92 protein-coding genes, 1 tRNA gene and 2 rRNA genes (2 of these 95 running past the window's edge) are annotated in these 115,343 nt (G+C 72.0%); 54 read left to right on the top strand and 41 right to left on the bottom strand.

Annotated elements, in window-relative coordinates:
* The 3 genes from OG534_RS09815 to OG534_RS09805 all read left to right on the top strand — a co-directional run.
* Positions 1 to 136: ribosomal RNA gene (locus OG534_RS09815) — 23S ribosomal RNA — on the top strand; it begins 2,988 nt to the left of the window's first position.
* Positions 137 to 212: 76 nt separating this feature from the next.
* Positions 213 to 329 (top strand): 5S ribosomal RNA (rrf, locus tag OG534_RS09810).
* A gap of 5 nt (positions 330 to 334) precedes the next feature.
* Positions 335 to 410, top strand: a tRNA-Thr gene (locus OG534_RS09805).
* Positions 411 to 483: 73 nt separating this feature from the next.
* Here OG534_RS09805 and OG534_RS09800 read toward each other — a convergent pair.
* Together OG534_RS09800 and OG534_RS09795 are read right to left on the bottom strand one after the other, a co-directional pair.
* Positions 484 to 996 carry a DinB family protein gene (locus tag OG534_RS09800; protein ID WP_326587707.1) on the bottom strand — a complete coding sequence of 171 codons (513 nt, stop codon included), beginning with the start codon at positions 994 to 996 and terminating at the stop codon, positions 484 to 486.
* Between the two features lie 42 nt (positions 997 to 1,038).
* Positions 1,039 to 3,624 carry a SpoIIE family protein phosphatase gene (locus OG534_RS09795; RefSeq protein ID WP_326587706.1) on the bottom strand — a complete coding sequence of 862 codons (2,586 nt, stop codon included), beginning with the start codon at positions 3,622 to 3,624 and terminating at the stop codon, positions 1,039 to 1,041.
* Positions 3,625 to 3,792: 168 nt separating this feature from the next.
* Between OG534_RS09795 and OG534_RS09790 the strand changes: the two genes are divergently transcribed.
* From OG534_RS09790 to OG534_RS09755, 8 genes are all read left to right on the top strand, one after another.
* Positions 3,793 to 9,315: a HAMP domain-containing protein gene (locus OG534_RS09790; RefSeq protein WP_326587705.1), complete on the top strand. Its 5,523-nt coding sequence runs from the start codon at positions 3,793 to 3,795 to the stop codon at positions 9,313 to 9,315.
* 274 nt (positions 9,316 to 9,589) lie between these two features.
* Positions 9,590 to 10,273 (top strand): response regulator, encoded by a 684-nt coding sequence (locus OG534_RS09785; protein WP_326587704.1) that lies wholly within the window; start codon positions 9,590 to 9,592, stop codon positions 10,271 to 10,273.
* A gap of 115 nt (positions 10,274 to 10,388) precedes the next feature.
* Entirely contained in the window at positions 10,389 to 13,196 is a 2,808-nt protein-coding gene (locus OG534_RS09780) for a DNA translocase FtsK (RefSeq protein ID WP_326587703.1), read from the top strand.
* Positions 13,197 to 13,415: 219 nt separating this feature from the next.
* On the top strand, positions 13,416 to 14,315 hold the full coding sequence (locus OG534_RS09775; RefSeq protein WP_326587702.1) for a helix-turn-helix domain-containing protein: 900 nt from the start codon (positions 13,416 to 13,418) through the stop codon (positions 14,313 to 14,315).
* A gap of 127 nt (positions 14,316 to 14,442) precedes the next feature.
* Positions 14,443 to 15,933, top strand: a complete 1,491-nt coding sequence (gene rimO / locus OG534_RS09770) for a 30S ribosomal protein S12 methylthiotransferase RimO (RefSeq protein WP_326587701.1) — start codon at positions 14,443 to 14,445, stop codon at positions 15,931 to 15,933.
* Positions 15,930 to 16,598 carry a CDP-diacylglycerol--glycerol-3-phosphate 3-phosphatidyltransferase gene (pgsA, locus tag OG534_RS09765; protein WP_326587700.1) on the top strand — a complete coding sequence of 223 codons (669 nt, stop codon included), beginning with the start codon at positions 15,930 to 15,932 and terminating at the stop codon, positions 16,596 to 16,598. Before rimO ends, pgsA begins: the two co-directional genes overlap by 4 nt.
* Before the next feature lie 53 nt (positions 16,599 to 16,651).
* Positions 16,652 to 17,161, top strand: coding sequence for a CinA family protein (locus tag OG534_RS09760; protein WP_326593539.1), 510 nt, complete (start codon positions 16,652 to 16,654; stop codon positions 17,159 to 17,161).
* A 109-nt stretch (positions 17,162 to 17,270) separates the two neighbouring features.
* On the top strand, positions 17,271 to 17,651 hold the full coding sequence (locus OG534_RS09755; protein WP_030012484.1) for a helix-turn-helix domain-containing protein: 381 nt from the start codon (positions 17,271 to 17,273) through the stop codon (positions 17,649 to 17,651).
* A 425-nt stretch (positions 17,652 to 18,076) separates the two neighbouring features.
* Here the strand turns inward: OG534_RS09755 and OG534_RS09745 are convergent, their stop codons facing one another.
* The 4 genes from OG534_RS09745 to OG534_RS09730 form a co-directional block, all read right to left on the bottom strand.
* Positions 18,077 to 18,847: an SDR family NAD(P)-dependent oxidoreductase gene (locus OG534_RS09745; RefSeq protein WP_326587698.1), complete on the bottom strand. Its 771-nt coding sequence runs from the start codon at positions 18,845 to 18,847 to the stop codon at positions 18,077 to 18,079.
* Between the two features lie 96 nt (positions 18,848 to 18,943).
* On the bottom strand, positions 18,944 to 19,738 hold the full coding sequence (locus tag OG534_RS09740) for an Fpg/Nei family DNA glycosylase (RefSeq protein ID WP_326587697.1): 795 nt from the start codon (positions 19,736 to 19,738) through the stop codon (positions 18,944 to 18,946).
* A 188-nt stretch (positions 19,739 to 19,926) separates the two neighbouring features.
* Complete coding sequence (locus OG534_RS09735) at positions 19,927 to 20,622, bottom strand: hypothetical protein (RefSeq protein WP_326587696.1); 696 nt, start codon at positions 20,620 to 20,622, stop codon at positions 19,927 to 19,929.
* A 167-nt stretch (positions 20,623 to 20,789) separates the two neighbouring features.
* Positions 20,790 to 25,379: an ATP-dependent helicase gene (locus OG534_RS09730; RefSeq protein ID WP_326587695.1), complete on the bottom strand. Its 4,590-nt coding sequence runs from the start codon at positions 25,377 to 25,379 to the stop codon at positions 20,790 to 20,792.
* A gap of 90 nt (positions 25,380 to 25,469) precedes the next feature.
* Here OG534_RS09730 and OG534_RS09725 point away from each other — a divergent pair, with 90 nt between their 5' ends.
* The gene (locus OG534_RS09725) at positions 25,470 to 26,303 is read left to right on the top strand and encodes an AraC family transcriptional regulator (RefSeq protein ID WP_326587694.1); all 834 of its coding nucleotides are present in this window, start codon (positions 25,470 to 25,472) and stop codon (positions 26,301 to 26,303) included.
* 19 nt (positions 26,304 to 26,322) lie between these two features.
* On the opposite strand, the gene OG534_RS09720 is transcribed toward OG534_RS09725, so the two are convergent.
* Both OG534_RS09720 and OG534_RS09715 read right to left on the bottom strand, forming a co-directional pair.
* Positions 26,323 to 26,748 (bottom strand): DUF4267 domain-containing protein, encoded by a 426-nt coding sequence (locus tag OG534_RS09720; protein ID WP_326587693.1) that lies wholly within the window; start codon positions 26,746 to 26,748, stop codon positions 26,323 to 26,325.
* 177 nt (positions 26,749 to 26,925) lie between these two features.
* A complete protein-coding gene (locus OG534_RS09715; protein WP_326587692.1) occupies positions 26,926 to 27,372 on the bottom strand; it encodes a DUF1772 domain-containing protein in 447 nt (148 codons plus the stop codon).
* A gap of 88 nt (positions 27,373 to 27,460) precedes the next feature.
* On the opposite strand from OG534_RS09715, the gene OG534_RS09710 reads away from it, so the two are divergent.
* The 3 genes from OG534_RS09710 (at position 27,461) to OG534_RS09700 (ending at position 29,209) form a co-directional block, all read left to right on the top strand.
* Entirely contained in the window at positions 27,461 to 28,039 is a 579-nt protein-coding gene (locus tag OG534_RS09710; protein ID WP_326587691.1) for a TetR/AcrR family transcriptional regulator, read from the top strand.
* Positions 28,040 to 28,196: 157 nt separating this feature from the next.
* Positions 28,197 to 28,904 carry an AzlC family ABC transporter permease gene (locus OG534_RS09705; RefSeq protein ID WP_326587690.1) on the top strand — a complete coding sequence of 236 codons (708 nt, stop codon included), beginning with the start codon at positions 28,197 to 28,199 and terminating at the stop codon, positions 28,902 to 28,904.
* Complete coding sequence (locus tag OG534_RS09700) at positions 28,901 to 29,209, top strand: AzlD domain-containing protein (protein ID WP_030664986.1); 309 nt, start codon at positions 28,901 to 28,903, stop codon at positions 29,207 to 29,209. Before OG534_RS09705 ends, OG534_RS09700 begins: the two co-directional genes overlap by 4 nt.
* Here the strand turns inward: OG534_RS09700 and OG534_RS09695 are convergent.
* On the bottom strand, positions 29,178 to 30,134 hold the full coding sequence (locus OG534_RS09695; protein ID WP_326587689.1) for a hypothetical protein: 957 nt from the start codon (positions 30,132 to 30,134) through the stop codon (positions 29,178 to 29,180). The two genes, OG534_RS09700 and OG534_RS09695, sit on opposite strands and share 32 nt — an antisense overlap.
* Before the next feature lie 81 nt (positions 30,135 to 30,215).
* On the opposite strand from OG534_RS09695, the gene OG534_RS09690 reads away from it, so the two are divergent.
* Together OG534_RS09690 and OG534_RS09685 are read left to right on the top strand one after the other, a co-directional pair.
* Entirely contained in the window at positions 30,216 to 30,410 is a 195-nt protein-coding gene (locus OG534_RS09690; protein WP_053682254.1) for a DUF3046 domain-containing protein, read from the top strand.
* Between the two features lie 339 nt (positions 30,411 to 30,749).
* Positions 30,750 to 31,838 (top strand): AI-2E family transporter, encoded by a 1,089-nt coding sequence (locus OG534_RS09685; RefSeq protein WP_442807223.1) that lies wholly within the window; start codon positions 30,750 to 30,752, stop codon positions 31,836 to 31,838.
* Here the strand turns inward: OG534_RS09685 and OG534_RS09680 are convergent.
* Together OG534_RS09680 and OG534_RS09675 are read right to left on the bottom strand one after the other, a co-directional pair.
* Complete coding sequence (locus tag OG534_RS09680) at positions 31,792 to 32,547, bottom strand: Clp protease N-terminal domain-containing protein (protein ID WP_326587687.1); 756 nt, start codon at positions 32,545 to 32,547, stop codon at positions 31,792 to 31,794. The genes OG534_RS09685 and OG534_RS09680 overlap by 47 nt on opposite strands.
* A gap of 63 nt (positions 32,548 to 32,610) precedes the next feature.
* Positions 32,611 to 33,654 (bottom strand): S66 family peptidase, encoded by a 1,044-nt coding sequence (locus OG534_RS09675; protein WP_326587686.1) that lies wholly within the window; start codon positions 33,652 to 33,654, stop codon positions 32,611 to 32,613.
* A 195-nt stretch (positions 33,655 to 33,849) separates the two neighbouring features.
* Here OG534_RS09675 and OG534_RS09670 point away from each other — a divergent pair, with 195 nt between their 5' ends.
* A complete protein-coding gene (locus OG534_RS09670) occupies positions 33,850 to 35,229 on the top strand; it encodes a pyridoxal phosphate-dependent decarboxylase family protein (protein ID WP_326587685.1) in 1,380 nt (459 codons plus the stop codon).
* A gap of 191 nt (positions 35,230 to 35,420) precedes the next feature.
* The gene (locus tag OG534_RS09665) at positions 35,421 to 36,797 is read left to right on the top strand and encodes a family 43 glycosylhydrolase (protein WP_326587684.1); all 1,377 of its coding nucleotides are present in this window, start codon (positions 35,421 to 35,423) and stop codon (positions 36,795 to 36,797) included.
* 16 nt (positions 36,798 to 36,813) lie between these two features.
* On the opposite strand, the gene OG534_RS09660 is transcribed toward OG534_RS09665, so the two are convergent.
* Positions 36,814 to 37,704 carry an RICIN domain-containing protein gene (locus OG534_RS09660; RefSeq protein ID WP_326587683.1) on the bottom strand — a complete coding sequence of 297 codons (891 nt, stop codon included), beginning with the start codon at positions 37,702 to 37,704 and terminating at the stop codon, positions 36,814 to 36,816.
* Between the two features lie 366 nt (positions 37,705 to 38,070).
* Between OG534_RS09660 and OG534_RS09655 the strand changes: the two genes are divergently transcribed.
* The 4 genes from OG534_RS09655 (at position 38,071) to recX (ending at position 41,309) form a co-directional block, all read left to right on the top strand.
* On the top strand, positions 38,071 to 38,667 hold the full coding sequence (locus OG534_RS09655) for a hypothetical protein (protein ID WP_326587682.1): 597 nt from the start codon (positions 38,071 to 38,073) through the stop codon (positions 38,665 to 38,667).
* Between the two features lie 132 nt (positions 38,668 to 38,799).
* Positions 38,800 to 39,312: an RICIN domain-containing protein gene (locus OG534_RS09650; protein ID WP_326587681.1), complete on the top strand. Its 513-nt coding sequence runs from the start codon at positions 38,800 to 38,802 to the stop codon at positions 39,310 to 39,312.
* 311 nt (positions 39,313 to 39,623) lie between these two features.
* A complete protein-coding gene (gene recA / locus OG534_RS09645) occupies positions 39,624 to 40,739 on the top strand; it encodes a recombinase RecA (RefSeq protein ID WP_326587680.1) in 1,116 nt (371 codons plus the stop codon).
* A 3-nt stretch (positions 40,740 to 40,742) separates the two neighbouring features.
* Positions 40,743 to 41,309, top strand: coding sequence for a recombination regulator RecX (gene recX, locus OG534_RS09640; RefSeq protein ID WP_326587679.1), 567 nt, complete (start codon positions 40,743 to 40,745; stop codon positions 41,307 to 41,309).
* Between the two features lie 146 nt (positions 41,310 to 41,455).
* Here the strand turns inward: recX and OG534_RS09635 are convergent, their stop codons facing one another.
* The 8 genes from OG534_RS09635 to OG534_RS09605 form a co-directional block, all read right to left on the bottom strand.
* Complete coding sequence (locus OG534_RS09635; protein WP_326587678.1) at positions 41,456 to 41,839, bottom strand: rhodanese-like domain-containing protein; 384 nt, start codon at positions 41,837 to 41,839, stop codon at positions 41,456 to 41,458.
* The gene (locus OG534_RS09630) at positions 41,836 to 42,396 is read right to left on the bottom strand and encodes a cysteine dioxygenase (RefSeq protein ID WP_326587677.1); all 561 of its coding nucleotides are present in this window, start codon (positions 42,394 to 42,396) and stop codon (positions 41,836 to 41,838) included. The genes OG534_RS09635 and OG534_RS09630 overlap by 4 nt, the downstream gene beginning before the upstream one ends.
* A 78-nt stretch (positions 42,397 to 42,474) precedes the next feature.
* Positions 42,475 to 42,561, bottom strand: coding sequence for a putative leader peptide (locus tag OG534_RS38675; RefSeq protein WP_311318651.1), 87 nt, complete (start codon positions 42,559 to 42,561; stop codon positions 42,475 to 42,477).
* 32 nt (positions 42,562 to 42,593) lie between these two features.
* Positions 42,594 to 44,198, bottom strand: a complete 1,605-nt coding sequence (locus OG534_RS09625) for an FAD-dependent monooxygenase (RefSeq protein WP_326587676.1) — start codon at positions 44,196 to 44,198, stop codon at positions 42,594 to 42,596.
* 185 nt (positions 44,199 to 44,383) lie between these two features.
* Positions 44,384 to 45,277 carry an amino acid ABC transporter permease gene (locus OG534_RS09620; RefSeq protein ID WP_326587675.1) on the bottom strand — a complete coding sequence of 298 codons (894 nt, stop codon included), beginning with the start codon at positions 45,275 to 45,277 and terminating at the stop codon, positions 44,384 to 44,386.
* A complete protein-coding gene (locus OG534_RS09615) occupies positions 45,274 to 45,948 on the bottom strand; it encodes an amino acid ABC transporter permease (RefSeq protein WP_326587674.1) in 675 nt (224 codons plus the stop codon). Before OG534_RS09615 ends, OG534_RS09620 begins: the two co-directional genes overlap by 4 nt.
* An 83-nt stretch (positions 45,949 to 46,031) precedes the next feature.
* A complete protein-coding gene (locus tag OG534_RS09610) occupies positions 46,032 to 46,880 on the bottom strand; it encodes a glutamate ABC transporter substrate-binding protein (protein ID WP_326587673.1) in 849 nt (282 codons plus the stop codon).
* 118 nt (positions 46,881 to 46,998) lie between these two features.
* Positions 46,999 to 47,784: an amino acid ABC transporter ATP-binding protein gene (locus tag OG534_RS09605; RefSeq protein ID WP_326587672.1), complete on the bottom strand. Its 786-nt coding sequence runs from the start codon at positions 47,782 to 47,784 to the stop codon at positions 46,999 to 47,001.
* A 312-nt stretch (positions 47,785 to 48,096) separates the two neighbouring features.
* Here OG534_RS09605 and OG534_RS09600 point away from each other — a divergent pair, with 312 nt between their 5' ends.
* Entirely contained in the window at positions 48,097 to 48,813 is a 717-nt protein-coding gene (locus OG534_RS09600) for a response regulator transcription factor (protein ID WP_326587671.1), read from the top strand.
* A gap of 12 nt (positions 48,814 to 48,825) precedes the next feature.
* Positions 48,826 to 50,235 (top strand): sensor histidine kinase, encoded by a 1,410-nt coding sequence (locus OG534_RS09595; RefSeq protein ID WP_326587670.1) that lies wholly within the window; start codon positions 48,826 to 48,828, stop codon positions 50,233 to 50,235.
* A 20-nt stretch (positions 50,236 to 50,255) separates the two neighbouring features.
* Here OG534_RS09595 and OG534_RS09590 read toward each other — a convergent pair whose 3' ends face one another.
* Together OG534_RS09590 and OG534_RS09585 are read right to left on the bottom strand one after the other, a co-directional pair.
* The gene (locus OG534_RS09590; RefSeq protein WP_326587669.1) at positions 50,256 to 52,424 is read right to left on the bottom strand and encodes an endo-beta-N-acetylglucosaminidase; all 2,169 of its coding nucleotides are present in this window, start codon (positions 52,422 to 52,424) and stop codon (positions 50,256 to 50,258) included.
* Positions 52,425 to 52,504: 80 nt separating this feature from the next.
* Positions 52,505 to 53,815 carry a glycoside hydrolase 5 family protein gene (locus OG534_RS09585; RefSeq protein ID WP_326587668.1) on the bottom strand — a complete coding sequence of 437 codons (1,311 nt, stop codon included), beginning with the start codon at positions 53,813 to 53,815 and terminating at the stop codon, positions 52,505 to 52,507.
* A 191-nt stretch (positions 53,816 to 54,006) separates the two neighbouring features.
* Between OG534_RS09585 and OG534_RS09580 the strand changes: the two genes are divergently transcribed.
* From OG534_RS09580 to OG534_RS09570, 3 genes are read left to right on the top strand one after another with little or no spacing between them, the layout of a single operon-like run.
* The gene (locus OG534_RS09580; protein WP_326587667.1) at positions 54,007 to 58,425 is read left to right on the top strand and encodes an NEW3 domain-containing protein; all 4,419 of its coding nucleotides are present in this window, start codon (positions 54,007 to 54,009) and stop codon (positions 58,423 to 58,425) included.
* 8 nt (positions 58,426 to 58,433) lie between these two features.
* Positions 58,434 to 59,657, top strand: coding sequence for a LacI family DNA-binding transcriptional regulator (locus OG534_RS09575; RefSeq protein ID WP_326587666.1), 1,224 nt, complete (start codon positions 58,434 to 58,436; stop codon positions 59,655 to 59,657).
* A gap of 21 nt (positions 59,658 to 59,678) precedes the next feature.
* The gene (locus OG534_RS09570) at positions 59,679 to 60,698 is read left to right on the top strand and encodes an ROK family protein (RefSeq protein WP_442807052.1); all 1,020 of its coding nucleotides are present in this window, start codon (positions 59,679 to 59,681) and stop codon (positions 60,696 to 60,698) included.
* 26 nt (positions 60,699 to 60,724) lie between these two features.
* Here OG534_RS09570 and OG534_RS09565 read toward each other — a convergent pair whose 3' ends face one another.
* Positions 60,725 to 61,720 (bottom strand): TAXI family TRAP transporter solute-binding subunit, encoded by a 996-nt coding sequence (locus OG534_RS09565; RefSeq protein WP_326587665.1) that lies wholly within the window; start codon positions 61,718 to 61,720, stop codon positions 60,725 to 60,727.
* A gap of 32 nt (positions 61,721 to 61,752) precedes the next feature.
* Positions 61,753 to 62,133, bottom strand: coding sequence for a LysR substrate-binding domain-containing protein (locus OG534_RS09560; RefSeq protein ID WP_326587664.1), 381 nt, complete (start codon positions 62,131 to 62,133; stop codon positions 61,753 to 61,755).
* 99 nt (positions 62,134 to 62,232) lie between these two features.
* On the opposite strand from OG534_RS09560, the gene miaB reads away from it, so the two are divergent.
* A complete protein-coding gene (gene miaB / locus OG534_RS09555) occupies positions 62,233 to 63,753 on the top strand; it encodes a tRNA (N6-isopentenyl adenosine(37)-C2)-methylthiotransferase MiaB (protein ID WP_326587663.1) in 1,521 nt (506 codons plus the stop codon).
* Between the two features lie 236 nt (positions 63,754 to 63,989).
* The gene (locus OG534_RS09550; protein WP_326587662.1) at positions 63,990 to 64,697 is read left to right on the top strand and encodes a hypothetical protein; all 708 of its coding nucleotides are present in this window, start codon (positions 63,990 to 63,992) and stop codon (positions 64,695 to 64,697) included.
* 78 nt (positions 64,698 to 64,775) lie between these two features.
* Here OG534_RS09550 and OG534_RS09545 read toward each other — a convergent pair whose 3' ends face one another.
* A complete protein-coding gene (locus tag OG534_RS09545; RefSeq protein WP_326587661.1) occupies positions 64,776 to 65,021 on the bottom strand; it encodes an antitoxin in 246 nt (81 codons plus the stop codon).
* Between the two features lie 23 nt (positions 65,022 to 65,044).
* A complete protein-coding gene (locus tag OG534_RS09540) occupies positions 65,045 to 65,266 on the bottom strand; it encodes a gliding motility protein (RefSeq protein WP_326587660.1) in 222 nt (73 codons plus the stop codon).
* 186 nt (positions 65,267 to 65,452) lie between these two features.
* Here OG534_RS09540 and miaA point away from each other — a divergent pair, with 186 nt between their 5' ends.
* From miaA to OG534_RS09500, 8 genes are all read left to right on the top strand, one after another.
* Positions 65,453 to 66,391, top strand: coding sequence for a tRNA (adenosine(37)-N6)-dimethylallyltransferase MiaA (gene miaA, locus OG534_RS09535; RefSeq protein ID WP_326587659.1), 939 nt, complete (start codon positions 65,453 to 65,455; stop codon positions 66,389 to 66,391).
* A gap of 132 nt (positions 66,392 to 66,523) precedes the next feature.
* The gene (locus OG534_RS09530) at positions 66,524 to 67,036 is read left to right on the top strand and encodes a hypothetical protein (protein ID WP_326593537.1); all 513 of its coding nucleotides are present in this window, start codon (positions 66,524 to 66,526) and stop codon (positions 67,034 to 67,036) included.
* 68 nt (positions 67,037 to 67,104) lie between these two features.
* A complete protein-coding gene (gene dapF, locus OG534_RS09525; protein ID WP_326587658.1) occupies positions 67,105 to 67,980 on the top strand; it encodes a diaminopimelate epimerase in 876 nt (291 codons plus the stop codon).
* Between the two features lie 140 nt (positions 67,981 to 68,120).
* Complete coding sequence (locus OG534_RS09520) at positions 68,121 to 70,211, top strand: RelA/SpoT family protein (protein ID WP_326587657.1); 2,091 nt, start codon at positions 68,121 to 68,123, stop codon at positions 70,209 to 70,211.
* Between the two features lie 430 nt (positions 70,212 to 70,641).
* Complete coding sequence (locus OG534_RS09515; protein ID WP_326587656.1) at positions 70,642 to 71,718, top strand: polysaccharide deacetylase family protein; 1,077 nt, start codon at positions 70,642 to 70,644, stop codon at positions 71,716 to 71,718.
* A gap of 5 nt (positions 71,719 to 71,723) precedes the next feature.
* Complete coding sequence (locus OG534_RS09510; protein ID WP_326587655.1) at positions 71,724 to 72,974, top strand: FAD-binding protein; 1,251 nt, start codon at positions 71,724 to 71,726, stop codon at positions 72,972 to 72,974.
* A 19-nt stretch (positions 72,975 to 72,993) separates the two neighbouring features.
* Positions 72,994 to 73,803 carry a phytanoyl-CoA dioxygenase family protein gene (locus OG534_RS09505; RefSeq protein ID WP_326587654.1) on the top strand — a complete coding sequence of 270 codons (810 nt, stop codon included), beginning with the start codon at positions 72,994 to 72,996 and terminating at the stop codon, positions 73,801 to 73,803.
* On the top strand, positions 73,800 to 74,597 hold the full coding sequence (locus OG534_RS09500) for an LLM class F420-dependent oxidoreductase (protein WP_326587653.1): 798 nt from the start codon (positions 73,800 to 73,802) through the stop codon (positions 74,595 to 74,597). Before OG534_RS09505 ends, OG534_RS09500 begins: the two co-directional genes overlap by 4 nt.
* Before the next feature lie 167 nt (positions 74,598 to 74,764).
* Here OG534_RS09500 and OG534_RS09495 read toward each other — a convergent pair whose 3' ends face one another.
* The 11 genes from OG534_RS09495 to OG534_RS09445 form a co-directional block, all read right to left on the bottom strand.
* On the bottom strand, positions 74,765 to 75,649 hold the full coding sequence (locus OG534_RS09495; protein WP_326593536.1) for an aminoglycoside phosphotransferase family protein: 885 nt from the start codon (positions 75,647 to 75,649) through the stop codon (positions 74,765 to 74,767).
* Between the two features lie 209 nt (positions 75,650 to 75,858).
* Positions 75,859 to 76,605: a helix-turn-helix domain-containing protein gene (locus OG534_RS09490; RefSeq protein WP_326587652.1), complete on the bottom strand. Its 747-nt coding sequence runs from the start codon at positions 76,603 to 76,605 to the stop codon at positions 75,859 to 75,861.
* 28 nt (positions 76,606 to 76,633) lie between these two features.
* Entirely contained in the window at positions 76,634 to 78,004 is a 1,371-nt protein-coding gene (locus OG534_RS09485; RefSeq protein WP_326587651.1) for a glutamine synthetase family protein, read from the bottom strand.
* A gap of 1 nt (position 78,005) precedes the next feature.
* A complete protein-coding gene (locus OG534_RS09480; RefSeq protein ID WP_326587650.1) occupies positions 78,006 to 78,722 on the bottom strand; it encodes a class II glutamine amidotransferase in 717 nt (238 codons plus the stop codon).
* Between the two features lie 24 nt (positions 78,723 to 78,746).
* The gene (locus tag OG534_RS09475) at positions 78,747 to 79,970 is read right to left on the bottom strand and encodes an MFS transporter (protein WP_326587649.1); all 1,224 of its coding nucleotides are present in this window, start codon (positions 79,968 to 79,970) and stop codon (positions 78,747 to 78,749) included.
* The gene (locus tag OG534_RS09470; protein ID WP_326587648.1) at positions 79,967 to 81,196 is read right to left on the bottom strand and encodes an ATP-grasp domain-containing protein; all 1,230 of its coding nucleotides are present in this window, start codon (positions 81,194 to 81,196) and stop codon (positions 79,967 to 79,969) included. The genes OG534_RS09475 and OG534_RS09470 overlap by 4 nt, the downstream gene beginning before the upstream one ends.
* A gap of 22 nt (positions 81,197 to 81,218) precedes the next feature.
* Positions 81,219 to 82,499, bottom strand: a complete 1,281-nt coding sequence (locus OG534_RS09465; RefSeq protein WP_326587647.1) for an ATP-grasp domain-containing protein — start codon at positions 82,497 to 82,499, stop codon at positions 81,219 to 81,221.
* 12 nt (positions 82,500 to 82,511) lie between these two features.
* Entirely contained in the window at positions 82,512 to 83,774 is a 1,263-nt protein-coding gene (locus tag OG534_RS09460) for a DegT/DnrJ/EryC1/StrS aminotransferase family protein (RefSeq protein WP_326587646.1), read from the bottom strand.
* 29 nt (positions 83,775 to 83,803) lie between these two features.
* Positions 83,804 to 84,607: an SDR family NAD(P)-dependent oxidoreductase gene (locus tag OG534_RS09455; protein ID WP_326587645.1), complete on the bottom strand. Its 804-nt coding sequence runs from the start codon at positions 84,605 to 84,607 to the stop codon at positions 83,804 to 83,806.
* Positions 84,607 to 85,329 (bottom strand): cupin domain-containing protein, encoded by a 723-nt coding sequence (locus tag OG534_RS09450; RefSeq protein WP_326587644.1) that lies wholly within the window; start codon positions 85,327 to 85,329, stop codon positions 84,607 to 84,609. The genes OG534_RS09455 and OG534_RS09450 overlap by 1 nt, the downstream gene beginning before the upstream one ends.
* Positions 85,329 to 86,453: a 2-deoxy-scyllo-inosose synthase gene (locus OG534_RS09445; protein ID WP_326587643.1), complete on the bottom strand. Its 1,125-nt coding sequence runs from the start codon at positions 86,451 to 86,453 to the stop codon at positions 85,329 to 85,331. Before OG534_RS09445 ends, OG534_RS09450 begins: the two co-directional genes overlap by 1 nt.
* A 386-nt stretch (positions 86,454 to 86,839) precedes the next feature.
* Here OG534_RS09445 and OG534_RS09440 point away from each other — a divergent pair, with 386 nt between their 5' ends.
* The 6 genes from OG534_RS09440 to mpaD all read left to right on the top strand — a co-directional run bounded on the left by OG534_RS09440 (position 86,840) and on the right by mpaD (position 93,945).
* A complete protein-coding gene (locus OG534_RS09440; protein WP_326587642.1) occupies positions 86,840 to 87,649 on the top strand; it encodes a 2OG-Fe(II)-dependent halogenase WelO5 family protein in 810 nt (269 codons plus the stop codon).
* Positions 87,650 to 87,665: 16 nt separating this feature from the next.
* A complete protein-coding gene (locus OG534_RS09435; RefSeq protein ID WP_326587641.1) occupies positions 87,666 to 88,901 on the top strand; it encodes an ATP-grasp domain-containing protein in 1,236 nt (411 codons plus the stop codon).
* A gap of 119 nt (positions 88,902 to 89,020) precedes the next feature.
* Positions 89,021 to 90,136, top strand: coding sequence for an ATP-grasp domain-containing protein (locus tag OG534_RS09430; RefSeq protein ID WP_326587640.1), 1,116 nt, complete (start codon positions 89,021 to 89,023; stop codon positions 90,134 to 90,136).
* Positions 90,133 to 91,320: an ATP-grasp domain-containing protein gene (locus OG534_RS09425; RefSeq protein ID WP_326587639.1), complete on the top strand. Its 1,188-nt coding sequence runs from the start codon at positions 90,133 to 90,135 to the stop codon at positions 91,318 to 91,320. Before OG534_RS09430 ends, OG534_RS09425 begins: the two co-directional genes overlap by 4 nt.
* Before the next feature lie 76 nt (positions 91,321 to 91,396).
* On the top strand, positions 91,397 to 92,677 hold the full coding sequence (locus OG534_RS09420; RefSeq protein WP_326593535.1) for an MFS transporter: 1,281 nt from the start codon (positions 91,397 to 91,399) through the stop codon (positions 92,675 to 92,677).
* Positions 92,678 to 92,721: 44 nt separating this feature from the next.
* Positions 92,722 to 93,945, top strand: coding sequence for a daptide-type RiPP biosynthesis aminotransferase (gene mpaD, locus OG534_RS09415; protein ID WP_326587638.1), 1,224 nt, complete (start codon positions 92,722 to 92,724; stop codon positions 93,943 to 93,945).
* Positions 93,946 to 94,074: 129 nt separating this feature from the next.
* On the opposite strand, the gene OG534_RS09410 is transcribed toward mpaD, so the two are convergent.
* Complete coding sequence (locus OG534_RS09410; protein ID WP_326587637.1) at positions 94,075 to 95,292, bottom strand: helix-turn-helix domain-containing protein; 1,218 nt, start codon at positions 95,290 to 95,292, stop codon at positions 94,075 to 94,077.
* Positions 95,293 to 95,604: 312 nt separating this feature from the next.
* Between OG534_RS09410 and OG534_RS09405 the strand changes: the two genes are divergently transcribed.
* The 3 genes from OG534_RS09405 (at position 95,605) to hflX (ending at position 99,241) form a co-directional block, all read left to right on the top strand.
* Complete coding sequence (locus tag OG534_RS09405) at positions 95,605 to 95,829, top strand: hypothetical protein (RefSeq protein ID WP_326587636.1); 225 nt, start codon at positions 95,605 to 95,607, stop codon at positions 95,827 to 95,829.
* Positions 95,830 to 96,072: 243 nt separating this feature from the next.
* A complete protein-coding gene (locus tag OG534_RS09400; protein ID WP_326587635.1) occupies positions 96,073 to 97,599 on the top strand; it encodes a M1 family metallopeptidase in 1,527 nt (508 codons plus the stop codon).
* Between the two features lie 127 nt (positions 97,600 to 97,726).
* Entirely contained in the window at positions 97,727 to 99,241 is a 1,515-nt protein-coding gene (hflX, locus tag OG534_RS09395) for a GTPase HflX (RefSeq protein ID WP_326587634.1), read from the top strand.
* Positions 99,242 to 99,412: 171 nt separating this feature from the next.
* Here the strand turns inward: hflX and OG534_RS09390 are convergent, their stop codons facing one another.
* Positions 99,413 to 100,582 carry a trypsin-like serine peptidase gene (locus OG534_RS09390; protein WP_326587633.1) on the bottom strand — a complete coding sequence of 390 codons (1,170 nt, stop codon included), beginning with the start codon at positions 100,580 to 100,582 and terminating at the stop codon, positions 99,413 to 99,415.
* 189 nt (positions 100,583 to 100,771) lie between these two features.
* Between OG534_RS09390 and OG534_RS09385 the strand changes: the two genes are divergently transcribed.
* The 5 genes from OG534_RS09385 to OG534_RS09365 all read left to right on the top strand — a co-directional run bounded on the left by OG534_RS09385 (position 100,772) and on the right by OG534_RS09365 (position 109,768).
* On the top strand, positions 100,772 to 102,250 hold the full coding sequence (locus OG534_RS09385) for a diaminobutyrate--2-oxoglutarate transaminase family protein (RefSeq protein WP_326587632.1): 1,479 nt from the start codon (positions 100,772 to 100,774) through the stop codon (positions 102,248 to 102,250).
* Positions 102,251 to 102,874: 624 nt separating this feature from the next.
* Positions 102,875 to 104,989, top strand: coding sequence for an IucA/IucC family protein (locus tag OG534_RS09380; protein ID WP_442807051.1), 2,115 nt, complete (start codon positions 102,875 to 102,877; stop codon positions 104,987 to 104,989).
* 32 nt (positions 104,990 to 105,021) lie between these two features.
* Positions 105,022 to 105,729, top strand: a complete 708-nt coding sequence (locus OG534_RS09375) for a GNAT family N-acetyltransferase (RefSeq protein WP_442807050.1) — start codon at positions 105,022 to 105,024, stop codon at positions 105,727 to 105,729.
* 99 nt (positions 105,730 to 105,828) lie between these two features.
* Positions 105,829 to 107,745, top strand: a complete 1,917-nt coding sequence (locus OG534_RS09370) for an IucA/IucC family protein (protein ID WP_326587630.1) — start codon at positions 105,829 to 105,831, stop codon at positions 107,743 to 107,745.
* A gap of 52 nt (positions 107,746 to 107,797) precedes the next feature.
* Positions 107,798 to 109,768: an ATP-dependent DNA helicase gene (locus OG534_RS09365; RefSeq protein WP_326587629.1), complete on the top strand. Its 1,971-nt coding sequence runs from the start codon at positions 107,798 to 107,800 to the stop codon at positions 109,766 to 109,768.
* Positions 109,769 to 109,851: 83 nt separating this feature from the next.
* Here OG534_RS09365 and lexA read toward each other — a convergent pair whose 3' ends face one another.
* Entirely contained in the window at positions 109,852 to 110,643 is a 792-nt protein-coding gene (gene lexA / locus OG534_RS09360; protein ID WP_326587628.1) for a transcriptional repressor LexA, read from the bottom strand.
* Positions 110,644 to 111,112: 469 nt separating this feature from the next.
* On the opposite strand from lexA, the gene nrdR reads away from it, so the two are divergent.
* Positions 111,113 to 111,625, top strand: coding sequence for a transcriptional regulator NrdR (gene nrdR, locus OG534_RS09355; RefSeq protein ID WP_326587627.1), 513 nt, complete (start codon positions 111,113 to 111,115; stop codon positions 111,623 to 111,625).
* A 143-nt stretch (positions 111,626 to 111,768) separates the two neighbouring features.
* Positions 111,769 to 114,663 carry a vitamin B12-dependent ribonucleotide reductase gene (locus tag OG534_RS09350; protein ID WP_326587626.1) on the top strand — a complete coding sequence of 965 codons (2,895 nt, stop codon included), beginning with the start codon at positions 111,769 to 111,771 and terminating at the stop codon, positions 114,661 to 114,663.
* A gap of 198 nt (positions 114,664 to 114,861) precedes the next feature.
* Here the strand turns inward: OG534_RS09350 and OG534_RS09345 are convergent, their stop codons facing one another.
* Positions 114,862 to 115,343, bottom strand: the 3' end of a protein-coding gene (locus OG534_RS09345) for a hypothetical protein (RefSeq protein ID WP_326587625.1). The gene runs 877 nt beyond the window's last position; 482 of the gene's 1,359 nt are visible here — the last part of the coding sequence; its start codon lies off the right edge, out of view; its stop codon occupies positions 114,862 to 114,864.

Raw genomic sequence — 115,343 nt, 5'->3', positions numbered from 1 at the left:
AGCCTGCTTCAAGATGAGTATTCCCACCTCCTTGAGAGGGTAAGGCTCCCAGTAGACGACTGGGTTGATAGGCCAGATGTGGAAGCCCGGTAACGGGTGAAGCTGACTGGTACTAATAGGCCGAGGGCTTGTCCTCAGTTGCTCGCGTCCACTGTGTTAGTTCTGAAATAACGAACAGCTGTGTTCATGCCAGCGTTCAAATTTCATAGTGTTTCGGTGGTCATAGCGTTAGGGAAACGCCCGGTTACATTCCGAACCCGGAAGCTAAGCCTTTCAGCGCCGATGGTACTGCAGGGGGGACCCTGTGGGAGAGTAGGACGCCGCCGAACAACCCGCCCTTTTAGCTCAGTCGGTAGAGCGTCTCCATGGTAAGGAGAAGGTCAACGGTTCGATTCCGTTAAAGGGCTCCAATAAAGAAGGCCCCCGCCATTTGGCGGGGGCCTTTTTGCGTTCCGGGTCGGTTTCAGGCGGGCTCGGCAGGGCTCAGTAGTAGCCCTTCTCGCCGTCCACGAGTTCGCGGACCGCGTCCAGGTGGCCGGCGTGGCGGGCCGTTTCCTCGATCATGTGGAGCAGGACCCAGCGTACGGAGGCGGCGCCGGCCTTGAACTCCTGGTTGAGGCCGGTGTCGTCCAGCGAGAGGGTCGCGAGTATCTCGTTCGACGTCGCGCACTGGCGGTCGTACTCGTCCAGGAGCCGGCGCAGGGGGATGCCCTCCACCTTCATGTCCGCGTCCTCCACGTCCCCGAACTGGGGGTTGGTGTCGGTCGGGCGGTTCAACAGAATCACGTCGAACCAGCAGTGCTCGACCCAGCGCATGTGGGAGACGAGTCCCGCGGCCGTCATCAGGGGCGAGGACGGCAGGACGGGGCGGTGGGCGTCCTCGTCGGAGAGGCCCTCGCACTTCCAATGGATGATCGAACGCTGCATGTCGAGCCAGCCCAGGAGCTGGGTGCGTTCGTCGGCGGTGTAATCGGGGCGGATCCGGGGGGTCGGCATGGGCGCCGAGGCTAGCGCAGGCGACGGCCGCCCGCACCGGGTTTATTCGCCGGGGCGCTGGTGCGGGACGCGGAACGCGAGGATCGCCATGTCGTCCGAGGCGGGTTCGGCCGCGAAGCGTTCCACCGCGCGCAGGACGCGGGAGGCGACCGCTCCGGCGGTGAGGCCCGTGCAGGTGGTGAGGACTTCGGTGAGGCCGTCGTCGCCGAGCATGCGGGTGCCCTCGCGGCGCTCCGTCACGCCGTCCGTGACGCAGAGCAGGACGTCGCCGGGGTCGAGGGTGAGGGTCTGTTCGTAGAGGTCCAGGTCCTCGATCACGCCCAGCAGGGGCTGCGGGTCGGCGGCCGCGTCGACCCGGCCGTTCGGGCGCAGGCGCAGCGGGAGCGGGTGGCCCGCGCAGACGACCTTCATCAGGGCGCCGCCGTCGGGCTGGGGGTGGAGCTCGCCGTAGAGGAGGGTGAGGAAGCGGCTGCGGGCGCCCTCGTCGAGGATGGCCGCGTTGAGGCGTTCGAGGACCGCCGGGCCGCCGAGGCCTTCGCGGGCAAGCAGGCGCAGTGCGTGCCGGGCGAGGCCGGTGACGGCGGCCGCCTCGGGGCCCGTACCGCAGACGTCGCCGATGGCGAAGCCGTACACGCCCTCGCGGATCGGGAAGACGTCGTAAAAGTCGCCGCCGACCTCGTTGCCTTCGCCGGCCGCGCGGTAGATGACCTCGACCTCCATGCCGGGGATGGCGGGGGAGCCGGGCGGCAGCAGGCTGCGCTGCAGGGAGCGGCTGATCGCGGTGCGCTCGGAGTAGAGGCGGGCGTTGTCGAGGGCGAGGGCGGCCCGGCGGGAGAGGTCCTCGGCGAGTTCGAGGATCTCCTGGCGGAAGTGCTCCTCCCGCGGCTTGCCGAGGGTGAGCAGGCCGATCACGCGGTTGCGGGCGAGGAGGGGGAGAACCACCGTCTCGCCGCCGACCGCAAGGGCCGTCTCGGGCCACGGGCGGGCGCCGGCCTCGCGGACCGGTTCGGGCGGACTGACCCGGGAGAGCAGGTCCTTGAGGCCGTCGATGCGCTCCTCGTCCTCGTGGAGGACGTAGGAGAGGTACGGGTCGGAGGTCTGGTCGGCGATGGTGTAGACGGCGCACCAGGTGGCCAGGGTCGGGACGGTCATCTGGGCCATGAGGGCCAGGGTCTGGTCCCGGTCGAGGGTGCCGGCCAGCAGGTCGGAGGCCTCGACGAGGAAGGACAGGGAACCGCGGCGCAGGCGTTCCAGTTCACCGAGGCGGGCGGACTCGACGGCGAGGGCGATGCGGTCGGCGGCGAACTGGAGGTGCAGGGCCTCTTCGTTGGAGTAGCGGCCGGGGGTCTCGGCGGCGACGCCCAGCGAGCCGGTGAGCCGGCCCTCCACCTTGAGGGGGACGGTGACCGCGGAGCGCATGCCGGTGGCCTCCAGGAGCGGGACGGCTCCGGGGACGGCGGTGAGGTCGTCGTGGACGGCGGGCATGCGGGCGGAGCCGTAGCGGTTGGTGCCGGCTTCGACGGGGACGCGGGCGAAGCGCTGGCGCGTGGAGGGCAGGCCGGTCGTGGCGCGGACCTCCAGTTCGGTCTCGTCGTCGGTGGCGAGCAGCAGGAAGGCGGCGTCGGCGTCGAGGAGGTCGCGGGCCCGTTCGACGGTGCGCTGGAGGAGGCCGTCGAGGTCGTCGGGGGCGGGGGAGCCGATGAAGACCTCGAAGGGGTCCGCGGGGCGCGGATCGGTGAAGTGGCCGCTGTCGGAGGCCGGCACCCGTACGGGGGTCTGGAGCAGGGCGCGCTCGTCGTCGTGGACGAGGAGGCAGACGATGGACGGTTCGCCGTGGGCGTCGCGGACCCGCAGGTGGGAGGCGTAGACGGGGATGACGCGGCCGTCGGAGCCGCGGACGCCGTAGCTGCCCTCCCAGCGGGACAGGCGCAGGGCCTCGGCGATGCCGGTGCCGGTGCCGGGGGTCTGCGGCCAGGCGGCGAGCTCGGCGAGCGGGCGGCCCACGACCTTCTCGGCGGCGTAGCCGAAGATGGCCTCGGCGTCCTCGTTCCAGGCGGAGACGGTGTCGGCCGAGTCGATCTGGAGGACGGCGACGCGGACCCGGCTGTCGGCGAGGGGGAGCAGCTGGTCGGGGACGACGGGGCCCGCCGAGCGGGTACCGACCGGCCGGTCTGGGAGGTCGAGGCGGAACCACACGTGCTTGTGCGTGGCCGTGTACTCGACGCCCCAGCGGGTGGCGAGGGCGGCGCAGAGCATCAGGCCGCGGCCGTTCTCGCGGTCGGGGTCGGCGTACGGACGGTCACCGGGGTGCTGGAGGGGGAGCTCGCGCTCCGGGTAGCGGTCGGCGACCTCGACCCGTACGCCGCCCGCGGAGCGCAGGCACAGGACCTCGGCCCGGGTTCCGGCGTGGACGACGGCATTGGTGACGAGCTCGCTGGTGAGTACCACCGCGTCGTCGACGATGTCCGCGAAGCCCCAGCCCTGCAGGGTGTCGCGGACGAACGTGCGAGCGGCGGCGACCGAACGCCCGAGGGGATCGAAACTGGCAGCCGCCCGTGCCGTGATCACGATTCTCCTTCGACGCGGTTGGACATCGGGTGCCAGGTTACTTACCTTCGCGGTCGGCATGGTGCCGTCGTCGGGGAATCCACCCGCAGGGTACGGCCGGTGTGCGATGGTGCCGAAGTGTTATGGCCGGGTTCGGCCAGGGTGAAACACTGGGCAGGCTTGCAGAGCCGGCTTGAGAAGAGTCAGGTGTCCGGTGGAACAGTGGTCGACCCTTTCGGGAGGGACACGGTGGAGTCTGGCGCAGCGGTGCGGCGTACGGGGACGCGGCCGAAGGGCGGTCGCGCCCGGCGCAGTGGCACGACGGAGGTCGACAGCGCCGCTCTGAACCGGCTGCTCACGGCCCTGGTGTCGATGCGGGACGGGAACTTCCGCAAGCGGCTGACGGTGTCCGGCGAGGGCGTGATGGCGGAGATCGCCGCCGTCTACAACGAGGTCGCCGACCGCAACCTCCACCTGACCGGGGAGCTGTCCCGGGTCCGGCGGATGGTGGGCCGCGAGGGCAAGCTGAGCGAACGGCTGGAAACAGGTGCTTGCGAGGGCTCCTGGGCGGCCGCGATCGATGCCTCGAACCAGCTGGTGGACGATCTGGCCCGGCCGGTGTCCGAGGTGGGCCGGGTGCTGTCGGCGGTGGCCGAGGGCGATCTGGACCAGCGGATGGACCTGCGGACGCAGGCCGCCGACGGGGTCGGGCATCCGCTGCGCGGGGAGTTCCTGAAGGTCGGGCGCACGGTCAACAACCTGGTCGACCAGCTGTCCGCGTTCACCGACGAGGTGACGCGCGTGGCGCTGGAGGTGGGCACCGAGGGCAAACTCGGCGGTCAGGCCCAGGTACGCGGAATGTCTGGTTCTTGGAAGGACCTGACCGACTCCGTCAATACGATGGCGTACCGGCTCACCGCTCAGGTGCGTGATATCGCTCTCGTCACGACGGCGGTCGCCAAGGGTGATCTGTCGCGCAAGGTCACGGTGCACGTGGCCGGCGAGATGCTGCAGTTGAAGAACACCGTGAACACGATGGTGGACCAGCTGTCCTCCTTCTCCTCCGAGGTGACCCGCGTCGCCCGCGAGGTGGGCACGGAGGGCGAGCTGGGCGGCCAGGCGAAGGTGCCCGGGGTCGCGGGCGTGTGGAAGGACCTGACCGACTCGGTCAACACCATGGCCGGCAACCTGACGGCCCAGGTGCGCGGGATCGCGCAGGTGACGACGGCGGTCGCGAACGGCGACCTGTCGCAGAAGGTGCGGGTCAGCGCACGCGGCGAGGTGGCGCAGCTGGCCGAAACGATCAATCAGATGACCGAGACCCTGCGGACCTTCGCGGACGAGGTCACGCGCGTGGCCAGCGAGGTCGGGGCCAAGGGGCTGCTCGGCGGCCAGGCGCAGGTGCCGGGGGCGGCCGGGACGTGGAAGGACCTCACCGACTCGGTGAACACGGTCTTCCGCAACCTCACGACCCAGGTGCGGGACATCGCGCAGGTGACGACGGCGGTGGCCAACGGCGACCTGTCGCAGAAGGTCACCGTGGACGTGGCCGGCGAGATGCTGGAGCTGAAGAACACCGTCAACACGATGGTGGACCAGCTCCAGTCCTTCGGTGCGGAAGTGACGCGGGTGGCCCGTGAGGTCGGCGTCGAGGGTGAGCTGGGCGGCCAGGCGCAGGTGCCGGGGGCGGCCGGGACGTGGAAGGACCTCACCGACTCGGTGAACACCGCCTTCCGCAACCTCACCGGGCAGGTCCGCAACATCGCGCAGGTGACGACGGCGGTGGCCAACGGCGACCTGTCGCAGAAGGTCACCGTGGACGTCTCCGGCGAGATGCTCCAGCTGAAGAACACCGTGAACACGATGGTGGACCAGCTGTCCTCCTTCGCCGACCAGGTCACGCGGATGGCGCGGGACGTGGGTACGGAGGGCCGGCTCGGCGGCCAGGCCCGTGTGGAGGGGGTGTCCGGCACCTGGAAGGAGCTCACCGACTCCGTCAACTTCATGGCCGGCAACCTGACCTCGCAGGTGCGCCAGATCGCGCAGGTGACGACGGCGGTGGCCCGGGGCGACCTGTCCCAGAAGATCGACGTGGACGCCCGGGGCGAGATCCTGGAGCTGAAGAACACCATCAACACGATGGTCGACCAGCTCTCGGCCTTCGCGGAGCAGGTCACGCGGGTGGCCCGGGACGTGGGTACGGAGGGCCGGCTCGGGGGCCAGGCGCAGGTGCCCGGGGTGGCCGGCGTATGGCGTGACCTGACGGACTCGGTGAACGGCATGGCCGGGAACCTGACCTCGCAGGTGCGCAACATCGCCCAGGTCGCCACCGCGGTGGCGCGCGGTGACCTCTCGCAGAAGATCGACGTGGACGCCCGGGGCGAGATCCTGGAGCTGAAGAACACCCTCAACACCATGGTCGACCAGCTCTCGAACTTCGCGGAGCAGGTGACGCGGGTGGCCCGGGAGGTGGGCACCGAGGGCATCCTCGGCGGCCAGGCGGAGGTGAAGGGCGTCTCCGGCACCTGGAAGGACCTCACCCAGTCCGTCAACTTCATGGCGAACAACCTGACGTCCCAGGTGCGCAACATCGCCGAGGTGACGACGGCGGTCGCCATGGGCGACCTCTCCAAGAAGATCACCGTCGACGCGAAGGGCGAGATCCTCGAACTCGTCACCACGGTCAACACGATGGTGGACCAGCTGTCCTCCTTCGCGGAGCAGGTGACGCGGGTGGCCCGCGAGGTGGGCTCCGAGGGCATCCTCGGCGGTCAGGCCCGGGTGCGCGGCGTGACGGGCATCTGGAAGGACCTGACCGACAACGTCAATCTGATGGCCAACAACCTGACCTCGCAGGTGCGCAACATCTCCCAGGTCTCGGCGGCGGTCGCCAACGGCGACCTGACGAAGAAGGTCACGGTCGAGGCGCGCGGCGAGGTCGCGCAGCTCGCCGACACCGTCAACACGATGGTGAAGACCCTCTCCTCCTTCGCCGACGAGGTGACGCGGGTGGCCCGCGAGGTGGGTACGGAGGGACGCCTGGGCGGCCAGGCGCACGTGCCGGGCGTCTCGGGGACGTGGAAGGACCTCACCGACTCGGTGAACTTCATGGCGTCCAACCTCACCGGTCAGGTGCGGCAGATCGCCATGGTCACGACCGCCATCGCCAAGGGCGACATGACCAAGAAGATCGACATCGACGCCCGGGGCGAGATCCTGGAGCTGAAGACCACCATCAACACGATGGTCGACCAGCTGTCGTCCTTCGCCGACCAGGTGACGCGGGTGGCCCGCGAGGTGGGCACCGAGGGCATCCTCGGCGGCCAGGCCCGGGTCCGGGACGTCGACGGCACCTGGCGGGACCTGACCGAGTCCGTGAACGAGATGGCCGGCAACCTCACCCGGCAGGTGCGCGCGATCGCGGCCGTGGCCACCGCGGTGACGCGCGGCGACCTGAGCCTGAAGGTCGACGTGGACGCGGCGGGCGAGATCCAGGTCCTCCAGGACAACATCAACACGATGATCGTGAACCTGCGCGACACCACCCTGGCCAACAAGGAGCAGGACTGGCTCAAGGGCAATCTCGCCCGGATCTCCGCCCTGATGCAGGGCCGCCGGGAGCTGGACGACGTGGCCTCGCTGATCATGAGCGAGCTGACCCCGGTGGTCTCGGCGCAGCACGGCGCCTTCTTCCTGGCGCTGCCGGCCGGCGGCACCACCGAGATCGGGACGGAGGGGGGCGCGGACGGCTCGTACGAGCTGCGGATGCGCGGGAGTTACGCGTACGCGGGCGGCCAGATGCCCATCTCCTTCCGGCCGGGTGAGGGGCTGATCGGGACCGTCGCGGAGGAGAAGCGGACGATCCTCGTCGAGAACACCCCGCCGGGCTACCTGAAGATCTCCTCGGGGCTCGGTGAGGCGCCGCCGGCGCACGTGATCGTGCTGCCGGTGCTCTTCGAGGGGAAGGTGCTCGGCGTCATCGAGCTGGCCTCCTTCACGCCCTTCACACAGATCCAGAAGGATTTCCTCAGCCAGATCGCCGAGATGATCGGTACGAGCGTCAACACCATCAGCGTCAACTCCAAGACGGAGATGCTGCTGAAGCAGTCGCAGGAGATGACCGAGCAGCTGCGGGAGCGTTCGGACGAGCTGGAGAACCGGCAGAAGGCCCTGCAGGCCGCCAACGCGGAGCTGGAGGAGAAGGCCGAGCTGCTGGCGCAGCAGAACCGGGACATCGAGGTGAAGAACACCGAGATCGAGGAGGCCCGGCAGGTCCTGGAGGAGCGTGCCGAGCAGCTCGCGGTCTCGATGCGCTACAAGTCGGAGTTCCTGGCGAACATGTCGCACGAGCTGCGGACCCCGCTCAACTCGCTGCTGATCCTGGCCAAGCTGCTCGCTGACAACGCGGACGAGAACCTGTCGGGCAAGCAGGTGGAGTTCGCCGAGACGATCCACGGCGCCGGTTCGGACCTGCTGCAGCTGATCAACGACATCCTCGACCTGTCGAAGGTCGAGGCGGGGAAGATGGACGTCTCGCCGACCCGGATCGCGCTGGTCCAGCTCGTGGACTACGTGGAGGCGACGTTCCGGCCGCTGACGGCGGAGAAGGGCCTGGACTTCTCGGTACGGGTCTCCCCGGAGTTGCCGGCCACCCTGCACACCGACGAGCAGCGGCTGCTCCAAGTACTGCGCAACCTGCTGTCGAACGCGGTGAAGTTCACCGACAGCGGGGCGGTGGAGCTGGTGATCCGGCCGGCCGGGGCCGATGTGCCGACGGCGATCCGCGAACAGCTGCTGGAGGCCGGTTCGCTGCGGGAGGCGGACGCGGACCTGATCGCCTTCTCGGTGACCGACACCGGGATCGGGATCGCGGCGAGCAAGATGCTGGTGATCTTCGAGGCGTTCAAGCAGGCGGACGGGACGACGAGCCGCAAGTACGGCGGCACTGGTCTGGGCCTGTCCATCAGCCGGGAGATCGCCCGGCTGCTCGGCGGGGAGATCCACGCGGCCAGTGAGCCCGGCCGCGGGTCCACCTTCACGCTGTACCTGCCGCTGCACCCGAGCGAGCTGCCTCCGCAGGGGTACGCGCCGCCGACGCCCGGCGGGGCCCGCGGCGAGCTGTACCGCCGGTCCCTCGACGGTGCGCGGCCCGCGCTGCCGGCGTCCCCGTCCGTACCGCCGGCGCACTCCCAGCCGGCGCGGCCCGCGCTGTCGACCGCCGAGCCGGCCGGGCCGGGGCAGGGCGGCGGGGCCGCGCTGTTCCGGCGGCGGCGCAAGCCGCTGAGCGACCTGGAGCCGCGTACGGCGGTGCCGGGGCAGCCGAACGCGGTGGGGGCCGAGGACGGCTGGGCCAACGCGGAGGAGGAACTTCCGGTGGTGCCCCGGACGTACGACTTCCACGGCGAGAAGGTGCTCATCGTGGACGACGACGTACGCAACGTCTTCGCGCTCACCAGCGTGCTGGAGCAGCACGGGCTGGCCGTGCTGTACGCGGAGAACGGGCGGGAGGGCATCGAAGTCCTGGAGCAGCACGACGATGTGACGGTCGTGCTGATGGACATCATGATGCCCGAGATGGACGGGTACGCGACGACCTCGGCGATCCGGCGGATGCCGCAGTTCGCGGGGCTGCCGATCATCGCGCTGACGGCGAAGGCGATGAAGGGGGACCGGGAGAAGGCGATCGACTCCGGTGCTTCCGACTACGTCACGAAGCCGGTCGACCCCGACTACCTGCTGTCGGTGATGGAGCAGTGGATGCGCGGCAAGTGATCACGGGGAGAGCGGAGGGAGCCCCTTTGCCGACCGGCTGTGGCCGGAGCGGTGTGGGAGCTCGGCAAACGGGGAACCTTCTGCTCTCCCACCACGTTTCTGCTTCGTGCACAGTGACATCTTGGTGACAGGGTGTGGCGATCTCGGGACTGGGGCTACGATGACCGGCACAAGGACGGACGGCGCAAGGATGCCGCCCTCTGGGGCGGGGCCCGGCGCACATGCCGGCGCCTGGAGCCGGGGAGGCCCCGTGCCGGGGCGAGGAGGACAGGGCATGGTGCAGAAGGCCAAGATCCTCCTGGTCGACGACCGGCCGGAGAATCTGCTGGCGCTGGAGGCCATCCTCTCCGCGCTCGATCAGACACTGGTCCGGGCGTCGTCGGGGGAGGAAGCGCTCAAGGCGCTGCTGACGGACGATTTCGCGGTCATCCTGCTGGATGTCCAGATGCCGGGCATGGACGGATTCGAGACGGCCGCGCACATCAAGCGGCGGGAACGGACCCGGGACATCCCGATCATCTTCCTCACCGCGATCAACCACGGTCCGCACCACACGTTCCGCGGCTACGCGGCCGGCGCGGTGGACTACATCTCCAAGCCCTTCGACCCGTGGGTGCTGCGGGCCAAGGTCTCGGTCTTCGTGGAGCTGTATACGAAGAACTGCCAACTGCGCGAGCAGGCGGCCCTGCTGCGGCTGCAGCTGGAGGGCGGCAGTTCGAACGGCGTGGACGCGAGCAAGGAGACGGCCGGGCTGCTGGCCGAGCTCTCCGCGCGGCTCGCGGCGGTGGAGGAGCAGGCGGAGGCGCTGACCAAGCAGCTCGGCGAGGACTCGGCCGATGCGGGCGTGGTGGCGACCGCCGCCCATCTGGAACGCAAACTCACCGGACTGCGGCGGGCGCTCGACGCGCTGGAGCCCGGGACGGCCGGAGGCGCTCCGGTCCTGCCCGCGCAGAACTGACCGAGCGTGCCGCAGTCCTGGCGGAGCGTCAAAGCGACGACGGGGCCGACGACACGAACGGGTGAAGGGGTGGGCACGCGTGTCCACCGGCGTGCGCACCGGTAACCTCGGGCCCATGGCCTCAAGTACGTCCGGCAAGGGTTCCCAGAGCACCGCGGGCACCGCGAAGGGCCGCACCGGCCGTACGACGGCGCCGGCGAAGAAGGCGGCCCCCGCACGCAAGCCTCCGGCGAAGAAGGCCGCGGCCGCCAAGCGCGCCCCGGCCAAGAAGGCCGCGGCCCAGCCCGCGCCGTCCCCGACGGGAGGCGTGGTGCGGCTGGTGCGCGCCGTGTGGCTGGGCTGCGCACACGCGGTCGGCGCCGTCTTCCGCGGGATCGGCCAGGGGGCCAAGAACCTCGACCCCGCCCACCGCAAGGACGGCCTGGCGCTGCTGCTGCTCGCCCTCGCGCTGATCGTCGCCGCCGGCACCTGGTCGAACCTGAACGGACCCGTCGGGGATCTGGTCACCATGCTGATCACCGGCGCCTTCGGACGACTGGATCTGCTCGTGCCGATCCTGCTCGGCGTCATGGCGGTACGTTTCATCCGCCATCCCGAGCAGCCCGATGCCAACGGCCGCATCGGCATCGGGCTCTCCGCCCTCGCCATCGGGGTCCTGGGCCTGGTCCACATCGCCTGCGGAGCGCCCGGCCGCGACGAGGGCACCACCGCGATGCAGAACGCGGGCGGGCTCATCGGCTGGGGCGCCTCCAAGCCGCTGATCTTCACCATGGGCGCGCCGCTGGCCGTGCCCATGCTGGTGCTGCTGACGATCTTCGGGCTGCTCGTGGTCACCGCGACCCCGGTCAACGCGATCCCGCAGCGGCTGCGCAGGCTCGGCATCCGGCTCGGGATCATCGCCCCGAACGAGTACGACGAGGGGTACGGGGAGGCCGAGGCTGGCCCGGTCGAGCGGCACGACCCCGAGCAGTGGCGGGCCCGTGGCCGGGCGGGCGCGTCCGCCGGCTCCGGCGACCCGGCGGACGCCGCGGAGGAGGAGGCGCTCGCCCGGCGGCGCAGGCCGCGCAGGGCCTCCGCCCGGCCGGCCGCGGACCGGGAGATGGACGCCGTGGACGTGGCCGCGGCGGCCGCCGCCGCGCTGGACGGGGTGGTCTACGGCGGCATGCCGCCCTCCCCGCTCGTCGCCGACCTCACGCAAGGGATCACCGTCGAGCGGGAGGGTGCGGAGGTCACCGCGCCGGTTCCGACCGCCCGCGGGGAGCGTCCCGTGCCGGCCGCCGCTCCCGCCACACCGGACGAACGGCCGCCGCACGCCACTCCCGACGAGCGGCCGCCGCACGCCACCACCGCCGCGGCCTCGGGGACGCTGTCGGTGCCCGACCTGACCAAGGCCCCGCCGGAGCCCCAGGCGCTGCCGCCGCGCGCCGAGCAGCTCCAGCTGCGCGGGGACATCACGTACGCACTGCCCTCGCTCGACCTGCTGGAGCGGGGCGGGCCGGGCAAGACCCGCAGCGCCGCCAACGACGCGGTGGTCGCCTCGCTGACGAACGTCTTCACGGAGTTCAAGGTCGACGCGACGGTCACCGGTTTCACCCGGGGGCCGACGGTGACGCGCTACGAGGTGACCCTCGGGGCGGCGGTGAAGGTGGAGCGGATCACGGCACTGGCGAAGAACATCGCCTACGCCGTCGCCTCGCCCGACGTCCGGATCATCAGCCCGATCCCGGGCAAGTCGGCCGTCGGCATCGAGATCCCGAACTCCGACCGCGAGATGGTCAACCTCGGCGACGTACTGCGCCTCGCGGACGCGGCCGAGGACGACCACCCCATGCTGGTCGCGCTCGGCAAGAACGTCGAGGGCGGCTACGAGATGGCCAACCTCGCCAAGATGCCGCACGTGCTGGTCGCCGGCGCCACCGGTTCCGGAAAGTCCTCCTGCATCAACTGCCTGATCACCTCCGTCATGGTCCGGGCCACCCCGGACGACGTGCGGATGGTGCTGGTGGACCCCAAGCGGGTCGAGCTGACCGCGTACGAGGGCATCCCGCACCTGATCACGCCGATCATTACCAACCCCAAGCGGGCCGCCGAGGCGCTCCAGTGGGTCGTGCGCGAGATGGACCTGCGCTACGACGACCTGGCCGCCTTCGGCTACCGGCACATCGACGACTTCAACAAGGCCATCCGGGACGGCAAGATCAAACTGCCGCCGGGCAGCGAGCGCGAGCTCAGCCCCTACCCGTACCTGCTGGTGATCGTCGACGAGCTGGCGGACCTGATGATGGTGGCCCCGCGCGACGTCGAGGACTCGATCGTCCGGATCACCCAGCTGGCCCGCGCGGCCGGCATCCACCTGGTGCTGGCGACCCAGCGGCCCTCGGTGGACGTGGTCACCGGCCTGATCAAGGCGAACGTGCCCTCGCGGCTCGCCTTCGCCACGTCCTCGCTCGCCGACAGCCGGGTCATCCTCGACCAGCCCGGAGCCGAGAAGCTGATCGGCAAGGGCGACGGGCTGTTCCTGCCGATGGGGGCGAACAAGCCGGTCCGCCTCCAGGGCGCCTTCGTCACCGAGGACGAGATCGCCGGGATCGTCCAGCACTGCAAGGACCAGATGGCGCCCGTCTTCCGGGACGACGTCACCGTCGGGCAGAAGCAGAAGAAGGAGATCGACGAGGACATCGGCGACGACCTGGACCTGCTGTGCCAGGCGGCGGAGCTGGTGGTCTCGACGCAGTTCGGCTCCACCTCGATGCTCCAGCGCAAGCTGCGGGTGGGTTTCGCGAAGGCCGGACGGCTCATGGACCTCATGGAATCGCGGGGCATCGTCGGTCCGAGCGAGGGTTCGAAGGCGCGCGACGTGCTGCTGAAGGCCGACGAGCTGGACGGAGTGCTGGCCGTCATCCGCGGCGAGGCCCATCCGTAATGAAACCGCGGGCAACCGTTTCCCTTGGACTCGCGTCAAGTTGAAGAGAGGTGGCGGCACCTCGCACGACTTCGCGTACGGCGTCGGGCCGCCGCACCGGCGGGACCTTCGTTCGCCATTCGGATGGCGTAGGAAGTGCACCCTCCGGTTGCTCCACCCTTTCGTCACCCCCCTAGACTGGACATCCAGCAGGTGGCTACACGCTCGAAAGGCGCCCTTGTGTCCATCGGCAACTCCAACTCCCCCGAAGAAGAGCGGCCTTCGACCGACGACCGGTCCGAGGACCGCATCGTCGAACGTCCCGTCGAAGAGCCTTCCATCGGGACGGCCCTCAAGAAGGCCCGGATCGCCGCCGGGCTCACCGTCGACGAGGTCAGTTCCACCACCCGCGTGCGCATCCCGATCGTGCACGCGATCGAAGAGGACGACTTCACGCGGTGCGGCGGCGACGTCTACGCCCGCGGTCACATCCGTACGCTCGCCCGCGCCGTCCACCTCGACCCGGCACCCCTGGTCGAGAGCTACGACGCGGCCCACGGCGGCCGGCCGGCACCCACCCCCGCCGCGCCGATGTTCGATGCCGAGCGCATCCGCCCCGAGCGGCAGCGGCCCAACTGGACCGCGGCCATGGTCGCCGCCATCGTCGCCGTGATCGGCTTCGTCGGCTTCACCGCCTTCAGCGGCGGCGACGACAAGGGCAAGCGTCCGGTGGCGGAAGGTTCCGCCTCCCCGAAGCCCGCACCCCACCAGACCGGCGGGAAGCCGGCCGCCCAGCCTCAGCCCCAGACCCCCCAGGCACCCAAGCCGGAGCCCTCGGACAGCGCCATCGCCGCCGCGCCCAAGGACCTCGTCACGGTCGTCCTGACGGCCGACACGGGCGAGAGCTGGATCTCCGCGAAGGACTCCACCGGCCGACTGCTCTTCGACGGCACCCTCGTGCAGGGTGAGTCCAAGACCTTCACGGACAAGGAGTCCGTCGACCTCGTGCTCGGCGACGCCGGGGTCGTGAAGCTCTTCGTGAACGGCAAGGAGATCAAGGACGACTTCCAGCCGGGTCAGGTGGAACGTCTCACATACACGAAGGAAGACCCTCTGCAGGATCAGCCCCAGGCGGGCTGACGAGGGAGCCGCCCCACGGCGGAACGCGTGAATCCGGGTCCCCGGGGTGCTGCACCGCACCCCGGGGATCTTGGTGTAGGGGGACTTGCGGCGGGGGCCGACTCCGGGACGAAGTAGTCTTGAGTCCATGCCCGAACGCCGTACCGTCGCCCTTGTCACTCTTGGCTGCGCCCGTAACGAGGTGGACTCGGAGGAGCTCGCAGGCCGCTTGGCGGCGGATGGCTGGGAGCTCGTCGAGGACGCCGCCGATGCGGACGTAGCCGTCGTCAACACCTGCGGCTTCGTCGAAGCCGCCAAAAAGGACTCCGTAGACGCCCTCCTGGAAGCCAACGATCTCAAGGATCACGGCAGGACCCAGGCCGTCGTCGCCGTCGGCTGCATGGCCGAGCGCTACGGCAAGGAGCTCGCCGAGGCGCTTCCCGAGGCCGACGGCGTGCTCGGCTTCGACGACTACGCCGACATCTCCGACCGCCTCCAGACCATCCTCAACGGCGGCATCCACGCCTCGCACACCCCGCGCGACCGGCGCAAGCTGCTGCCGATCAGCCCGTCGGCGCGCCAGGACGCGAAGGTGGCGCTCCCGGGCCACGCCCAGGAACCCGTCGCGGAGGCCCCCGCCGACCTGCCGGACGGCCTCGCACCCGCCTCCGGGCCGCGCGCCCCGCTGCGCCGCCGCCTGGACAAGAGCCCCGTCGCCTCGGTCAAGCTGGCCTCCGGCTGCGACCGGCGCTGCTCCTTCTGCGCCATCCCGTCCTTCCGCGGCTCCTTCGTCTCCCGCCGCCCCAGCGACGTGCTGGGCGAGACCCGCTGGCTCGCCGAGCAGGGCGTCAAGGAGATCATGCTGGTCTCCGAGAACAACACCTCGTACGGCAAGGATCTCGGCGACATCCGGCTGCTGGAGACCCTGCTGCCGGAGCTGGCCGAGGTGGACGGCATCGAGCGCGTCCGCGTCAGCTACCTGCAGCCCGCCGAGATGCGGCCCGGCCTGATCGACGTACTCACCTCGACCCCCAAGGTCGTGCCGTACTTCGACCTGTCCTTCCAGCACTCGGCCCCCGACGTGCTGCGCTCCATGCGCCGCTTCGGTGACACCGACCGGTTCCTGGAGCTGCTGGACAACATCCGCAGCAAGGCCCCGACGGCGGGCGTGCGGTCCAACTTCATCGTCGGCTTCCCCGGCGAGAAGGAGTCGGACTTCGCGGAGCTGGAGCGTTTCCTCACCCACGCGCGCCTGGACGCCATCGGCATCTTCGGCTACTCCGACGAGGACGGCACCGAGGCCGTCACCTACGACCACAAGCTGGACGAGGACACCATCGCCGAGCGGCTCGCGCACATGCAGCGGCTCGCCGAGGAGCTCACCTCGCAGCGCGCCGAGGAGCGGATCGGGGAGACCCTGGAAGTACTCGTCGAGACCGTGGAAGAGGTCGACGAGGACGGCGTGGGCGCCTACGGACGCGCCGAGCACCAGGCACCCGAGACCGACGGCCAGGTGGTCTTCACGGACAGCACGGGCCTGGTCCCGGGGCGTATCGTCACGGCAAAGGTGGTCGGCACCCTCGGTGTGGACCTGGTGGCCGAGCCCCTGGGCGCGGATCTTGAGGAGGCGGCCGGATGACCGGAGTCCCGGCATCTGCGGCGGGCGGGACCGGCCGCCGGCCCGTACCCGGCGCGAAGCTGGGGGCCGCGGCGGTCAATCAGGCCAGCCTGTGGAACATCGCCAACATCCTGACGATGATCCGGCTCGTGCTCGTGCCGGGCTTCGTCTTCCTGCTGCTCGCCGAGGGCGGCTACGACCCGGCCTGGCGGGCCTGGGCCTGGGCGGCGTTCGCCGTCGCCATGATCACGGACATCTTCGACGGGCACCTGGCCCGGACGTACAACCTGGTCACGGACTTCGGCAAGATCGCCGATCCCATCGCCGACAAGGCGATCATGGGGTCGGCGATGATCTGTCTCTCCTGGCTCGGTGACCTCCCCTGGTGGGTGACCGGGGTGATCCTCGGACGGGAGCTGGGGATCACGATGCTCCGCTTCTGGGTCATCCGATACGGAGTGATTCCGGCCAGCCGCGGCGGCAAGCTCAAGACCCTGGCCCAGGGCACGGCAGTGGGCATGTACGTGCTCGCGCTGACCGGGCCGCTGGCGACCATGCGCTTCTGGGTGATGGCGATCGCCGTCGTGCTGACCGTGGTCACCGGTTTGGACTACATCCGGCAGGCCGTCGTGCTGCGCCGCCAGGGTATCGCCGCGGAGCGAGCCGAGGAGCGGGCCGCGAGGTGACGCACGCGGCGGGGGATTCTCCGGCCTCGGAAACCGGTGCCGGAGAGGTCGGCGTGACGGATGTGGCTGCGGAGGCACTGCGGCTGCTCACGGAACGTGACCAAACCCTCGCTGTGGCGGAATCCCTGACCGGCGGAATGGTGGCCGCCGAGATCACGGCCGTGCCCGGCGCCTCCCAGTCCTTCCGCGGCTCGGTCACGGCGTACGCGACGGAGATCAAGCACCGGGTCCTGGGCGTGGACGCCGGACTGCTCCAGGCCGAAGGCGCGGTGAACGCGCAGGTCGCGGCGGAGATGGCGGCCGGTGTGCGGCGGGTGATGGGTGCTTCGTGGGGAATCGCGACCACCGGAGTGGCCGGTCCGCAGCCGCAGGACGGGCAGCCGGTGGGAACGGTTTTCATCGCGGTGGACGGTCCGGGGGGCAGGAAAACGGTCCGTCTGCGGTTGAACGGCTCCCGGGCGGAAATCCGTAGGGAGAGTGCACGGACAGTGCTCGAGCTTCTCTCAGACCAACTCCGTGAGAATGCGCGGGGGCAGGATACGGAACAGAACGGGGGGATTTGATGTTTGCAGCCCTGAGTGAACACGACATCGCTCCCCGCACGGCCGCGGCGCGAGGCGGTACGGTGGGGCGTGAAGGATGCGGCTACACGGTCAGAGGAGGGAGCCACCGATGATTCTGCTCCGTCGCCTGCTGGGTGACGTGCTGCGTCGGCAGCGCCAGCGCCAGGGCCGTACTCTGCGCGAAGTCTCCTCGTCGGCCCGAGTTTCGCTCGGCTATCTCTCCGAGGTGGAGCGGGGGCAGAAGGAGGCATCCTCCGAGCTGCTCTCCGCGATCTGCGACGCGTTGGACGTACGGATGTCCGAGCTGATGCGCGAAGTCAGCGATGAACTGTCGCTGGCCGAGCTGGCACAGTCGGCCGCGGCAAGCGAACCGGTGAGTGTGCCGGTCCGCCCGATGCTCAATTCGGTCTCCATGGCTTCGGTCACGGGTGGACCGGAGCGGGTGACCATCAAGGCGCCTGCGGAAGCGGTGAATGTCGTAGCCGCGTGAGCGAGCACGTGCGTGTTTGAGTGTGGCCGGAGCCCCGGTCGGTGTGGAAGCACCGGCCGGGGCTCCCGGCCGTTCTGGGTGCGGGCACGAGGGGGGTGCGGGAGGATGGGGCCGTCCGGGTCCCGGCCCCTGGGAGGTGGCCGTGCGGCGGTTGCTGCGCATACCTGTGGTGTCGGCGCTCGCCCTGGCGGTGGGGGCGCTGTGGTGGTGGGCCGTGCTGCGGCTGGTGCTGGTGCCCGCGGAGACCGGGGCCGTGGAGGGCGCGGTGGCGGTGGGCGGCTGGGGACTGGGGCTGCTGCCGGTGCACTGCGTGCCGGGGCCGGTACGGAGAGCGCGGCGGCCGGCTGCCGGGGCCGACAGGGCCGACAGGGCCGACAGGGCCGACAGGGTCGACAGGGCGGACCGGCTCGAGAGGGGCGACGGGGCTACCAGGGCATCGACACTCCACCATTCGGGCGAAGGATCTGGCCGGTCATGAAGGACGAGGCGTCCGAGGCCAGGTAGAGCACCGCCTGGGCGATGTCCTCGGGCTCGCCGACCCGGCGCAGCGGGGACATGCGGACCATGGCCGCCTCGGTCCGCTCCTGGACCTCGCGGCCGTGGCGGCCGGTCATCGGTGTACGGATCCAGCCCGGGGCGACGGCGTTGACGCGTATGCCGTGCGGGCCGGCCTCCGTGGCGAGGGTCTTGGTCAGCTGGACGACGGCCGCCTTGGCGGCGCTGTAGCAGAGCAGGCCGGGCTGGGCGGCGTCCACGGCGCCCGAGGCCATGGTGACGAGGGAACCGGGGCGACCCGCCGCGATCATGGACCGGGCGGCCTCCTGGCAGGTGTGCAGGACCCCCTTGAAATTGATGTCCAGGACCCGGTCGAGGTCCTCGTCCGTCGTCTCCAGGACGCTGCTGGTGTGCATGACCCCGGCGATGGCGGCGGCGATGTCGAGCGGGCGCGCCGCGGTGACGGCCGCCCGGAGCGCGGTCCGGTCGGTGACGTCGAGGGGGTGGACGGTGGCGGCGCCGCCGGCCTTGGCGACGAGGGCGGCCGTCTCGGCGAGGCCCTGTTCGTCGCGGTCCGCGCAGTGCACGTGCGCGCCCGCCTCGGCGAGGAGGGCGGCGGTGGCGCGGCCGATGCCGCTGGCGGCGCCGGTGACCAGGGCGGTGCGGCCGGTGAGGTCGTACGAGGCTGTGGGTGTGGGCATGCCGGGACCGTACGACTCGATCTGACGGACCGTCAACCAGTGCGTGCCGTCAACCAGGCGTGCCGTCGGCCAGCGCGTGCCGTCGCCCGTGCGGGACTACCGGGTCGGGCCGCTCTGGCACCGGGGGCACCAGTAGGTGGGGCGGTCGTCCTGGGGAGCCTGGCGGACGGGGGTGCCGCAGCGCAGGCAGGGGCGGTGGGCGCGGCCGTAGACGAACAGGTCGTGGCCGGGGTGGCGGCTGCCGGTGGTGTTGCGGGGGCCGGGCCGCTCGCCGGTGTTCGCGGCCAGCAGGCGGTGGGCGGCGGCGGCCAGGCGGGGGAGGGTCGCCTCGGGGAGTGCGCCGACCGGCGTCCAGGGGGTGACCCCGGCGAGGAAGCAGAGCTCGGCCTTGTAGATGTTGCCGATCCCGGCGAGGTTGCGCTGGTCGAGCAGGGCCTCGCCGAGCGGGCGCTCGGGGGCGGCGAGGAGGTTGGCGGCGGCGAGGGCGGGATCCCAGTCAGGGCCGAGAAGGTCGGGGCCGAGGTGGCCGACGGCCCGGTCCTCGTCGGCGGTGCGGATCAGTTCCAGCACGGGGAGGCGGTAGCCGACGGCCGTGTGGTCGGCCGTGCCGAGGACGGCACGGATCTCGTAGGCGGGTCCGCCGCGCCACTTCTCACCGGTGGAGAAGACGCGCCAGGCACCGTCCATGCGGAGATGGCTGTGCAGGGTGAGGCCGCCCTCCAGACGGGCGAGGAGGTGTTTGCCGCGGGGGGTGACGTCGAGGGTGACGCGGCCGGTGAGGTCGGCGGTGGCGAAGCGGGGGACGCGCAGGTCGCTGCGGGTGAGTTCGCGGCCTGCCAGGACGGCGTGGAGACGGGTCGCCACGCGCCGGATGCTGTCGCCTTCGGGCATGGGGCCATTGTCGCCCGCCGGGGGCTGCGGGGGTTCGGGTCCTGGGCGGTTCGGGGCCCGGCGGTCTGGCGGTCTGGCGGTCCGGGTGAACGGCGTGAGCCCCTGCGGCGGGGTGTGGCCGCAGGGGCTCTCTGGTCAGGAGGGGTGCGAGGGGTTCAAGGGGCCGGAGGGGCCGGAGGGGCCGCTCGTCACTTCCAGACGAGGCCCTTGTTCGGGTAGCTGTAGGGGTTGCCCCAGTACTCGGCCGCGGTGACCTTCGTCTGGGCCGACGGGGCGAGGGCCACCGCGCAGCTGGTCTGTGTCTGGCCGTTGGTGAAGCCCTTCGGCAGCGAATCGTTCGGGCACTTCTCGAACTTTCCTATGATCGACACGCGCTGGGCCTCGGTGCCGTCCCCGAGCAGGCCCTTGACCTGGGTCACGGACGAGTACGACAGGTCCGTGGTGCCGGTGTTCTTGACCGAGTAGCGGATGTAGTACGGGATCATCCCCTTCACCTTGTCGCCGAGCTTGAGCGTGTCCAGGTCGGCCGGGTTGCCCTGCTCGATCGCGGTGACCGTGAGGGCGATCTGGCCGCCCTTGTTGCTTCCGTAGCTGAACGGGATCTCCGCGGCCTCGCCGATCTTGAAGGTCTGGCCGGACTTCGCCGTACCGTTCGCCCCGGCGGGGGCCTCGCTGCCGCCGGTGGTGGGGCCGGTGGCGCTGGGGCTGCCCCCGTCGGACGGGGCTGTGGCCGAGGGGGACGGGGCGCCGGCCGACGGGGTCCCGCTCGGCTGCGCGGGGGGCAGTTCCTCGTTGCCGTTCTTGCAGCCCGTCAGGGCCAGGGTTCCGGCGACCGCCAGGCCGACCGCGCCGAGGGTGGTGCTCCGCATGCTGATGGTGCTCACTCTTCTACTCCCCCATGACTGTGAATCTGACTGTGCATCGCCAATGCAATGCCTGTGATCATCTTGATAAGGGATGAATAAGCGCCGGTGCCAGCTCAGGGGGTGCACGGAACGGTTCTGTGACATGTCCAGGACGTGTGCGGGACAGTCGAGACCATTTGCAGCCGTCAGGAACGCAAGCGCAAACCCCTCGGGGTGGCGTGGAATCCGGCCGCCTCCAGGGCCCGGCCCAGGGGGGAGGTCAGGGCCGCCGCGGCGTTGATCCGCTCCACCGTCAGGGACGGGAGCGTGCCCGCGCGGGAGGATGCCGCCAGCGCGGCCGTGGCGGCCGCGAGCCGCGGGTCCTCCGGCGCCGGCCAGGCCAGCAGGGTCTTGCCGCCGCGCTCCAGGTACAGGGTGAGCTCCCCGTCCACCAGGACCACCAGCGAGCCCGCCTTGCGGCCCGGCTTGTGGGTGGCCCCGGCCGGCGGCTCGGGCCAGGGCAGGGCCGCCCCGTACGCGTTCGCCGGGTCGGCGGCCGCCAGGACCACCGCCGCCAGCGGGGGCGGGGTGCGCTCGGCGGCCCGCAGCCGGTCCACCGCGCCGTCCATCGCGAACTGGGCCGCGCCCAGTCCCTCGACCACGTAGCCCCGGCGGGCCTGGCCGCTGTCCTCGAAGGCCGACAGGACGCGGTAGACCGCGCTGAAGCCGCCCTCCACCCCTTCCGCGGCGACCGCGCCGCGGGTCACCACGCCGTGCCGGTCCAGCAGGGTGCGGGCCAGGGCGTGGGCCCGGTGGGTCGGGTCGGGGGCCGCGGAGGGCAGGAGGGACCAGCGCCCGGAGACCGTGGGCGGACCCGTACGGGAGACGGTCGCGCTGAGCGTGCCGTACCGGCCGCGGGGGACGGTGCGCCGGGCCCGGTGGGCCGTGGAGCCCGCCGTGCGGCCCGAGCCCAGCAGGGAGCGCAGCGGGGCCAGGGTGTCGTTGGTGAGCCGGCCCGACCAGGCCAGGTCCCATACGGCCTCGGAGAGCGTCAGGTCGGACACCTCGGGGAACTCGGCGCGGATTGACTGCGAGATCTGCCGGAAGAACAGGCCGTACCCGCCCGCGAGGGATGCCAGGACCGCCTGGTGGAGCGGGCTCTGCTCCAGGGGATGCGGCGGGGGCAGGAGCAGCGGGGCCGCGTCCGCCAGGTAGAGGGAGACCCAGCCGTCCTTGCCCGGGAGGGCTCCGGCGCCCGCCCAGACCACCTCGCCCGCGGTGGTCAGTTCGTCCAGCAGGCCGGGGGAGTAGCCGCTGACCCGCGACGGGAGGATCAGGCGCTCCAGCGCCGAGGCCGGGATCGGGGCGCCCTGGAGCTGTTCGACCGCCCGGGCCAGGCCGTCGAGGCCGCGCAGGGCTCCGCCGAGGTGCTGCCACTGGGGGAGGAAGGTGGCCAGCGAGGTCGGCGGGACCGGTTCCAGCTCCTGGCGGAGCGCGGCCAGCGAGCGGCGGCGCAGCCGGCGCAGCACCGTCGCGTCGCACCATTCCTGGCCGATGCCCGCCGGGTGGAACTCGCCCTGGACCACCCGGCCGGCCGCGGCGAGCCGGTGCAGGGCGCCCTCCGTCACCGCCGGGCCCAGGCCGAAGCGGGTGGCGACGGCGGCCGTGGTGAACGGCCCGTGGGTGCGGGCGTAGCGGGCGAGCAGGTCCCCCAGCGGGTCCTTGACCGGCTCGGTGAACGCCTCCGGGACACCGACGGGCAGCGCCGTGCCCAGCGCGTCCCGCAGCCGGCCCGCGTCCTCGATCGACGCCCAGTGGTCCGCGCCGCCGATCCGCACCCGGATGGCGCGGCGGGCCGCGGCGAGCTCGTCCGCCCAGGCCGGCTCCGCCCCGCGCTCGGTCAGCTGGTCCTGTGTCAGCGGGCCCAGCATGCGCAGCAGGTCCGCCACCGACTCGGGATCCTTGGCCCGGCGGTCCTCGGTGAGCCACTGGAGCTCCCGCTCCAGCTCCTCCAGCACCTCCGCGTCGAGCAGTTCGCGCAGTTCCGCCTGGCCGAGCAGCTCGGCCAGCAGCCGGGAGTCCAGCGACAGCGCGGCCGCCCTGCGCTCGGCCAGGGGCGAGTCGCCCTCGTAGAGGAACTGGGCGACGTACCCGAAGAGGAGGGAACGGGCGAAGGGGGAGGGCTCCGGGGTGGTGACCTCGACCAGCCGGACCCGGCGCGCCTCGATGTCGCCCATCAGCTCGGTCAGGCCCGGCACGTCGAAGACGTCCTGGAGGCATTCGCGGACGGCTTCCAGCACGATCGGGAAGGAGCCGAACTCCGACGCCACCTGCAGCAGTTGCGAGGCGCGCTGGCGCTGCTGCCACAGCGGGGTGCGCTTGCCCGGACTGCGCCGCGGCAGCAGCAGGGCGCGGGCCGCGCACTCGCGGAAGCGGGAGGCGAACAGCGCGGAGCCGCCGACCTGGTCGGTGACGATCTGGTTGATGTCACCGTGGTCGAAGGCCACGTCGGCCGCGCCCAGCGGCGCCTGCTCGTCGTCGAACTCGAAGGCGGGCGGGCCCGAGGGGTCGTGGTCCAGGAGGTCCATGGACAGCAGGTCCGCGTCCGGGAGGCGGAGCACGATGCCGTCGTCGGCGTGCATCACCTGCGCGTCCATGCCGTACTTCTCGGCGAGGCGGGCGCTCAGCGCCAGCGCCCACGGGGCGTGTACCTGCGCGCCGAACGGCGAATGGACCACGACCCGCCAGTCGCCCAGCTCGTCGCGGAACCGCTCCACCACGATGGTCCGGTCGTCCGGGACGTGGCCGCAGGCCTCGCGCTGCTCGGAGAGGTACGCCAGCACGTTCTCCGCGGCCCAGGCGTCCAGGCCGGCCGCCAGCAGCCGCAGCCGCGCGTCCTCGTCGGAGAGGCCGCCGAGCTCGCGGAGGAACGCGCCGACCGCGCGGCCCAGTTCGAGAGGACGGCCGAGCTGGTCGCCCTTCCAGAACGGCAGCCGGCCCGGCACCCCGGGGGCGGGGGTGACCAGGACCCGGTCGCGGGTGATGTCCTCGATGCGCCACGAGGTGGTGCCCAGGGTGAAGACGTCCCCGACGCGGGACTCGTAGACCATCTCCTCGTCGAGCTCGCCGACCCGGCCGCCGCCCTTCTTCGGGTCCGATCCGGCGAGGAACACCCCGAACAGTCCGCGGTCCGGGATGGTGCCGCCCGAGGTGACCGCGAGGCGCTGGGCCCCCGGCCGGCCGGTGATCGTCCCCGCCACCCGGTCCCAGACCACGCGCGGCCGGAGCTCGGCGAACGCGTCCGACGGATAGCGGCCGGCCAGCATGTCCAGCACGGCGGTGAACGCCGACTCGGGCAGCGCCGCGAAGGGCGCCGCCCGCCGCACCAGCGCGAGGAGGTCGTCCAGCTGCCAGGTGTCCATCGCGACCATGGCGACCAGCTGCTGCGCCAGTACGTCCAGGGGGTTGGAGGGGACGCGCAGGGACTCGATCTCACCCGTGCGCATCCGCTCGGTGACCACGGCCGCCTGCACCAGGTCGCCGCGGTACTTGGGGAAGACCACCCCCGTGGAGACCGCACCCACCTGGTGTCCGGCCCGGCCCACCCGCTGGAGCCCGGAAGCCACCGAGGGCGGCGACTCCACCTGCACCACCAGGTCCACCGCGCCCATGTCGATGCCCAGCTCCAGGCTGGAAGTGGCGACCACGGCGGGCAGCCGGCCCGCCTTCAGGTCCTCCTCCACCAGCGCCCGCTGTTCCTTGGACACCGAGCCGTGGTGCGCGCGGGCCAGCAGGGGCGGGGCGCCGTGGGAGGCGCCCGACTGGGCCATGATCTCGGCCGGGGGCGGACCGTCCGGCAGCTTCTCGCCCATGGCGCGCTCGTACGCGATCTCGTTGAGCCGGTTGCACAGGCGCTCGGCGAGGCGGCGGGAGTTGGCGAACACGATCGTCGAGCGGTGCGCCATCACCAGGTCCGCGATCCGCTCCTCCACATGCGGCCAGATCGAGGGCTTGTCACCGCCCTCCCTGCCCTCGGTCGCGGGGGAACCGCCCAACTCGCCCATGTCCTGCACCGGGACGACCACCGACAGGTCGAACTCCTTGGCCGACGGCGGCTGGACGATCTCCACCTTGCCGCGCGGCGCGAGGTACCGGGCGATCTCGTCCACGGGCCGGACCGTCGCCGACAGCCCGATCCGGCGCGCCGGGCGCGGCAGCAGCTCGTCCAGCCGCTCCAGGGAGAGCGCGAGGTGCGCGCCGCGCTTGGTCCCCGCGACCGCGTGCACCTCGTCCAGGATCACCGTCTCGATCCCCGCGAGGGCGTCCCGGGCGGCCGAGGTCAGCATCAGGAACAGCGACTCGGGCGTGGTGATGAGGATGTCCGGCGGGCGGGTGGCCAGCGCCCGCCGCTCGGCGGGCGGGGTGTCGCCGGAGCGGATCCCGACCCGGATGTCCGGCTCGGGCAGGCCGAGACGGACGGACTCCTGCCGGATCCCGGTCAGCGGGCTGCGGAGATTGCGCTCCACGTCGACGGCCAGGGCCTTCAGCGGCGACACGTACAGGACGCGGCAGCGCTTCCTCGGCTCGGCGGGCGGCGGGGTCGAGGCGAGCCGGTCGAGGGCGGCGAGGAACGCGGCCAGGGTCTTGCCGGAGCCGGTGGGAGCCACCACCAGCACGTCCGAGCCCTCCCCGATCGCCTGCCAGGCACCCTCCTGCGCGGTGGTGGGCGTGAGAAAGGCCCCCGTGAACCACGAGCGGGTCGCGGGGGAGAACGAGTCGAGCGCAGCGCCTGCCATGCCCCCATCGTGCACCCGGCCACTGACAACGGGCCGGACCTGGGGAAACGTGCGTCGGTGAGCGGGCGCGGCGGAGCGCAGAATGGGGGGATGGGGACGGACGAGGGGCGCCGGGAGTGGGCCCGGCACTGGCAGTACCCGGAACTGCCCGGGCTGGATCTGCTGCGCGCCCGCTACGTGCGCCACACCTTCCCGCGCCACGCGCACGACGGGTACGTCATCGCGGCCGTCACCGGAGGCGTCGAGGAGATAGGACTGCCCGGCCACTCCGTGCGCGCCGGGCCGGGCAGCGTGGTCCTGATCAACCCCGAGGTGCCGCACACCGCGCGCGCCGGCGTGCCCGAGGGCTGGGCGTACGCCACCCTCTACCCCTCGCGCGACCTGATCGTCGAGGTCGCCGACGAGATCGGCACCCTGCGCGGCACTCCCGGCTTCACCGCCGACATGGTGGCCGACCTCCAGGGCGCCCGGGCGATCACCGAGATCCACCGCGCCGCCGAGGCGGGGAACGCTCTGGCCGCCGACACGCTGCTGCGGGGCCTGGTGGCACGGATGCTGACCCGGCACGCCGGCCCGCTGCCCTCCCGTACGGTGCAGGGCGCGGGCGGCGCGGAAGCGGCGGCGGCCCGGGCCGTCCTGCAGGAGCGCATGGCCGACCCGCCGTCGCTGGAGCAGCTCGCGGCGGAGCTGGGCACGAGCCCCTTCGCGCTGCTGCGGGCCTTCCGGGAGCGGTACGGCATGCCGCCGCACACCTGGCTCACCGACGCCCGGGTCCGCCGGGCCCGCCGGCTGCTCGACGCGGGCACCCCGCCGGCGGAGGCGGCCGTCACCGTCGGCTTCACCGACCAGCCCCACCTGAACCGCCACTTCACCCGGATCGTGGGGGTCCCGCCGGGCGCGTACCGGCGGGAGCGGGCCGTCTAGGGCGCGTATCGGGTCGTGATCAATGAGTCGCTCTGGTGAGCGTTTCCGGAGCGGCCGCGACGTTGCGGGTCTCGTGCATGATCAGCAGGCCGTTGACCACCATCAGTGTCGCGGTCAGGCAGTGGACGCCGAGCGCGGTGGCCACGGAGCCGTGGTGGGCCAGCACGTTGGCCATGTCGCCGTACGCGGCGAGTGCTTCCACCAGCAGCACCCAGCCCAGCGCCCGGCGGTGACCCGTCACCAGCAGGATGCCCAGAACCAGGGCCAGGACGACGTCGCGGATTCCCTTGATGATCAGGAAGCCGTCGCCGTCGCCGGGCGGCCAGCTCGGCAGGCCGTAGCCCGGCGCCGTCGTCTCCGGGCTCAGGATGTACTCGGTCCCGAACCAGAGTATGAAGAGGATGAAGACGGCGGCCAGGACGGTGTTGATCTTCTTCAGCGACATCGTTCTTCTCCATGCGGGTCTTCGTCGGCTTGGTGAGCTTCGTGGCGCTTGCCGAGTCGTGTGGGGCCTGATCAGGCCGGGTGAACGCGGCCGATCGAGGGGCGCGGCTTGCCGTGATCGCAGTCGTGGGATCTGAGCGGCAGGGGCGAACCGGTGCCTGTCGGGGCAGCGGTGCCATCAGGCGAGGGCGACGACCAGCAGGGTGAACGCGGCGACGATGACGGCGACGCGGATGTAGTGGTAGCGGTTCCAGCGGTGCAGCTGCTCCTTCCAGTCGGCGGGCCGGTTCTCGGGGGTCCAGGTCTTGTTCCGGTTGTTGATCGGGACGAGCAGCAGGACCGACATGACCACGCTGACGATCAGCAGTCCGGCGGCGGTGACGACGAGTCCGGCGCCGTGGTGGTGCCATCCGGCGATGGCCCAGATCGCGCTGAGGACGAGCGAGCCCATGTACCAGACCGGCATCAGGGCGCCGAGCATCCGGCCGCCGTGGGCGTGGCCGAGCTGGCGGCTGTCCTCGGGAAGCGCGTCCAGGATCCGGTTCATGATGAAGGCGACGGAGAACTCCACCCCCACCATCAGGCCGACGACGACGGTGGTGACGACCTCGAGTGTGTCGAGCATGACGATCCCTCCGAGCTAGCGTTGCTAGATGATGAGGCAACGCTAGTACTACTAACGCTCGGTTGTCTAGCGATGCTAGGATCGAATCATGTCGGTAAAGGAACGCAAGGAGCGCGACCGGGCGGAGCGCGAGCGCCTCATCGTGGCGACAGCCCGTGAACTCGCCGAGCAGCAGGGCTGGGACGCAGTCACCACCCGCCGGCTCGCCGAGCGCATCGAATACAGCCAGCCCGTCCTCTACAGCCACTTCCGCGGCAAGCGCGCGATCATCGGCGCCGTCGCCCTGGAAGGCGCCGCCGAGCTGGCCGCGGCGGTGCGTGCCGCGGCCTCCCGAGCGACCGGCCCGCGCGAGCGGGTCGCCGCCCTCGCCCGCGCCTATCTCGACTTCGCCGAGCACAACCCGGCGGTCTACGACGCCTTGTTCCAGCTCGACGGCGGCCTGGCGTACGCGCAGGAGGACACCCCCGAGCCGCTGAAGGACGCCTTCGCCGCCCTGCTCGAGAGCCTCGCCGAGGTCGCCGGCGACGGCGTCCACCCGGGGCTGTTCACCGAGGTGTTCTGGGCGGCTCTGCACGGCCTGGCGACCCTGACCCGAGCGGGCCGCCTGCTGCCCGAGGACGCCGAGTCGAGGGTGGAGCTGTTGGTGGACCGGCTCGCCCTGGTCTGACACACCCTCCCGGCGGGCACGCACCCGGGGCCCTCGGGCCCCGCTGCTGCCTGCCTGCGGCACCGCTTCCGGTCATTCGGAAAACCCCGCGCGCGCAAGAACGTACAAGACGGCTCGACCGGCCCCCGCATAGCTTCGGGGTGTGGCAGAGCAGCGCATGATCACAGAGTCAGAGGTACGGGAGACACCGGTGCCCGAGGGGCGGCCGCGTGCCGCCGTCGTGCGGGACGCGCTCGGGGTCGGGGTGGCCGTCGGGCTGTCCGGGTTCGCCTTCGGGGTGACCGCCGCAGGGGCCGGCATCAGTACGCTCCAGGCCTGCGTGCTGAGCCTGCTCGTCTTCACCGGCGCCTCGCAGTTCGCGCTGGTCGGGGCGCTGGCCGCGGGCGGGAACCCGTTCACCGCCGCCGCCGGGGCCTTCTTCCTCGGGACCCGCAACGCCTTCTACGGGCTGCGCCTGTCGCAGCTCCTCGCACTGCCGCGCGCCGTACGGCCCCTCGCCGCGCACTGGGTGATCGACGAGACCACCGCCGTGGCGCTGGCCCAGCCCGACCGGAAGTCGGCCCGGCTCGGCTTCACCGTCACCGGGCTCACCCTCTACGTGCTGTGGAACCTCACCACCCTGCTCGGCGCGCTCGGCGCCGGGGCCATCGGGGACACCAGGGCATGGGGGCTGGACGCCGCAGGGCCCGCCGTGTTCCTGGCCCTGCTCGCGCCGATGCTGAAGACCGGCACCGAGCGGGCCGTCGCCGCCCTCGCGCTGGTCCTCGGGCTCGGGTTCCTGCCGGTGCTCCCCGCCGGGGTGCCCGTGCTGATCGCGGCCCTGGCCGCCCCCGTCGTGCTGTGGATGAAGGGACGCCGCTCGTGAACGTCTGGATCGCCATCGGGCTCACCGTCGTCGGCTGCTACGCCGTGAAGTACGCGGGGCTGCTCGTCCCCGCCGGGGCCCTGGAGCGGCCCCTGGTGCGCCGCCTGGCCGCCCTGCTGCCGGTGGCGCTGCTCGCCGCGCTCACCGCCCAGCAGACCTTCAGCACCGGCTCCGCCCTCGTCGTCGACGCCCGCGCCGCCGGGCTCGCGGCCGCCGGCCTGGCGCTGCTGCTGCGGGCGCCGTTCCTGGTCGTGGTCGCGGCCGCCGTCGTGGTCACCGCGGGGGTACGGGCCCTGGGAGGCTGACCGCGGCCGGCAGGCGTCCGTAGGCCCGCAGGGTCAGCAGGGCCTCCAGGGTGGCGATCGGCCGCCGCTCCAGCGCGCTCCCCGGCGCCCAGGCCCGCCGGCGCACCGGCCAGCCGCCGTCCGGCTGCTGCTCGGAGGCCAGGAAGTCCAGCGAGCGGCGGATCTCCGCGTCGGTGAACCAGCCGCGGGCCAGCGACTCGGGACGGCGCGCGAAGTCGTGCGGGTACAGCCGCTCGCCCGGTGCGTAGCCGGGGGACTCCGGGTACTCCGCCCGCCGCACCGGGTCGAGCACCACCAGCCGCTGCTCGCGCGCCAGCCGTCCGAGCCGGTCCGCGGCCGCCGCCGCCCGCGTCCGGTCGGGGGCGCCGTCGAGGAAGGCCACCGCGCTCTGGACCTCGTACGGATGCGAGTGGCGCAGGTTCTCGACGCGGTCCCAGCAGAAGTCCGTGGCCCGGAAGAGCCAGGCGTGCCAGACCCGGTTGCGGTGCAGTACGCCGACGACCGGGCCCGTGGCCAGCAGCTCGCCCGGCGGATCGTCCAGCATCGGGTGGTACGGGGCCGAGGGGTAGTCGTGCGGGGCGGGGAAGACCACCGGAAGCGCGCCGTCCGCGGTGGAGACCCCGGTCAGGTGGCGGCAGAGCCGCTCGATGCGCTGCCCGGCGCAGCGGCCCAGGCTGTCGAGCACGCGCAGGGCGTGCGCGGTGTGCAGGGGCTGGCTGAGCGGACCGCGCAGGTCCGGATCGAGCGCGTGACCGTAGCCGCCGTCGTCGTTGAGGTACGAACCGAGGGCGGTGTCCACCGCGTCGGCGTCCCCGCCGAGGAAATGGAACGTGAACCGCCGCTGCTCCAGCACGCGGGCCGTGAGCCAGATGAACCGCTCGGCGCGGGCCAGCGGGGTCTGCGAGGAAGCTTCGTCTCCGGGCATGCGTGCAACCTAGGGCGCGGTGGTGCGGCGAGGAGGGGCGAACGCTGCCGGTGCACTCTCACGGGGCGGGATACTGGGGGCATGCGGTTGACGATTTTCTGGGAGCGGATGGCCGAGCACTTCGGTGCGGGCTACGCCGACTCCTTCGCGCGGGACCACGTCATGACGGAGCTCGGCGGGCGGACCGTCCACCAGGCGCTGGACGCGGGCTGGGAGGCCAAGGACGTGTGGCGCGCGGTGTGCGCGGCGATGGACGTGCCGGCGTCGCTGCGCTGACCCTGCGCGGGTACCGGGAGACCGCTTCGCGGTTCGGTCCGCCGGTGGGACAGACTTGGCTGCGTGGCAGCCAGCGAAGAGACGACCGATCAACGCGCAGACGCCCTGGGTACGCCGCCGCGTGCGGACGCCCAGGGCGTACCGGCGCCGCATGGAGGCGCCGGGGACGTGACACCGCCGCGTGCAGGCACGCCGGATGCGACGCCATCGCGTGCGGACGCTCCGGGAGTGACGCCGCCGCGTGCGGACGCTCCGGACGTGACGCCGCCGCGTGCGGATGCCCCCGGTGCGCCGCCGCCGGAGCAGCCCGGTGGGGCCCCCGCAGGGGACGAGGCGCGGATGCCGCGCTGGCTGCCGCGCGCCGTGGTCCTCGTCCTGGCCCTGATCGCCTGCTTCCAGCTCGGCAGCTGGGCCTTCCACCAGCTGCTGGGGCTGCTCGTCAACATCCTGATCGCGTTCTTCCTCGCACTCGCGATCGAACCCGCGGTGGCCAGGATGGCGGCCCACGGCATGCGCCGCGGGCTCGCCACCTTCCTGGTCTTCCTCGGGGTGTTCGTCGCGGCCGCCGGGTTCCTCACCCTGCTCGGCTCGATGCTCGCCGGGCAGATCATCGAGATGGTGGAGGGCTTCCCGCGCTACCTCGACTCGGTGATCAACTCGATCAACAGCACGTTCCACACCGAGCTGTCCCGGCTGGAGATCCAGGACAGCCTGCTGCGCTCCGACTGGTTGCGCAAGTACGTGCAGAACAGTGCGACCGGCGTGCTCGACGTGTCCGCCACCGTGCTCGGCGGGCTGTTCAAGCTGCTGACGATCGGGCTGTTCTCCTTCTACTTCGCCGCCGACGGGCCCCGACTGCGGCGCGCGCTGTGCTCCGTACTGCCGCCCGCGAAGCAGGCCGAGGTGCTGCGCGCCTGGGAGATCGCCGTCACCAAGACGGGCGGCTACCTCTACTCGCGCGGGCTGATGGCGCTGATCTCCGCCATCGCCACCTACATCCTGCTGGCGGTCCTCGGCGTGCCGTACGCGCCCGCCCTCGCGATGTGGGTGGGGCTGGTCTCGCAGTTCATCCCCACCATCGGCACGTACCTCGCGGGCGCGCTGCCGGTCCTGATCGCCTTCACCGTCGACCCCTGGTACGCGCTGTACGTCCTCGGATTCGTGGTGGTGTACCAGCAGTTCGAGAACTACGTCCTCCAGCCGAAGCTGACCTCGAAGACCGTGGACATCCATCCGGCGGTGGCCTTCGGATCGGTCGTCGCGGGCACCGCCCTGCTGGGCGCGGTCGGGGCGCTCATCGCGATCCCGGCCGTCGCCACGCTGCAGGCCTTCCTCGGCGCGTACGTGAAGAGGTACGAGCTGACGCGGGCCGCCGACGCCTCTACTTCCCGGCCTCGCCGCCGAGTACGGCTGCCAAGGCTTCGGTGACGGCGGCCTCGACGGCGTCCTTGTCCACGCCGAGGCCGGTCAGCAGGCCCTCGCCGTGCTCCTGCTCTAGGAGCGCGAGGAGGATGTGCTCCGTGCCCACGTAGCCGTGGCCGAGGCGCAGGGCTTCGCGGAAGGTGAGCTCCAGGGTCTTCTTCGCGGCTGCGTCGAAGGGGACGAGGTCGGGGACGTCCGCTGCTGCCGGGGGCAGGGCGCCGGTCGCCGCGGCGCGCACGGCGTCGGTGTCGACCCCCTGGGCGGTCAGGGCGAGCGCCGCGAGGCCCTCGGGCTCGGACAGCAGGCCGAGGACCAGGTGCTCCGTGCGGATCTCGGTGTTGCCGGCGGCGCGGGCCTCGTTCTGCGCGACCACGACGACGTTGCGGGCGCGGGGGGTGAAGCGGGCGAAGCCCTGGTTGGGGTCGAGGCCGGCGTCGCCCTCCTTGTCGGCCTTGGGCACGAAGCGCTTCTGGGCGGCCTGACGGGTGACGCCCATGCTGCGGCCGATGTCGGTCCAGGAGGCGCCGGAGCGGCGGGCCTGGTCGACGAAGTGGCCAATGAGGTGGTCGGCCACGTCGCCCAGCGCCTCGGCGGCGACGACGGCGCCGCTGAGCTGCTCCAGGGTGTCGGTGTGGACCTTCTTGATGGCCTCGATGAGGTCGTCGAGGCGTACCGGGTTGGTCATGCGAACGGGTTCCACCGAAGGGTTCGTCATGGGTGCAACCGTAGGTTGACAGTCCGCGGAGTGTCAACCCTGGGTTGTCATTCGGTGTGCGGCTCAGTACGTGACGACGATCCGGCGGGCCGGCCCGTCCACCCGGATGCGCCCTCCGACGGGGATCACGAGCTGCGGGTCGGTGTGCCCGAGGTCGACGTCGAACACCACCAGGGTGTCGGGGGCGTACTGGTCCAGCGCGCGCAGCACGGCCTCTCGCTGTTCGCGGCGGAACCGCGCCTTCTCCTCGGCGCCCGACCGGCTCTCGAACGACCAGGCCTTCGCCCGGCCCATCAGCAGCGCGGGGAACCGGCGCAGCAGCCCCCGCTCGCCCATGTGCCGGAGGATCCGGTAGACCTCCTCGGCGCGCGGCAGCTCCTCCGAGGTCTCCAGGAAGAGCACGTTGCCGGCGTAGGCGTCGGTCGGCAGCACCGCGCGGTCGGCCATCAGCAGCCAGGAGATGATCTCCAGGTTGCCGCCCCAGCCGATGCCTTCGACCACCCGGTCGGCGTTGTGCCAGGACCAGCCGTCGGAGGGCTCCATCTCCGGTTCGGCGTCGAAGGTGTGCGGGTCCTCCCAGGGGCCGTTGACGTCCCCGTAGGTGCTCGACTGCGTAAGCTCGTACGCGCCCGAGGTGAACAGCGCCGCCCGGAGGGAGTCGGCGGTCGAGGGGTGCATCGCGCCGGGCCGCCCGAGCTCGACCATCACCGTGCCGCCGTGGTAGCCGACGATGCCCAGGTTCCGCAGGAACAGCAGCAGGTTGGTGTTGTCGCTGTAGCCGAAGAACGGCTTGGGGTTGGCGCGCAGGAGATCGCGGTCGAGGTGGGGCAGGACGGTGATCTGGTCGTCGCCGCCGATGCTGGCGATCACCGCCTTGATGCCGGGGTCCGCGAAGGCGGCGTGGATGTCCGCGGCCCGCTCCCGGGGCGTCGCGCCCATCTTCCGGGTCGTCGGATACTCCACGGGCTTCAGCCCGAACTCCTCCCGGAGCCTGCGCAGCCCCAGCTCGTAGGGCAGCGGGAAGAGGCCGGGCAGCCCGGCGGAAGGGGACAGCACCGCGATCTGGTCACCGGGGCGGGGCTTGGCGGGGTAGAGAGGATCTGTCATCCGATGATCATAGGAAGCGGGGGAGCCGGCAGCGGCGGGCAGAGAAGGGCCGGCAACGGCGGCGCAGGCGGGCCCGCCCGGCGCCACGCCGCGCACGGCAGGCCGTACCTGACGTACGGGGATCGGCGGCCGACGGGGAGTGACCGCGCCCCGCGTGGCTTGCGCGGCGCGGGCGGCCGTCTCATAGTCCGAGGTATGGACGCGCGCGAGGCTGCGCTCCGACAGGCCCACGACCATGCGGTCCGCTGGCTGGCGAGCCTGTCCGACCGCAGGGTTCCCGCCCGCGCTTCGGTCGACGAGACCGTGCGCGCGCTCGGTGTCGAACTGCCCGACGGTCCCAGCGTGCCCGCCGATGTCGTCGACCTGCTGGCCACGGCCTGCGAGCCGGGGCTCACCGCTTTCCCCAGCGGCCGCTTCTACGGGTTCGTGGTCGGCGGCACCGAACCGGCCGCGCTGGCCGCGGACTGGCTCGTCAGCGCCTGGGACCAGAACTGCGTGATGCGCGCCGCCTCGCCCGCGTACACGGCGGCGGAGGAGATCGCCGGCGCCTGGCTGCTCGATCTGCTCGGCCTGCCGGGCGACAGCGCCGTCGGCTTCACCACGGGGGCCACGATGGCGAACTTCACCTGCCTCGCCGCCGGGCGCGACGCGGTGCTGCGGCGCGCCGGCTGGAACGTCGCCCGCGACGGACTCGCCGGAGGGCCGGCCGTCCGCGTCCTCGCCGGCGAGGACCGCCACATGGCCGTCGACCTGGCGCTGCGCTACCTCGGCCTCGGCAAACCCGAACTGGTGAAGGCGGACGGTCAAGGGCGCATCGAGCCCGAGGCCCTGCGGGACGTCCTGGAAGCCGACGGCCAGAGCCGGAGCCAGAACCCCACGATCGTGATCCTCCAGGCCGGAGACATCCACTCCGGCGCCTTCGACCCGTTCACCGAGACGATCGGCGCCGCCCGCGCGGCGGATGCCTGGGTGCACGTCGACGGGGCCTTCGGGCTGTGGGCGGCCGCCTCCCCGGCCCGCGCCCACCTGACCGAGGGCTGCGCCCACGCCGACTCCTGGGCGACGGACGCCCACAAGACCCTGAACGTCCCCTACGACTGCGGCCTTGCCCTCGTGCGCGACCCGTCGGCGCTCCGGGCGGCGATGGGGCTGCGCGGCGACTACCTCATCCAGGACGAAGCGGGCGACCCCGTCGACAAGGTCCCCGAACTTTCGCGGCGCGGCAGGGCCTTCACCGTGTGGGCCGCACTCAGGTCCCTCGGCCGGTCGGGCGTGGCCGACCTCGTCGACCGGCTGTGCCGGCACGCCGACGCGTTCGCCGCGGGCATCGCCGGGATCGACGGCGCGACCGTGCTCAACGACGTGGTGTTCACCCAGGTCTGCGCCGAGTTCGGCACCGACGCACGTACGGAACGGGTACTCGCCCGGCTGCTCGACGACGGCACGACCTGGATCAGCGGCTCCACCTGGCACGGCCGGCGCGTCATGCGCATCTCGGTGAGCAACTGGTCGACGACCGACGAGGACGTGACGCGCGCGCTCGACGCGATCCGGCGCGCATCCGCCGCGTGTTGAAGCCGCGGTCCGCGGGCGAGGAGGGGGTGCGCGGCGCCGAGCGTGGATGCCCGTCGCGTGGCGCGGCGCGTGGCGGCGGCTCCTCGGATCGGCATCCGTAGGCGAGCCGTCGTCGCAGCGGTGCGGGCGCAACCTGCACCGCCGGGCGTCGTTCATCAGTGGCGTACAGCGGCGACTGGAGGAGACGACACATGTGGCGCCCGGTGGTGCATCGGATCGGACGGACCCTCGCGGTGGTGGCCGCCTGCGCTGTCGCCGTCGGAGCTCTCGCCGCGGCCCCGGCCGGGGCCGCGGCCGATGGGGTGGGCCCGGTCTTCGACCGGGACTTCGCGGATCCGGACATCGTGAAGGCGGGCCGCACTTACCACGCCTACGCGACCAACAGCGGCGGCAAACACATCCAGCACGCCACCTCCCGCGATCTGGTGCACTGGTCGATGGCCGACGCCGACCCGCTGCCCGAGCTCGGGACGTGGGCGGAACCGAACCCTTCGTGGGTGTGGGCGCCCGAGGTGTTCGACAACGGCCGCGGTTTCACCATGCACTACACCGCCCGGGACCGCGCGAGCGGCAGGCAGTGCATCGGCGTCGCCGTGTCCTCCTCCCCGAACGGGCCGTTCCGGCCGTCCGGCGAGGGGCCGCTGGTCTGCCCGGTCGCCGAGGGCGGTGCCATCGACGCCGCGAGCCATACGGAGAACGGCAGGCGCTACCTGCTGTGGAAGAACGACGGCAACTGCTGCGAGAGGGACACCTGGCTCCATCTCCAGCCCGTCACCCGGGACGGCACGCGCACCACGGGGGATCCCGTCCGGCTGATCAGGCAGGACCGGGAGTGGGAGGGGAAACTGGTCGAAGCCCCCACCCTCGTCGAACGGGACGGCCGCTACGTGCTGTTCTACTCGGCGGACTCCTACGACGGTCACCGGTACAAGACCGGCTATGCGGTCGCGGGCAGCCTCACGGGCCCGTACACGAAGGCCGCCGCGCCCCTGATGACGACGGAGTCCTTCGACGGTGCGGTGCGCGGCCCGGGCGGTCAGGACGTGGTGACCGGCCCGGACGGACAGGACCGGATCGTCTTCCACGGCTGGAGTCCGGACGGCACGCGACGACGCGTCATGTACGGGGCCGACCTGGGCTTCGCGGGCGGTTATCCGGTGGTCCGGGGCAGCAAGGTGGTCTACCAGGCGGAGAACGCACGGGTGAACCATGCGGTGATCCGCGACGCGGTCGGCGCCCTCGACGGGCGGGCCGTCGGCCACATCGACCACGCGGACAGCTCCGTCGAGTTCGACGTCTTCGCCGCCTCGCAAGGCCGCCACGCACTCCGGGTGCGGTTCGCCAACGGTTCCCGGAACGACGGCGGCGGCGACGGAGGCGGCCCGGCGACGGCCTCGCACCACCTCGTGGTCAACGGCGAGGCCGCCGGAACGGTGCACTATCCGCACACCGGCTGGGACCGCTGGGACACGTCGGCGGCGTCCCTCACACTGCGCAAGGGCTGGAACACCGTTCGCCTGTCGACGGGCGAACGTCACGCGGAGCTGGACTCCATCGAGGTCGCCTGAGCCGACGGGCGCCTGCTCAGCCCCACTTCTGGTGGTCCGAGCGGTCGCAGGGCAGGGCGCGGAGTCCGGCGCCGCCGCTGTCGTCCAGACAGGCACCGGTGCTCCGGCTGCTCACCTGGACCGACTCGTCGTCCCACGCGGTGAGCAGCCATTTCTGGGACGCGGCTGCGCTGCAGGCCGAGGTGCGGAGCCCGGAGCCGCTGCTGTCCAGGCAGGCGCCGGTGGCGTGGTTGCGCAGTTCGCTGGTGCCGTCGGGATGCGGGTGAACGGTCCACCGCTGGTAGCTCATCCCGTTGGGCGCGAACGAGCGCAGCCCTTGGTCGAGGCTGTGGTCCAGGCAGTTCCCCGTAGCCCGGTTGACGAAGATCCGGGCCACGTCGTGTGATCCCGGCGCCCCGTGCCGGGCTTTCCCGCCCGCCGTCTGTGTCTGCGTCGGCGGCTGCGCCTGCGCCGGTGCCTTCGAAGGGGCCTGCCCGGGTGCGGAGTCCGTCGCCAGGAAGAACCGGGCGAGCGCGGCGCCGAGCAGCAGGCCCGCGAAGGCGCCGGCGGCGGCCCAGGCCCAGCGGCTGCGCAGCCGGACCCCGGCCAGGCGCCACCGGCGGCGCCATCGGGATTCGGGCACCGGAGCACCTCCGGCGCCGGCGGGCGGTTTGGGCTGGCAGCGGTCCGCCGCTTCCCACAGCACCCGGTAGTCCGCGGGATCCGCGTCCAGGGCCCGGCACAGATCACGGACGGTGGCCCACGGCGGGACCGTGCTGCCCCGGAGGTAACGCGACAGCGACGAGTCGCTGATCATCACTTCCGACTCCAGCGAACGCAGGGTCCGTCCGGACCGCTGCTGAAGAGCCTTGAGCGCACTTCCCAGTTGCTTCCCGGGACTGGTGTGCTGCCCGTCGACGCCCGCCATGTCTGCCCCCTTCCGGCCTGCGCCGCAGAGGTGCTCAAGCAGGCCGCGCTTGTCCCGGGATGGTCATGTCCCAGCAGGTCAGAAGCCTAGGGATCCCGACATCGGTGAAGCAAACGGGACAACCTTGCCGCGCCCTCGCCGGCCGCCACAGACTCTGCATCACCGCCCCGCAGCCCATGCGAACGCAGGAATGCCTGCGCCGCACCGATGGCGTGAGCGTCACGACGGGTTGAACGACGACCCCTCGTCCGCCAGGGCTCCGCAACCCGCAGTACCTGGGCCTCCGGGCCCCGGAGCCACGCTGCCCGGCACGCGGGCCGGAGCAATCCCCCCACGCAGTTCCCTACGAGAAGCCGGAGAACCGAGATGTCCAAGAACACCACCCGCCGCTGGGGCATGGCCGTGTTGACCGCCGTCGTCTGCATCGGCTCCACGGCGCTGACCGCACCGTCGGCACCCGCGGCGCAGCCCACGGTCCGGACGGCCACCGTCTCCTCCGAGAGCCAGTACCCCGAGGCCCTCCGGGCGGCGCCCCGCATCAGCCGTGCGGAGGTGCTGGCACGGGCCAAGACCTGGCTGACCGCGAACAACGGCCGCCCTGTCCCCTACAGCCAGAACACGTACTGGAAGGACGGCTACCGGCAGGACTGCTCCGGGTACGTCTCCATGGTCCTGGGCCTCGCCAAGCCCGGACCCAACACCGTCGCCCTCAAGAACAACGGCTTCACCCGCCGGATCGCGATGAGCGAGCTGGCCCCCGGCGACCTGGTCATCAAGGCCGACAGCAGCAGCGCCGACAACCGGCACGTCGTCATCTTCGACGGCTGGGCCGACAGCGCCCACACGGTCTACAAGTCCTACGAGCAGGCCGGCGGCGTCGGAACGCGCTGGAAGCAGCACTCGTACGGAGTGAACGGCCGCGACGGCTACCACGCCTACCGCCCCGTCAACATCGTGGGCTGACCCACCCCGGGCTTCCCGGGCCTCCCGGGTCCCGGGCCCTGAACGCATCGCGGTCGCCGACGTGCGTCCGCGCGGAAGCGGCCGCGATGCCCGTCCACGCCCCATCGTCATCACCGCATACCGAGGAGCACCATGAACACCACCCGTCCGCTCGTGAAGAGGTCCCGCGTGGCCCTGGCCGGCCTCCTGCTCGCCTCCGCGCTGGTCTCGACCACCGGCACTGCCACTGCCACCGCCGCTGCCGACGCCGCCGTGCCCGCACGCGCACTCGACAGCGTCCAGACCTTCCGCAACGGCGCGACATCGGCCTGTCTGGACGACAGCGAGGCCGGCGTCCGCACCTACACCTGCCTGGGCAACGAGCACCAGAAGTGGAACGTCCACCAGTGGGCCGACGGCACCCGTGAACTGAAGAACCGCAAGACCGGGCTCTGCCTCACCGATCACCCGCGGGGCACCGTCACGCCCCAGCCGTGCGACAAGGCCAAGGACGAGAGCTGGTTCGTCCACCGCTATCCGGACGGCGCCGTCGAGTTCAAGAACCAGGCGACCGGCCTGTGCCTGGACGACAGCTTCGAGCACCGTCTCCGCACCTTCCCGTGCGGCACCCACAGCGCCAGGAGCCCGTACCAGACCTGGCACTAGCCGCCTCGGGACCGGGGCTGGGGCCGTAGGAGCCCGGGGCAAGGCCGACCCGTGTCACCGGGCCGGCCTTGCCCGCAGGCCCGACCGTCCCGGACGAGCGCGGCGGCCGATCTCCGGGGCCTGGGATGCTGGAGGTGCGGGCCGACGTGCGGGCCGACGGCCGGGGTGGGCGTGGCGCGCTTGACAGGGAAATCGAACATCCATTCTGATGAGTTATCCACAGCCGAACCGGTCGTGGAGGCGCATTGTCAGTGGCAGGCATTAGCGTCAATGGCGTGAAGCGATCGACTCAAGCAAACCGGGTGGAACCCATGGCAGGCACCGACCGCGAGAAGGCTCTAGACGCCGCGCTCGCACAGATTGAACGGCAATTCGGCAAGGGTGCGGTCATGCGCCTCGGCGACAAGCCGAACGACCCCATCGAGGTCATCCCCACCGGGTCGACCGCGCTGGACATCGCCCTCGGCGTCGGCGGGCTGCCCCGCGGCCGTGTGATCGAGGTGTACGGGCCGGAGTCCTCCGGTAAGACGACCCTGACCCTGCACGCCGTGGCCAACGCGCAGAAGGCCGGCGGCACCGTCGCCTTCGTGGACGCCGAGCACGCGCTCGACCCCGAGTACGCGAAGGCCCTCGGCGTCGACACCGACAACCTCATCCTGTCCCAGCCGGACACCGGCGAGCAGGCGCTGGAGATCGTGGACATGCTCGTCCGCTCCGGCGCCCTCGACCTGATCGTCATCGACTCCGTGGCCGCCCTGGTGCCGCGCGCGGAGATCGAGGGTGAGATGGGCGACTCGCACGTGGGTCTCCAGGCCCGCCTGATGAGCCAGGCGCTCCGGAAGATCACCGGTGCGCTCAGCCAGTCGAAGACCACCGCGATCTTCATCAACCAGCTCCGCGAGAAGATCGGTGTGATGTTCGGCTCGCCGGAGACCACCACCGGTGGCCGCGCGCTGAAGTTCTACGCCTCCGTCCGCCTCGACATCCGCCGTATCGAGACCCTGAAGGACGGCACGGACGCGGTCGGCAACCGCACCCGCGTCAAGGTCGTCAAGAACAAGGTCGCGCCCCCGTTCAAGCAGGCCGAGTTCGACATCCTCTACGGCCACGGCATCAGCCGCGAGGGCGGCCTGATCGACATGGGCGTGGAGCACGGCTTCGTGCGCAAGGCCGGCGCCTGGTACACGTACGAGGGCGACCAGCTCGGCCAGGGCAAGGAGAACGCCCGCAACTTCCTGAAGGACAACCCGGATCTCGCCAACGAGATCGAGCGGAAGATCAAGGAGAAGCTGGGCGTGGGTGTCCGCAAGGCGGACGCCGTCGTCGCCGAGGCCGGTGCCGACACGGCCAACGCCGCGGCCCCCGCCGTGCCCGCCCCCGCGTCGAAGGCCAAGACGACGGCCAAGGCCGCCGTGGCCAAGAGCTGACCCGTGCGCGAGCAGGAAGGGGGCGGCGAGCGCCGCGGCGGCCGTGAAGGCCGCCAGGAACTGCCGCCCCAGAGCCCCGAGGAGCAGGCGCGGGCGATCTGTCTGCGCCTGCTCACCGGGAGCCCGCGCACACGGCGCCAGCTCGCGGACGCCCTGCACAAGCGGGGCATCCCCGAGGAGGTGTCGCAGCAGGTCCTCTCCCGGTACGAGGAGGTGGGCCTGATCGACGACGCCGCCTTCGCCGGAGCCTGGGTCGAGTCCCGGCACCGCGGCCGGGGCCTGGCCCGGCGGGCGCTCGCCCAGGAGCTTCGGACCAAGGGGGTGCACGCCACCCTCGTCGAGGAGGCCCTGGAGCTGCTGGACTCCGAACAGGAGGAGCAGACGGCCCGGGAGCTCGTGGAGCGCAAGCTCCGCTCCACCCGTGGCCTGGAGCGCGACAAGCGGATCCGGCGCCTCGCCGGGATGCTCGCCCGCAAGGGATACCCGGAGGGCATGGCCCTGCGGGTGGTCCGCCGTGCGCTGGAGGCGGAGGGTGAGGACGCCGACGGCCTCGGGTACCCGGGGGAGTGACCGGCCGGCGCCTGTAGCGGCCGACCGGATCCCACCAAGACCAAGACCAAGACCAAGCACGAGGGCGCGGCGCCGTTGCCGGGGGCGCTGCCCCCGGACCCCCGCGCCTCAAACGCCGGCGGGGCTGAAAGAGCGCAGCAGGGGCGTCAGGCAGGGGTGACCGGGAGGCCTGCCGCTTTCCAGGACTGGAAGCCGCCGGTCAGGTCGGTCGCGCGGTGGAGGCCCAGGGCGTGGAGGGACGCCGCGGCGAGGCTGGAGGCGTAGCCCTCGTTGCAGATCACCACCACCTGGAGGTCGTGGCTCGTCGCCTCGGGGGCGCGGTGGCTGCCCAAGGGGTCCAGACGCCACTCCAGTTCGTTGCGCTCGACCACCAGCGCGCCCGGGATCAGGCCGTCCCGCTCGCGCAGGGCCTGGTAGCGGATGTCCACCAGCAGGGCGCCGGCGGCCGCGTACGCCTCCTGCGCGTCGAGACGGGTGTAGCCGGCGCGGACCCGTTCCAGCAGCTCGTCGATGCCGACCGGGGCGCTCACTGCCAGTCCGCCGGGCGCTCGACGTGCTCGAGGTGGAGCACCGGGCCGCTGCGGCTGTAGCGGCGGATCAGCGGGAGCGGCGGGTAGTACGCGTGCACCGAGATCGCGTGCTCGGTCGGGGACGCGTTGAGCACCTCGTGCACGTGGTGCTCCCCGAACGCCCGCCCCGCGCCCGCGTCCAGCGCGCGGCTGCGGTCGACGCCGGGGGCCAGCTCCAGCGACTTCCAGCCCTCCGAGGGCAGGCGTACGGCCAGCGAGTGTTCGGTGAGCCGGCCCCGGGCGGTGGCGAACGCGCCCCGCGATTCGGCGTGGTCGTGCCAGCCGGTGCCCGTGCCCGGCGGCCAGCCGATCAGCCACGCCTCGCTGCCGCCCGGACCGTCCAGCCGGACCCAGGTGCGGCCCTCGGGATCGAGCGGCAGAGAAGCCACGACCCCCGGGTCGGCCGCCGTGCGGAGGGCGAAGTCGAGGAGCTCGGCGGCCGTGGGGCCCGCGGCCGGCCGCACGGGCTCAGGGGCGTACGCGGGTGCGGGTGCAGATGCAGCGGCAGATGCAGACATCAAAGGGGACCGTTCCTGGGTTCGCGGAGGTGCGCGCAGGCCGGTGGACGGCACGGGGCGCGCGGAGGAAAGGGCGAATCAGCAGGAAGGGCGACACACGCAGCCCGCGTAGCGGAGCAGGTCCATATGGACCCTCCGCCACAGGCGTACGTCGTTGCCGGTCATTCCGCGAGTGAACCACGCGGGCCCGGAGACGGTCAATCGATCACCACGATCGGTGTCGGCTTCGTGGTCTTTGTTGTTTTCGCCGTCATCGGGGGCGCCACCACCCGGGATTCGGGTGCGCCCGCCCGGACCGCGTCCGCAGCCTCGTACAGCTCCGCCGGGCGGACCCCCGCGAAGGTCGCCGCCAGGTGCCCGTCCGGCCGTACGAGCAGCACGGTGTGGGCCGGGGCCCCCGGGTAGCTGTCCGCGACCAGCAGATCGGTACGGACCGGCAGGGCGCTCACCGCCGCCGCCAGGCGGGGCATCAGCCCGGCGCCGAGCCAGTGCCGCCGGTCCCAGACCCCGGTTCCCGGAGCCACCAGCACCACCAGCAGCCGGCCCTGCCCCAGCAGGTCGCGCAGCGGCACGGTCGATCCGTCGGGCGCGGTCACCGGGACGTTCGCCACGGGACCGCCCGGCTCGGTGGCCGTCGGCACCTCGCGCACGGCGACCGGAGGGGCGTACGTGGGCTCCGCGCCCAGCGGCCCCCGACCCAGGTGGCCGTCGGTCAGGAGGGATTCGGCGGAACGCGAGGCTCCGGGGATGTACGTGCGCAGACCGCCCCCGGCCCGCAGCGTCGGCATCGCCTGATCGGCCGCGCGCAGCCGGGAGGCGACCGCGGTGCGCCGCTCGCCCTCGTAGCTGTCGAGCAGGGCCTCGGACGCTCCGTGGTGCCAGGCCAGCGAGAGCTTCCACGCGAGGTTCTCGGCGTCCCGGAGCCCCTCCTCGACCCCCTGGGTGCCGAGCGCGCCCAGCAGGTGCGCGGCGTCGCCGGCGAGGAAGGCGCGCCCGTCGCGCCAGCGCCGGGCGAGGCGGTGGTGCAGGGTGTGGACCCCGGTGTCGATGAGGTCGTACGGGGGTGTCGTGCCGCCGCACCACACGGCGAGGGTGTCCCGGATCAGGGTCACCAGCGTGTCGGGGGTGACCAGTTCCCCGCGGGCCGGGAGCAGCCAGTCCAGCCGCCACACCCCGTCGGGCAGCGGCCGGGAGGTGACCTCCTGCGGCGGGTTGCGGTGCAGCAAGGCCTCGCCGGGCCACGGCAGTTCGGTGCGCAGCGCGGCCACGGCGTGCCGTTCCACGGCGGTGCGGCCCGGGAAGCGGATGCCGAGCAGCTTGCGCACGGTGGAGCGGGCGCCGTCGCAGCCGACCAGGTAACTTCCGCGCCACCAGGTGGTCTCGGCGCCCCGGGTGTGGGCGGTGACCCCGTGGTCGTCCTCTTCCACGGAGTCGAGCCGGCTCTCGGTGACCAGCTGGACCAGCGGGTGCGCCGCGGCGGCGTCGCGCAGTCCGCGCGTCAGCGCGTGCTGCGGCAGGTGCAGCGGGGCCGGGTGGTCCTCGAAGGCGAGCCGCTGGGCGGGCTGCCGTCGCCGCATGGTCCGCCAGGCGGCGAAGTACGCCCCCTCGTCGCGCAGCGTCGTACAGCCCAGCCGGTGCGCCATGGCCGCCGTGTCGGAGTGCAGGACGACCGTACGGGCAGGTCGGGGCTCCTCCTTGCCGGGCCCTTCGTCGAGCAGGATGGAGGGCACGCCCTGGCCGGCCAGGGCGAGGGAGAGCGACAGTCCGACGGGCCCCGCGCCGACGACGATCACCGGGTCCATGGCGCGGCTCCCGATGTCCGGTATGTGATCACAGAACGTATGCAACCCACTGGAGGTGCCTGCGTCAAGTGACGCAGGTCCGGACAACGCCGTGTGGTGCGGCGGATGAGTTCCGCCGCACCACACGGGATGCGCACCATGACTGATCGGACGTCAGACCCGGGGGCCGTCGGAAGAGGGAGCCGTCAGGCTCCGGCTGCCGTGTTGGCTCCGGGGACCGGGTCGTCGATCTCGTCCGTTCCGAGCACCGCGCCGGTGCTCTTCTTCGACTTCCGCAGCCGGCCTTCCAGCTGGGAGGCGAAGGTGGTGAGGGCGAAGTTCACCACGATGTAGATCAGAGCGATCACGACGAGCGAGGGGATGGTGTTGCTGTAGTTCGCCGAGATCTGCCGGTTCGAGGAGAGCAGTTCCGCGAAGCCGAGCAGGGCGCCGCCGAGGGCGGTGTCCTTGAGGATCACCACGAGCTGGCTGACCAGGGCCGGCAGCATCGCCGTGACGGCCTGCGGGATCAGCACGTAGAACATGGTCTGGCCCTTGCGCATGCCGATGGCCTTGGCCGCGTCGGTCTGGCCGCGGGGCAGGGAGAGCACGCCGGCCCGGACGATCTCGCCGATGACGGCCGAGTTGTAGAGGACCAGGCCCGTGACCACGGCCCAGAAGGGCCGGGTGTCGGAGGGAACGTCCAGGAACCGCGGCGCCATCAGCGCGTTGCCGAACAGCATCAGCATCAGCACCGGGATGGCACGGAAGAACTCCACCCACGCGCCGACCGGACCCCGCACCCACGCGTGGTCCGACAGTCGGCCGATGCCCAGGAGCGCGCCCAGCGGGAGGGCGATCACCATGGCGAGCGCGCCCGCCTTGAGGGTCTCCGCCAGACCGGGGAGCAGGTACGTCGTCCAGACCTGGCTGTCGGTGACGAAGGGAGACCACTTGTCGGCGTCGAGCTGGCCCTTCTCGCCCATGAGGGACAGGGCCCACCACAGGACGAGCCCGAACAGCACGACGAAGATCCCGCTGTAGATCCAGTTGCGCGCCTTGGCCTTGGGGCCGGGGGTGTCGTACAGCACGGAGGTCATCGCTTCACCGCCACTCGCTTGGCCACCCAGCCCAGCAGAAGACCGGTGGGCAGGGTCAGCAACACGAAACCGAGGGCGAAGACCGCGAAGACGGCAAAGGTCGCCTGCGCCTCGTTCTCGAGCATTTCCTTCATCAGCAGGGCCGCTTCGGCCACGCCGATGGTCGCCGCCACCGTGGTGTTCTTGGTGAGTGCGATCAGTACGTTGGCGAGCGGTGCGATGACCGCCCGGAAGGCCTGGGGGAGCACGATCAGGGTGAGCACCTGGAAGAAGCTCAGTCCCAGCGCGCGGGCCGCCTCGGCCTGGCCGACGGGCACGGTGTTGATACCGGAGCGCAGGGCCTCACAGACGAAGGTGCCGGTGTAGGCGATCAGTCCGAGGACCGCGAGCCGGAAGCCCGTCTCCTTGAACGTGTCGCCGCCCAGACTGATGCCGAGCGTCTGGCTGAGCCCCAGTGAACAGCCGATGATCAGCAAGGTCAGCGGGGTGTTGCGCACCAGGTTGACGTACGCGGTGCCGAAGCTCCGCAGCAGCGGGACCGGGCTGACCCGCATCCCGGCCAGGATGGTGCCCCAGATCAGGGACCCGACCGCCGAGTAGAGGGTGAGCTGAACCGTCACCCAGAAGGCTCCGAGCACGTCGTACTGCCCGGAATCAAGAAAATCGAACACGATGCCCTGCGCTCTCCCCAGGATGGCCGGTGAGGGGCGCCGCCGCCCGCGGTAGGCGGGCGGCGACGCTCCTCACCGATGAATCAGCTGCCTTCGGTGATCTGCGGGGCAGGCTCGCTCTTGAAGTTGGCCGGACCGAGGTTCTTGTCCACGGCCTTCTGCCAGCTGCCGTCCTCGACCATCTTCTTGAGCGCGGCGTTGATCTTGGTCTGGAGCTCCTTGTCGCCCTTCTTCAGACCGATGCCGTAGTTCTCGTTGCTCAGGCTCAGCCCGACCAGCTTGAACTTGCCCTTGTTCTTCTCCTGCGCCGCGTAGCCCGCCAGGATCGAGTTGTCCGTGGTCAGGGCGTCGACGGCCTTGTTCTCCAGGCCGGTGAGGCACTCGGAGTAGCCGCCCTGCTCCAGCAGGTCGGCCTCGGGGGCCAGCTTGGTCTTGACGTTCTGCGCCGACGTGGAGCCGGTGACCGAGCAGAGCTTCTTCTTGTTCAGGTCCTCGGCCTTGGTGATGCTCGTGTCGTCGGCGCGGACCAGCAGGTCCTGGTGCGCGAGGAAGTACGGGCCGGCGAAGTCGACCTTCTCCTTGCGCTTGTCGTTGATCGAGTAGGTCGCGACGACGAACTTCACGTCGCCGTTCGCGATCAGGTTCTCGCGCTCGGCGCTGACCGCCTGCTTGAACTCGATCTGGTTCGGCTCGTAGCCGAGCTCCTTGGCCACGTACGTGGCGACGTCGACGTCGAAGCCGGTGTACTTGCCGTCCGGGGTCTTCAGGCCGAGACCGGGCTGGTCGTACTTGATGCCGACGACGAGCTTTTCCTTGCTGCCACCGGTCGCACCGGTGTCACTGGCCTTCTCGGTGCTGCCGCCACAGGCGGTCGCGGTCAGGGCAAGGGCTACGGCGACGGCCGCGGCCGCAGCGGCCTTGGAGATCTTCATGGTGAACTTCCCTCGGATGAGACGTTGTTGAACGACGAGCGACGCCTGGGGCGCACGCACGGCCGACAGGAACCGTTCCGGCGGTGAGCCGCATACGGATGACTACCAGACGAGACCCTCAGTGGTGCAGGATCTTCGAGAGGAAGTCCTTGGCGCGGTCACTGCGCGGGTTGCTGAAGAACTGCTCGGGAGTGGCTTCCTCGACGATCTTTCCGTCCGCCATGAAGACGACCCGGTTGGCCGCAGAGCGGGCGAAGCCCATCTCGTGCGTGACGACCACCATGGTCATCCCCTCGCGGGCGAGCTGCTGCATGACCTCCAGCACCTCGTTGATCATCTCCGGGTCGAGAGCCGAGGTCGGCTCGTCGAACAGCATGACCTTCGGCTCCATGGCCAGCGCCCGGGCGATCGCCACGCGCTGCTGCTGACCGCCGGAGAGCTGTGCCGGGTACTTGTCGGCCTGCGAGCCGACGCCCACCCGGTCCAGCAGGGCCAGCGCCTTCTCGTGGGCCGCGGCCTGGTCGGTCTTGCGGACCTTGAGCTGGCCCAGCATGACGTTCTGCAGCACCGTCTTGTGCGCGAACAGGTTGAACGACTGGAAGACCATGCCGACGTCGGCACGCAGCCGGGCCAGTTCCCTGCCCTCGGAGGGCAGTTCCTTGCCGTCGAGCGTGATGGTGCCCGAGTCGATGGTCTCCAGACGGTTGATCGTCCGGCACAGCGTGGACTTGCCCGATCCCGAGGGACCGATCACGACGACTACCTCACCGCGGGCAATGCTCAGATCGATGTCCTGAAGCACGTGCAGCGCGCCGAAGTGCTTGTTGACGTTGCTCAGTACGACCAGGTCGTCCGCGGCACCGGCCGCGTCCTGTACGTCCTTGGTCACTGATACTCCGCTCATCGGCTTCTTGCTCCGTCCTCCTCGGTTGGGAGGACAGTAGTGACGACACGAGCACATCGTCATCACATCTGAGGGAGAATTGAGCATAACGATCCGGCTTCCCCCGGATACGCTCCGTGCGCGGCGTCGGCGTGGACGACTATGGACGCGTACCGGGTGCATAACGGAAGGCGCGCCGGAGCGGAACCCTCTTGACGTGGGACTCCGCATCGGCGTGGATGCATGGTGGCCCCGAGTGTGACCGCGCGCGGGGAAACCCGGGAGCGGGACGAAGCGAGAAACCGAGAATCGAGAAGAGGAGAGGGGGACGACATGAGACTGCTGCTCGTCGAGGACGACGATCACGTCGCCGCCGCCCTGTCCGCGATCCTCGCCCGGCACGGCTTCCAGGTCACCCACGCCCGCAGCGGCGAGGAGGCCCTGCAGGCGCTGCTGCCCGCCGGCGCACCGGCCGGAGCCACTCCCTACGGGGTGATCCTGCTCGACCTCGGCCTGCCCGACCAGGACGGCTACGAGGTGTGCGGCAAGATCCGCAAGCGCACCGCCACCCCCGTCATCATGGTGACCGCGCGGGCCGACGTGCGCTCCCGCATCCACGGCCTGAACATGGGCGCCGACGACTACGTCACCAAGCCCTACGACACCGGCGAACTCCTGGCCCGCATCCACGCCGTCGCCCGGCGCACCGGCGCCTCCGAAGAGGCCGCCGCCACCGGCACCGGTACGCCCGCCACGGTCCACCTCGGCCCCGTCAGCATCGAGCTGCCCAACCGCCGGGTCAGCGTGGACGGCACCGACGTACCGCTCACCCGCAAGGAATTCGACCTGCTGGCCCTGCTCGCGCAGCGCCCCGGCGTCGTCTTCCGCCGCGAGCAGATCATCAGCGAGGTGTGGCGCACCAGCTGGGAGGGGACCGGGCGCACCCTGGAGGTCCACGTCGCCTCGCTGCGCTCCAAGCTGCGCATGCCCGCCCTCATCGAGACCGTCCGAGGGGTGGGCTACCGGCTCGTCACCCCGGCCGCCCCCTAGGGGTCCTCTGCCGTGCGCGCCCGGTTGCTCCCGCTGCTCGTCATCCTGATGGCGGGCACGCTGCTCGCACTCGGCTTCCCGCTCGCGGTGAGCCTGGCCGCCGGACAGCAGCAGCGGGTGGTCGTGGACCGCATCGACGACAGCGCCCGCTTCGCGGCCCTCGCCCAGTTCGTCGTCGACGCCGGCTCCGGATCCACCGACGCCGACGAGCGCCGCATGACCCTCCAGCTCGAACTGGCCCGCTACCAGGAGCTGTACGGCATCCGCGTCGGCGTCTTCTTCCGTGACGACAGCAACCTGGCCCGGTCCCCGGGCGGGTGGCAGATCCCGAAGTCCAAGGAGGGCCGACAGGCCTTCCTGGAGGCGCTGGCCGGTCGGCGCAGCCACGATCCGCCCCAGGTATGGCCCTGGCAGACCGACGGCAGGCTCCTCGTCATCTCCCCGGTCGTCCTCGACGGCGACGTGGTCGCGGTCGTCGCCACCGACTCGCCGACCGACCTCATGCGCGGCCGGATCCTGCAGGGCTGGCTGCTCATCGCGGGCGGGCTCGCCGCCGCCATGCTGGTCGCCTTCGGCGCCGCCCTCAGGCTCACCAGCTGGGTGCTCAAGCCCGTGCAGACCCTGGACGCGGCCGCTCACGGCATCGCCACCGGACGGATGAACTCGCGCGTCGCGACCGCCGGCGGCCCGCCGGAACTCCAACGCCTGGCCCGCTCGTTCAACGAGATGGCCGACAACGTCGAAGAGGTACTGGAGCAGCAGCGCGCCTTCGTCGCCGACGCCTCGCACCAGCTGCGCAACCCGCTCGCGGCGCTGCTCCTGCGGATCGAGCTGCTCGCCCTCGAACTGCCCGAGGGGAACGAGGAGATCGCCTCCGTGCGCACCGAGGGCAAGCGGCTGACGCAGGTCCTGGACGACCTGCTGGACCTGGCGCTGGCCGAGCACGCCTCCGCCGAGATCAGCCTCACCGACATCGGGGCGCTGGCGGCCGAGCGGGTCGCCGCGTGGCGCCCGTACGCCGAGGAGAAGGGCGTACGGCTCACCGAGACGGGCCGGACCGCCCTCACCGGCTGGGCCGACCCCATCGCGCTGTCCAGCGCGCTCGACGCCGTCATCGACAACGCCCTCAAGTTCACCCCCGCGGGCGAGGAGGTCGAGGTGTCGGTCGCCGCAGAGGGGCGCTCCGTCCGCGTGGTCGTCGCCGACCGCGGCCCCGGCCTCACCGAGGACGAGCTGCTCCGCGTCGGCGACCGGTTCTGGCGCAGCGGCCGGCACCAGAACGTCAAGGGCTCCGGACTCGGCCTGTCGATCTCCCGCGCCCTGCTCGCAGCGGGCGGCGGGTCGCTCGCGTACGAGACGAACCCGCCGCACGGGCTGCGGGTGACGGTGGCCGTTCCGCGCACCGACCCCCACGGAGCCTGAGCCCGGCCCCTCGGGGGCTGCTACCAGGCGAGGGTGGTGCGGGCCGGGGCCGAGACCGCGTACAGCTCGTCGACGGCCCGGACCTCGAAGGCGGCCGCGCGCTCCCGGCCGGCCCGCGGGACGTCCGGGAGGTGCAGGGCCGTGCCGCAGGTGCCGCCGAGGAAGCGGCGGGTGCCGTCGGGGAGGATCCGGGACACCTCGTAGTGGCGGATCTGCCCGCCCGCAGCGGCCGCCCGGCGCCAGGACAGGCGCAGCCGCGCCCGGCCGTCCTGCCGGGCCGCGGCGTCCACGCGCAGGGCGGTGGGCGGGGCCGGGCGCCGGGTGCGGGGCTCGTCGCGTACCGACAGGGCCCCGAGCCGCCACGCCACCGGCTCCGTCCCGAGCGCGGTGATCCGTACGGCCAGGGCGTACGCGGTGCTGCCCGCCAGGTGCGCGAGGCCGGCCCGTGTCGTGCGCCAGCCCTGCCCGGAGTCCCGGCTCCCGGCCGCCAGCCAGATGTACGGGACCGGCTCGCCGGGGGCGGTGGGCTCGCGGGTGGCCACGCCGATCTCCACCGTGACCGGCCCCGACCCGGTGGCGTGCACCAGCTCCACGACGGTCGCGCGGCTCAGCGGCAGCCGCGTGGAGTGCAGCCCGATGGTCGCGGGAGCGGTCAGGGCGCCCGCGACCAGCAGGCTGGAGCCGCCGCGCCAGGCGTCGTCGAAGTCCAGGCTGACGCCGGGTCGCACCCCGGCGGTGTCCACCGCCCAGCGGCGGCCCGGGAGCCGGTCCTGGAGCCCGAGGTGGTTCCAGGGCACGTCGGAGACGACCTTGCCGTGGTCGTACCAGCGCAGCCCGTGCCCGGTGTTGAAGGAGCAGGCGAACGGGAGCCCGGCGACGGTGGACCGGTCGGCGACGACCGTGGCGGGGGCCCGCCAGCCGGACTCGGGCGCGGGCCGGGCGGGGTCCAGGGACTCGCCCGTCCAGAAGCGGTCGTCGGCGCGGTGGAAGGCGCCGGGCGAGCGGTCGGTGAGGTGGTTGCGGGTCCACTCGGGCCGGTAGAAGCCGTAGCCGACGACGTGGTCGCGCTCGCGCGGGATGATCGCGTCCCAGCGGACGGCGGAGTTCCAGCCGTGGGCCTCCGTGTCCACGGCCGCCCACAGCTCGTACCGGGAGCGGCCCAGCCGGTCGGCGAGCGCGCCCGAGGCGGCCAGGGTCCGCGGGGTCCAGCGGAAGTCCACGAACATCGTGTCCGCGACCTTCCCGGCCCGGTCCTCGAAGAACTCCTGGTTGAGCTGGTTGAGGGCGCCCTGCCAGCCCACCCGGCCGGTGGTGTTCATGGCGTCGTACCAGGTGATGCGCAGACCGTGCGGTTCGCCCGCCGCCCGCAGGGCGCGCAGGAACTCCCGCATCCGGCCGGCGAGCGCGCTGTCCCCGCCGTCCGTCTCGGCGTTCACGAACCAGCCGTCGAAGCCGTACGCCCGCGCCACCCGGACGAGCTGGTCCGCGATCGGGAAGCGGCCGAGGGCGTCGCGCCGCACCAAGTCGCGGGTCCACTGGAGGTCGCCGCCGTAGGGGACGGGCGGCAGGAACACGTTGCCCAATACCCGGACCCCGTTGCGGTGGGCGGCGTCGACCACGGGGGCGTTCGGGGCGAGCACGATCCCCTCGCCGGCGGAGCCGCCCCAGAAGACCAGCTCGTCGATGTACGCCCAGTGGGAGAGCGCGTAGTAGTCGGCCGTCGGAGAGCCCTGGGAGGGGTTCCCGGCGGTGGGCCCGAAGGAGACGAGGGCGGCGATCCGGGCCTGGCCGGCGCGGGCGTGGCGGTTCGCCGGGACCGGGGTGAACCGCTGCGCCAGGGGCACGGTCGCGGTGTTGTGGGCCAGATCGGGGTCGCTCTCCGGGGTCCACCGTCTGAGCGAGCGCCACACGATCCCGGGGCCGGGGGTCCCCGCCGGGAGGGAGTCCGGGAACCAGTAGGAGGCGTACGGGGCCAGGTCGGCCGGGGTCGGCGGGGTCGGCGGGGTGGGTGCGACGGTCGCGGTGGTGCGCGCGGGTGCGGCGGCGGTGGCGGCGGTGGCGGGCGGGGCCAGGCCGGGCGCGCCCAGCAGCGCGGCGGCCCCGGCCCCGGCGGCCAGCAGCGCGCGCCGGGTCGGCCGTACAGGGGCGGGCGGCGTACGAGGATCGACGCCGTGGTCGGTCTCGGACATGCGGGGCTCCTCACGAGGGGATCGGTCGGGTCACGCTCGGTCGGTCGCGCTCGGGTCGTGCTCGGTCGGTCCGCGCTCGGTCAGGTCGGGCTCGGTCGGGTCACGTTCGGTCGGGTCACGTCGTGCACGCGCAGCACCTCGGTGATGCCGCGCGCGGACAGGTGGGCCGGGTCCTCGGCGCGCTCCGCCAGGACCACCGCGGGCCGCACCCCCTGGGCCGTCAGCGCTGCCCAGGCTTCGAAGAAGGCGCCGCCCGGGGCACACGCGGAGCGGCCCGGGGCCCCCTGCGCCCCGCCGACGTCCAGTCCGTCCAGCCCGCCCACGCCGTCCACGACGAGCGCGGTGGAGCGCGGTGCGGGGCGGTGCGCGCGGCCCCGCCACTCCTCGATGATCCGGGCGATGGCGGCGCCGGCCGGCTTGGTCCGGCGGTCGTTGGTGAGCAGGCCGAGGCCGTACTCCAGTTCCGGGAAGTCCGCGAGCTCCCGGGACACGTCGTGCGAGCACCACCAGGTCACGCCCCACAAGTCCGGGCAGTCCAGGGCGTTCGCGACGGTGGCCTCGGTGAACCGCGCCGCGTGTTCCGGCCGGATCAGCGGCGCCGGGGCGCCGACCTCCTGGAGCCACACCGGACGGTGCGGATCGTCGGCCCAGGCCTTGGACAGCTCGATCAGGTACGCCGCATGGTGCTCGGTCGCCGTCCCGCTCGGGCCGTGGCGCTGCGCGGTGCCGTTGAACACCCAGGAGTGCACGGCCGTGGCCGCGCCCAGCCGGGCCGCCTGGGCCGGGGTGAAGGGGTGCCCGTCCCGGTACCAGGCGGCGTCGTACTCGGCGTGGAGGTGGAACCGCCCGGGCGCGCCCTTCTCGCAGGCGGCGAGCATCCGCTCCAGCCAGCGGGCGGCCTGGGCCGGGGTGATCCGGTCGGGGTCGGGGTGCGGGGCGTCGGAGAACTGGTTGATCTCGTTGCCGACGGTCATGCCCAGGAAGTTCGGCCGGTCGGCGAGGGCCGCGGCCAGCGTGCGCAGGTACTCCTCCTGCCCCGCGACGACGTCCGGGTCGGTGAAGATGTTGCGCCGGTGCCAGGTCCCGGTCCAGGCGGGCAGGAAGTCGAAGCTCGACAAGTGCCCCTGCAGCCCGTCCACGTTGACGTCGAGTCCGCGCTCGGCGGCCGCGTCGGCGAGCGCGACGAGCTGTTCGACGGCGCGCGGGCGGATCAGCGTCCGGTTCGGCTGGAAGACCGGCCACAGCGGGAAGACGCGGACGTGGTCCAGCCCGAGCGCGGCGATCGAGTCGAGGTCGGCCCTGACCTCGTCGAGGTCGAAGTCCAGCCAGTGGTGGAACCAGCCGCGGGACGGCGTGTAGTTGGCGCCGAAGCGGAGCGCGTGATCGTGCACAAGGCGTCCTGGAGTTCTGGGGGAATTCACCGGGTGGGGCACAACCTGCCGGTGCGGATGAGGAAAGTCAACAGGGCCTCAAGTCCGCCTACTTATGCGCTTCAGTCCAGTTGACACAAGGGTTCCGCTCGTCGGAACCTGGGGAAACTAATGCGCTTTAGTTGTGGCTGGTCACAGGGAAGTGTGTGGAAATGGGCAGCGGTATTTCGGTCACGGCGGTCACCACTCCGGCCCTGTTCACGGGGCCGCCGGAAACACCCGCGCAGGTCGTCCGCGTACGGATCAGGAGGGAGCGTCCGGCGGGCCCGCTGTACGTCACCGTGGACGGCGCGGGGGTCAGTACCCCGCACCCCCGCATCGTGCGCGCGGACACCGCCGAGGACCACGAAGCGCACGAAGCGCACGAAGGACACGAGTCGCAGGGGGTGGTGCAGGGGGCCGCGGGAGCCGGGAGTGCCCTGGAGTCCACGGTCGAGGTGGCCGTCCGCACCGGGGCCGCCGCGCCCGGGGAGCTGCTGGCCGCCACCGCCCGGGTCACCACCCCCGACGGCCGGCCGCTCGCCGAGCTGCCGTTCGGGCTGACCGTCGCCGAGCCCGGATGGACCGTCCGGCTCGTCCCGCACTTCCACTACGACCCGATGTGGTGGAACACCCAGGCCGCCTACACCGCCCTGTGGGACGCCCCGCGGAAGCCCGGCGAGGCGGAGAAGGGCTGGGAGTACCAGGGCGTCCCCGCCTTCACCCTGATCCCGCTCCACCTCCAACAGGCGCGCGAGGACCCGGCGTACCGCTTCGTGCTCTCCGAGGTCGACTACCTGAAGCCGTACTGGGACACCCACCCCGCCGACCGGGCCGAGCTGCGCGCGCTGATCGCCGACGGCCGCGTCGAGATCGTCGGCGGCACCTACAACGAGCCGTCCACCAACCTCACCTGCGCCGAGACCACCGTCCGCAGCGCCGTCCACGGCCTCGCCCTGCACCGCGGCACCCTCGGCGCCGATCCGCGCACCGCCTGGCAGCTCGACGTCTTCGGCCACGACCCGTCCTTTCCCGCCCTGATGGCCGGCTGCGGACTCGACTCCGCCGTCCTCGCCCGCGGCCCGCACCACCAGTGGGGCCCGATGGCGGACACCTGGGGCGGCCCCCTGCGGGCGCCCGCCGCCATGCAGCTGCCCGCCGAGTACGAGTGGATCGCGCCCGGCGACAGCGGCGGGCAGGGCTTGCTGCTGCACTACCTGCCCGCGCACTACTCGGCCGGCTGGTTCTCCCACCGGGCGCCCGACGCGGAGGCCGCAGCCGAGCAGCTCCTGGAGCTCTACGAACTGCTGCGGACCGCCGCCGCGACGAAGAACGTCCTGATCCCGATGGGCACCGACTTCTCCTGGCCCCACCGCTGGGGCCTGGACGTGCAGCACACCTGGAACCGCCGCTACTGCTGGCCGCGCATGGAGCACTCCGGCCCGCGCGCCCACTTCGACGCCGTCCGGGCGGAGTTCGCGGCGCGCGGGGAGCGGCCGCTGCCGGTCACCCGGGAGATGGGCCCCGTCTACACCGGCAAGGACGTCACCTACAGCGATGTGAAACAGGCCCACCGGGCCGCCGAGAACCTCCTCGAACAAGCCGAGACCTTCGCCGCGCTGGCCTGCGCCGAAGGCCTGCTGGACTATCCGGCGCAGACCCTGGGCAAGGCCTGGCGGCACCTGCTGCACGCCGCCCACCACGACGCCGTCACCGGAACCTTCTCCGACCAGGTGTACCTGGACCTGCTCCCGACCTGGCGGGAGGCGCACGAACTGGCCGCCGCCGTACGGCAGGAGGCGCTGGCCGCGCTGACGGACGCGGCCGATACCCGCGGGCAGGCCCCGCCGGCCGACGCGGCCGGCACCCGGGAACCGGCCCCGCTGGCGGCGACCGTGCACAACCCGGTGTCCTGGACGCGGACCGACCTGGTCCGCACGTCCGTCGACCTGGCGGCGCTGGGGCTGACGGCCGCGCAGGCACACCGGATCAGCGTCCGCGACGCCGTGGGCCGGCGCGCGCCCGTCCACGTCGAGGCGGCGGCCGACGGCGTGGCCGAGGTGGTGTTCCTGGCAGAGGAGGTGCCCTCGCTCGGGTACCGGACCTGGTGGCTGGAGGCCTCCGAGCTGCCGCTCTCGGGTGGCTGGGAGCCGGCGGACGGCCTGGTCGTGGAGAACGAGGCCTTCCGCGCCGAGGCGGACCCGGAGCGCGGGGGCGGCCTGGCCCGGCTGCTGGACCGGCGCACCGGGCAGCAACTCATGAGCGCGGGGGAGGTGGACGAGCTGGTCGTGCAGGACGAGTACGACCGGCACCCGGTCTTCGGAGAGGGCCCGTGGCACCTGCTGCCCAAGGGCCCCGGCACCGGCTCGGGCTCCGCACCCGCCACGTCCTGCCGCGTGGAGCGGGGGCCGCTCGGGGCGCGGATCGTCGCCACCGGGCGCACCGGTCCGGTCCGCTGGACGCGGACCACCACCCTGTGGGACGGCCTGGACCGGGTGGAACTGACCACCCGTGTCGATGAGTTCAACGGCTCCGACCACCTGCTGCGGCTGCGGATCCCGGCCGACGTGCCGGGCGCGGTCCCGGTCGCGGAGACGGCCGCCGCGGCGGTGGGGCGCGGCTTCGCCTTCCCCGAGGCGGACGCGGGCGCCGACCACACCAGGGCCCCGTGGACCCTGGACAGCCCCTGTCTGAACTGGTTCGCGCTGTCGGCGCCGCTGGCCGGGCCGGACCGGGCGCTGGGAGCGGCGGAGATCGTGCTGCCGGACACGGGAACCCCGGACGGCCTGCGGGAGTTGGTCGTGGCGCTCGGCCGGTACGGGGTCACCGCCACCCCCACCCGGCCCGCCGGACCCCGCTGGGGCGACCTCGCGGTGGACAGCAGCCTCCCGGACTTCCGGATCGCCCTCGGCGGCCCCGAGGCCAATGCCTTCACGGCGGCGGTGCTGGCGGCGGCCGACCCCGCCCACACCCAGGCCGTACGAGAGCACGCGCGGGCGTGGGTCCCGGCGCGGGCCCCGCTGCGCGCCCTGTGGAGCCCGGGCTGCGACCTCACCGGAGTCCTGGACCTGCCGGTCCTGGTGTACACCGGGCCGACGGCGGAACTGGCCCGGGCCGTCGCCGCTTCGGGCCGCCTGGAAGCCGCGGGGGCGCCGGCCGGGGAGGCCGCGCACGACGTCCCGTACGAGGCGGCGCATGAGGTCCCGCACGAGGCGGCGTACGAAGTCCCGTACGAGGTCCCCTGTGCGGGCGGCTGCGACGTCGGGCGCGCGGTTCCCTGCGGCGTCCCGCATGAGGTTCCCTACGCGCGCCGGACCGTCGGGATCCTGGTCCGGGGCACGCCCGGCTTCGCCGTGGACACGGCGGGCCGGCTGCACAGCACCCTGATGCGCTCCTGCACCGGGCGCCCCGCAGGGGAGTGGATGGACCCTCCCCGGCGCACCGCCCCCGACGGCAGCTCGTTCCAGCTCCAGCACTGGACGCACGTCTTCGAGCACGCGCTGGTGGCGGGGGACGGGGACTGGCGGGAGGCGGACCTGGCGCGCCGGGGACGGGAGTTCAACAAGCCCCTCACCGCCGTCACCGCCGCACCGACGGCCGGCCCGCAACCGCCGGCCCGTTCCCTCCTGGGCGTGGAACCGGCCGACCGGGTCCTGATCGAGACCGTGAAACGGGGCGAGGAGGGCGGCCTGGCGGTCCGGCTGCGCGAGACGCACGGCCGCCCGGCGGCGCCCGAGGTGCACTGGCCCACGCAGCCGGCCGCCGAGGCGGACCTCCTGGACCGCCCGCGCGGGCCCTTCGGGGCGGGCCTCGGCGGCGCGGCCACCACCACCCTGCTGCTGCGGACGCCGTCGGGCATGCCGCTGCGCCACGGCGAACGGGAGCCGCACCAGCCCGTGTTCAGCCGCTACTGGCTGCACAACACGGGGACGGCCCCGCTGGGGGACGCGCCGTACACGGTCACCTGTGACGGAGCACCGTCCGCCGCGACGGTGACGCTCGCCTCCCACGCCGGTGCGGGCGGCCCCGTCGCGCTGGAGGTCCGAGCCCCCGACGGCTGGCACACCTCCTGGACCCGGCGCGTGGTGGACCTGGCGCCCGGCGGGCACGGGCGGATCCCGCTGAGCGTGGCGCCCGCAGGAGGAGCCGCGCCCGGTGAACACCTGGTCCGGATCCTCGCGGCCACCCCGGCGGGGGAGTTCGAGGACGTGCTGACCGTGACCGTTCCCGGCGGCCCCGTCCCCGCCGGGCTGTGGGTGGAGGCCCCCGAGCCGGTGGTGACCCTCGCGCCGGGCGCGCGGGGCCTCGTCCGGGCCCGGATCGGCAGCACCGGCGTGCGCAGTGCGCTGACGGGGGTGGCCCTCGCCGTCTCCCCGTACGGCACCTGGCCGTTGACGGCTCCCGCCGCCCTGCCCCTGCACGTGCCGGCGGAGGGAGCGGCCGGGGTGGAGTTCGCGCTGCGGCCGCCGATCCACACCCCTCCCGGGGAGTACTGGATGGCGGTCAAGGCGGTCTGCCAGGGCAGGATCGCGTACGGTCCGGCCATTGCCCTCCGTATTTCGCCACGTATGACGCACTCGAAGGATGAATGAGGCAGGCCATGGCCCGCAGACCCACGATCAAGGACATCGCCCGGCAGGCCGGGGTGTCGGAGAGCGCCGTGTCCTTCGCGCTCAACGACCGGCCGGGCGTCTCGCAGGACACCCGGGCCCGGATCCGCCGCGTCGCCGAGGAACTCGGCTGGCAGCCCAACAGCGCCGCCCGCGCCCTGTCCGGGGAACGCTCCGGAGCCGTCGGGCTGGTCCTCGCCCGGCCCGCGCACACGCTCGGCGTCGAGTCCTTCTTCCTGCAGCTCGTCTCCGGCATCCAGGAGGTCCTCTCCGCCGCCCGGACCGCCCTGCTGTTCCAGGTCGTCGAGGACATCGACGCCGAATGTGCGGTCTACCGCCGCTGGTGGGCCGAACGGAGGGTCGACGGCGTCCTCGTCGTCGACCCGCGCGTACGGGACCCGCGCCCGGCGCTCCTCGAGGAGCTGGCCCTGCCCGCGGTCACCATCGGCGAGGCCGCACCGCCCGCCGGCCCCTTCCCGGCCCTGGGCTCGTCCGGCTCCCCGCTCGCGGCGGTTCCGGCGGTCTCGCCGTCGTCGTCGGGCTCCCCGGCCTCCCCGCTCGCGGCGGCCCCGGAGGTCTCGCAGTCCTCGCCGCTCTCTCAGTCCTCGCCGTCCTCGCCGTCCTCGCCGTCCTCGTCGGTCTCCTCGGTCTCCTCGGTCTCCTCGGTCCGGGCCGACGACGCCGGGGCCATGGCCCAGGTCCTGGACCACCTCCACGGGCTGGGCCACCGCCGGATCGTCCACATCGCCGGGCTCCCCGGCCTCGCCCACACGGTCCGCCGGATGGACTCCCTGCGGACCGAGGCCGCGCGGCGCGGGCTCGGCCCCGACCAGGTGCGCTCGGTGGTCACCGACTACTCCGACGCCGAGGGCGCGGCGGCCACCCGCCGGGTCCTCGCCGAGCCGCGGCCGCCGACCGCGCTCGTCTACGACAACGACGTGATGGCCGTCGCGGGGAGCGCGGTCGCCGCCGAGCTGGGCATCCCCGTGCCGGGCCGGCTGTCGATCGTGGCCTGGGACGACTCCGCGCTCTGCCGGGTCACCCACCCCCGGCTCACCGCCCTCGTGCGCGACACCGCCAGCTTCGGCCGGCTCGCCGCCGAGGAACTCCTCGCCGTCCTCGCGGGCAGCCCGCCCGGGATCCGGATCAGCGAGCAGCCGCGACTGGAGCCTCGCGAGAGCACGGCGCCGCCCCCGGCGCATACTGAATCCTGAACCCTTCCTGGAGCCGCCACCGTGATCACTCCCACCGCCCCGTTCCCCGCACCGCGGGCCTCCGCCCAGGCCGCCGGCCTGACGGTGGCGATCGACATCGGCGGCACGAAGATCGCCGGTGCGCTGGTGCACCCCGACGGCACGATGGCGGCCACGACCCGCCGCGCGACCCCGCGCGGAGCGGACGCCGACGGTGTCATGGCCGCGGTCGCCGCGGTCGTCGCCGACCTGTCGGAGTCCCCGCTGTGGGCCTCGGCGGTCCGCTGCGGGATCGGCAGCGCAGGTCCGGTGGACGCCTCCCGGGGCACGGTCAGCCCGGTCAACATCGGGGCGTGGCGGGATTTCCCGGTCCAGGAGCGGATCTCGGCGGAGCTCGCGGAGCGCGGGGCCGACCTGCCGACCGTACTGGCCGGTGACGGCGTGGCGATGACCGCCGCCGAGCACTGGCTGGGCGCGGCCCGGGGCCACGCGAACGCGCTGTGCATGGTGGTCTCCACCGGCGTCGGCGGCGGCCTGATCCTGAACAACCAGCTCCACCCCGGCCCCACCGGCAACGCCGGACACATCGGTCACATCAGCGTGGCCTTCGACGGCGAACCGTGCGTCTGCGGCGGCCGCGGCTGCGTCGAGTCGATCGCCTCCGGCACGGCGATCGCCCACTGGGCCCGGGCCCAGGGCTGGACCCCGGCGGACCGCCCGGGCAGCGCGGGCGACGCCACGGCGGCGGGCGTGGCCGCGGCCGCCGAGGCCGGCGACCCGATCGCCTTGGCCGCCTTCGACCGCGCGGGGCGCGCCCTGGCCGCCGCCATCGCGGCGACCGCGACCCTCGTCGAAACGGACATCGCCGTCATCGGAGGCGGGGTCGCCGCCGCCGGCGACACCCTCTTCACTCCGATCCGCAGCCACCTCGCGGCCTACGCCACGCTCTCCTTCGTGCAGGAGCTCCAGGTGGTACCGGCGACCCTGGGCACCCACGCGGGCCTGATCGGCGCGGCCGCCGCGGCGACGATGCTGCTGCCGTCGCCCTCGTCCTCCTCGTGAACGTCAGGGCTCGTTCCTCGTGAACGTCAGGGCTTGACCGACCGGTAGTACCGGGCCGCGCCCTCGTGCAGGTCCAGCGGAGCGGTGTAGATCGCCGTCCGCAGGTCCACCAGCTGCGCCGCGTGCACCGCGCGCCCGACGCGGTCGCGGCTGAGGATCACCGTCCGCGTCAGCTGCTCCGTGAGCTCGGGGTCCGCGTCCGCCCGCGTCACCAGCAGGTTCGGCACGGCCAGGGTCGCCACCGAGCCGGTGTTGCGCGCCATCCTGTACGCGTCCTGCGGCATCACCGCGGTCCGGTAGAAGCGCGCCGGGCTCCCGCTCCCCTGCAACGGCTCCACCAGGTCGCCGAGCTGCACGAGCCGGATCTCGAACCGCTCCGACAGCTCGCGCACCGCGTTCGTCGGCAGGCCACCGGACCAGAAGAACGCGTCGATCCGGCCGGCCTCCAGCTCGGCCGGCATGGTGTCGATGCCGATGGACACCGGGGTCACGTCCAGCACCGGGTCCAGCCCGGCCGCCATGAGCAGCCGCTCCGCGATGAGCCGCACCCCGGAGCCCGGCTGGCCTATCGCGACCCGCTTGCCCCGCAGGTCCCGCGCCGACTGCACCGGGGACCCGGCCGGCACCACCAGCTGCACGTAGTCGTCGTAGAGCCGTGCGACCCCGCGCAGCTGGTCCGCGCGGTGCTTGCCGTCGAGCTGGTACTTGGCGACCGCGTCGGCCGTCGCCACGGTGAAGTCCGCCTCGCCGGAGGCCACCCGCTTCAGGTTCTCCAGCGAACCCTCGCTGGGCTCCAGCCGTACGTTCACCTCGGGCATGTCCTGCCCGAGCGCCTGCTCCAGCAGCTGCCCGTACCGGTGGTAGACCCCGGTCCGCGCGCCGGTGCTGAAAGTCAGGTCGCCCTGCGGCTCCGGCTTCCCGAAGGGATTCAGCCACCAGGTCAGGACGCCGAGCAGGGCGAGTACGGCCACCAGGACCCGCAGGGCGTGGCGCCTGCTGATCCGGGGCGGTACGAGAGGCATGGCCGCGATCCTGCCACCCGTCCGCCGTCCTGTCACGGCGCGGGCCGCCCGGGGCCCTCCGCGCGCAGCCGTTCCAGCAGCCTGAGGGCGGCGGGCCCGGCCGGCCCGGCCGTGCGCCAGGCCGGCGACACCCGCCCGTTCGGCGCCGGCCCGGTGATCCGCAGCGCCCGCAGACCGCCGCCGTCCCGCCGGTCCGCTCCGGACTCGGCTCCGGACGGCACCACGGCCACGCCCAGCCCCCGCCCGGCCGACCGGACCAGCACCGCGGGCGCCGCCGCCGCGAACTCCACCCGCGGCGCGAAGCCCGCCTCCGCGCACGCCCGCTCCGGCACCCCGCTCAGTCCGGTCCCGCGCGGCAGGCTGATCAGCGCCCGCTCGCGCAGCGCCGCCGGCGGGATCCCGCCGCCCGGCAACGCCCACGACCTGCTGCTCGTCCTCTTCGGCCGCCGCCTCTCCGCGGGCCGGCCGCACGGGGGACCCGAGGGCTTCCGGGTACCGCCTACCCTTGTCGCATGACCAGCAGCGACCGGAGCCAGGCAGTGGACGAGAAGCGAAGCTACGAGGTGCGCACCTACGGGTGCCAGATGAACGTGCACGACTCGGAGCGGCTCTCCGGTCTGCTGGAGGACGCCGGCTACGTCCGGGCGCCCGAGGGCTCCGACGGCGACGCCGACGTCGTGGTCTTCAACACCTGCGCGGTCCGCGAGAACGCCGACAACAAGCTGTACGGCAACCTCGGCCGGCTGGCCCCGATGAAGACGAAGCGCCCCGGCATGCAGATCGCCGTCGGCGGCTGCCTCGCCCAGAAGGACCGCGACACGATCGTCAAGCGGGCCCCCTGGGTCGACGTCGTCTTCGGTACGCACAACATCGGCAAGCTCCCCGTGCTGCTGGAGCGCGCCCGCATCCAGGAAGAGGCGCAGGTCGAGATCGCCGAGTCGCTGGAGGCGTTCCCCTCCACGCTCCCGACCCGCCGCGAGTCCGCGTACGCCGCCTGGGTCTCGATCTCCGTCGGCTGCAACAACACCTGCACCTTCTGCATCGTCCCGGCGCTGCGCGGCAAGGAGGAGGACCGCCGCCCCGGCGACATCCTCGCCGAGGTGGAGGCCCTCGTCGGCGAGGGCGTCTCGGAGATCACCCTGCTCGGCCAGAACGTGAACGCGTACGGCTCCGACCTCGGCGACCGCGAGGCCTTCAGCAAGCTGCTGCGCGCGTGCGGCCAGATCGAGGGCCTGGAGCGGGTCCGCTTCACCTCCCCGCACCCGCGCGACTTCACGGACGACGTGATCGCGGCGATGGCCGAGACCCCGAACGTGATGCCGCAGCTGCACATGCCGCTGCAGTCCGGCTCGGACCCGATCCTCAAGGCGATGCGCCGCTCGTACCGGCAGGAGCGGTTCCTCGGCATCATCGAGAAGGTCCGCGCCGCGATCCCGCACGCCGCGATCTCCACCGACATCATCGTGGGCTTCCCCGGTGAGACGGAGGAGGACTTCCAGCAGACGATGCACGCCGTGCGCGAGGCCCGCTTCGCGAACGCCTTCACCTTCCAGTACTCCAAGCGGCCCGGTACCCCGGCTGCCGACATGGACGGGCAGATCCCCAAGGAGGTCGTGCAGGACCGCTACATGCGCCTGGTCGCCCTTCAGGAGGAGATCTCCTGGGAGGAGAACAAGAAGCAGGTCGGCCGCACCCTGGAGGTCATGGTCGCGGAGGGCGAGGGCCGCAAGGACGGCGCCACGCACCGCCTGTCGGGGCGCGCACCCGACAACCGCCTGGTCCACTTCACCAAGCCGGAGGCGGAGGTCCGCCCGGGCGACGTGGTCACCGTGGACATCACCTACGCGGCCCCGCACCACCTGCTGGCCGAGGGCCCGACGCTGACGGTGCGCCGTACGCGCGCCGGCGACGCCTGGGAGAAGCGCAACGCCGCCCCGGCCAAGCCGGCAGGCGTCCTCCTCGGCATCCCGACCCTGGGCGTCCCGGCCCCCCTGCCGGCCACCACCTCCGGCTGCGCGGCACCGCAGGGCTGATTCCGACCCAGACCCGGCCCCGAGGACGCCGGGGCCGAAATCCAGCCCGCCGGCGTTTGAGGCGCGGGGTCTGGGGCGGAGCCCCAGGAAGCCGGGCGCAGCCGGGGCCGCTTGCGCCCAGCGCCGCAGACGAAGCGGACCGGGGCCCGGGGGGCCGGAGCCTCGGCTCCGCAAGGCCGCGGGCCGGAACGGCCCACAACCCCCCGCCCCGCCCGGCGACGGCTAGGCTGCGGATCATGCTCGTAGCCGCTGCCGTCTGCCCCGCCCCGCCACTGCTCGTGCCGGAGCTCGCCGCGGGCGCCGCCGCCGAACTCGGCGCCGCCCGCACCGCCTGCTCCGACGCGCTGGCGGTGCTCGCCGCCTCCCGGCCCGACCTCCTGGTCGTCGTCGGGGCCGCCGACCAGGACCACCGCGGGCCCTACCCCCAGGGCTCCCGCGGCACCTTCCGCGGATTCGGCGTCGACGCCGGCGTACAACTCGGGGACGGCGAGGAGGGGCCGCGCCTGCTGCCCACCTCGCTCGCCGTGGGCGCCTGGCTGCTCCGGCACGCACGCTGGGGCGCCGCCCCGATCGAAGGCCTCGGGGTCGGGGAGCCGACGGACACCGCGCGCTGCCTGGACACCGGCCGGGAGCTGGGCGCGCGTTCTGCCCGGGTCGCGTTGCTCGTGATGGGTGACGGCAGCGCGCGACGGACCCTCAAGGCTCCCGGCTACCTCGACGAGCGCGCCGCCGCCTTCGACGCGGCCGCCGCCCGCGCGCTCGGCGACGCCGACGTGGACGCGCTCACCGCCCTCGACGCCGAGCTCGCGGCCGAACTGCAGGCCGCCGGCCGGGCCCCCTGGCAGGTGCTGGCCGGCGCCGCGGAGGGCGCGGACCTCCAGGGCCGCCTGCTGTACGAGGACGCTCCGTACGGCGTGGGGTACTTCGTCGCCGCCTGGTCGTAGCCGCCGCTCCTCAGGGGGAAACGGCGAAGGGGCGCGGGACCGGCAGATGCCGGTCCCGCGCCCCTTTCCCGGGTCGCGTCAGGAGGCGGCCGGCGGCGTCGGCCCGCCGGGGGTGTCCTTGTGCGCGATCTTGCCCAGGGCGTCCTTCGCCTTGCCCGTACCGCTCGTGATGTGGCCGCTGTACTTGCCCTTGGTCTTGGAGTCCACGGCCTTGGCCACCTTGTCCAGACCCTGGTTGATCTTGCCCTCGTTCTTCTGGGCGAGATCGCCGACCTTGTCCTTCGCCGGAGCGAGCTTGGCCTTCAGATTGTCCAGCAGACCCATGGGGCACCTTCCGTTGGCGGTCACTACGTGCGGGCGCCCTCGCCGGCTTCGGTGTCCGCCGCCACCTCGGCCGACTGCTGCTTCGGGATCTCCACGGCCTCCGCCGCCGGGGCCTCCGCAACAACCGTCTCGACCTCGGCCTCGGCCTCGTCGGCCGCACCAGGCTCCGCCGTCAGGGCCTCGACCGCGACCTCCTCGGTCGCGACCTCGTCCTTACGACGAAAAAACCGATCAAAAACGCCCATGTCTACTCCCGTAACGTTACTCGTGTGAGTGAAGTTCCGCCTTGGCCGAAACGGCCTCCGCCGGGCGTACGCAGGGCGCATGCCAGGCGCATGCCGGGCCGGAACCTCGCCAGGGCAACGACCCCGCCCACACCCCGTCACGTAACTCGATCGGGTACATGCCGCGGGGTTTGCGAGACTGTGCCAGTGAGGAAAGCAGCCCCCGCCCCGCGGGTCATCGCCGTCGTCGGTCCCACCGCGGCAGGAAAGTCCGACCTGGGCGTAGCCCTGGCCCGCCAATTCGACGGCGAAGTCGTCAACGCCGACTCCATGCAGCTGTACCGGGGGATGGACATCGGCACCGCCAAGCTGACGACCAAGGAGCGCGGCGGGGTCCCGCACCACCTCCTCGACATCTGGGACGTCACCGACACCGCCAACGTCGCCGAGTACCAGCGGCTGGCCCGCCTGGAGATCGACAAACTGCTCGCCGAGGGCCGCACCCCCGTCCTCGTCGGCGGATCCGGCCTGTACGTCCGCGGCGCCCTGGACGTCATGGAGTTCCCCGGCACCGACCCCGAGGTGCGCGCCCGGCTGGAGGACGAGCTCACGCTCCGCGGCTCCGGCGCCCTGCACGCCCGGCTCGCCGCCGCCGACCCGGATGCCGCCCGGGCCATCCTGCCCAGCAACGGCCGCCGCATCGTCCGCGCGCTGGAGGTGATCGAGATCACCGGCCGCCCCTTCACCGCCAACCTGCCCGGCCACGAATCCGTCTACGACACCGTGCAGATCGGTGTCGACGTCGCCCGGCCCGAGCTGGACGAGCGGATCGCCCTGCGGGTGGACCGGATGTGGGAGGCCGGGCTGGTGGACGAGGTCCGCGCGCTGGAGGCCCGCGGGCTGCGCGACGGAATCACCGCCTCCAGGGCGCTCGGCTACCAGCAGGTGCTGGCCGCGCTCGCCGGGGAGTGCACCGAGGACGATGCCCGGACGGAGACCGTCCGGGCGACCAAGCGGTTCGCCCGCCGCCAGGACTCCTGGTTCCGCCGCGACCCGCGCGTGCACTGGCTCAGCGGGGCCGCCGCCGACCGGGGGGAACTGGCCGGACTCGCGCAGTCGTTGGTCGAACGAGCGATTACAGCCTGATCACGTGATGGCATCGGGACGCCCCGTGCGCCCGTAGCGGGGCCGGGGGCGTGCCATCATCAAACTTCAGCGGGTGCGATCACCCGCGATGCATGGCGGCGTACTGAGTCCGAGTGGGGAGGGCGCGTGGCGATGGAGGCCGGCCCTCGTGACACCGGGCGGGACGACACCCGGCGGGAAGCGGACCCGACGCTTCTGGGCGGGACGGGCGAGCCCGCGGGGCTCGGGCTGCCCGCCGACCCCTCGCGGCTGACCCCCGACGGCCCGGACACCCCGGACTCCGCCGAGGCGGAGGCGGCCGCCGTCCCCGCGTTCGAGGTCGAACTGCGTCCGCAGCGCCGCCTGCGCCTGTGGCAGATCGCCCCGATCGCGATGCTCGCCGCCACCGGTTCCCTGATGTTCGCCTTCCCGCTCGCCTTCGAGTTCGGCGACGGCGGAGCCGTGGTCGCCATGCTCGGCTTCCTCATCAGCTGCTGCGCCGGAGGCTGGGGAATGATGGCCGCCCGCCGGGTCGGCCACTCGTGGCCCGGGCTCCCGGCCCGCGGGAGCGGCCGCCGCCCCGACTGGCGCATGGCCGCGCTGTACGCCGTGGTCGCACTGACCGTCGTAGGCCTCGCCGTCTATCGGGTGGCCCGGCTCCGCTGACCGCACGGGCCGGCTCCGCCCACTGGACCGCTCCGCGCCTCTGAGCAGGGGCTCGGTACCATGGGCGGGTGACGCAGACCACCCTCTCCTTCCTCAAGGGCCACGGCACCGAGAACGACTTCGTGATCGTCCCGGACCCGGACAACGCCGTCGAGCTGCCCGCATCCGCCGTCGCGAAGCTGTGCGACCGGCGGGCCGGGATCGGCGCGGACGGCGTCCTGCACGTCGTCCGGTCCGCCGCGCACCCCGAGGCGGCGCACCTGGCCGACGAGGCGGAGTGGTTCATGGACTACCGCAACAGCGACGGCTCCATCGCCGAGATGTGCGGCAACGGCGTGCGCGTCTTCGCCCGCTACCTCCAGTACGCCGGACACGTCGAGCCCGGGGACCTCTCGGTCGCCACCCGCGGCGGCGTCAAGCGCGTGCACCTCGACAAGAGGGGCGACGTCACCGTCTCCATGGGCCGCGCCGAGCTCCCCGAGGGCGAGGTCACGGTCAGCGTCGGATCGCGGAGCTGGCCCGCGCGCAACGTGAACATGGGGAACCCGCACGCCGTGGCCTTCGTTGAAAGCCTCGACGACGCCGGGAACCTGTTCACCGCCCCGCCCTTCAGCCCGGCGTCCGCCTACCCGACGGGTGTCAACGTCGAGTTCGTCGTCGACCGCGGCCCCCGGCACGTCGCCATGCGCGTCCACGAGCGCGGCTCCGGCGAGACCCGCTCCTGCGGCACCGGCGCCTGCGCCGTCGCCGTGGCCGCCATCCGCCGCGACGGCGCGGACCCGGCCGCCACCGGCGAACCGGTCTCGTACACCGTCGACCTCCCGGGCGGAACCCTCGTCATCACCGAACACCCCGACGGGCAGATCGACATGACCGGACCCGCCGTGATCGTGGCTGCGGGCGAGTTCGACGAGGCCTGGCTCACCGAAACGGCTTTCGGCTGAAGCTTCCCTCTAATGGGTGATCCGTTTCACGCTGAGCGAGAGGTGGACTGCGCCACGTGGTGGGGTCGGTAACATCAGGCACCGGCCCTGAGGGCGCACCCCATGCCCACCACCGCCGGTCGAAGCCGCCGGAGGTGCCCATGAGTGCAGAGGCCACGAACCCCGAAGCACACCCCGAAGCGCGCCCTGAGCTCCGCAGACGCGGCCGGACCAGGCTCGATCTGCGCCGACTCGGGCGCGCGGCCCTGCTCGGTCCCACGTCCCGCGACCGGCTCCCGGACGCGATCGGCCACGTCGCCGAGGCGCACCGTGCCCACCATCCGGACGCCGATCTGTCCGTTCTGCGACGGGCGTACCTCCTCGCGGAGACCTCGCACCGCGGTCAGATGCGAAAAAGTGGTGAGCCGTACATCACACATCCGCTCGCCGTCACCCTGATCCTCGCCGAACTCGGCGCCGAGACCACCACCTTGACGGCCTCCCTGCTCCACGACACCGTCGAGGACACGGACGTGACCCTCGATCAGGTCCGAGCGGAGTTCGGCGACGAGGTCTGTTTCATCGTCGACGGCGTCACCAAGGTGGAGAAGATCGACTACGGCGCCGCCGCCGAACCCGAGACCTTCCGCAAGATGCTCGTCGCCACCGGCAACGACGTCCGCGTCATGTCCATCAAACTCGCCGACCGGCTGCACAACATGCGCACCCTGGGCGTGATGCGCCCCGAGAAGCAGGCCCGCATCGCGAAGGTCACCCGCGACGTGCTCATCCCGCTGGCCGAACGGCTCGGAGTCCAGGCCCTCAAGACCGAGCTGGAAGACCTCGTCTTCGCGATCCTGCACCCCGAGGAATACGAGAGCACCCGCGCGCTCATCGCCGCCCACGCCGGGGAGAGCGACCCGCTGCCCGCCATCGCCGACTCCGTACGGGCCGTCCTGCGCGACGCCGGCATCGCCGCCGAGGTACAGGTCCGGCCGCGGCACTTCGTCTCCGTGCACCGGATCGCCCGGATGCGCGGCGAACTGCGCGGCTCCGACTTCGGCCGCATCCTCGTCCTCGTCGGCGAGAACGCCGACTGCTACGCGGTCCTGGGGGAGTTGCACACCTGCTTCACCCCCGTCATCTCGGAGTTCAAGGACTTCATCGCCACCCCGAAGTTCAACCTCTACCAGTCGCTGCACACCGCCGTCGCCACGCCCGAGGGCTACGTGGCCGAGGTCATCGTGCGGACCCGGCAGATGCACCGGGTCGCGGAGGCCGGCGTGGTGGCGCTCGGCAACCCGTACGCCACCGCGACACCGGACGCCGCCGCCGACCCGGACGAGGAGCGGGTGGACCCCACGCGCCCCGGCTGGCTGTCCAGGCTGCTCGACTGGCAGCAGTCCGCGCCCGACCCCGACACCTTCTGGAGCGTGCTCCGCGCCGAGCTCGCCCAGGACCGGGAGATCACCGTGTTCCGGGAGGACGGCAGCGCCACCGGCACGATCAGCCTGCCGGCGGGGGCCAGCTGTATCGACGCCGCCTACGCGCAGCACGGCGAGGCGGCCCACGGCTGTATCGGCGCCCGTGTCAACGGGCGCCTCACCTCGCTGTCCTCCCCGCTGTCCGACGGGGACACCGTGCAGCTGCTCCTCGCGCAGGACGCCTCCTCGGGGCCCGCCGCCGAATGGCTGGACCACGCGAAGACCCCGGCCGCCCGGATCGCCATCAGCAGCTGGCTCGATTCCCATCCCGACCGGGCCATGGCCACCACCTCGGCCGCGCGGGCGCCGCTGTCGGTGGTCGGGGCCCGGGGCGGCGGGGGCAATGCGGTCGCCGACCTGCCGGACGCCACCGTGCGGCTGGCCGGGTGCTGCACCCCGGTCCCGCCGGACGCCGTCGCCGGCTTCCTGGTCCGCGGCGGGGCCGTCACCGTGCACCGCATCCACTGCGCGGCGGTGGCGCAGATGCAGGCCGTGGGCCGCACCTCCGTCGCCGTCCACTGGCGGGCCACGGCGGACTGCCGGGTCACCCTGCTCGCTGAATCGTTCGGCCGCCCCCATCTGCTGGCCGACCTGACCGAGGCCATCGCCCGCGAAGGGGTCGAGGTGGTCTCCGCGACCGTGGAGCCCCCGGTCGAGCAGCGGGTCCGGCACAGCTACACCCTGCAACTGCCCGACGCGGCCGGACTGCCCGCCCTGATGCGGGCGATGCGGGACGTGCCGGGCGTGTACGACGTCCGCCGGGCCTGAGCGGTGGCGTCAACGTAGCGTCGGCCGCCCGCAGGCCGGACGGGACGTCCTTGGTTCACGTGCACCGAGGTGATGGAAGACGTCGCACGTAGACACCTCAAGACCCTGACGTGTCACATGACGCGTCAGGGCGATCAGGGCTGCCCTCAGGCTGCCCTCAGGGCTGCCTGACGACTGCCGGCGCGTCGCCCGGTCGCTGCCGCACCTGATCGAGGCAAGCCCGGGCCCCGCGCCGCCGGTGACCCGGCCCTGCCCCGATGCCGGCGAACCGCGGTCAGTCTCAGGCAAGTTTATTGCCTCATCTTGACATCACTGTGCCAATCATTAATGCTCGTGGGGCCGCGTGGCTGAGCTCACGTGCGGTGGACCAGTGCTGATGTGCTGGCAAATCTGACACATGTTGACATTAAATTGCCAAGCTGGGGGGCAGATGCTCTATTCGGGAATCTCCTGGAGCGCCGACGGCTTCACGGTGGACGTCATCGACGAGCGCGGGGAGCGGCGGCGGCCGTCACGGCTGTTCGGCCCCCGGCACACCCAGGAACTGATCCGCTACCTGCACGGCTTCGCAGGGGAGCTGGCTGCCGTCGTGGACAGCACCAACGGCGTGCTCGACGGGCGCATGATGGCCGAGGGGCTGACCGTGTACCGCGCGGATCCGCAACACCTGGGGGAGCGCCCGCTCTTCGCCGCGGTGCCGGCCGCGGACATCGCGGCGGCCGCGCGCCGCGGGCTCGGCGCGCTGACCCGGCTCGAGCGCCACCGGGGCACCCAGACCGGGCGGGAGTCCGACCTCGCGGAGTTCGCCCGCATCAGCGAGCAGGCCCTGGCCGATGGGACCGAGCGGCGTACCTGCGTCAGCCGGGGCAGCGGCGAGCGCCGGGAGATCTCGCTGACCTTCGACGACGGCCCGCAGCCGCCCTACACCGGGCAGGTGCTGGACATCCTGCGACGCTACGACGTGCCGGCCACCTTCTTCTGTACCGGCATGTACGCGACGGCCTATCCCGAGTACCTGGCCCGGATGCTGGAGGAGGGCCACGGGATCGGGAACCACACGTGGTCGCATCCCATGCTCTTCGAACTGACGCGGCCCCAGCTCGTCGAGCAGCTGGACCGCACCAACGAGGCGATCGCCGCGGCCGCCGGTGGCCGGGCACCCACCCTCTTCCGGCCCCCGTACGGCTCGCGCACTCCGGAAGTGCTCGGCTGGCTGGCCGAATCGGGGCTCACCACCGTGCTGTGGGACGTCGCCCCGGACGACTGGCAGATGCCCGGCGCGGACACCATTGCCACCGGCGTGGTCGAGCAGGCCCGGCCCGGCTCCATCGTGCTGCTGCACGACAGCGGCGGCGACCGCTCGCAGACGGTGGCGGCCCTGGCGCCGATGATCGAGGGGCTGCTGGAGCGCGGTTACAGCATCGTTCCGGTCGAGCAGCAGCTGGGCGCACCGGCACCGGCACCGGCACCCGTACCCGCCGCCGCACTCGCCGGTGGGAAGCGGTGACCGCGATGTCCGAGACGATGAGCAACTGGGCGAGCAGCCTGACCTACGGCGCGCGCCGGGTGCACCGCCCGCGCACGGTCGACGAACTGCGTGCGCTCGTCGCCCGCACCGACCGGATCCGCGCGCTGGGCACCCGGCACTCGTTCAGCGGGGTCGCCGACACCACGGGTGACCTCGTCCGGCTGGACGGGCTCGCGGAGTCGATGCTGCTGAACCCGGAGGCCGGCACCGTGACGGTGTCGGCGGGCACGCGTTACGCCGAGCTGGCGCCGTACCTGCACCGGGCGGGCTATGCGCTCGGCAACATGGCCTCCCTCCCGCACATTTCGGTGGCAGGCTCGGTGGCCACCGGAACCCATGGTTCGGGTGACGGCCAGCGCTGTCTGGCCGCGGCGGTGTCCGGCCTGGAGCTCGTCGGTCCGGAGGGTGACCTCGTCGAACTGGGACGGGACACGCACGCCGACGAGTTCGCCGGCACGGTGGTGGCGCTGGGCGCGCTGGGCGTGGTCACCCGGCTCACCCTGGACGTCGAACCGGCCTACCAAGTCGCGCAGACGGTCTGCCCGGACGTGCCGCTGGACGAGGTCGCGGAAGACGTGGACGCGGTGTTCGGTGCCGCCTACAGCGTCAGCCTGTTCACCGACTGGCGCAGTGGTCACGGATCGGTGTGGCTCAAGCGCCGTACCGACCGGCCCGATTCCCGCTGGGGGCGCGGACGTCAGGCGGCCGCGCCGGTGCACCCGGTGCCCGGGGTCGATCCCGCGTCCAGCACCGAGCAGTTGGGCGTGCCCGGCCCCTGGTACCAGCGGCTGCCGCACTTCCGGCCCGAGCTCACGCCCGGCGCCGGTGAGGAGTTGCAGTCGGAGTACTTCCTGCCCCGGAGCCAGGCTGCCACCGCGTTCGCCGCGATCCGGGCGCTGGCCGACCGGATCGCCCCGGTGCTGCACATCGCCGAGGTGCGCACGGTCCGCGGCGACGACCTGTGGCTGAGCTCCGCGTACGGACGGGACACCGTCACCTTCCACTTCACCTGGCTCAAGGACCTGCCCTCGGTACGGCCGGTGATCGCCGCCATCGAGGAACAGCTGATGCCCCTGGGCGCCCGGCCGCACTGGGCCAAGCTCACCGAGACCCCGGCCGAGCGGATCACCGCCGGCTATCCGCGCGCGGCGGACTTCGCCCGCCTCGCCGAGAAGCACGATCCGGACGGCAAGTTCCGTTCCGCGTTCATCGATCAATTGTTCACCGATCTGTAGAACCCCTGGGGGTAATGCGATGACACCGAACGCTCTTCTGCTCGCCCACGACAAGCCGACTGCCTTGCGTCCCGATCAGCTGCGGCAGTTCGAGGAGCTCGGCTACCTGATCCTGCCCGGCTTCCTCGACCGGGACCTGGTCGCCCGGATGAAGCCCGAGGTCGACCGGTGGGTGGACGACGGCCTGCGGGCGCGTTCCATCGACTCGGTGAAGGACCCGGAGAAGTTCGGCGTCCCGCCGGTCATGGAGCTCGAGTTGCCCGCCCACGGCGAGCTGATCACCTGGTCCCCGCTACTGGGGATACTCGACCAGCTGATGGGCGCGCCCTACGCGTTCCACCACCTGCACAGCGACCGCCAGGCCCCGGACGTGCCCGGCAAGCCCTGGCACCACGACTACGAGCACAGCACGCAGACCGACCGCTCGGCGACCATGATCCACGCCCTGCACTACCTGGACGGCCTGAGCACCGACACCTCCTCGCTGGTGGTGCTTCCCGGGTCGCACCGGGAGCGAGCGGACAAGACGGCCCGTGTGCACCTGGGCACCGGCCCGCTGCCCGGCGAGGTCGTGCTGGAGGAGCTGCCGCCCGGCAGCACCGTCGTACTGCACTCGGCCCTCTTCCACGCCCGCCGGCCCCGCCCGGGCGGGCTCGGCAAGCCGCGCTACTTCGTCGACGCCTCCTACTGCGAGGTCGGCCCGCTGTGGCCGCCGGTCAAGCCGTACTGGCGCTACATGCTCAGGCGGGCCCGGGAGCTGAACCTGGCGCCGGACCGCCCGCAGCTGTTCACCGAGCTGACCTTCGCCGAGTACGGCGGAGCGGCATGAGCGGGCGGCCCGTACGCATCGGGCTGCAGCTGCAGCCCGAGCACGCCGACTACGCGTCGATCCGCCGGACCGCAGCCGAAGCCGAGGCGCTCGGCGCGGACGCGATCTTCATCTGGGACCACTTCTTCCCGCTCACCGGCGATCCGGAGGGGCAGCACTTCGAATGCTGGACGGTCCTCGCGGCGCTGGCCGAGTCCACCTCGACGGTGCAGCTCGGACCGCTGGTGAGCTGCGTCGGGTACCGCAATCCTGATCTGCTCGCGGACATGGCACGCACGGTCGACCACATCAGCGGCGGCCGGGCCATGCTCGGCCTGGGCTCCGGCTGGTACGAGAAGGACTTCACCGACTACGGCTACCCGTTCGGCTCCGACGGCGAACGGCTCCGGGAACTCGCTGCGGCGATCCCGCGGGTGAAGTCCCGGCTGTCGCGGCTCAACCCGGCGCCGGCCGGGAAGCTGCCCCTGCTGCTCGGCGGGGGAGGCGAGAAGCGCACCCTGCGCCTCGTCGCCGAACACGCGGACATCTGGCACGCCTTCCACGATCCGGCGACGGTTCGGCACAAGCTGTCCGTCCTGCACAGGCACTGCGCGGACGTGGGCCGGGATCCGGCCGAGATCGAGGTGTCGACCAGCGTGTCCGGCCTGGCCGCGCACGAGGGCGACCCGAACGAACTCGGGACCGAGCTGCACGAACTCGGTGTCTCGCTGTTCATCGTCGGCGCGGGCGGCCCCGCATTCGATCTGGGGACGCTCCGGCGGTGGATCGCCTGGCGTGACGGGATGAACGCATGAGCACGATGGGCATGCTGCACCGGCGGATCCGGCTGCACTGGCGGCTGGTCCGGCGCGAGCCGATCTTCCCCAGGCGTCCCGGGTAGCCGGGGCCGCACGACGCACCGAAGAGGGGCGCTTCCGGAAGGAGCGCCCCTCTTCGGTGTCCCGAGGTCCTCGGCACCGCGCTATGCCGCGGCGCCGAGGACCTCCCCGATGACGTACCGGGCGTTGGCCGAGATGATCGGGTTGGTGGTCCGGTAGTACGGCAGCTGGATGACCGCCATGGACAGCGCCCAGCCCCGGCTGCGGGCCCAGGTCGCGTCGTCGACGTCCACGGCATCGCGGTACACCTGCCGCGCCGAGGCGGGCAGCAGGTTCCAGGCCGGGATGAGGTCGGTGGCCGGTTCACCCATGCCCACGGTGCCGAAGTCGATGACCGCGCCGACGCGGTCGCCGGCCAGCAGCAGGTTGCTCGGCATCAGGTCGCAGTGCGTCCAGCAGGCCGGGCCGGCCCACCGGGGCGCGGCGAGTGCCTCCTCCCAGGCCGCGGTGATTTCGTCGGCGTCGAAGGGTTCGCCGGTGCGGCGCAGTGCCTCGATCGCCGCCCGCATCTCCCGGTCTTCGGCGACCAGCGGCTCGCCGCGGTGGGCGGGCGGGCCGGCGGGGAGGCCGATCCCGCGGATGGCGACCGCGAACGCGGCGAGGTCGCGGGCTACGCGCTCGGGCTCGGCCAGCTCGCCCTCGACCGGGGTGTGGCCTTCGATCCAGCGGTGCACCGCCCAGGTGAGGGGGTATCCCTCGCCGGGTGCGCCGGTCGCCACCACCTCGGGGACCGGCAGCGGCAGTAGCGGTGCCAGCCGGGGGAGCAGCTCCGCCTCCATGGCGATGGCCTCGGCGCCGCCGGGGCGCAGCGGGAGCCGGACGGTCAGGTCCTCGCCGAGTCGGTAGATCGCGTTGACGGTTCCGCCGGAGGCGAGCCGGGTGACCGGCAGGTCCGCCCAGTGGGGGAACTGAGCGCGCAGCAGCCGCCGGACCAGCCCGGCGTCGGTCTCCGCTTCGTCGGCGTGCATCTTGCCCATGTGCCTGTGAACCCTCTCGATTGCTGCCCGGATCGTCGCACGTTCGGACCGCGACCCGGAGTTGACAAAGCGGCCGGCCCTGGATGGGCCGGCCGCCGGTACGGTCATCGACCGCGTGGTGACCACGGGTGGAGCGGGGACGCCCGTGCCCGCAGCCACGGGCTTTCCTCCCGGCTCGGCCGGTCCAGGGCGCGTTCCGGTTACCGCTGGGCTTTCGCGTGGTCGCGATGGCGGGCCTGCAGCCGGCTCGTCGCCCGCAGGGCTTCCCCGTGCAGGGGCCCGGGTTCCGCCGCTGTCAGCTCGCACAGTTCGCGGGCGTGCGCCCGGGCCTCGTCCGAACGGCCCGCTTCGGCCTCCGCGCGGATCAGCGCGTGCAGAGCAGCCGACCTGTCGTCCACCGACAGGCCTGCGGCCAGGCGGTGTGCCTCCTGCGCCTCGGTGAGGGCGCGGGCGGTGTTCCCGAGGAGCAGGCAGCACCGGGACAGCCGGATGCGGGCCCGTACGGTCAGCTCGGGGATGCCGATGGCCTCGCTGAGCTCACCGAGTTCCACCAGGAGCTCGTGTTCGTCCTCGTACCGGGCTTCCTCGTCCCGTACCGAGGCCAGCAGCCACAGCGACTGCCAGCGCAACGCGGGATCCAGCCGGTCCTCGCCCGCGTGCAGCAGCACGGCCAGCTCGTCGGCGACCGGACCGATGCGGGCGGAGGACATGGCCACGGCCAGTGCCTGGGACAGGCTCTGGCTCGACCCCCGGGCGAACGCCGACGCGGGCAGTCCCAGCCGCCTGGTCAGGTGCTCGAGTACGCGTCGCGTGGGCGGCCGGGTGCCCGATTCCAGCCGGGACAGGTAGCCGGTGGACAGGCCGCCTGCGGCCAGTGCGGCCTGCGACAGTCCTCGCTCACGGCGCAGTGCCCGCAGCCGCTGCCCGAAGGCGGGTTGTTCCAGCACGGCGACCTCCTGTGACGGGCGCGGGTCTTCAGTAGCGCGTGGCGTAGGTCAGGAAGGCGAGGTCGTCCCCCATCTCCTTGACCGCCCGGATGTCGGCCTCCTTGATCGCGGGATACACCTGCCGGCGCAGCGGACCCAGCACGTCCATCAGGTAGTCGTCCCGGCGCAGCGCCTCCAGCGACTCCTCCAGGGACCGGGGCAGGCCCAGACCGAGGCGGTCCCGTTCCGTGTCGGACAGCCCGTTCGGGTCCTCCGCGAGCTGGGGTCCCGGATCGATCCGGCGGGTGATGCCGTCCATGCCCGCGTAGATCACCGCGCCCATGGCCAGGTACGGGTTCGCCGTGGAGTCGACCGCCTTGAGCTCGACGTTGGTGGACGCGGCCGCGCTGCCGCGCAGCCTGCTCGGGATCCGCACGGCGGCCTCCCGGTTGTCCTGGCCGTAGCAGGCGTGCGCGCCGGACCACATGCCCGGTTGCAGCCGCTCGTAGCTGTTGACGCTGGGACAGGTCAGGGCCAGCAGGCCGGGCAGGTGCCGGAGCACCCCGCCGATGAAGTGGTAGGCCGTCTCGGACAGGCCCAGTGCGTCCGCGCCGTCGGCGAACACGTTCTCCGGGCCGCGGCCGGGACGGTCCTTCCACATGGACAGGTGCAGGTGGTTCCCGTTGCCCCGGAAGCCGGGCCCGGGCGCAGGGGCGAACGTCGCCCACAGGCCCATCGAGGCGGCCAGCCCCCTGGTGATCACCTTCTGCCACACCGAGATGTCGGCCGCCCTCAGTGCCGGGCCGTGCCGCAAGGTCATCTCGTGCTGCCCGGCACCGAATTCGGGGTGGTACACCTCCACGTCGATGCCCTGCCCCTGCAGGCCCCTGAGCAGCTGGATCACGTAGTCGTTGGCGGCGTCGAAGCCGGTGTTGTCGAAGCACAGGCTGTCGTCCAGCAGGCTCAGCGCGCCGGGCTCCGGCCGGCTGTCGCAGAGCGTGAACTCCGGCTCGAAGGAGGCCACGACCTGCAGTTCGCCCGCCGCCTCCAGCGCGGACTTCAGGAAGGTGCGGGGGCAGGCGTCCCAGGGCGTGTCGTCCAGCTGGACCAGGTCGCACAGCATGGCTCCGGAACCCGGCGCGTGCGGGAGCGCGATGAAGGTCTCCGGGTCGGGGACCAGCCGCACCTCGCCGACGGCGTCGAAGCCCGGCACCGGCACGCCGATGTCCATGAGGCCGGCCGCCTGCCTGGACTTGGCCAGCCCGATGCCCGATTCCATCCGGGATTGCAGGTACTGGCGGGTCACCGCCTTGCCCCGGACGATGCCGTTGTGGTCCACCCAAAGGAAGCGGATCAGTTCGACGCCGTGCGCGTCGATCTTCTGGAGCACCTGCCGGTACGTGTCGCCGCTAGCGGACACCTCATGACTCCTTCGGGAAGGGGAAGTACGAGACCGTGCCGGCCGCAACCGGTTCCCACAGCCTGGCCGGGGCGAGACCGGGGACCACCTCGGAGGCGATGACCTCCAGCCCGGGCAGGCTCAGGCGCTGCATCGCGAAGAACACCGGGGTGGCCACCGAGGGCGCACTCCAGTGCACCAGGTACGCGCCCGCGGGATGCACGGCGATGGCGTTGCCGGAGTTCCCGCCGGGCGCCAGCGCGTCCAGCTTGCCGAGAGCCGCCGCCGGATCGAGGCCGTCGGCGTCGCGCGGCACGAGGTAGTCGAAGTACTCCCGCGAGTCGAACGCGGAGGCGGGCAGTCCCAGCCCCTGGTAGGCGGTCGGCAGATAGCCGTTGTGCATGAAGTACCAGCCGTCGTCCCTGGACAACGGGTGGGTGAAGTCGAGGCCGCGCTGGGATTCCAGGCTGGCGTTGCGCGTGTGGATGGCCAGGAAGTCCGTCTTGACCTCCGGCAGCAGGGATTCGTGCAGGCTGTCGGCCATCGGCCGTACGTCGGTGTGCGCCCGCAGCCCGTGCCCGGGCCCCTGTTCGTGCTCGCGCCAGACCGCGCCCCACCCGTGCGCGTGCACCTTGGTGGGGTTGTCGTGAGCGGCGGTCCGGCCACAGCTCATGTCCAGGGCGGCAGCGGTGATGTCCGCTACGGCGAAGTCCCCGGAGGCGAGGATGAGTCGGCACATGGTGGGTTCCTTTCTCTCCTGGCTTCAGGCGGCCGGTTCTCGGATGACGTTGACGACCGTGTCGCGCCGGGGGACGTGGCGTGCGAGCACGTAGAGGAGGGCGCCGGTGCCGAGCGCCACGCCCAGCCAGTACCCGTGGGCGAGACCTGCCTGGTCCAGGGCCAGGAACACGGTGCCGCCGGCCAGCGAGCCGATCGCCTCGCCGGCGGTCCAGCTGACCTGGCGCAGGTTGAAGGCCTCCAGCGTGGACTTGATCGGCAGACCGGCGAACGCGGTGCTCACCATCGGGGTGAACAGCATTTCGGCGGTGGAGAACAGTGCGACGGCCAGGGCGGCGCCGAGCACGACCGGCAGTCCGACGCCCAGCACCGCCATGGAGGCGCTGAACAGGACGGCGCCGTAGACCAGCAGCGTGAACGGGCGGGTGCCCTTGGCCAGCAGCCTCCCCGTGGCGGCGGTCACCGCCGTCTGGAAGACGACGATGGCCAGGGCGGGCGCCGCGAGCAGCGCGGCCCGCACCAGCGCGGAGCCGACGTCCCGGGCGACGAACAGGGCGAAGGCGGAGTACAGCTGGCCGTAGACGAAGGCGCCCAGGACACAGATCGTCACCGTCCGGCGGATCGTGGAGTCCTCCCGGACCAGCCGCAGCACGGCCCGGCTGACGGGCCACCTGCCGGAGGTCGCCGTGGGCCGGAGTTCCCTGGGGATGCCGAACCGCAGCGACAGCCCGGCGAGCAGGTAGCACCCGGCGACGGTGGTGAGCAGCACCCGGGGGTCGGCCGACGTGTACAGCAGTCCGGCGAGGAAGGGGCCGAGCGCCGCGGCCAGGTTCACCGCGATCTGCAGCGCCGAGTACACCCGGTGCCGCCCGACCGCGTCGGGGACCGCTTCGGCGACCAGGACCCTGGACAGCAGGAAGTGGACGCTGCCGCCGAAGCCGGCCAGGACGAGGAGCAGCACCTGGACCACGGCGTCGTGGCTGTAGGGCATCAGGCCGAAGCCCAGCGCGGACAGCACCGTACTGCCGGTCATGGCATCGACGATGCTGAACCGGGGCAGCCAGCGGTTCACCAGCAGCGCGCTGACCCCGGCGGACGCGCTGTACACGAACAGTCCGACGCCGACGATCCAATCGCCGCTGACCTGGGTGGTCAGGAGGACACCCAACACGGGGAGGATCATGTACTGGCCGAGGTTGCCGGCCGCGTGGTCGGCGGACAGCCAGGCGGTGAAGGCCCTGCGGTTCATGCCCCGGCCTCCTGCAGCGTGTCCATCTCGAAACGGACCTGCGCGGCCAGCCGGTCGGCCAGTTCCGCCGCCCGGCGCGGGGACTCGGCGCCGATCACGAGGTATCCGGCCCGGTCGTAGGACTCGCGGACCTCGCCGACGAGGTCCCCCGGCCGTACGGTCAGATCCGCCTTCAGCACCGCAGGGTGGCGCCGTACGTCGTCCCAGCCGACGACCCGCCTCACCCGGCCCGGAGGCGGGGCGAGGAAGCGGACGGCCGCCGCCCTGGAGGGAGTCAGCTCGTACGCGTCGGTGTCCGAGCCGAGCGCGTCGTCGATCACCAGGCCGAACAGGTCCAGCCCTGGAATCGCGTACTCCAACATGAGATGGATCCAGTCGCCGCCGTTGCGGACGTGGACCTCGCCGAGCACCGGACCGTCCGCGGTGGACCACAGCTCGACGTGGAAGATGCCGAACCGCAGGTCCAGCGCCTTGAGCGCGCTGATCACGGCGTGTTCGAACTCCCGGTGGAGCCCGGTGGGCAGGTCGGCGGGCAGCACGTGCCCGGCCTCCACGAAGTTAGGCGGCGGCAGCAGCTTCTTCTCGGTCACCGCCAGCACCCGGGGCTCACCGCGCAGGAACACGCCTTCGACGCTGTACTCGGGGCCCTCGACGAACTGCTCGACGAGGAATGCCGTACGGGCGGGCAGCGCGGCCACGGCGGGGGCCAGGTCGCCGGGCGCGGTGACCTTGCGGACGCCGAGGCTGCCGGAGGCGTCCCGCGGCTTCACGATCCACGGACCGGTCGTGCCGTCCAGGAACGCCCGGGCTTCGGCGAGATCCGTGCACAGCCGGAACTCCGGCTGCGGCAGACCGGCTTCGCGCAGGGCCTGACGGCAGCGGTCCTTGTCGCGGACGGTGCGTACGGCTGCCGGCGGGTTGCCGGGTGCGCCCACGGCCCGGGCGACCTCGGCGAGGGCGACCTGCACCGGCTCCCTGACGCCGAGGACCACGTCGAACTGTCGCCCCCGGGCCCAGGCGACGGCCGCCGCCGGGTCCTCGACCTGGGTGTGGTGCAGGGTGCCGGCGAGTGCGGCCAGTTCGGGCACGTCCGGGAACTCGGTGGTGACCTGCGTGGTGACCTCGCGGGCGGCGGCCTGCCGGAGCAGGCGGGTGCCCACGTCGCGTCCGAGGTCCATCGGTGCGGACCCGCCCCAGAACAGCAGAGACCTGGGTGTGTCGTTCATGGTTCTCCCTGGGGATAGCGGGTCAGCCGGTCGGTTCGGCCAGCCGGAAGACGTCCTCCGTCAGCTGCCCGGTGACCTGGTGGTCGGCGAGGATCTCGGCGTGCGAGCCACCGATGTGGAACACGCGCAGGGGACTGGTCATCAGGTCGACGGTGGGTACCAGCCGGGTCCCGGCAGGACGCCGGACCACGACCTCCCGGACCGTGGGCAGCGAGGCGATCTTGTCGACCACCGCCTCGTCGACCTCGGCCACGAGACCCTCACGGCTGGTGACGGCGTTGTGCACGACCGCCTCACAGGACTTGGCGTAGACCTTGCCGCCGTAGCGGGCGGTGAACTCGGCGGGCCGCGCGTAGGCGAGGGCGCCCAGACGAGCCGGGTTGGTCCCGCTGAACGCGTCGTGGTGGGCGGGGTTCATGTTCCCGTTCAACCGGGCGCCCAGCTCCACCAGCGCGGGACCCGACTCCGTCGTGATCACCTCGGCGTGGCCGGGACCGTGTTCGATGCCCAGGGCGTCCAGCACCCGCAGCACGTAGGCGATCAGTTCACGCACGTGCGGTGCGTCCGGGTCCTGCAGCACGTCCAGGTCGTAGACCGGCCTGCCGGAAGGCAGCAGGTTCTTGTCGTAGCGCCACACCCCGCACACCGTGTGGTGCCCGTTCGCGCTCACCGTGTCCACGATGTACTCCGTGCCGTCCAGATAGGACTGGACGAGGACGTCGGTGTTGCGCTGGTCGTACATGGTGATGCCGGCCAGCACCGCCCGCGCGGCCTGAGCCACCTCCGCCTCGGACCGGCATATGAACACGTTGTCCGAAGAGGAGGAGCTACGCGGCTTGACCACCACCGGGTAGCTGCCGAGGTCGCGGGCCCAGCCCGTGATCTCGTCCGGATCGGAGCTGACGAACTGTCCGGCGCAGTGCAGACCGGCCGCCCGAACCGTCTCGATCATGGTGAACTTGTCCCGCCGGGCGGGGGACTTCGCGGTGCCGTTGGTCGCCACCCCGAGCCGTTCGCTGAGCAGGTCCGCCAGCGGAACCCCGGGCTCCTGACCGGCGACCACAGCGATCGGCGCGTAGGCGCGCAGCCGGTCCACCGTGGCGTCGACCGCGTCCGCGTCGGCGCACACGAACGTCTCCCGGTACACGGACAGGTCCGGCGGGACCATCTTGGGCAGGAACTCCGCTGTGCTCTGCACGTGCAGGGCGTCGACTCCGAGCTTGGCGTATTCCGCTACGTAGGCACCGGAGTTGGAGTAGCCGTCGACGATGACGACCACCGGTGCGGCGGATGTGGCGTTCATGGGTTCCTCTCCTCAGACGAGTTCGGCGCGGTGGTCCCGCAGCTTGACGAGCGCGGCCACGATGTCGTCCACATCGGACCGCTCCCCGAGCAGTGCGCCGTGGTGGAAGGTCAGATGACGCGTCGCGGCCCGCTCGCTGACCGGCAGCCGGTGCCGGGCGCGGTCGATCCGCCTGCGGTGCTCGGCGCCGAGGTCGAACCTGCGGCGGCTGCCCGGCCGGTACAGCGGGCTGGCCGGGATCGCCGGGTAGATCGGCTTGACCGGCAGGCCCAGTTCCGCGCTCAACGCGGCGCCGGCCGCCGCACTGTCGACGCCGTCGAACTCCTCCGGCAGCCGGATCACGAATCCGAAGTAGGTCCGCTGCTCGGTGCCGTCCGAGGTCCGCTGAGTGGCGAAACCGAGGTCGGCCAGCGCCTTCTCCAGTACGGAGGCCTGGATCGCACGCTGTTCGTTCTGCCGGTCCAGCCGGCCGAGCTGGGCGATGAGCACCGCCGCGTGGAACTCCGACAGCGCGCGGTTGCTGCCCATCAGCGTGCCGGTGGTGACCAGTTCCATCTCGTGCAGCGGCGGCGGCAGGTCGGGCTGGTGCCGGCCGTCGGCGCGCAGCTCGGCCATCCGCCGTGCCAGCTCAGGGTCCGCGGTGACCGCCGCACCGCCTTCCCCGCAGGTCAGCACCTTGGTGTGGTGCATGCTGAACGCTCCGGCGCGGCCCATGGTCCCGGCCTTGGCGCCCCGGTAGACCGCGCCGTGGGCCTGTGCGGCGTCCTCGATCAGGGTGAGGTCGTGGCGCCGGGCCAGATCGCGCAGCGCGTCCATGTCGGCCAGTGCCGAGTACAGGTGGACGACGACGATCGCCTTGGTGGCGGGTGTGATGGCGGCTTCCGCGGCCGCCGGGTCCATGCACAGGGTGTCCGGGTCGACGTCGACGAAGACCGGGACGGCGTTCACGGCCAGCACGGTCGACGCGGTCGCGACCCAGGAGATCCCCGGAACGATGACCTCGTCACCCGCGCCGACCCCGCACGCCTCGAGGGAGATCATCAACCCGGCGGTGCCGCTGGCCGTCGGCACGCAGTGCGCGACCTCGTTGTACTGCGCGAACATCCGGGCGAAGGTCCGCTCCTTGGTGTCCGCGCCCCGGTAGGGTCCGCTGATCGACCAGCGCCCGGAGTGGAGCACCTCGGCGAGCTGCTGCGCGGCCTCCGGGGCGGGCTGTGGCCACAGGGGCCAGCGAGTGGTGCGCACCGGCTCTCCGCCGTGCAGGGCCAGAGTCATGGCACCGCCTTTCGTGCGTTCGGGAGGGGTCAGAGCAGGCCGCGGATGGTGCCGCCGTCGACGCCCCAGACACTTCCGGTGACGAAGGCGGCGGCGTCCGAGGCCAGGAACGTGATCACTTGGGCGACCTCGTCCGGCTCGCCCATCCGGCCCAGAGGCAGCTGGCGCCGGCTGAGCTCGTGCTTGACCGCCGCCTCGGCGTCCCGGCCGTGCAGGTCGCCCAGGGTGTCGGCGAAGCCGCCGGGCCGGGTCCACAGGGGAGTCCACACGGGGCCGGGGGCCACCGCGTTGACCCGGATCCCGGGGCCCTCGGACAGCGCGAGGCTCTTGGTCAGGCTGACCAGGCCCACCTTGGACACCTGGTAGTCGACCAGTCCGGGCTCGGGCTGGCGGGCCAGGTCGGAGGTGTTGGTCACCACGCTGCCGTGACCCTGCGCGCGCATGCCCGGCAGCACCAGACGGATCGCCCGCACCGCGCTGAGGAAGTTGATCTCGAAGGTTGCCAGGTAGTCGGCGTCGGAGAGTTCGTCGAAGGACCGGGCCAGGCACTGTCCGACGTTGTTGATCAGCACGTCGGCCGTGCCGTTCCAGCCGTCGAGGATGCCGGTGACCCCGCTCTGCACGCCGTCGGCGGTGGACAGGTCGGCGGTCCGCACCACGACCTCTCCACCCTTGTCGCGGATCGCGTCGGCGACCGCGGACAAGCCCTCGGCGTCCCGGTCCACCAAGCCGAGCCTGGCGCCCTCGGCCGCGAAGGCCAGCGCCGTGGACGCGCCGATCCCGCCGGCCGCACCCGTGACGAGCACGCGCCGGCCGTCAAGTCCCAGGTTCATCAGACCGCCACCCGGGTGCTGATCAGCGAGACCGGTCCGGCCGAGCGCACCGTCCAGGGGGTGTGGGGCGGGATCGCGAGCGAAAGCCCGGCCCCGCCCTCGTGCCGTCCACCGTTCACCTCGAACTCGGCGCTGCCATCCAGCAGGTGGAGCACCTGGGCGTGGTCGGCCTGCGCCTCCTCGGTGACGGTATCGCCGCCCGGGATGTCCAACAGGGTGAAGGAGTGCCAGGCACCGGTGAAGTACGGGTGCAGGTCGACGGTCGCGCGGCGCACGCCGTCGGCGTCGGGCAGCCGGGCCGGCACGTTCAGCTGGGCCGGCTCGGCCGCCGGTCCCTCGCCCGGGAACACCTCGATGACGAAGAAGTGCATCTCCTCGTCGGTGCGGTTGGCGATGGAGTGCGCCGCCCCGATCGGTGTCGTGATCAGGTCTCCGGGGCCCGCGTGCAGCTCGACGTCGTTCATGGTGACGACGGCCTGGCCGCGGACGATGTAGTAGATCTCCTCGGTGCGCATGTGCACGTGCTCACCGACGCCGGCGCCGGGAGTGAGGACCACGTACTCGACGCAGTTCCACTCGCCTTCCAGGTGCATGCCGTTCATCAGCATCTTCCACCGGCACACGCCCTCGCCGCCGACCTGGCGGTGGGTCGTCGCCAGACCGCTGATGTCGTTGATGATCGGGCCGAACGGGGACCGCTCGCCGCGGACGATCGTCGCCATCACGCCACCTCGGCGGTGATGGACTCGATGCCGAGGCGGACGACGGCCTCGGGCACCTGCGTGATCTGGGCACCGGCCGGGCGGTGCGGCTGGCCGAGCCCCTCCAGCAGGATGAGGTCGCGGGTGCCCGCGGTCCCCTTGACATAGCCGCGCTTGTTGTCGAGCGAGATGGTGCGCAGCACGCCCTCCAGGGTCACCCCGGCGGGCAGCACGGTGGGCGCGCCGTTGAGGACGAGCAGGTCGCGGTGCGCGGCCTCTTCCTGCGCGGTCAGCAGGCCCAGTTCGCGTGCGATCCGGGCGGCCGCGAGCATGCCGAGGCCGATGGCGTAGCCGTGGCGCAGCTCGCCGCCGGTGAGCAGCTCGGCCGCGTGGCCGATGGTGTGGCCGTACTCCAGGACGAGGGCGTCGCCGCGCTCGTGCAGGTCGTCGCGCATCACGGCGGACTTCGCGTCCACGCACAGGTCGATGAACCAGGCGATGTCCTCCGGGGTGTACTGCGCGTCGGCGCGCAGCCGGGCGGCCACGGCCGCGTACCGGTCCGGCACGATGCCCAGCACGTTCTTGATCATTTCGCAGAGCGCCGAGCGGATCTCGTCCGCCGGCAGCGTGTCCAGGAAGTCCAGGTGGTTCCACACGAAGACCGGGGCATGGAAGGTGCCCAGGTGGTTCTTGCCGACGCTGGAGTTGACCGCCTGCTTCAGCGAGAGCACCGAGTCGGACATGGCCAGCAGCGTGGTCGGGATGTGCACGAGGCGCAGGCCCCGGAAGACCAGAGCGCTGAGCAGGCCCGCCATGTTGCCGACCAGGCCGCCGCCCAGCGCGATGATGACGGAGCGCCGCGTGACCCCGGTCGGGATCAGCTGCTCGGCGAGGGAGTTGACCACGTCGAGGCTCTTGGCCTTCTCGTCCGCCGTGACGGGCAGCACGGTGGTGGGCGCGACCTCGCCGGCGCACCGGGCGATCTCGTCGATCTGCTCCCCGGACAGGCCGGTGTCGGCGATGATCACGAACCGGTCGGCGTCGAGGCCCTCCAGTTTGCGCGTCAGGGCGCGCAGTGACGTCGGACCGTGTCCGACGGAAAACCCGTAGCGCACGCCGCCGAAGCGGATTTCGCGCTCGTTCACGGTCATAACTTCGGCCAACAGAGACACAACTTCCCCATTCACTGGTTCGAGCTTGCGTTGGGCGGCTGAGCAACTCGCTCTGGGTGCGGCCGCGGCCGGTCGTCGCCGGATGGCACGCCATCTCCCGGCTGGTGGCGCCGACCGTAGCAACCACTGGCAATGCTTGGCAACATCAAGTCATGGCCGGGCGTGCGCATCGATGCGCCCCACCTCGCATTTCGGCCCCAGTGGGCCCTACCTACGCGTGCGCGGGCTCATTTATGCAGGTGGAGGGCCTTTTGATGGCTGGGACCGATCACTTGCCAAGATTTGGCAACCATGGCAATGTTGTGTCCGGGACGGGGATCGCGCCGCCTGATGAGCCACATCGGCAGGAGGTATTTAGGGTGACTGAGCAATGGGGTCGCATCGTCATCGACGTCGATCGCGACAAGAACATCGACGGAGCGGACCTGGTCAGGCGCTTGGTCGACGGCACGGTGGCCGTGGTGGTGCTGCGCAATCTGCTGCCCGAGTCCGTGTTCGACGCGAACCGGGAGCGGCTGGCGCCGGTCTTCGGCCAGGCGTCCACCACGCAGTACAGCAACGGCAGCCTGACCACCATCGGCCCCTACCTGGCCAAGCACCTGGACGATCCGGACACGTACTTCGCCGAGGCGCTCAAAGCCAACGAGTTCACCGAGTCCATCGGCGTCGACCTCGGCGCGCGGACCCGTCAACGCCTGGCCGAAGTGCTGGACCTGAAGCGGTTCGACACCGAGTCCGAAGCCGACGGCCGCAGCTACTCGCAGCAGAACGTACGGATCTACGCGGACAACATCCGCACCCCGCTGCACAACGACAACATCATGCGCGACGCCGCGGGCACCGGACTGGCCCTGGCCGAACTGCGCCACCAGCTCAGCTGCGTGGTGTGCATCCAGGAGTGCGAGGACGGCGGCGAACTGCGCATCCACCGCAAGCGCTGGTCCGGGGAAGACAACGAGTACAAGATCGTCGGCGGCCTCGGCTACGACGAGGCGGTGACGGGCGACGCTCCGGCCCACGAGTTCAAGCCGCGAGCCGGGGACGTCTACCTGCTCAACCCCACCTACTACCACTCCATCGAGCAGGTCACCGGTTCCGACCGGATCACCATGGGCTTCTTCTTCGGCTTCTACGACGACGAGCTCACCGAAGCCGTCTCGTGGATCTGACGTTCGGGGGACGGACATGAGCGAGAACATCCTGGTCATCGGCTCCGGAGACCAGCACTTCCGCGAGTACGCACTGCGCGGTCTGGCCGAGCGCCACCGCGTCCTGCTGATCGCCCAGACCCCGCTGGCCTGGCAGTCGCCGTACGTGGCCGACCACCGCGAGGTCGAGCTGAAGGACCGGGCGCAGGTGCTGGCCGCGGCCAAGGAGCTCGCCGCGGTCCATGAGGTGGCCGGCGTGCTCACCTGGGACGAAATGCAGGTCCGCGTGGCCGCGGAGGTCGGCGCCGCTCTCGGCGTGGCGACCATGCCGGTCGAGGCGGCACGGGCGTGCCGCGACAAGGCGCGACAGCGCGAGCGCTTCCGGGCGACGGGCGTCGCGTCGGCACGGTACGACCTCGCGGGCTCCGTCACCGAGGCGGTGGCCGCGGCCGACGCCATCGGCTACCCCGTGGTGCTCAAGCCCCGCGGCCAGGCCGCGAGCATCGCGGTCCGGATCGTCCGTTCCGAGGCCGAACTGCGCGAGACGTTCGCCCTCGTCCGCGACGCGGAGAACCCGTCCATCGAGGACGGACTGGTCCTCGTCGAGGAGTTCCTGGCCGGTCCGGAGATCGCCGTGGACAGCTGGGTGCTCGACGGCAGGGTCGAGCCCTTCTCGATCTCGGCGAAGCGCACCGGCTACCCGCCGTACTTCGAAGAAGTGGCGCACGTCGTCGGCAAGGTCCTCGACGGCGAGACCGAGGCCGCGGTCCGCGAGGTGGTGATCGCCGCGAACAAGGCCCTCGGCATCGACCGGGCCGTCACCCACACCGAGCTGATGCTCACCACCGACGGGCCCAAGGTCGTCGAGGTCAACGGCCGGCTCGGCGGCGACCTCATCCCGCACCTCGCCGAGATCGCGGTCCCCGGCCTGTCGATCGGCGGCGTCCTCGGCGCCGTCGCCACCGGCAGCGAACCCGAGCCGATACCGCAGCCGGACCGCCTGGTCGGCATCCGCTTCCTCTACCCCGCGTCGGACATGACGTTCGACGACATCGACGTCCCGGCCGGGCTCACCGACGAGCCGTGGGTGCACGAGGTACGGCGGGTCAGCGAACCAGGCACCGAACTCCGCCTGCCGCCGAGGCAGTTCCTCGGCCGCGCGGGCTTCGTGATCGCGACCGGGGACACCGTCCCCGACGTGGACGAGCGACTACTGGCGCTGGCGGACAAGGTGTCGCTCGCCGGCACCTCGCTGGTCGACCAGAACCAATGACACAGCACGACGATTCTTTGGACAGGGGCAGACAGATGGCGAAGGCGGTCATTTTCGGCGAGTACAAACTCGCCCGGATCCTTCCGGGGCTGCGAACACGTGGCATCACGGATGTAGTGGTGTATTCCGCGGTGGACTTCGACGGCTTCGACGTCGAGGTCAAGCGCCTCGGCCTCGACTGGACCGCCGCGGACGTCCTGGAGGTCCTGGCCGAAGAGCGGGCGGACGTGGCGATCGCCAACCCGTACGCCCATGGCCAGGAACAGCTCCCCCTCGCGTACGGCGAGGCCGTCGCCAAGTGGGACGGTCACTTCCTGGCGCACCCGGCCGCGTTCGCCGAGGTCGCCTGCGACAAGGTGGCCCTGCACGAGACGGCGGTCGCGCGAGGCTGGCCCGTGCCGGAGGGCGCCGTGTGCACCGACGCCGGCCAGGTCCGCGCGACCGTGGACCGGCTGGGCTTCCCCGTCGTGGTGAAGGAGGCCCAGTCGCAGGCGGGGGACGGCCGCTTCTTCGTGGAGTCGGCGGCCGGCCTGGACGCGATGCTGGCCGGCGACCTGGGGCTGCCGGTGATCGTGCAGCGCTTCCAGCAGGGCTTCGAATGCGGAGTCGAGGTGATCAGCTCCGGCGGCTCGCACGTGCGCTGGCCGGTCGCCTCCCTGGGAAGCCTGGACACCGGACTGGACCCCTCCTTCCGGGCCCGGGCCATGCCCTTCGCGCTGCCCGAGCGCGCCGCCGCCTCCCTGGAACGGCTGATCCTCGACATCGAGCAGAACATGGTCCCGTTCGGACCGTGGCAGATCGACTTCGCGGTGGTCGACGGTGACCTGTGCCTGCTGGAGATCAACGCCCGGCTGGGCGGCCTGTCCGACCTCGACTCCGTCGCCACCGGCACGGACCCGCACTCGGTCTTCGTCGCGGTCGCCACGGGCGAGCAGCTCCCCGCGGTCACACAGCGCATGGTCGCGATCGAGCTGCCGTCCACCGAGGTCCCCGGCAACCCGCTGCCGGCGGAGCCCGAGGGCAGCAACCTCATGACGGTCACCGCCCGTACGCCCACCAACCGGTGCTTCGTCAACACCGACCACATGCAGGTCATCGTCACCGTGGCCGAGGTGGGGGCCACCAAGAAGTGGATCACCGAGCTGCACGGCGCCGGCCTGCTGCGATGCTCGACGGACAGCGCCTTCGCCCAGCTCGACAAGGCCCTGGCCACCTTCGAGGAGGCGCGGCGGTGAGGGTACTGATCGCGGGGCTGGGGGAGAAGAAGGAGTTCGGACTGCGCTCCCTGCGCGACGCCGGACACTTCGTCGGGGTCATCGACCTCGCCCACCGCATCCCCGTAAGCCTGGTGGACTGGTGGCGGGCCGGCGACCGTTTCTCCGCCGAGGCGATGCTGACCGCCGCCCGCTCCGCCGACTTCGAGTGGGACGCCGTCCTGTGCTGGGAGGAGCTGTCCACCGACCTCGCCCGCGAAGTCGCCGAGCAGCTCGGCGTACCGGCCACCCGTATGCCCGCAGGGCACTTCCGGGACAAGGGCGTCATGCACGCCCGCCTGCGGGAACTCGGGCTTCCGACCCCGCAGCTCGGTGTCGCGCACGACCTGGCCGCATGCGAGCGACTGATCGACGGCAGGTACCCGGCCGTCGTCAAGCCGACCGACTACGGCGGCAGCGGCGGAGTCAAGATCGTGCCCGGCCCGGACGACCTGCCGGCGGCCTTCGCCTTCGCGATGGACGCCGCGCGCACCGGCCGGGTGGCGGTCGACCGCTACGTGTCCGGCGCCGAGTACAGCGTCGAAGCGGTCACCTGGGCCCCGGGAAAGACCGAGATCATATCGGTCACCGAGAAGCACCTGAGCAGGCCGCCGTACTTCGCGGAGGTCGGCCACGTGTCCCCGGCGGTGCTGCCCGCCGCGGACCGCGAGCAGCTGGAGCGCGAGACCGTCCGCGTCCTCGACGGCCTCGGCATGGAAGCCGGCGTGTCCCACGCCGAGTTCCGGATGACGCCGGACGGTCCGCTGCTGATGGAGGTCGCCGGACGGCCCGCGGGTGACCAGATTCCGCGGCTGGTGGCCCTGGCCACCGGATGGAACCTGTATCTGGCGGAGCTCGGCGCGGTCGTCGGCACCCCGTCGTCCCCGGACGCGCCCGCGGTGGAACGCGCCGCCATCAGGTTCTTCAACGGTGACGGTGAGACGCCCTTCCGGCACCCGGTGACTCTGGACGACGCGATCGTGCCGCCGTTCTCCGAAGTGCTGCACGAGCTCTGCTACTTCGAGCCCGAGGGCGCCGTCACCGACGCCCCGCGCGGCATCGGAGGGCGCAACGGGCACGCGGTACTGGCCGGCTCGCGCGAGCGGGTCGCCGAAGCCTTGCACCTCTTGGACAACGGCGCCCCCATCTACCAGGGCGACGACTAGCCAAGCCTTCGGCCGGCTCCACCCGCAGCGGCGGAGCCGGCCCAGGCGAGCAGGGGAGAAGAAGTACGTGCTGAAAATGGAAACCGCGCCGAAGACGGAACCCGCGCCCCGCCGGGGTCTGTGGCGCAACTACGACTTCCTGAAGCTCTGGTCCGGCGAGACCGTCGCCCAGATCGGAGCCCAGGTCACCCAACTCGCCCTGCCCCTGCTGGTCCTCGGGGTGATGGACGCCGGCGCCTCGGAAGTCGGCCTGGTGTCCGGCATGCAGCTGCTGCCCGCCCTGTGCGTGACGCCACTGGCCGGTCTGCTGATCGACGCGTGGGACCGCCGCCGGATCCTCCTCGGCGCCAATCTCGGGCGGGCCCTCGCTCTGGCCATGGTGCCCGTGCTGTACTTCGCCGACGCCCTGTCCATTCCGGCGCTGTGCGCGATCGCCTTCGTGGTGGGCGCCTGCACCGCGGTCTTCGAGGTCGCCTACATCGCGTACCTGCCGGCCATCGTGCGGCACGACGACCTGGTCGAGGCCAACAGCAAACTCCAGGCCTCGTACTCGGTGTCGCAGATCGGCGGGCCCGGTCTCGGCGGCCTGCTGACCAAGTCCCTCGGCGCCTGGTTCGCCATCCTCGCCAACGTCGCGTCCTACCTGGCCGCCTTCGTGGTCCTGTACCTCATCCGCCACCGCGAGCCCGCCCGCACCGGCGACACCGCGGCGAACCGGCCCAGGTTCAGCGACGTGTTCACCAGCTTCGGCCTGCTCTGGCGCCACCGGGTGCTGCGCGTCCTCACCTTCCAGGCGGGCTGGTTCAACTTCTGCGAGCAGGCCATCATGACCCTGTTCCTGGTGTACGCGGTCAAGGAACTGGACATGGACGCCGGCGGGGTCGGCACCGTCCTGGCCCTGGGCGCCCTCGGCTCCCTGCTGGGCGCGGTGGCCGCCAAACCGCTCGGTGACCGCCTCGGCTTCTCGTCCACCCTGGTCGCGGCGATGGGCGTGGCGTCCAGCGCCCCACTGCTCCTGGCGTTGACCGGCGGGTCCGACTGGTCCAGCTTCCTGCTCGCCGTTCTGGCCTTCGGCATCTACGGCTTCGGTCTGACGATCTACAACGTCCACGTCGTCGCCTTCCGGCAGTCGGTGATCCCGCTCGACGTGATCGGCCGCGCGACCGCCGCCTATCGCATGCTCACCTACGGCCCCTTCCCCCTCGGCGCGCTGATCAGCGGCATCCTGGGCGAACGGATCGGCCTGTGGAACGCGATCTTGACCATCGCGGTGATCTCGGTCATCGGATGGCTGGCCTTCGCGCTCGTCGGCAGGAAGTCCCTGCGCTCGGCGGAGCACACCGAACAGACGAGCTGACAAAGACTTTTCCGACATCAACCACCACCAACTGTGAGGTTCGCATGACCGTCAACACCGACCGCTACCCGCTGTGGGAATCGCTCGTCCAGCCCAGCCGCTACGGGCGGCCCGAGGTCCACGGGATCGGCTGCGAAGGCAACCGGGTCCACTTCGCCGACGGCACTTCCGCCCTCGACGTGATGAGCGGCCTGTGGAACGCCAACCTCGGCTACGGCAACAAGGCCGTGACCGAGGCCATCACGGATTGCCTGAACACCGCCTCCTACCTGCCCCTCTTCCGCGGCGGCCACCGTCTCGCCGAGCAGGCCGCCCGGGCGGTGCTGGACGTCAGCGGTCCCGGCCACTTCGGCCGCGTCCTCTTCTCCACCTCCGGTGGCGCCGCCAACGACGTGATGATGAAGCTGGTCCGCCACTACCAGGCGCTGCGCGGCGACGAGGACCGCGACGTGGTCGTCGGCCTCAGGAACAGCTGGCACGGCCTGACCTACGGCAGCTTCGCCCTGACCGGCCAGCCGCTGGGGCAGGACGTCTACCGCGTCGACCGCAGCAAGGTCCGTCACGTCAGCCACGAGGACGTCACCGAACTGGTCGAGCTGCTGGCCAGGGAAGGCGACAAGATCGCCGCCGTGATCCTGGAACCGGTCCTCGGCACCGGTGCCCACCCGGTCTCCGACGAGCTGCTGGGCGCCATGGAAGAGCTCCGCGCGCAGCACGGGTTCCTCGTGGTCGCCGACGAGGTCGCCACCGGCTTCGGCCGCACCGGCAGCTACTTCGCCTCCCAGAACTGGCCCTTCAAGCCCGACGTGATGATCACGTCCAAGGGCCTCACCAACGGCACGTGCGCCGCCTCCGCCATCGTCGTCTCCCACGACGTCTGCGAGATGTTCGAGCGCACCGACGCCGTCCTCTTCCACGGTGAGACCCAGGCCGGCTCGCCCACCAGCTGCGCCGCCATCATCGCCACCATCGCCGAGATGGAGCGCCTCGACGCGGTCACCCTGGCCCAGAAGCTCACCCAGAAGCTGGACGCCCTCCTGGAGGAGATCTCCTCCCACCCGCTGGTCGTCGAAACCCGCGGCCTCGGCTGCTTCCGCGGTATCCAGCTGTCCGTGCCCTCCGACGGGCTCACCGCGGCAGCCCGCCGGCACGGTCTGATCGTGCAGCCGGGTACCGACTTCATCATGCTCGTCCCGTCCCTGACCTACACCGACGAGGAGTTCGAGGAGCTCGCCAACGGCCTGCGCGCCGCTCTGGCCGAGATCTGAGGGACCGCCCGCCGGCGGTCCGAAAGCCTGGAGGCTCCCTACCGGTAACGGTAGGGAGCCTCCAGGTGTTTCAGGCCGGATGCACGTCGGCCGCGTCGACGGTGCGCCGACGCGGTCGACGTGCTGGGATCAGCCGGCCGATGTGTGCTCCAGGGTCTCGGCCAGGATCTGCCAGATCTCGGCGGCCAGGTCGAGGTTCGCGGCGCGTCGGGCGTCCTCGCCCAAGTGCTTGAGCCGGGCGAGCCCTTCCTTCCGGTGGCCCTCCACGATCAGCAGCCTGCTGTCCAGGGTCTGCAACCGGATCCGGTCACGGTAGTTGAGCATCAGCTTGTCGACGTCGAGCTGGGAGTGGGCCGCCCGGGCGTCGGCGTACCGGCCCTCCTCGAACGCGAGGTGGGCCTGCAGCGCCAGGATTTCCTGCTGCTGGACCGGCGTACCGACGAGGGCGAACGCCGCCTCCGCCTCGTTCAGGTGGGCGCGTGCGGACTCGGTGGAAGGAGGACTGCCCTGCAGATGCAGGGAGGCGGCGGCCAGCCGGAGCCGCGCCCACAGTACGGGGTCGACACGGCTGTCCAGGATGGCCATGGCCTGATGCAGGAACGCGCACGCGGCGTCGTCGTCGCCCTGGCGGGAGCAGACCGTGGCGGCCGTCCAGAGCGCCTCGGAACGCAGGGTCTCCGACCCCTCCGCCACCAGCTCGACCAGCTCTTCGGCGTGCGCCCGTGCGTCGGGCAACCGGCCCGCCTCCGCCTCGACGGAGACGAGGGCCAGCAGCGCGTTTGCCTCGTCGGACACGGGCAGGCCGGCCTGCTTGGCGACCTGGTGGGCGCTGACGGCGAACTCGAGCGCGCGGGCGACGTCACCCTTGGCGCGCAGGCACCGGGCGAGCCGGCTCTTGGACCTGCACTGCAGTGCGGGCAGTTCGAGGTCGTCGGCGATGGCGGTCAGCTCTTCGAGACAGGCCAGCTCCTCGGCGTGCTCGCGGCGCGCGTGCCAGTACCGTTCGATCAACCACAGCGCCTGCCAGCGCAGCAGCGGGTCCTCGTCCCGGGCGGTGGCGAAGACGTCGATGAGGTCCTCGATTGCCTCGCTGCTGTCCGTGGAGGCGGCAAGGCTCAGTGCCTGGGTGAGTGAACTGCTGCTCGGCTGGATGTAAAAGGCCGAACGGTCGACGTCCAACCGCTTGGCAAGATAAGCGATCACTCGCTCCGTGGGTTTCCGGGCGCCCGATTCCAGGCGCGACAGGTATCCCGTCGAGATTTCGTCGCCTGCCAGTGCGGCCTGGGAGAGTCCTTGCTGCTGTCTCAACGCCTTGAGGCGGAGCCCGAAGGACGACTCTGTTGACATATGAGTCCTACATTCAATGCTGCGGAAGCGGCCCCCGGTTGTCCGCGTCACTTTAATTCAGCTCTGGGCGGTTTGGCAAACCTCATGCCTGATGTCCTGCCACAGCCTGCCACGGCCATGCGATGGGTGCGGATTTCTGGTTGACCACCTTGGCAATATTTGGCAAGCTCAACTGCCAGGTGGGGCTGCGCGCCCCGGACTGATGATGCTGCGGGGTATCCACCCCCTGCTTCATCTGGACCTTTTCATGTTGCCTCCCTTGTCCTCGCCCTGTCTGGAGCTGTCATGCGCATGCGTTCGTCTCTTGCTTCCGTGGCCGTCTTGCTGTCCGCCGTCGCCGTGACCGTCGCCGCCGCACCCGCGGGCGACATCGACTGGCCGTCGCCCGCTCCCAGGATCGCCGCCGCACCCGCGGGCGACATCGACTGGCCGTCGCCCACTCCCAGGATCGTCGCCGCACCCGCCGGCGACATCGACTGGCCGATGCCCGCGCCCAGGATCGCCTCCGCACTCGCGGGCGACGCCGACTGGCGTTGATCCCCACCGTGACGCGAGCGAGCCGCGGGAAGGCGGCGTTATTACGTGCGGCCCGCCACCCGTGAGGGAGGCGGGCCGAAATCGTGTGGGCGGCGGACGACCTCCCGCCCCCTCCAGGCCCCGCGGTCTCCCGGGGCCTCCGGACCTCCGGCGTGTCACCGGGCGGCCCGGAAAAGCCCCGTTCGGGTGGCCTCGTCGCGCGCCGTTCGCAGCGGCGCGGCGGGCGCTGGTAAGCGGTGGTGGATGCAGCTCTCCTCCCCGCGCCTGCGCGCCGCCCTGCTCGCCGCGGCCTCCCTCACCCTCGTCGCCGCCGTTCTGCCCCCGCCGACGCCGCTGGGCATCGGCGACCGGCTCTTCCCCGAGCTCGGGAACCCCGGGTACGACGTGCTCTCGTACGACCTGTCCTTCGCGTACAAGGACAACCTGAGCCCGCTCGACGCGGTGACCGTCATCGACGCCCGTGCCCTGCAGCGGCTGGAGCGGATCAACCTGGACTTCACCCACGGGAAGGTGGCGTCCGTCGAGGTCAACGGGGAGCCGGCGCGGTTCGAGAGCGTGGGGGAGGACCTCGTGCTGACCCCCGCGCGCGCGGTGGCGGACGACGTGCCGCTGCGCATCACCGTCCGGCACACCAGCGACCCGCGCGGACGCGGGGACGGCGGCTGGGTGCCCACCGAGGACGGCCTGGCCATGGCCAACCAGGCGGACGCCGCCCACCGGGTGTTCCCCTGCAACGACCACCCGGCCGACAAGGCGTACTTCACCTTCCGGATCACCGCCCCCGCCGGGCTCACGGCCGTCGCCAACGGCGAGTCCGTGGCCCCCGCCCTGCGCATCGGTCCCTCGACCACGTGGACCTACCAGACCCGGCACCCGATGGCCACCGAGCTGGCCCAGGTCTCCGTGGGCCGCTCCGCCGTCGTGCACCACACCGGACCGCACGGGCTGCCGCTGCGCGACGTGGTGCCCGCCGAGGACAGGGAGCGGCTGGAGCCCTGGCTGGCGAAGACCGCGGGCCACGTCGAGTGGATGGAGGAGCGGGTCGGCCGCTACCCCTTCGAGAACTACGGGGTGCTGATCGCGCGGGCCACGACCGGCTTCGAGCTGGAGACGCAGACCCTCTCGCTCTTCGAGAACAGCCTCTTCTCGGGCGAGGCCTACCCCGAGTGGTACGTCGAGTCCGTGATGGTGCACGAGCTGGCCCACCAGTGGTTCGGCGACAGCGTCTCCCCGCGGACCTGGTCCGACCTGTGGCTCAACGAGGGACACGCCACCTGGTACGAGGCCCTGTACGCGGACGGCCTCGGCAAGTACTCGCTGGAGCGGCGCATGCGCGAGGCGTACCAGCGCTCGGACCAGTGGCGGGCGGCGGGCGGCCCGCCGGCCGCCCCGAAGGCCGCGCCGCCCGGCGAGAAGATCGGGCTGTTCCGGCCGGTGGTCTACGACGGCGCCGCGCTGATCCTCTACGCGCTGCGGCAGGAGATCGGCTTCGAGGCCTTCGACCGGACCGAGCGGCGGTGGGTCTCCGAGTACCGGGACGGGGTCGCGGGCACGGACGACTTCGTACGCCTGGCCTCGCAGGAGGCGGGCCGGGACCTCGGGGCCTTCCTGGAGCCCTGGCTGTACGGGAAGACGACCCCGGCGATGCCCGGGCACCCGGAATGGAGCGCCCCGGCCGCCCCGGCCGCCCCGGCGGCCTCGGGCAAGGCGGCGTCCGGCAAGCCAGGGGCGGGCGGGGCAGGCGCGGGCGGGGCCGCGTCCGGCCAATAAAGGGTGTGACCGGCGAGGAACGGGCATGTCACCATCGACGGGGCCGTTCGGGGAATCCCCCGGCGGTGTGACACGTTGGACGTGACAGTCAGCGTGACAGCGCTATTCGAATCGACGTAAGGATCCAATGACCTCCTCTTCTTCCCCTTCCCAGGACGCGCGGGACGCACAGGACGCACAGGACGTGCGTGACCCGCAGAGCTTCACCGAGAGCCTTCGGGCCGATGCCCTGATGGAAGAGGACGTCGCCTGGAGCCACGAGATCGACGGAGACCGGGACGGCGAGCAGCTCGAACGCTCGGAGCGCGCGGCCCTGCGCCGCGTGGCCGGCCTCTCCACCGAGCTCGAAGACGTCACCGAGGTCGAGTACCGGCAGCTGCGCCTGGAGCGTGTCGTGCTCGTCGGTGTCTGGACCTCCGGCACGGTGAACGACGCGGAGAACTCCCTCGCGGAGCTCGCCGCCCTCGCCGAGACGGCGGGTGCCCTCGTACTCGACGGCGTGATCCAGCGCCGTGACAAGCCGGACCCGGCCACCTTCATCGGTTCGGGCAAGGCCCGCGAGCTGCGCGACATCGTCATGGAGAGCGGCGCCGACACCGTCGTCTGTGACGGCGAGCTCAGCCCCGGCCAGCTCATCGCCCTCGAAGACGTCGTCAAGGTGAAGGTGGTCGACCGGACCGCCCTCATCCTCGACATCTTCGCCCAGCACGCCAAGTCCCGAGAGGGCAAGGCACAGGTCGCGCTCGCGCAGATGCAGTACATGCTGCCGCGACTGCGCGGCTGGGGTGCCTCGCTGTCCCGGCAGATGGGTGGCGGCGGCGGTGGCGGCATGGCCACGCGCGGCCCCGGTGAGACCAAGATCGAGACGGACCGGCGACGGATCCGCGAGAAGATGGCGAAGATGCGCCGGGAGATCGCGGAGATGAAGACCGGCCGTGACATCAAGCGGCAGGAACGGCGTCGCAACAAGGTGCCGTCGGTCGCCATCGCCGGCTACACCAACGCGGGCAAGTCCTCGCTGCTCAACCGCCTCACGGGCGCGGGCGTGCTGGTGGAGAACGCACTGTTCGCCACCCTCGACCCGACCGTGCGCCGGGCCGAGACGCCGAGCGGCCGGGTCTACACCCTGGCCGACACCGTCGGCTTCGTCCGGCACCTGCCCCACCACCTCGTCGAGGCATTCCGCTCCACGATGGAGGAGGTCGGCGACTCCGACCTGATCCTGCACATCGTGGACGGCTCGCACCCGGCGCCGGAGGAGCAGCTGGCGGCGGTGCGCGAGGTGATCCGCGAGGTCGGCGCGGTGAACGTGCCCGAGATCGTCGTGATCAACAAGGCGGACGCCGCGGATCCGCTCGTACTGCAGCGGCTGCTGCGGATCGAGCGCCACTCCATCGCCGTCTCGGCGCGGACCGGCCTCGGCATCGAGGAACTGCTCGCGCTCATCGATTCCGAGCTGCCGCGGCCCGAGGTCGAGGTGGAGGCCATGGTGCCGTACACGCGCGGCTCGCTGGTCGCCAAGGCGCATGCCGAGGGCGAGGTGATCTCCGAGGAGCACACCCCGGACGGCACCCTGCTCAAGGCGCGGGTCCACGCGGAACTGGCGGCGGACCTCGCTCCGTACGCGCTCGCGAAGCAGTAGGCGGGCCGGACGGCTCGGTTGGTGGCATGACGGCTGAGGCCCCCCTGCGGTGCAGGGGGGCCTCAGCCGTTCGGTCCCGCTCCGGGGCATCGCGGCGCCGCCGGCGCTGCGATGCTCCGGGCTACGTGCTCCGGGCTCCGGTTCTACGTGAACCCGGCTACATGAACCCGCCTACTTGAACTTGCCGCTGACGGCGTCGAAGACGCCCTTCGCCTCCGGACCCAGCCGGGGTCCGGCCAGCCAGCCCGCCTTGGCCGGGCCGATCGAGGTGTTCGACACCAGCGCCGGCTTGCCGTCGGCGCCCGCCGCCACCCAGCCGCCGCCGGAGGAACCGCCGGTCATCGTGCAGCCGATGCGGTACATCACCGGGTCGTTCGCCTTCAGGGTCAGCCGGCCCGGCTTGTCCGTGCACTGGAAGGCCCTCTGGCCGTCGAACGGAGCCGCGGCCGGGTAGCCCGTCGCCGTGATGCTCGCGACCTTCGGCACGGCGGGCGCGGCGAACTCCACCGGGAGCGCCGAACCGACCGTCTCCTCCAGCGACTTGCCGCTGCCCTTCTCAGGCGTCACGTGCAGCACCGCGAAGTCGTACGGGGCACCCGCGCCGCCGGTCGGACCGCCGGTCGCGATCCACTGGTCGGAGGTCTGCGCCCAGTCGCTCCACCACACGCCGTACGGGGCCACCTGCTCGCGCGGCGCGCCCTTGAGCTGCGCCGCGGGCTTGCCCGCGTTGTTGTAGGACGGGACGAAGGCGATGTTGCGGTACCAGCCGCCGGCCTTGCCCGCGTGCACGCAGTGGCCCGCCGTCCAGACCATGTTGGACTTGCCGGGGTGGGCGGGGTCCTTGACCACGGTCGCGGAGCAGACCATCGAGCCCTCGGGCCCGTCGAAGAAGACCTTGCCGGACTCCGGAACGCTCTGGTGGTAGGGCGGACCGGCCTGCTTGGCCGTCACCGGAGCCGGGGTCGGGTCGGTGACGCCCTGGTCCTTGCCCGCGTCCGGGTCGACGGCCGGGCGCTGCGGCTGCTCGGCGTCGCGCATGCGGTCCGGGTCCCACAGGCCCTCGATGATCGGGTTGATGTAGTCGCCCGCCTCGCGGAGCCAGTCCTCCTTCTTCCAGTTCTTCCACTCACCCCCCTTCCACTTCTCAAGGTCGATGCCGCGTTCCTTGAGCTTCTCCTTGAGCTGATCCGGGATCTTTATCCCGTCCGGGGCCGGCAGGCTCGCCGCCACGGTCGGCTTGGCGTCGCCGCCGGCCTCTTCGTCGCCGGGGCCGCAGGCAGCCGCGGTCAGCGCGAGCGTGGCCGCGCACAGGATCGCGGTGACCGGTCGGTTCGGTCGCATGTCGTTCGTCCCCCTGGTGATTCGAGGCGTGGAGTGCAGTCCCCCACTATGCCGCTGCTGGTGAGGACGAGACAGGCCGGGGCGCCGGTTCCTGTCGCTCGTCCCTTACGGGGCAAGGATCTTGCCCCCACCCGTGATCCGTCGCCGCCACCGTCGTTGGTACGTACGGGGGATGGGGGAGCAGCGTTCATGTTCGAGGCGCAATCCGGAGAAGCAGTCAGTGCGGGAGGACCGACACTCGTGGCCTTGACCGAGCCGGCCGCGGCGGCGGCCGCGACACAGAACCCGCCTCAAGTGCCGCCGCAGGTGCCTCCTCAGGGCAGTCGGCTACCGGGCCCCGGCGGTCCGGCCGCAAACGGCGGCGACGTCGCCCCCGTTGCCCCCGAGGGCATCCTGCGCAGGCAGACACAGCGGGAGTCCGCCGCCCGGACGTACGCGCGCTCCCTGCCCATCGTCCCCGTGCGCGCCCGCGGGCTGACCATCGAGGGCGCCGACGGGCGGCGTTACCTCGACTGCCTCTCCGGCGCCGGCACCCTCGCCCTCGGGCACAACCATCCGGTGGTGCTCGAAGCCATCCGCGGTGTCCTCGACTCCGGGGCGCCGCTGCACGTGCTGGACCTCGCGACCCCGGTCAAGGACGCCTTCACCACCGAGCTGTTCACCAACCTGCCGCCGGAGCTGGCCGCCGACGCGCGCATCCAGTTCTGCGGGCCGGCCGGCACGGACGCCGTGGAGGCCGCCCTCAAACTGGTCCGCACCGCGACCGGCCGCCCCGGGATGCTCGCCTTCACCGGGGCCTACCACGGGATGACCGCCGGGGCCTTGAACGCCTCGGGCGGCGCCCCCGAGGCACGGGTGACCCGGCTCCCGTACCCGCAGGACTTCCGCTGCCCGTTCGGCGTCGGCGGCCCCGAGGGCGCCGAACTCGCCGCGCGCTGGACGGAGAACCTACTGGACGACCCCAAGGGCGGGGTGCCCGCCCCCGCGGGGATGATCGTCGAGCCCGTACAGGGCGAGGGCGGGGTCAACCCCTCCCCGGACGCCTGGCTGCGCCGCATGCGCGAGATCGCCGCGGCGAGGGGGATCCCGCTGATCGCCGACGAGGTACAGACGGGCGTCGGCCGGACCGGTGCCTTCTGGGGTGTCGACCACGCCGGGGTGGTGCCCGACGTGATGGTCCTCTCCAAGGCGATCGGCGGCAGCCTGCCGCTCGCGGTGATCGTGTACCGGTCCGGCCTGGACGTCTGGGCCCCCGGGGCGCATGCCGGAACCTTCCGCGGCAACCAGCTCGCCATGGCCGCCGGCACCGCCACGCTCGCCTACGTACGCGAGAACCGGCTCGCCGAGCGTGCCGGCGTCCTGGGCGAGCGGATGCTGACGGCCCTGCGCGGCCTGGCCTCCGAGCACCCCTGTATCGGGGACGTCCGGGGCCGGGGCCTGATGATCGGCGTCGAACTCGTCGATCCCGCCACCGGGGCCGCCGCACCGGCCCTCGCCGCGGCCGTCCGCCAGGAGTGCCTGGACCGCGGCCTGATCGTCGAACTCGGCGGCCGCCACGGCGCCGTGGTCCGTCTGCTCCCTCCGCTGACCCTGACCGACGAGCAGGCCGCGGCGGTCCTGGACCGCCTGGCCGACGCCATCCCGGCCGCCGCCCGCCGGACCCACTGACCCGCACCCCGAGGACCCGCGATGCCAGACCCGCACCAGTCCACCCCCACCACCCCGACCCACGCGAACCAGCCGCCTTCGGCGCCGGCCCCCGATCGGCCCGCCGCACCGCAGCTACCACCCCACCCGCACCCGCTCCCCGACCCCGCCGCCGGGCAGCCCGCACCGCCGCCGGGCACCGCCGCCCCCGCACGGGACTCCCACGGCGCTCCCACCCCGGCGCAGCCGAGCCAAGCGGCGCGGTTGGCACCGGCATCCCGCCTCGACGCACCCGAAACGGCGGCCCCCGCCCCCACCGTGAGACCGTCGGCCCAGCCCGCCGACGCCCGACAAACACGGCCGACGCCAACGGCGTCCCCCGACCCCGCCACCCCCATGCCCCTGCCCCCGACTCCCCCCACACCTCCAGCACCTGCGGCACCCCTCGCACCGTCCACACCCCCAACACCGCCCGCACCCTCCACACCCCCAGCAACCCCCGCGCCGTCCGCAGCTCCAGCACCGCCCGCACCCTCCACATCTCTCGCACCTCCTGTGCCCCTGGCACCCTCCACATCCCCAGCCCCCACGGCACCGCCCGTACCCCCTGCGCCCTTCGCAGCCTCCACACCCCCGGAGCCCTCCGTGTGGAAGGCCCCCGGCCCCGCCACGGCTCCGGCCGCTCCCGCCGAAGACGCACCGGCATCTCCGCCCGGCGCCCCGCGCGGCGCGGAGCGCGGGCAGGGCCCCGCGCCCGCCGCCGGTGCCGCCGGACCACACGGAACCTGCGCCGACCCGGCCGGCGGGCCCCGCTTCGGTACGCCGGCCCACCGCGACGGGGTCACGGCGGAGCATCCGCCCCCGGGCCCCTCAGGTGCCCCCGGCACCTCCGACACCCCGCCCCAGCAGCCCCCCGGTGCCGGCACCGGGGCGACGGCCACTGTCCCGCGGCAGAAGGACGGCACGCCCCGGTTCCGTTCCGGGTGGGCGGCGGGACCCGCCCGGCTGGGCTCGTCCGTGCCAGCCGACCCCCTCGACCACCCCGACCCGGCCGTCGCCGCCGAGGCCGCGGCGGTGGAGAACCTGCTCCGGTGCTGGGTCCGCGAATCGGGACTGGGCCGCCCCGACGGCCCCGCGGGAACTCCCCTTCGCATCCCCCTCCCCGCATCCGGCACGGCCCTGTTCGTCGCCGTCCGCCACTGGTCCCACACCGGCTGGCACCGCTTCGGCCCGGCCCGGCTGGAAGGCGCACCCGCGGCCGCGCCCTCCCTCGACGCCGTCACCCTTGCCGCACTCATCGCCCGCGAGGGCACGAGCGGTGGCCGTGGCAGCGCCGACCTCGTCGGCCGGGTCGCCGACTCGGTGCGCCGTACCACCGAGTTCATCGCCGACCGGCGAGAACGCCCCGCCGCCCCGGCCCCCATCGGCGGGGACCGCTTCCTCACAGCCGAACAGTCGCTCCTCCTCGGTCACCCCCTCCAACCGGACCCCAAGAGCCGCGAAGGACTCTCCGAGGCCGAGACCCGCCAGTACTCACCCGAACTCCACGGCTCCTTCCCCCTGCACTGGTTCGCCGTTCAACCCGCCGCCCTCGCCACCGAGTCGGCCTGGACCGAGCGCGGCCGACCCGTCTCCGCCCCACAGCTCCTCGGCCGGCTCACCCCCGGGCTTGCACTGCCCGACGGAGCCACCCCCCTTCCCCTGCACCCCTGGCAGGCCCGCGACCTGCTCCAGCGCCCTGCCGTCACCGCCCTCCGCGACGCGGGACTCCTCCACGATCTGGGCCCGTACGGCGAGCCCTGGTACCCCACCTCCTCCGTCCGCACCGTCCACCGACCGGGCGCCCCCGCGATGCTCAAGCTCTCCCTGGGCGTGCGCATCACCAACTCCCGCCGCGAGAACCTCCGCAAGGAACTCCACCGTGGCGTCGAAGTGCACCGGCTGCTCCGCACCGGCCTCGCCGAGCAGTGGCAGGCGGCCCACCCCCGTTTCGACATCGTCCGCGACCCCGCCTGGGTCGCCGTGGACGGCCCGGACGGCACCCCCGTGCCCGGACTTGACGCCCTGTTGCGCCACAACCCCTTCCGATCGGGCGACGACGCCGTCTGCATCGCCGCACTCACCGCTCCCCGCCCATGGCCCGGCCGGACCACCATGAGCTCTCGCCTCGCCGAGCTCGTCTCCGGACTCGCCGCCGCCACCGGACACTCCACGTCCGCCGTCGCGGCCGAGTGGTTCCTGCGCTACCTCGACCACGTGGTCCTGCCGGTCCTCGCCTTCGACGCGCTCGCCGGTATCGCCCTCGAAGCGCACCAGCAGAACACCCTGGTCCTCCTCGACCCGGCCGGCTGGCCGATCGGCGGCCGCTACCGCGACAACCAGGGCTACTACTTCCGCGAATCCCGCCGCGCGGAACTGGAGCACCGGCTCCCCGGCATCGGCAGCGTCAGCGACACCTTCGTCTCCGACGCCGTCACCGACGAACGCTTCGCCTACTACCTCGGCATCAACAACGTGCTCGGCCTCATCGGCGCCTTCGGGTCCCAGCGGCTCGCCGACGAACGCATCCTCCTCGCCGCCTTCCGCCGGTTCCTCGCCAAGGCCGCGGACCTCGGCCCGCTTCCCACCCGGCTGCTCGACTCGCCCACCCTGCGCTGCAAGGCGAACCTGCTCACCCGCCTGGGCGGCCTCGACGAACTGGTCGGCCCCGTCGACACCCAGTCCGTCTACGTCACCATCACCAACCCCCTTCACGATTGACGCGTCGGCGCCGACGCGGAGAAGAGCCCCCGATGCGCTCCACCGACACCCCCGCCCCTTCCGCCGGATCCGCTGCCGACGCCCTCGACACCCCCGACGCCCTCGACGCCATGCAGAACACCGTCGAACCACGCCTCAAAGCAGACCTGTTGCCCCTGCTCGCCGAAGCCGACCTGCTCGATTCCCCGGCCACCTGGGGCAGCGTCACCACACCCGCCGGAGCATTCCGCCTCGAACCCGTACGGCTGGGCCGGGACCTTGAGCTCCTCACGGGCTGGATGAACGATCCCGAGGTGGCCGCCTACTGGGAACTCCACGGGCCCGCCGCGGTCACCGCCGCCCACCTGCGGGTCCAGCTCGACGGCGACGGCCGCAGCATCCCCTGCCTCGGCTACCTCGACGGCACACCGATGAGCTACTGGGAGATCTACCGGGCCGACCTCGACCCGCTGTCCCGGCACTACCAGGCGCGCCCCCACGACACGGGTATCCACCTGCTCATCGGAGACGGCACGAACCGCGGGCGCGGTCTGGGAACGAGCCTGCTGCGTGCCGTCGCCGACCTGGTCCTCGGCAACCGCCCCCGCTGCACACGCGTCATCGCGGAACCGGACATCCGCAACACCCCCTCCGTATCGGCCTTCCTGAGCTCTGGTTTCCGCTGCTGCGCGGAAATCGATCTTCCCGAGAAGCGTGCCGCCCTGATGATCCGGGAGCGGGCGCTGCGCAATCTCCTCTGAGTGCCGCCCCCGCCGTCCCCGACCGTCGTCGCCGCTTCGCACCTCTCCCTTCGAAAACGCTGCGTCACGCAGCAAAGTTCCCGATCTTCGAGGAGTCCCGTGCCGAACTTCCCGCCAGCCCCCGACTCGGTGGAACCCGCCGTGCCGCCGTCTCCCCAGCGCCCCTGCACACCACCCGAACTCACGCAGACGACCTGGGACTTCGCCGCGCGCCGACTGCTCGCCAAAATGCTCGGCGAGTTCGCCTACGAGGAGGTCATCACCCCCGTCCCCACCCCGGCCGCCGCCGGCGACGCCTGGACCCTGGCCCTCGACGACGGCAGCAGCCTCGGCTTCCGGGCCCGCCGCCGCTCGTACGGCAGCTGGCACGTGGCCCCGGACACCATCACCCTCACCCCGCCCCCGCAGCCGTCCTCCCCGACCCCGCCGCCCGACTTCGGGAACCCCAGCGACTTCGGGAACCCGCCCGCCCCCGGAAACCCCACCGCCTTCGGGGACCCGTACGTCTTCCTGATCCGCGCCCGCACGCTCCTCGGCCTGGACGGCCCCACCCTCGGCCACCTCGTCCGCGAGCTCAGCGCCACCCTCGCCGCCGACACCCGGATCGACCACACGGCCCTCACCGCCGACGTCCTCGCCGACCTCGACTACGCCGCCCTCGAAGGCCACCAGACCGGCCACCCCTGGCTCGTCCTCAACAAGGGCCGCATCGGACTCTCCGCCTCCGACACCGCCGCCTGGGCCCCCGAGGCCCGCACCCGCCAGCGGCTGCCCTGGCTCGCCGCCCACACCTCACTCGCCGCCTACCGCGGGACCGCCGGACTGGAGGACCCCGCCCGCCTCTACTCCGCCGAGCTCGACCCCCTCACCCGCGCCGCCTTCGACCAGACCCTGCGCGACCGCGGCCTCGACCCGCTGCGCTACCTCTATTTCCCGGTCCACCCCTGGCAGTGGGACGAGGTCGTCCTCCCCCTCTTCGCCCCGGCGCTCGCCTCCGGGGCCCTGGTGCCGCTCGCCGCCGATCCCGACGTGCGCCTGCCCCAGCAGTCCATCCGCACCTTCCTCAACCTCAGCCGCCCCGACCGGCACAGCGTCAAGCTGCCGCTGTCCGTCTTCAACACCATGGTCTGGCGCGGTCTGCCCTCCGACCTCGCCCTCGCCGCCCCCGCCGTCACCGCGTGGATCCACTCCCTGCGCGACGGCGACCCCTTCCTCCGCGACGAGTGCCGGGTCATCCTGCTCGGCGAGGTCGCCTCCGTCACCGTCCGCCACCCCGTCTACGACGAGCTCCCCGAGGTCCCGTACCAGTACAAGGAGCTCCTCGGCGCGATCTGGCGCGAGCCCCTCGACGGCCTCCTCGCCCCCGGTGAGCGCGCCCGTACGCTCGCCTCCCTCCTGCACACCGACCCGCGCGGCCGGTCCTTCACCGCCGAGCTCGTCGCCCGATCCGGGCTGACCCCCACCGTCTGGCTGCAGCGGCTCTTCGCCGCCCTCCTGCCCCCGCTGCTCCACTTCCTCTACCGCTACGGCACGGTCTTCTCCCCGCACGGCGAGAACGCCATCGTGATCTTCGACGAGCACGACGTCCCCGTCCGGCTCGCGGTCAAGGACTTCGTGGACGACGTCAACATCAGCGACGAACTTCTGCCCGAGCTGGCGTCGCTGCCCGACGAGGTCCGCGCGGTCCTGCTCACCGAGCCGGCCGACTTCCTGCCCCAGTTCATCCACTCCGGGCTGTTCGTCGGCGTCTTCCGCTACCTCTCGGCCCTGTGCGAGGACCGCCTCGGCGTCCCGGAAGCCGAGTTCTGGTCCCTCGCGCGGGCGGAGATCCTGCGCCACCAGGCCCGCTTCCCGGAGCTCAAGGACCGCTACGAGCTCTTCGACCTGCTCGGCGAACGCATCGGACGGCTCTGCCTGAACCGGAACCGCCTCTATGAGGACGGCTACCGCGACCGCCCCGACCGCCCCCACGCCGTGCAGCACGGCACCGTGCCCAACCCCTTGTACCGGCCATGAGTCCTCGCCGGTGCGCTCACTGTCAGTGGGGCCCCGTAGGGTTGGCAGTGCTATGACGAAGCCCTCCCTCCCCGACCTGCTGCACGCCGCCGTCTCCGCCGTCGGCGGCACGGAGCGCCCCGGCCAGGTGGCCATGGCCGAAGCCGTTGCCGAAGCGATCGACGACAACTCCCACCGGCTCATCCAGGCCGGTACCGGCACCGGCAAGTCCCTCGGCTATCTGGTGCCGGCCCTCGCCCACGGCGAGCGCGTGGTCGTGGCCACGGCGACCCTCGCCCTCCAGCGGCAGCTCGTCGAGCGCGACCTGCCCCGGACGGTGGAGGCACTGCATCCGCAGCTGCGCCGCCGCCCGCAGTTCGCCATGCTCAAGGGCCGGTCCAACTATCTGTGCCTGCACCGCCTGCACGAGGGCGCCCCGCAGGACGAGGAGGAGGGCCTCTTCGACCAGTTCGAAGCGGCCACCCCCACCAGCAAGCTCGGCAAGGACCTGCTGCGCCTGCGCGACTGGGCCGACGAGACGGAGACCGGCGACCGCGACGACCTGACACCGGGCGTCTCGGACAAGGCCTGGGCGCAGATCTCGGTCTCCTCCCGCGAGTGCCTGGGCGCGACGAAGTGCGCGTACGGAGCCGAGTGCTTCGCGGAGGCCGCCCGCGAGCGGGCCAAGCTCGCGGACGTGGTCGTCACCAACCACGCGCTGCTCGCCATCGATGCCATCGAGGGCGCCCCGGTGCTGCCCCAGCACGAGGTGCTGATCGTGGACGAGGCGCACGAGCTGGTCTCCCGGGTGACCGGCGTCGCCACCGGCGAGCTCACGCCCGGCCAGGTCAACCGGGCCGTGAAGCGTGCGGCCAAGCTGGTCGACGAGAAGACCGCCGACTCCCTGCAGACCGCCTCCGAGTCCTTCGAGCGGGTCATGGAGCTGGCACTCCCGGGCCGGCTGGAGGTCCTCCCCGAAGACCTCGGCTACGCGCTGATGTCGCTGCGCGACGCCGCGCGCAACGTGATCTCGGCCATCGGCGCGACCCGCGACAAGTCCGTCCACGACGAGGACGCGGTGCGCAAGCAGGCCCTGGCCGCGGTGGAGAGCATCCACGGGGTGGCGGAGCGGATCACCAACGGCTCCGAGTACGACGTCGTCTGGTACGAGCGCCACGACCGCTTCGGAGCCACCCTCCGGGTCGCCCCGCTGTCGGTGTCCGGCCTGCTGCGCGAGAAGCTGTTCGAGGACCGCTCGGTGGTCCTGACCTCGGCCACCCTCAAGCTGGGCGGCGACTTCAACGGGGTCGCGGCCTCCCTCGGCCTGTCCCCCGAGGGGGTCGAGGGAGACGATGTCCCCGTCTGGAGCGGCCTGGACGTCGGCTCGCCCTTCGACTATCCGAAGCAGGGCATCCTCTACGTCGCCAAGCACCTGGCCACGCCAGGCCGCGAGGGAACCCGCGGCGACATGATGGACGAGCTCGCCGAGCTGATCGAGGCGGCCGGAGGCCGCACGCTCGGACTCTTCTCCTCCATGCGCGGTGCCAAGGCGGCCGCCGAGGAGCTGCGCACCCGGCTCGACAACCCGATCCTGCTCCAAGGCGAGGAGACGCTCGGCGAGCTGATCAAGGCGTTCGCCGCCGACCCGAAGACCTGCCTGTTCGGGACGCTGTCGCTCTGGCAGGGCGTGGACGTGCCCGGTCCCAGCTGCCAGCTCGTGGTCATGGACCGGATCCCCTTCCCCCGCCCGGACGACCCTCTGATGAGCGCCCGCCAGAAGTCGGTGGAGGAGCACGGCGGCAACGGCTTCATGGCCGTCGCGGCCACGCACGCCGCCCTGCTGATGGCCCAGGGCGCGGGCCGTCTCGTACGGGCCACCGGTGACCGGGGCGTCGTCGCGGTCCTGGACCCCCGGCTGGCCACGGCCCGCTACGGGAGCTTCCTGCGGGCCACGCTGCCGGACTTCTGGTACACCACGGACCGCAACCAGGCCCGCCGCTCCCTGGCCGCGATCGACGCGACGGCCAAGGCCGACGGCAAGTAGTCAGACCGCCGCACGGTCCCGGGGCGCAAGCAACCCCCGGGACCGGCGCAGTGGGTCCCGGGGGCTGGATGGTGGCGGCGGGGTCAGACGCGACGCAGTACCGCGACGACCTTGCCGAGGATGGTCGCCTCGTCACCGGGAATCGGCTGGTAGGCGGCGTTGTGCGGGAGCAGCCAGACGTGGCCGTCCTCGCGCTTGAAGCGCTTGACGGTGGCCTCGCCGTCCAGCATCGCGGCGACGATGTCGCCGTTCTCCGCGACAGGCTGGCGGCGGACCGTGACCCAGTCGCCGTCGCAGATGGCGGCCTCGATCATCGAGTCGCCGACGACCTTGAGGACGAAGAGCTCACCGTCGCCGACGAGCTGGCGGGGGAGCGGGAACACGTCCTCGACCGATTCCTCGGCGAGGATCGGGCCGCCGGCCGCGATCCGGCCGACCAGGGGAACGTAGGAGGCGGCGGGCTTGCCGGTGGTGTCCGTGGGCTGGGAGCTCGGCTGGTCGGAGCCGCGCACCTCGTAGGCCCGGGGGCGGTGCGGGTCGCGGCGCAGGAAGCCCTTGCGCTCCAGGGCCATCAGCTGGTGTGCGACCGACGAGGTGCTGGACAGGCCGACCGCCTGACCGATCTCCCGCATCGACGGCGGGTAGCCCCGGCGCTGTACGGAGTCGCGAATGACCTCGATGACCCTCCGCTGCCGGTCCGTGAGCCCGGAGCTGTCGGCGCGGATGCCTGGAGGTCGACCTGGCAGCGAGCGTGCGGGGCGTACGGGCTCCGCATCCGGGTTCAGGTTTGCGTCGTTCATGGCATGCACCGGCTCGAGTCGGCTCTGGGAGCGGTTCTGGGCAGTGATGGCGGCACTGTCTGCGGTGGTGGTCACGTCGGCCCCTCTCGAAATGTTCTCCCTAGCTGGACAACGGTAGTAGCTTTCGAAAGGTTGCGCCAAACACACGTTCGAGTGAAAAATCGCAGATCGTCTCGCGTGGGCATATCGAGGGGTGTATGGACGATCGGTTCGCCGAACGCGGGTTCGGCTCGGCGTCCGCTGCTTACGGTACCCTTCCCGGTCGGGTCGCCACCGTCCGGGCCTGTGCCCAGTGTGGCACCGGGAGCCCCCGTATCCGGGTATCGGACGCCGCGACACGCAGAGCTGGGTAAATCCACCGCAACCCAAGATCTAGTGGTTGGATGAGCGCTGCCACCCACAAGTAGTGGTCCTTGGGTCTGCTGAGGGTCCTGGGATCGCATATGCTGGTGGCTGCTCCACGAGCCCCCGGCAGAGCCCGTCTCTGTCGTTCAGGGGCTCCGTGGGGTGATTCAGTCGTGCCAAGAGGGAGGGTGAGGGAACCATGCACTGCCCCTTCTGCAGGCACCCCGACAGCCGCGTCGTCGACAGCCGCACCACGGACGACGGCACGTCGATCCGTCGGCGCCGTCAGTGCCCCGACTGCTCCCGTCGTTTCACGACGGTGGAGACGGCCTCGCTGATGGTGATCAAGCGCAGCGGGGTGACCGAACCCTTCAGCCGTACCAAGGTCATCTCCGGCGTGCGCAAGGCGTGCCAGGGGCGGCCGGTCACCGAGGACGCCCTCGCCAAGCTCGGCCAGCGGGTCGAAGAGGCGGTGCGCGCCACCGGCAGTGCCGAGCTGACCACCCACGACGTGGGTCTGGCCATACTCGGCCCGTTGCAGGAACTCGACCTGGTCGCGTACCTCCGGTTCGCGTCCGTTTACAAGGCGTTCGACACACTCGAAGACTTCGAGGCCGCCATCGCGGAACTCCGCGGGTCGCGACCTCACCCTGAAGAGTGCGAGCACGGTGGGACCGTTCCGGTCCCCGTGCCCGCCTCCGCCGCCGACTGACCGGACGGTCCGTTCCGCGGCGCTCACGCACCGTGGCGCGGCCGGTCTGTCAGGCGAAGAGACGTAGATACAAGACACAGCACCGTGCCGCGGAATAGCGCTGGCACTTTAGGGCGTTTTTGCCCGCATATGGGAGGCCTGGCATGACAGAGACGGCGAGCAGCTCGGCACGTGGTTCCCGCGCCAAGGGGACCAAGGCTGCCAAGGGCGGCCTGCGTATCGAGCGCATCCACACCACCCCCGGCGTGCACCCCTACGACGAGGTGAGCTGGGAGCGCCGTGACGTCGTCATGACCAACTGGCGCGACGGCTCGGTCAACTTCGAGCAGCGTGGCGTCGAATTCCCCGACTTCTGGTCGGTGAACGCGGTCAACATCGTCACCAGCAAGTACTTCCGTGGCGCGGTCGGAACCCCGCAGCGCGAGACCGGTCTGAAGCAGCTGATCGACCGGATCGTGAAGACGTACACGAAGGCCGGCGAGGACTTCGACTACTTCTCGTCGCCCGCCGACGCGGAGATCTTCGAGCACGAGCTCACGTACGCCCTCCTGCATCAGATCTTCAGCTTCAACTCGCCGGTGTGGTTCAACGTCGGCACGCCCCAGCCGCAGCAGGTCTCCGCCTGCTTCATCCTGGCCGTCGACGACTCCATGGAGTCGATCCTCGACTGGTACAAGGAAGAGGGCATGATCTTCAAGGGCGGCTCCGGCGCCGGCCTGAACCTCTCCCGCATCCGCTCCTCCAAGGAGCTCCTCTCCTCCGGCGGCAACGCTTCCGGTCCGGTCTCCTTCATGCGCGGCGCCGACGCGTCCGCAGGAACGATCAAGTCGGGCGGCGCCACCCGCCGCGCGGCCAAGATGGTCGTCCTGGACGTGGACCACCCGGACGTCGAGGCCTTCATCGAGACCAAGGTGAAGGAGGAGGAGAAGATCCGCGCCCTGCGCGACGCGGGCTTCGACATGGACCTGGGCGGCGACGACATCACGTCCGTCCAGTACCAGAACGCCAACAACTCCGTCCGCGTGAACGACGAGTTCATGACGGCCGTCGAGAACGGCACTGAGTTCGGCCTGCGTGCCCGCATGACCGGCGAGGTCATCGAGAAGGTCGACGCCAAGGCGCTCTTCCGCAAGCTCGCCGAGGCCGCGTGGGCCTGTGCCGACCCGGGCATCCAGTACGACGGTGTGATCAACAACTGGCACACCTGCCCCGAGTCCGGCCGCATCACCGCGTCCAACCCCTGCAGCGAGTACATGCACCTGGACAACACGTCCTGCAACCTCGCCTCGCTCAACCTCATGAAGTTCCTCAACGACGACGGCAAGGGCAACCAGTCCTTCGACGCCGAGCGCTTCGCCAAGGTCGTCGAGCTCGTCATCACCGCGATGGACATCTCCATCTGCTTCGCGGACTTCCCGACGCAGAAGATCGGCGACAATACCCGCGCCTTCCGCCAGCTGGGCATCGGCTACGCCAACCTCGGCGCCCTGCTGATGGCTACCGGCCACGCGTACGACTCGGACGGCGGCCGCACCCTCGCCGCGTCGATCACCTCGCTGATGACCGGTACGGCGTACAAGCGCTCCGCCGAGCTGGCCGCGATCGTCGGCCCGTACGACGGCTACGCCCGCAACGCCGACGCCCACAAGCGCGTCATGAAGCAGCACGCCGACGCCAACGCCGTCGCGCCGCGCACCGAGGACCTGGACAACGTCATCTGGGCCGCGGCCACCGAGGCCTGGCAGGACGTGATCCGCCTCGGCGAGAAGAACGGCTTCCGCAACTCCCAGGCCTCCGTCCTCGCGCCGACCGGCACCATCGGTCTCGCGATGTCCTGCGACACCACCGGTGTCGAGCCGGACCTGGCCCTGGTCAAGTTCAAGAAGCTCGTCGGCGGCGGCTCGATGCAGATCGTCAACGGCACCGTCCCGCAGGCCCTGCGCCGCATGGGCTACCAGGAAGAGCAGATCGAGGCGATCGTCGCCCACATCGCCGAGCACGGCGTGGTCGTCGACGCCCCGGGTCTGAAGGCCGAGCACTACTCGGTCTTCGACTGCGCGATGGGCGAGCGTTCCATCTCCGCGATGGGCCACGTCCGCATGATGGCCGCGATCCAGCCCTGGATCTCCGGCGCGATCTCCAAGACGGTCAACATGCCGGAGACGGCGACCGTCGAGGAGATCGAGGAGATCTACTTCGAGGCGTGGAAGCTGGGCGTCAAGGCGCTCGCGATCTACCGCGACAACTGCAAGGTCGGCCAGCCCCTCTCCGCCAAGAAGAAGGAAGAGGAGAAGGAGGAGGTCACCGCCAAGGCGGAGGAGACCATCCGCGCCACCGTCGAGAAGGTCATCGAGTACCGTCCCGTCCGCAAGCGCCTCCCCAAGGGCCGCCCGGGCATCACCACCTCCTTCACGGTCGGTGGCGCCGAGGGCTACATGACCGCGAACTCCTACCCGGACGACGGCCTGGGCGAGGTCTTCCTGAAGATGTCCAAGCAGGGTTCGACCCTCGCGGGCATGATGGACGCCTTCTCGATCGCCGTCTCGGTCGGCCTGCAGTACGGCGTGCCGCTGGAGACCTACGTCTCGAAGTTCACGAACATGCGCTTCGAGCCGGCCGGCATGACGGACGACCCGGACGTGCGGATGGCGCAGTCGATCGTCGACTATATCTTCCGCCGCCTGGCGCTGGACTTCCTGCCCTTCGAGACCCGCTCGGCCCTCGGCATCCACACCGCCGAGGAGCGCCAGCGCCACCTGGACACCGGCTCGTACGAGCCCGTCGAGGAGGAGCTGGACACCGAGACGCTGGCGCAGTCGGCCCCGCTCGCCGCGGTGCCGTCGGCCCCGAAGCCGGTCGCGGCCGTTCCGGTCCAGCTCCCGGCCCCCAAGACGGCGCACAGCAACGCCGAACTGGTCGAGATGCAGCTCGGCGTCTCCGCCGACGCCCCGCTCTGCTTCTCCTGCGGTACGAAGATGCAGCGCGCCGGCTCCTGCTACATCTGCGAGGGCTGCGGCTCCACCAGCGGCTGCAGCTGAACGACGGGCGGAACGGCGTGGGACGCGACATCCGACGCGTAGTCCGCGCAGGTAGCTGACCAGCAGCTCACGAAGGGGACCGGCCCAAGGCCGGTCCCCTTCGTCGTGCCGGAACCTTCCGGACCTGTTCCGACGCCGTCCGTCGTACGCGTACGGGGAGATGCCTCAGGAGATCCCCCGCCTCCGGCGTGCACCGGGTCAGGGACCGGGGCGGGCGAGCACGCCGAGCATCCTGTCCCGTACGTCGTCCACGGGCTCGACGGCCGCGGCGCGCCGCAGTACGGCCCGGGCCGAGGGCGGGACGGAGCCCGGCGGCCATGCGGCGAGGGCCCCGGCCGCCATGCGGCGGTTGCGCGCGGTCCGGTTCTGCAGGGCGGCCTCCAGGAGCGGGATGCCGTGGCCGGGATGTGCGGGCAGCCGGCAGACGATCAGATCGAGGCACTGGTCGACGGCGTACTCCCCTCCCACGCCGGTCGCCAGGGTCGGCCCCGAGCGCAGCTCGGCGAGCGGGAGCAGTCGTTCCGCGGCCGCGACCACCTGTCCGATGGCGTCCGCGGGGCAGTCGTCGATCAGCAGGTACCAGTAGGTGGAATTGAGAGGTTCCGTCTCGACCCGGTGCAGCAGGGTTTCGCGCAGGGGCAAGCCCAGGGCGCGGGCACTCCAGATCGCCGCGTGGAAGG

The sequence above is a fragment of the Streptomyces sp. NBC_01294 genome (assembly GCF_035917235.1).
GTDB lineage: Bacteria > Actinomycetota > Actinomycetes > Streptomycetales > Streptomycetaceae > Streptomyces > Streptomyces caledonius.
Note: the sequence above shows the minus strand (reverse complement) of the source record. Positions and strands in the feature narration are given on the sequence as shown.

Bases quoted from the DNA above. Each gene is read 5' to 3' on its own strand.
- OG534_RS09800 (WP_326587707.1), bottom strand. From the start codon at position 996: ATGCCGACCCCCCGGATCCGCCCCGATTACACCGCCGACGAACGCACC.
- OG534_RS09795 (WP_326587706.1), bottom strand. From the start codon at position 3,624: ATGCCGACCGCGAAGGTAAGTAACCTGGCACCCGATGTCCAACCGCGT.
- OG534_RS09450 (WP_326587644.1), bottom strand. From the start codon at position 85,329: ATGGCGACGATCGTCCGCGGCGAGCGGTCCCCGTTCGGCCCGATCATC.
- OG534_RS09400 (WP_326587635.1), top strand. From the start codon at position 96,073: ATGCAGCTCTCCTCCCCGCGCCTGCGCGCCGCCCTGCTCGCCGCGGCC.
- OG534_RS09475 (WP_326587649.1), bottom strand. From the start codon at position 79,970: ATGAACCGCAGGGCCTTCACCGCCTGGCTGTCCGCCGACCACGCGGCC.
- OG534_RS09780 (WP_326587703.1), top strand. From the start codon at position 10,389: ATGGCCTCAAGTACGTCCGGCAAGGGTTCCCAGAGCACCGCGGGCACC.
- OG534_RS09665 (WP_326587684.1), top strand. From the start codon at position 35,421: ATGTGGCGCCCGGTGGTGCATCGGATCGGACGGACCCTCGCGGTGGTG.
- pgsA (WP_326587700.1), top strand. From the start codon at position 15,930: ATGACCGGAGTCCCGGCATCTGCGGCGGGCGGGACCGGCCGCCGGCCC.
- OG534_RS09610 (WP_326587673.1), bottom strand. From the start codon at position 46,880: ATGAAGATCTCCAAGGCCGCTGCGGCCGCGGCCGTCGCCGTAGCCCTT.
- OG534_RS09350 (WP_326587626.1), top strand. From the start codon at position 111,769: ATGACAGAGACGGCGAGCAGCTCGGCACGTGGTTCCCGCGCCAAGGGG.
- OG534_RS09625 (WP_326587676.1), bottom strand. From the start codon at position 44,198: ATGGACCCGGTGATCGTCGTCGGCGCGGGGCCCGTCGGACTGTCGCTC.
- OG534_RS09510 (WP_326587655.1), top strand. From the start codon at position 71,724: ATGTCCGAGACGATGAGCAACTGGGCGAGCAGCCTGACCTACGGCGCG.
- OG534_RS09720 (WP_326587693.1), bottom strand. From the start codon at position 26,748: ATGTCGCTGAAGAAGATCAACACCGTCCTGGCCGCCGTCTTCATCCTC.
- OG534_RS09465 (WP_326587647.1), bottom strand. From the start codon at position 82,499: ATGAACGCCACATCCGCCGCACCGGTGGTCGTCATCGTCGACGGCTAC.
- OG534_RS09745 (WP_326587698.1), bottom strand. From the start codon at position 18,847: ATGCCCACACCCACAGCCTCGTACGACCTCACCGGCCGCACCGCCCTG.
- hflX (WP_326587634.1), top strand. From the start codon at position 97,727: ATGACCTCCTCTTCTTCCCCTTCCCAGGACGCGCGGGACGCACAGGAC.
- OG534_RS09515 (WP_326587656.1), top strand. From the start codon at position 70,642: ATGCTCTATTCGGGAATCTCCTGGAGCGCCGACGGCTTCACGGTGGAC.
- nrdR (WP_326587627.1), top strand. From the start codon at position 111,113: ATGCACTGCCCCTTCTGCAGGCACCCCGACAGCCGCGTCGTCGACAGC.
- OG534_RS09540 (WP_326587660.1), bottom strand. From the start codon at position 65,266: ATGGGCGTTTTTGATCGGTTTTTTCGTCGTAAGGACGAGGTCGCGACC.
- OG534_RS09580 (WP_326587667.1), top strand. From the start codon at position 54,007: ATGGGCAGCGGTATTTCGGTCACGGCGGTCACCACTCCGGCCCTGTTC.
- OG534_RS09550 (WP_326587662.1), top strand. From the start codon at position 63,990: ATGCTCGTAGCCGCTGCCGTCTGCCCCGCCCCGCCACTGCTCGTGCCG.
- OG534_RS09680 (WP_326587687.1), bottom strand. From the start codon at position 32,547: ATGACGAACCCTTCGGTGGAACCCGTTCGCATGACCAACCCGGTACGC.
- OG534_RS09605 (WP_326587672.1), bottom strand. From the start codon at position 47,784: ATGAGCGGAGTATCAGTGACCAAGGACGTACAGGACGCGGCCGGTGCC.
- OG534_RS09600 (WP_326587671.1), top strand. From the start codon at position 48,097: ATGAGACTGCTGCTCGTCGAGGACGACGATCACGTCGCCGCCGCCCTG.
- OG534_RS09675 (WP_326587686.1), bottom strand. From the start codon at position 33,654: ATGACAGATCCTCTCTACCCCGCCAAGCCCCGCCCCGGTGACCAGATC.
- OG534_RS09410 (WP_326587637.1), bottom strand. From the start codon at position 95,292: ATGTCAACAGAGTCGTCCTTCGGGCTCCGCCTCAAGGCGTTGAGACAG.
- mpaD (WP_326587638.1), top strand. From the start codon at position 92,722: ATGACCGTCAACACCGACCGCTACCCGCTGTGGGAATCGCTCGTCCAG.
- OG534_RS09705 (WP_326587690.1), top strand. From the start codon at position 28,197: ATGATCACAGAGTCAGAGGTACGGGAGACACCGGTGCCCGAGGGGCGG.
- OG534_RS09690 (WP_053682254.1), top strand. From the start codon at position 30,216: ATGCGGTTGACGATTTTCTGGGAGCGGATGGCCGAGCACTTCGGTGCG.
- OG534_RS09565 (WP_326587665.1), bottom strand. From the start codon at position 61,720: ATGCCTCTCGTACCGCCCCGGATCAGCAGGCGCCACGCCCTGCGGGTC.
- OG534_RS09390 (WP_326587633.1), bottom strand. From the start codon at position 100,582: ATGCGACCGAACCGACCGGTCACCGCGATCCTGTGCGCGGCCACGCTC.
- OG534_RS09730 (WP_326587695.1), bottom strand. From the start codon at position 25,379: ATGGCAGGCGCTGCGCTCGACTCGTTCTCCCCCGCGACCCGCTCGTGG.
- OG534_RS09590 (WP_326587669.1), bottom strand. From the start codon at position 52,424: ATGTCCGAGACCGACCACGGCGTCGATCCTCGTACGCCGCCCGCCCCT.
- OG534_RS09685 (WP_442807223.1), top strand. From the start codon at position 30,750: ATGCCGCGCTGGCTGCCGCGCGCCGTGGTCCTCGTCCTGGCCCTGATC.
- recA (WP_326587680.1), top strand. From the start codon at position 39,624: ATGGCAGGCACCGACCGCGAGAAGGCTCTAGACGCCGCGCTCGCACAG.
- OG534_RS09435 (WP_326587641.1), top strand. From the start codon at position 87,666: ATGAGCGAGAACATCCTGGTCATCGGCTCCGGAGACCAGCACTTCCGC.
- OG534_RS09620 (WP_326587675.1), bottom strand. From the start codon at position 45,277: ATGACCTCCGTGCTGTACGACACCCCCGGCCCCAAGGCCAAGGCGCGC.
- OG534_RS09660 (WP_326587683.1), bottom strand. From the start codon at position 37,704: ATGGCGGGCGTCGACGGGCAGCACACCAGTCCCGGGAAGCAACTGGGA.
- OG534_RS09505 (WP_326587654.1), top strand. From the start codon at position 72,994: ATGACACCGAACGCTCTTCTGCTCGCCCACGACAAGCCGACTGCCTTG.
- OG534_RS09385 (WP_326587632.1), top strand. From the start codon at position 100,772: ATGTTCGAGGCGCAATCCGGAGAAGCAGTCAGTGCGGGAGGACCGACA.
- OG534_RS09630 (WP_326587677.1), bottom strand. From the start codon at position 42,396: ATGTCTGCATCTGCCGCTGCATCTGCACCCGCACCCGCGTACGCCCCT.
- OG534_RS09520 (WP_326587657.1), top strand. From the start codon at position 68,121: ATGAGTGCAGAGGCCACGAACCCCGAAGCACACCCCGAAGCGCGCCCT.
- rimO (WP_326587701.1), top strand. From the start codon at position 14,443: ATGCCCGAACGCCGTACCGTCGCCCTTGTCACTCTTGGCTGCGCCCGT.
- OG534_RS09740 (WP_326587697.1), bottom strand. From the start codon at position 19,738: ATGCCCGAAGGCGACAGCATCCGGCGCGTGGCGACCCGTCTCCACGCC.
- OG534_RS09455 (WP_326587645.1), bottom strand. From the start codon at position 84,607: ATGAACCTGGGACTTGACGGCCGGCGCGTGCTCGTCACGGGTGCGGCC.
- OG534_RS09575 (WP_326587666.1), top strand. From the start codon at position 58,434: ATGGCCCGCAGACCCACGATCAAGGACATCGCCCGGCAGGCCGGGGTG.
- OG534_RS09480 (WP_326587650.1), bottom strand. From the start codon at position 78,722: ATGTGCCGACTCATCCTCGCCTCCGGGGACTTCGCCGTAGCGGACATC.
- OG534_RS09545 (WP_326587661.1), bottom strand. From the start codon at position 65,021: ATGGGTCTGCTGGACAATCTGAAGGCCAAGCTCGCTCCGGCGAAGGAC.
- OG534_RS09755 (WP_030012484.1), top strand. From the start codon at position 17,271: ATGATTCTGCTCCGTCGCCTGCTGGGTGACGTGCTGCGTCGGCAGCGC.
- OG534_RS09470 (WP_326587648.1), bottom strand. From the start codon at position 81,196: ATGAACGACACACCCAGGTCTCTGCTGTTCTGGGGCGGGTCCGCACCG.
- OG534_RS09670 (WP_326587685.1), top strand. From the start codon at position 33,850: ATGGACGCGCGCGAGGCTGCGCTCCGACAGGCCCACGACCATGCGGTC.
- miaB (WP_326587663.1), top strand. From the start codon at position 62,233: ATGACCAGCAGCGACCGGAGCCAGGCAGTGGACGAGAAGCGAAGCTAC.
- OG534_RS09375 (WP_442807050.1), top strand. From the start codon at position 105,022: ATGCGCTCCACCGACACCCCCGCCCCTTCCGCCGGATCCGCTGCCGAC.
- OG534_RS09710 (WP_326587691.1), top strand. From the start codon at position 27,461: ATGTCGGTAAAGGAACGCAAGGAGCGCGACCGGGCGGAGCGCGAGCGC.
- OG534_RS09500 (WP_326587653.1), top strand. From the start codon at position 73,800: ATGAGCGGGCGGCCCGTACGCATCGGGCTGCAGCTGCAGCCCGAGCAC.
- OG534_RS09785 (WP_326587704.1), top strand. From the start codon at position 9,590: ATGGTGCAGAAGGCCAAGATCCTCCTGGTCGACGACCGGCCGGAGAAT.
- OG534_RS09495 (WP_326593536.1), bottom strand. From the start codon at position 75,649: ATGCACGCCGACGAAGCGGAGACCGACGCCGGGCTGGTCCGGCGGCTG.
- OG534_RS09365 (WP_326587629.1), top strand. From the start codon at position 107,798: ATGACGAAGCCCTCCCTCCCCGACCTGCTGCACGCCGCCGTCTCCGCC.
- OG534_RS09460 (WP_326587646.1), bottom strand. From the start codon at position 83,774: ATGACTCTGGCCCTGCACGGCGGAGAGCCGGTGCGCACCACTCGCTGG.
- OG534_RS38675 (WP_311318651.1), bottom strand. From the start codon at position 42,561: ATGACCGGCAACGACGTACGCCTGTGGCGGAGGGTCCATATGGACCTG.
- OG534_RS09655 (WP_326587682.1), top strand. From the start codon at position 38,071: ATGTCCAAGAACACCACCCGCCGCTGGGGCATGGCCGTGTTGACCGCC.
- OG534_RS09650 (WP_326587681.1), top strand. From the start codon at position 38,800: ATGAACACCACCCGTCCGCTCGTGAAGAGGTCCCGCGTGGCCCTGGCC.
- OG534_RS09725 (WP_326587694.1), top strand. From the start codon at position 25,470: ATGGGGACGGACGAGGGGCGCCGGGAGTGGGCCCGGCACTGGCAGTAC.
- OG534_RS09695 (WP_326587689.1), bottom strand. From the start codon at position 30,134: ATGCCCGGAGACGAAGCTTCCTCGCAGACCCCGCTGGCCCGCGCCGAG.
- OG534_RS09420 (WP_326593535.1), top strand. From the start codon at position 91,397: ATGGAAACCGCGCCGAAGACGGAACCCGCGCCCCGCCGGGGTCTGTGG.
- OG534_RS09530 (WP_326593537.1), top strand. From the start codon at position 66,524: ATGGAGGCCGGCCCTCGTGACACCGGGCGGGACGACACCCGGCGGGAA.
- OG534_RS09715 (WP_326587692.1), bottom strand. From the start codon at position 27,372: ATGCTCGACACACTCGAGGTCGTCACCACCGTCGTCGTCGGCCTGATG.